Origin of the sequence: Agrobacterium larrymoorei (genome assembly GCF_013322225.1) — a bacterium.
GTDB lineage: Bacteria > Pseudomonadota > Alphaproteobacteria > Rhizobiales > Rhizobiaceae > Agrobacterium > Agrobacterium larrymoorei_A.
Genome location: NZ_JAAMFB010000007.1, coordinates 1 through 97860 on the forward strand (window position 1 = coordinate 1; position 97860 = coordinate 97860).

115 protein-coding genes and 1 riboswitch are annotated in these 97860 nt (G+C 57.4%); of the genes, 64 read left to right on the forward strand and 51 right to left on the reverse strand.

Translation table 11 applies throughout. The features are described from left to right. Positions 1 to 55: 55 nt before the first annotated feature. The 3 genes from G6L28_RS03165 to G6L28_RS03175 all read right to left on the reverse strand — a co-directional run bounded on the left by G6L28_RS03165 (position 56) and on the right by G6L28_RS03175 (position 2248). A complete protein-coding gene (locus G6L28_RS03165) occupies positions 56 to 541 on the reverse strand; it encodes a hypothetical protein (protein ID WP_174062339.1) in 486 nt (161 codons plus the stop codon). 240 nt (positions 542 to 781) lie between these two features. Further along, positions 782 to 1228, reverse strand: a complete 447-nt coding sequence (locus G6L28_RS03170) for a hypothetical protein (RefSeq protein WP_174062340.1) — start codon at positions 1226 to 1228, stop codon at positions 782 to 784. A 123-nt stretch (positions 1229 to 1351) separates the two neighbouring features. Next, positions 1352 to 2248: a LysR family transcriptional regulator gene (locus G6L28_RS03175; protein WP_174062341.1), complete on the reverse strand. Its 897-nt coding sequence runs from the start codon at positions 2246 to 2248 to the stop codon at positions 1352 to 1354. Between the two features lie 129 nt (positions 2249 to 2377). On the opposite strand from G6L28_RS03175, the gene G6L28_RS03180 reads away from it, so the two are divergent. From G6L28_RS03180 to G6L28_RS03190, 3 genes are read left to right on the forward strand one after another with little or no spacing between them, the layout of a single operon-like run. Next, entirely contained in the window at positions 2378 to 3109 is a 732-nt protein-coding gene (locus G6L28_RS03180) for an SDR family oxidoreductase (protein ID WP_174062342.1), read from the forward strand. 4 nt (positions 3110 to 3113) lie between these two features. Beyond that, positions 3114 to 3587 carry a carboxymuconolactone decarboxylase family protein gene (locus tag G6L28_RS03185; protein WP_174062443.1) on the forward strand — a complete coding sequence of 158 codons (474 nt, stop codon included), beginning with the start codon at positions 3114 to 3116 and terminating at the stop codon, positions 3585 to 3587. Next, a complete protein-coding gene (locus G6L28_RS03190) occupies positions 3584 to 3937 on the forward strand; it encodes an Atu4866 domain-containing protein (protein ID WP_174062343.1) in 354 nt (117 codons plus the stop codon). The genes G6L28_RS03185 and G6L28_RS03190 overlap by 4 nt, the downstream gene beginning before the upstream one ends. Positions 3938 to 4206: 269 nt before the next feature. Here the strand turns inward: G6L28_RS03190 and G6L28_RS03195 are convergent, their stop codons facing one another. After that, complete coding sequence (locus G6L28_RS03195; RefSeq protein WP_174062344.1) at positions 4207 to 5781, reverse strand: helicase HerA-like C-terminal domain-containing protein; 1575 nt, start codon at positions 5779 to 5781, stop codon at positions 4207 to 4209. Positions 5782 to 5995: 214 nt separating this feature from the next. Between G6L28_RS03195 and G6L28_RS03200 the strand changes: the two genes are divergently transcribed. Then, the gene (locus tag G6L28_RS03200; protein ID WP_174062345.1) at positions 5996 to 6388 is read left to right on the forward strand and encodes a DUF937 domain-containing protein; all 393 of its coding nucleotides are present in this window, start codon (positions 5996 to 5998) and stop codon (positions 6386 to 6388) included. Positions 6389 to 6520: 132 nt separating this feature from the next. Here G6L28_RS03200 and G6L28_RS03205 read toward each other — a convergent pair whose 3' ends face one another. Beyond that, positions 6521 to 6946, reverse strand: coding sequence for a winged helix-turn-helix transcriptional regulator (locus G6L28_RS03205; protein ID WP_174062346.1), 426 nt, complete (start codon positions 6944 to 6946; stop codon positions 6521 to 6523). A 105-nt stretch (positions 6947 to 7051) separates the two neighbouring features. Between G6L28_RS03205 and G6L28_RS03210 the strand changes: the two genes are divergently transcribed. Next, positions 7052 to 7810: an SDR family oxidoreductase gene (locus tag G6L28_RS03210; protein ID WP_174062347.1), complete on the forward strand. Its 759-nt coding sequence runs from the start codon at positions 7052 to 7054 to the stop codon at positions 7808 to 7810. A gap of 268 nt (positions 7811 to 8078) precedes the next feature. Here the strand turns inward: G6L28_RS03210 and G6L28_RS03215 are convergent, their stop codons facing one another. Continuing rightward, a complete protein-coding gene (locus G6L28_RS03215; RefSeq protein ID WP_174062348.1) occupies positions 8079 to 8906 on the reverse strand; it encodes an aldo/keto reductase in 828 nt (275 codons plus the stop codon). Positions 8907 to 8992: 86 nt separating this feature from the next. Beyond that, positions 8993 to 10174, reverse strand: a complete 1182-nt coding sequence (locus G6L28_RS03220) for an MFS transporter (protein WP_174062349.1) — start codon at positions 10172 to 10174, stop codon at positions 8993 to 8995. Between the two features lie 137 nt (positions 10175 to 10311). Here G6L28_RS03220 and G6L28_RS03225 point away from each other — a divergent pair, with 137 nt between their 5' ends. Continuing rightward, positions 10312 to 11238 carry a LysR family transcriptional regulator gene (locus tag G6L28_RS03225; RefSeq protein ID WP_174062350.1) on the forward strand — a complete coding sequence of 309 codons (927 nt, stop codon included), beginning with the start codon at positions 10312 to 10314 and terminating at the stop codon, positions 11236 to 11238. Here the strand turns inward: G6L28_RS03225 and G6L28_RS03230 are convergent. After that, entirely contained in the window at positions 11213 to 12502 is a 1290-nt protein-coding gene (locus tag G6L28_RS03230) for a pilus assembly protein TadG-related protein (protein ID WP_174062351.1), read from the reverse strand. The two genes, G6L28_RS03225 and G6L28_RS03230, sit on opposite strands and share 26 nt — an antisense overlap. Positions 12503 to 12659: 157 nt before the next feature. Between G6L28_RS03230 and G6L28_RS03235 the strand changes: the two genes are divergently transcribed. Together G6L28_RS03235 and G6L28_RS03240 are read left to right on the forward strand one after the other, a co-directional pair. Further along, positions 12660 to 13367 carry an HTH domain-containing protein gene (locus tag G6L28_RS03235; RefSeq protein WP_174062352.1) on the forward strand — a complete coding sequence of 236 codons (708 nt, stop codon included), beginning with the start codon at positions 12660 to 12662 and terminating at the stop codon, positions 13365 to 13367. A 45-nt stretch (positions 13368 to 13412) separates the two neighbouring features. Continuing rightward, positions 13413 to 13781, forward strand: coding sequence for a VOC family protein (locus G6L28_RS03240; RefSeq protein ID WP_174062353.1), 369 nt, complete (start codon positions 13413 to 13415; stop codon positions 13779 to 13781). 156 nt (positions 13782 to 13937) lie between these two features. On the opposite strand, the gene tam is transcribed toward G6L28_RS03240, so the two are convergent. Then, positions 13938 to 14708, reverse strand: a complete 771-nt coding sequence (tam, locus tag G6L28_RS03245) for a trans-aconitate 2-methyltransferase (RefSeq protein WP_174062354.1) — start codon at positions 14706 to 14708, stop codon at positions 13938 to 13940. 238 nt (positions 14709 to 14946) lie between these two features. Here tam and G6L28_RS03250 point away from each other — a divergent pair, with 238 nt between their 5' ends. Further along, entirely contained in the window at positions 14947 to 15831 is an 885-nt protein-coding gene (locus tag G6L28_RS03250) for a branched-chain amino acid aminotransferase (RefSeq protein WP_174062355.1), read from the forward strand. 64 nt (positions 15832 to 15895) lie between these two features. Here G6L28_RS03250 and G6L28_RS03255 read toward each other — a convergent pair whose 3' ends face one another. Then, positions 15896 to 16288, reverse strand: coding sequence for a DUF930 domain-containing protein (locus tag G6L28_RS03255; RefSeq protein WP_174062356.1), 393 nt, complete (start codon positions 16286 to 16288; stop codon positions 15896 to 15898). 237 nt (positions 16289 to 16525) lie between these two features. On the opposite strand from G6L28_RS03255, the gene G6L28_RS03260 reads away from it, so the two are divergent. The 5 genes from G6L28_RS03260 (at position 16526) to G6L28_RS03280 (ending at position 23170) form a co-directional block, all read left to right on the forward strand. Continuing rightward, positions 16526 to 18625, forward strand: a complete 2100-nt coding sequence (locus tag G6L28_RS03260) for a S9 family peptidase (protein WP_174062357.1) — start codon at positions 16526 to 16528, stop codon at positions 18623 to 18625. 730 nt (positions 18626 to 19355) lie between these two features. Continuing rightward, a complete protein-coding gene (locus G6L28_RS03265; protein WP_174062358.1) occupies positions 19356 to 20366 on the forward strand; it encodes an ABC transporter substrate-binding protein in 1011 nt (336 codons plus the stop codon). A 190-nt stretch (positions 20367 to 20556) separates the two neighbouring features. Then, positions 20557 to 21465, forward strand: a complete 909-nt coding sequence (locus tag G6L28_RS03270; protein WP_174062359.1) for an ABC transporter permease — start codon at positions 20557 to 20559, stop codon at positions 21463 to 21465. Further along, positions 21458 to 22555 (forward strand): quaternary amine ABC transporter ATP-binding protein, encoded by a 1098-nt coding sequence (locus tag G6L28_RS03275; protein WP_174062360.1) that lies wholly within the window; start codon positions 21458 to 21460, stop codon positions 22553 to 22555. Before G6L28_RS03270 ends, G6L28_RS03275 begins: the two co-directional genes overlap by 8 nt. A 336-nt stretch (positions 22556 to 22891) precedes the next feature. After that, positions 22892 to 23170: a hypothetical protein gene (locus G6L28_RS03280; protein WP_174062361.1), complete on the forward strand. Its 279-nt coding sequence runs from the start codon at positions 22892 to 22894 to the stop codon at positions 23168 to 23170. Positions 23171 to 23419: 249 nt separating this feature from the next. On the opposite strand, the gene dmeF is transcribed toward G6L28_RS03280, so the two are convergent. Continuing rightward, the gene (gene dmeF, locus G6L28_RS03285) at positions 23420 to 24442 is read right to left on the reverse strand and encodes a CDF family Co(II)/Ni(II) efflux transporter DmeF (protein ID WP_174062362.1); all 1023 of its coding nucleotides are present in this window, start codon (positions 24440 to 24442) and stop codon (positions 23420 to 23422) included. 10 nt (positions 24443 to 24452) lie between these two features. Further along, positions 24453 to 24725 (reverse strand): Ni(II)/Co(II)-sensing transcriptional repressor DmeR, encoded by a 273-nt coding sequence (gene dmeR, locus G6L28_RS03290; RefSeq protein ID WP_174062363.1) that lies wholly within the window; start codon positions 24723 to 24725, stop codon positions 24453 to 24455. A 127-nt stretch (positions 24726 to 24852) separates the two neighbouring features. Here dmeR and G6L28_RS03295 point away from each other — a divergent pair, with 127 nt between their 5' ends. The 3 genes from G6L28_RS03295 (at position 24853) to G6L28_RS03305 (ending at position 26572) form a co-directional block, all read left to right on the forward strand. Beyond that, complete coding sequence (locus G6L28_RS03295; protein WP_174062364.1) at positions 24853 to 25266, forward strand: MerR family transcriptional regulator; 414 nt, start codon at positions 24853 to 24855, stop codon at positions 25264 to 25266. Positions 25267 to 25488: 222 nt separating this feature from the next. Further along, the gene (locus G6L28_RS03300) at positions 25489 to 25977 is read left to right on the forward strand and encodes a GNAT family N-acetyltransferase (protein WP_174062365.1); all 489 of its coding nucleotides are present in this window, start codon (positions 25489 to 25491) and stop codon (positions 25975 to 25977) included. A 28-nt stretch (positions 25978 to 26005) separates the two neighbouring features. After that, on the forward strand, positions 26006 to 26572 hold the full coding sequence (locus G6L28_RS03305; protein WP_174062366.1) for a type 1 glutamine amidotransferase family protein: 567 nt from the start codon (positions 26006 to 26008) through the stop codon (positions 26570 to 26572). Between the two features lie 2 nt (positions 26573 to 26574). Here G6L28_RS03305 and G6L28_RS03310 read toward each other — a convergent pair whose 3' ends face one another. From G6L28_RS03310 to G6L28_RS03320, 3 genes are read right to left on the reverse strand one after another with little or no spacing between them, the layout of a single operon-like run. After that, on the reverse strand, positions 26575 to 26886 hold the full coding sequence (locus G6L28_RS03310; RefSeq protein ID WP_174062367.1) for a hypothetical protein: 312 nt from the start codon (positions 26884 to 26886) through the stop codon (positions 26575 to 26577). A gap of 1 nt (position 26887) precedes the next feature. Continuing rightward, positions 26888 to 27598: a CbtA family protein gene (locus G6L28_RS03315; protein ID WP_174062368.1), complete on the reverse strand. Its 711-nt coding sequence runs from the start codon at positions 27596 to 27598 to the stop codon at positions 26888 to 26890. A 10-nt stretch (positions 27599 to 27608) separates the two neighbouring features. Beyond that, positions 27609 to 27791, reverse strand: coding sequence for a CbtB domain-containing protein (locus G6L28_RS03320; protein ID WP_174062369.1), 183 nt, complete (start codon positions 27789 to 27791; stop codon positions 27609 to 27611). Positions 27792 to 27939: 148 nt separating this feature from the next. Further along, positions 27940 to 28149, reverse strand: a riboswitch (cobalamin riboswitch). A gap of 140 nt (positions 28150 to 28289) precedes the next feature. On the opposite strand from G6L28_RS03320, the gene G6L28_RS03325 reads away from it, so the two are divergent. Beyond that, positions 28290 to 28742: a hypothetical protein gene (locus G6L28_RS03325; protein ID WP_174062370.1), complete on the forward strand. Its 453-nt coding sequence runs from the start codon at positions 28290 to 28292 to the stop codon at positions 28740 to 28742. Between the two features lie 85 nt (positions 28743 to 28827). Here the strand turns inward: G6L28_RS03325 and G6L28_RS03330 are convergent, their stop codons facing one another. The 3 genes from G6L28_RS03330 to G6L28_RS03340 form a co-directional block, all read right to left on the reverse strand. Further along, positions 28828 to 29745, reverse strand: a complete 918-nt coding sequence (locus tag G6L28_RS03330) for a cytochrome c (protein ID WP_174062371.1) — start codon at positions 29743 to 29745, stop codon at positions 28828 to 28830. Positions 29746 to 29827: 82 nt separating this feature from the next. Further along, the gene (locus tag G6L28_RS03335) at positions 29828 to 30259 is read right to left on the reverse strand and encodes a c-type cytochrome (RefSeq protein ID WP_174062372.1); all 432 of its coding nucleotides are present in this window, start codon (positions 30257 to 30259) and stop codon (positions 29828 to 29830) included. 195 nt (positions 30260 to 30454) lie between these two features. After that, positions 30455 to 31090 carry a LysE family translocator gene (locus G6L28_RS03340; protein ID WP_174062373.1) on the reverse strand — a complete coding sequence of 212 codons (636 nt, stop codon included), beginning with the start codon at positions 31088 to 31090 and terminating at the stop codon, positions 30455 to 30457. Between the two features lie 131 nt (positions 31091 to 31221). On the opposite strand from G6L28_RS03340, the gene G6L28_RS03345 reads away from it, so the two are divergent. Further along, positions 31222 to 31929 carry a helix-turn-helix transcriptional regulator gene (locus G6L28_RS03345; RefSeq protein ID WP_174062374.1) on the forward strand — a complete coding sequence of 236 codons (708 nt, stop codon included), beginning with the start codon at positions 31222 to 31224 and terminating at the stop codon, positions 31927 to 31929. On the opposite strand, the gene G6L28_RS03350 is transcribed toward G6L28_RS03345, so the two are convergent. Further along, positions 31915 to 32760: a metallophosphoesterase gene (locus G6L28_RS03350; RefSeq protein WP_174062375.1), complete on the reverse strand. Its 846-nt coding sequence runs from the start codon at positions 32758 to 32760 to the stop codon at positions 31915 to 31917. The two genes, G6L28_RS03345 and G6L28_RS03350, sit on opposite strands and share 15 nt — an antisense overlap. Before the next feature lie 123 nt (positions 32761 to 32883). After that, positions 32884 to 33486: a superoxide dismutase gene (locus G6L28_RS03355; protein ID WP_174062376.1), complete on the reverse strand. Its 603-nt coding sequence runs from the start codon at positions 33484 to 33486 to the stop codon at positions 32884 to 32886. A gap of 222 nt (positions 33487 to 33708) precedes the next feature. Between G6L28_RS03355 and G6L28_RS03360 the strand changes: the two genes are divergently transcribed. After that, on the forward strand, positions 33709 to 34041 hold the full coding sequence (locus G6L28_RS03360; protein WP_174062377.1) for a hypothetical protein: 333 nt from the start codon (positions 33709 to 33711) through the stop codon (positions 34039 to 34041). A gap of 501 nt (positions 34042 to 34542) precedes the next feature. Here the strand turns inward: G6L28_RS03360 and G6L28_RS03365 are convergent. Further along, positions 34543 to 35082 carry a GNAT family N-acetyltransferase gene (locus G6L28_RS03365; protein WP_174062378.1) on the reverse strand — a complete coding sequence of 180 codons (540 nt, stop codon included), beginning with the start codon at positions 35080 to 35082 and terminating at the stop codon, positions 34543 to 34545. Between the two features lie 78 nt (positions 35083 to 35160). Continuing rightward, a complete protein-coding gene (locus G6L28_RS03370) occupies positions 35161 to 35769 on the reverse strand; it encodes a LysE/ArgO family amino acid transporter (protein WP_174062379.1) in 609 nt (202 codons plus the stop codon). A gap of 92 nt (positions 35770 to 35861) precedes the next feature. Between G6L28_RS03370 and G6L28_RS03375 the strand changes: the two genes are divergently transcribed. The 3 genes from G6L28_RS03375 (at position 35862) to G6L28_RS03385 (ending at position 38583) form a co-directional block, all read left to right on the forward strand. Next, positions 35862 to 36764: a LysR family transcriptional regulator ArgP gene (locus tag G6L28_RS03375; RefSeq protein WP_174062380.1), complete on the forward strand. Its 903-nt coding sequence runs from the start codon at positions 35862 to 35864 to the stop codon at positions 36762 to 36764. 102 nt (positions 36765 to 36866) lie between these two features. Then, the gene (locus G6L28_RS03380) at positions 36867 to 37787 is read left to right on the forward strand and encodes a dihydrodipicolinate synthase family protein (protein ID WP_174062381.1); all 921 of its coding nucleotides are present in this window, start codon (positions 36867 to 36869) and stop codon (positions 37785 to 37787) included. Positions 37788 to 37845: 58 nt separating this feature from the next. Next, entirely contained in the window at positions 37846 to 38583 is a 738-nt protein-coding gene (locus tag G6L28_RS03385; protein ID WP_174062382.1) for a polysaccharide deacetylase family protein, read from the forward strand. 44 nt (positions 38584 to 38627) lie between these two features. Here G6L28_RS03385 and G6L28_RS03390 read toward each other — a convergent pair whose 3' ends face one another. The 4 genes from G6L28_RS03390 to G6L28_RS03405 form a co-directional block, all read right to left on the reverse strand. Then, positions 38628 to 38957: a type II toxin-antitoxin system HicB family antitoxin gene (locus tag G6L28_RS03390; protein WP_174062383.1), complete on the reverse strand. Its 330-nt coding sequence runs from the start codon at positions 38955 to 38957 to the stop codon at positions 38628 to 38630. Continuing rightward, on the reverse strand, positions 38954 to 39283 hold the full coding sequence (locus G6L28_RS03395; RefSeq protein WP_337795744.1) for a type II toxin-antitoxin system HicA family toxin: 330 nt from the start codon (positions 39281 to 39283) through the stop codon (positions 38954 to 38956). Before G6L28_RS03395 ends, G6L28_RS03390 begins: the two co-directional genes overlap by 4 nt. A 36-nt stretch (positions 39284 to 39319) precedes the next feature. Continuing rightward, positions 39320 to 40489: an AI-2E family transporter gene (locus G6L28_RS03400; RefSeq protein ID WP_174062384.1), complete on the reverse strand. Its 1170-nt coding sequence runs from the start codon at positions 40487 to 40489 to the stop codon at positions 39320 to 39322. A gap of 106 nt (positions 40490 to 40595) precedes the next feature. Continuing rightward, on the reverse strand, positions 40596 to 41456 hold the full coding sequence (locus tag G6L28_RS03405; protein ID WP_174062385.1) for a VOC family protein: 861 nt from the start codon (positions 41454 to 41456) through the stop codon (positions 40596 to 40598). Between the two features lie 283 nt (positions 41457 to 41739). On the opposite strand from G6L28_RS03405, the gene trhA reads away from it, so the two are divergent. Next, a complete protein-coding gene (trhA, locus tag G6L28_RS03410; protein ID WP_174062386.1) occupies positions 41740 to 42408 on the forward strand; it encodes a PAQR family membrane homeostasis protein TrhA in 669 nt (222 codons plus the stop codon). Positions 42409 to 42500: 92 nt separating this feature from the next. After that, a complete protein-coding gene (locus tag G6L28_RS03415) occupies positions 42501 to 43001 on the forward strand; it encodes a GNAT family N-acetyltransferase (RefSeq protein WP_174062387.1) in 501 nt (166 codons plus the stop codon). 42 nt (positions 43002 to 43043) lie between these two features. Here the strand turns inward: G6L28_RS03415 and msrB are convergent, their stop codons facing one another. Continuing rightward, entirely contained in the window at positions 43044 to 43454 is a 411-nt protein-coding gene (gene msrB / locus G6L28_RS03420; RefSeq protein ID WP_174062388.1) for a peptide-methionine (R)-S-oxide reductase MsrB, read from the reverse strand. A gap of 826 nt (positions 43455 to 44280) precedes the next feature. Between msrB and G6L28_RS03425 the strand changes: the two genes are divergently transcribed. From G6L28_RS03425 to G6L28_RS03435, 3 genes are all read left to right on the forward strand, one after another. After that, the gene (locus tag G6L28_RS03425; protein ID WP_174062389.1) at positions 44281 to 44712 is read left to right on the forward strand and encodes a MucR family transcriptional regulator; all 432 of its coding nucleotides are present in this window, start codon (positions 44281 to 44283) and stop codon (positions 44710 to 44712) included. Positions 44713 to 45030: 318 nt separating this feature from the next. Further along, positions 45031 to 45483, forward strand: a complete 453-nt coding sequence (locus G6L28_RS22815) for a hypothetical protein (protein ID WP_234902456.1) — start codon at positions 45031 to 45033, stop codon at positions 45481 to 45483. Continuing rightward, a complete protein-coding gene (locus tag G6L28_RS03435; protein ID WP_234902457.1) occupies positions 45467 to 46294 on the forward strand; it encodes a DUF6456 domain-containing protein in 828 nt (275 codons plus the stop codon). Before G6L28_RS22815 ends, G6L28_RS03435 begins: the two co-directional genes overlap by 17 nt. An 18-nt stretch (positions 46295 to 46312) precedes the next feature. On the opposite strand, the gene G6L28_RS03440 is transcribed toward G6L28_RS03435, so the two are convergent. Together G6L28_RS03440 and G6L28_RS03445 are read right to left on the reverse strand one after the other, a co-directional pair. Then, positions 46313 to 46729: a SufE family protein gene (locus G6L28_RS03440; protein ID WP_174062390.1), complete on the reverse strand. Its 417-nt coding sequence runs from the start codon at positions 46727 to 46729 to the stop codon at positions 46313 to 46315. Between the two features lie 420 nt (positions 46730 to 47149). After that, complete coding sequence (locus G6L28_RS03445) at positions 47150 to 47557, reverse strand: DUF5330 domain-containing protein (RefSeq protein WP_174062391.1); 408 nt, start codon at positions 47555 to 47557, stop codon at positions 47150 to 47152. A 479-nt stretch (positions 47558 to 48036) separates the two neighbouring features. Here G6L28_RS03445 and G6L28_RS03450 point away from each other — a divergent pair, with 479 nt between their 5' ends. Further along, complete coding sequence (locus tag G6L28_RS03450; RefSeq protein ID WP_174062447.1) at positions 48037 to 49560, forward strand: ATP-binding protein; 1524 nt, start codon at positions 48037 to 48039, stop codon at positions 49558 to 49560. Then, complete coding sequence (locus tag G6L28_RS03455; RefSeq protein WP_174062392.1) at positions 49532 to 50461, forward strand: peptidoglycan-binding domain-containing protein; 930 nt, start codon at positions 49532 to 49534, stop codon at positions 50459 to 50461. The genes G6L28_RS03450 and G6L28_RS03455 overlap by 29 nt, the downstream gene beginning before the upstream one ends. Positions 50462 to 50472: 11 nt before the next feature. On the opposite strand, the gene G6L28_RS03460 is transcribed toward G6L28_RS03455, so the two are convergent. Then, entirely contained in the window at positions 50473 to 50877 is a 405-nt protein-coding gene (locus G6L28_RS03460) for a DUF2442 domain-containing protein (RefSeq protein ID WP_174062393.1), read from the reverse strand. Next, positions 50870 to 51097, reverse strand: a complete 228-nt coding sequence (locus G6L28_RS03465) for a DUF4160 domain-containing protein (protein WP_174062394.1) — start codon at positions 51095 to 51097, stop codon at positions 50870 to 50872. Before G6L28_RS03465 ends, G6L28_RS03460 begins: the two co-directional genes overlap by 8 nt. A gap of 104 nt (positions 51098 to 51201) precedes the next feature. Here G6L28_RS03465 and G6L28_RS03470 point away from each other — a divergent pair, with 104 nt between their 5' ends. Next, on the forward strand, positions 51202 to 51546 hold the full coding sequence (locus tag G6L28_RS03470; protein WP_174062395.1) for a DUF1491 family protein: 345 nt from the start codon (positions 51202 to 51204) through the stop codon (positions 51544 to 51546). Between the two features lie 253 nt (positions 51547 to 51799). On the opposite strand, the gene G6L28_RS03475 is transcribed toward G6L28_RS03470, so the two are convergent. From G6L28_RS03475 to G6L28_RS03485, 3 genes are all read right to left on the reverse strand, one after another. Beyond that, a complete protein-coding gene (locus tag G6L28_RS03475) occupies positions 51800 to 52288 on the reverse strand; it encodes a chemotaxis protein CheW (RefSeq protein WP_174062396.1) in 489 nt (162 codons plus the stop codon). Continuing rightward, complete coding sequence (locus G6L28_RS03480; protein WP_174062397.1) at positions 52288 to 54243, reverse strand: methyl-accepting chemotaxis protein; 1956 nt, start codon at positions 54241 to 54243, stop codon at positions 52288 to 52290. Before G6L28_RS03480 ends, G6L28_RS03475 begins: the two co-directional genes overlap by 1 nt. A gap of 454 nt (positions 54244 to 54697) precedes the next feature. Next, entirely contained in the window at positions 54698 to 55678 is a 981-nt protein-coding gene (locus G6L28_RS03485; protein WP_234902458.1) for a DUF2336 domain-containing protein, read from the reverse strand. 770 nt (positions 55679 to 56448) lie between these two features. Here G6L28_RS03485 and G6L28_RS03490 point away from each other — a divergent pair. Beyond that, positions 56449 to 56646, forward strand: coding sequence for a hypothetical protein (locus G6L28_RS03490; protein WP_174062399.1), 198 nt, complete (start codon positions 56449 to 56451; stop codon positions 56644 to 56646). A gap of 21 nt (positions 56647 to 56667) precedes the next feature. On the opposite strand, the gene G6L28_RS03495 is transcribed toward G6L28_RS03490, so the two are convergent. The 3 genes from G6L28_RS03495 to G6L28_RS03505 all read right to left on the reverse strand — a co-directional run bounded on the left by G6L28_RS03495 (position 56668) and on the right by G6L28_RS03505 (position 58315). Further along, complete coding sequence (locus G6L28_RS03495) at positions 56668 to 57216, reverse strand: DUF1254 domain-containing protein (protein WP_174062400.1); 549 nt, start codon at positions 57214 to 57216, stop codon at positions 56668 to 56670. Then, positions 57209 to 57796: a DUF1214 domain-containing protein gene (locus G6L28_RS03500; protein ID WP_174062401.1), complete on the reverse strand. Its 588-nt coding sequence runs from the start codon at positions 57794 to 57796 to the stop codon at positions 57209 to 57211. Before G6L28_RS03500 ends, G6L28_RS03495 begins: the two co-directional genes overlap by 8 nt. Positions 57797 to 57979: 183 nt before the next feature. Further along, a complete protein-coding gene (locus G6L28_RS03505; RefSeq protein WP_174062402.1) occupies positions 57980 to 58315 on the reverse strand; it encodes a hypothetical protein in 336 nt (111 codons plus the stop codon). A gap of 212 nt (positions 58316 to 58527) precedes the next feature. On the opposite strand from G6L28_RS03505, the gene G6L28_RS03510 reads away from it, so the two are divergent. Beyond that, positions 58528 to 58998 (forward strand): DUF1801 domain-containing protein, encoded by a 471-nt coding sequence (locus G6L28_RS03510; RefSeq protein WP_174062403.1) that lies wholly within the window; start codon positions 58528 to 58530, stop codon positions 58996 to 58998. Positions 58999 to 59040: 42 nt separating this feature from the next. On the opposite strand, the gene G6L28_RS03515 is transcribed toward G6L28_RS03510, so the two are convergent. Next, positions 59041 to 60552: a PQQ-dependent sugar dehydrogenase gene (locus G6L28_RS03515; RefSeq protein ID WP_425292647.1), complete on the reverse strand. Its 1512-nt coding sequence runs from the start codon at positions 60550 to 60552 to the stop codon at positions 59041 to 59043. 2 nt (positions 60553 to 60554) lie between these two features. Continuing rightward, complete coding sequence (locus G6L28_RS03520; protein ID WP_174062404.1) at positions 60555 to 60986, reverse strand: DUF2231 domain-containing protein; 432 nt, start codon at positions 60984 to 60986, stop codon at positions 60555 to 60557. 207 nt (positions 60987 to 61193) lie between these two features. On the opposite strand from G6L28_RS03520, the gene G6L28_RS03525 reads away from it, so the two are divergent. Genes G6L28_RS03525 through G6L28_RS03535 form a run of 3 tightly spaced genes read left to right on the forward strand, consistent with a single transcriptional unit; the run spans position 61194 to position 63222 of the window. Further along, entirely contained in the window at positions 61194 to 61601 is a 408-nt protein-coding gene (locus tag G6L28_RS03525) for a hypothetical protein (RefSeq protein ID WP_174062405.1), read from the forward strand. A 12-nt stretch (positions 61602 to 61613) separates the two neighbouring features. After that, on the forward strand, positions 61614 to 62117 hold the full coding sequence (locus G6L28_RS03530; protein WP_202033519.1) for an ImmA/IrrE family metallo-endopeptidase: 504 nt from the start codon (positions 61614 to 61616) through the stop codon (positions 62115 to 62117). 22 nt (positions 62118 to 62139) lie between these two features. Continuing rightward, complete coding sequence (locus G6L28_RS03535) at positions 62140 to 63222, forward strand: beta family protein (RefSeq protein ID WP_174062406.1); 1083 nt, start codon at positions 62140 to 62142, stop codon at positions 63220 to 63222. A 45-nt stretch (positions 63223 to 63267) separates the two neighbouring features. On the opposite strand, the gene G6L28_RS03540 is transcribed toward G6L28_RS03535, so the two are convergent. Further along, positions 63268 to 65445, reverse strand: coding sequence for a transglycosylase domain-containing protein (locus tag G6L28_RS03540; RefSeq protein WP_174062407.1), 2178 nt, complete (start codon positions 65443 to 65445; stop codon positions 63268 to 63270). Between the two features lie 184 nt (positions 65446 to 65629). Between G6L28_RS03540 and G6L28_RS03545 the strand changes: the two genes are divergently transcribed. Continuing rightward, positions 65630 to 66109, forward strand: a complete 480-nt coding sequence (locus G6L28_RS03545; protein WP_174062408.1) for a YcgN family cysteine cluster protein — start codon at positions 65630 to 65632, stop codon at positions 66107 to 66109. 81 nt (positions 66110 to 66190) lie between these two features. Here G6L28_RS03545 and G6L28_RS03550 read toward each other — a convergent pair whose 3' ends face one another. Then, positions 66191 to 66838, reverse strand: a complete 648-nt coding sequence (locus G6L28_RS03550) for a TetR/AcrR family transcriptional regulator (RefSeq protein WP_174062409.1) — start codon at positions 66836 to 66838, stop codon at positions 66191 to 66193. A gap of 216 nt (positions 66839 to 67054) precedes the next feature. Here G6L28_RS03550 and G6L28_RS03555 point away from each other — a divergent pair, with 216 nt between their 5' ends. From G6L28_RS03555 to G6L28_RS03590, 8 genes are all read left to right on the forward strand, one after another. Continuing rightward, positions 67055 to 67948, forward strand: coding sequence for an NAD(P)/FAD-dependent oxidoreductase (locus G6L28_RS03555; RefSeq protein ID WP_174062410.1), 894 nt, complete (start codon positions 67055 to 67057; stop codon positions 67946 to 67948). 359 nt (positions 67949 to 68307) lie between these two features. After that, on the forward strand, positions 68308 to 69162 hold the full coding sequence (gene blaOXA / locus G6L28_RS03560) for a class D beta-lactamase (protein ID WP_174062411.1): 855 nt from the start codon (positions 68308 to 68310) through the stop codon (positions 69160 to 69162). 166 nt (positions 69163 to 69328) lie between these two features. Further along, the gene (locus tag G6L28_RS03565; RefSeq protein ID WP_174062412.1) at positions 69329 to 70048 is read left to right on the forward strand and encodes a L,D-transpeptidase; all 720 of its coding nucleotides are present in this window, start codon (positions 69329 to 69331) and stop codon (positions 70046 to 70048) included. Between the two features lie 133 nt (positions 70049 to 70181). Continuing rightward, positions 70182 to 72731 carry a heavy metal translocating P-type ATPase gene (locus tag G6L28_RS03570; protein ID WP_174062413.1) on the forward strand — a complete coding sequence of 850 codons (2550 nt, stop codon included), beginning with the start codon at positions 70182 to 70184 and terminating at the stop codon, positions 72729 to 72731. Beyond that, positions 72728 to 73150, forward strand: a complete 423-nt coding sequence (gene cueR / locus G6L28_RS03575; protein WP_174062414.1) for a Cu(I)-responsive transcriptional regulator — start codon at positions 72728 to 72730, stop codon at positions 73148 to 73150. The genes G6L28_RS03570 and cueR overlap by 4 nt, the downstream gene beginning before the upstream one ends. Beyond that, entirely contained in the window at positions 73147 to 73347 is a 201-nt protein-coding gene (locus tag G6L28_RS03580; RefSeq protein ID WP_174062415.1) for a heavy-metal-associated domain-containing protein, read from the forward strand. Before cueR ends, G6L28_RS03580 begins: the two co-directional genes overlap by 4 nt. 123 nt (positions 73348 to 73470) lie before the next feature. Continuing rightward, positions 73471 to 73737: an AbrB/MazE/SpoVT family DNA-binding domain-containing protein gene (locus tag G6L28_RS03585; RefSeq protein ID WP_174062416.1), complete on the forward strand. Its 267-nt coding sequence runs from the start codon at positions 73471 to 73473 to the stop codon at positions 73735 to 73737. After that, on the forward strand, positions 73737 to 74096 hold the full coding sequence (locus G6L28_RS03590; protein ID WP_174062417.1) for a type II toxin-antitoxin system PemK/MazF family toxin: 360 nt from the start codon (positions 73737 to 73739) through the stop codon (positions 74094 to 74096). Before G6L28_RS03585 ends, G6L28_RS03590 begins: the two co-directional genes overlap by 1 nt. 25 nt (positions 74097 to 74121) lie before the next feature. Here the strand turns inward: G6L28_RS03590 and G6L28_RS03595 are convergent, their stop codons facing one another. From G6L28_RS03595 to G6L28_RS03605, 3 genes are all read right to left on the reverse strand, one after another. Continuing rightward, the gene (locus tag G6L28_RS03595; RefSeq protein WP_174062418.1) at positions 74122 to 74373 is read right to left on the reverse strand and encodes a hypothetical protein; all 252 of its coding nucleotides are present in this window, start codon (positions 74371 to 74373) and stop codon (positions 74122 to 74124) included. 12 nt (positions 74374 to 74385) lie between these two features. Then, the gene (locus G6L28_RS03600) at positions 74386 to 74556 is read right to left on the reverse strand and encodes a hypothetical protein (RefSeq protein WP_174062419.1); all 171 of its coding nucleotides are present in this window, start codon (positions 74554 to 74556) and stop codon (positions 74386 to 74388) included. 69 nt (positions 74557 to 74625) lie between these two features. After that, positions 74626 to 76356 carry a GH32 C-terminal domain-containing protein gene (locus G6L28_RS03605; RefSeq protein WP_174062420.1) on the reverse strand — a complete coding sequence of 577 codons (1731 nt, stop codon included), beginning with the start codon at positions 76354 to 76356 and terminating at the stop codon, positions 74626 to 74628. Between the two features lie 135 nt (positions 76357 to 76491). Between G6L28_RS03605 and G6L28_RS03610 the strand changes: the two genes are divergently transcribed. Further along, positions 76492 to 77025: a hypothetical protein gene (locus G6L28_RS03610; protein WP_210265771.1), complete on the forward strand. Its 534-nt coding sequence runs from the start codon at positions 76492 to 76494 to the stop codon at positions 77023 to 77025. Positions 77026 to 77178: 153 nt separating this feature from the next. Here G6L28_RS03610 and G6L28_RS03615 read toward each other — a convergent pair whose 3' ends face one another. The 3 genes from G6L28_RS03615 to G6L28_RS03625 all read right to left on the reverse strand — a co-directional run bounded on the left by G6L28_RS03615 (position 77179) and on the right by G6L28_RS03625 (position 79849). Further along, positions 77179 to 78639 carry a protein adenylyltransferase SelO family protein gene (locus G6L28_RS03615; protein WP_174062450.1) on the reverse strand — a complete coding sequence of 487 codons (1461 nt, stop codon included), beginning with the start codon at positions 78637 to 78639 and terminating at the stop codon, positions 77179 to 77181. Positions 78640 to 78720: 81 nt separating this feature from the next. Next, entirely contained in the window at positions 78721 to 79296 is a 576-nt protein-coding gene (locus G6L28_RS03620; RefSeq protein WP_174062422.1) for a YcxB family protein, read from the reverse strand. A 130-nt stretch (positions 79297 to 79426) separates the two neighbouring features. Then, a complete protein-coding gene (locus G6L28_RS03625; RefSeq protein WP_174062423.1) occupies positions 79427 to 79849 on the reverse strand; it encodes a hypothetical protein in 423 nt (140 codons plus the stop codon). 286 nt (positions 79850 to 80135) lie between these two features. Here G6L28_RS03625 and G6L28_RS03630 point away from each other — a divergent pair, with 286 nt between their 5' ends. After that, entirely contained in the window at positions 80136 to 80780 is a 645-nt protein-coding gene (locus G6L28_RS03630) for a suppressor of fused domain protein (protein WP_174062424.1), read from the forward strand. Positions 80781 to 81077: 297 nt separating this feature from the next. Here the strand turns inward: G6L28_RS03630 and G6L28_RS03635 are convergent, their stop codons facing one another. Then, positions 81078 to 82178: a saccharopine dehydrogenase family protein gene (locus tag G6L28_RS03635; protein ID WP_174062425.1), complete on the reverse strand. Its 1101-nt coding sequence runs from the start codon at positions 82176 to 82178 to the stop codon at positions 81078 to 81080. A 121-nt stretch (positions 82179 to 82299) separates the two neighbouring features. Here G6L28_RS03635 and G6L28_RS03640 point away from each other — a divergent pair, with 121 nt between their 5' ends. After that, positions 82300 to 82731 (forward strand): Lrp/AsnC family transcriptional regulator, encoded by a 432-nt coding sequence (locus G6L28_RS03640; protein ID WP_174062426.1) that lies wholly within the window; start codon positions 82300 to 82302, stop codon positions 82729 to 82731. 4 nt (positions 82732 to 82735) lie between these two features. On the opposite strand, the gene G6L28_RS03645 is transcribed toward G6L28_RS03640, so the two are convergent. The 3 genes from G6L28_RS03645 to G6L28_RS03655 all read right to left on the reverse strand — a co-directional run bounded on the left by G6L28_RS03645 (position 82736) and on the right by G6L28_RS03655 (position 85042). Further along, the gene (locus G6L28_RS03645) at positions 82736 to 83050 is read right to left on the reverse strand and encodes a type II toxin-antitoxin system RelE/ParE family toxin (RefSeq protein WP_174062427.1); all 315 of its coding nucleotides are present in this window, start codon (positions 83048 to 83050) and stop codon (positions 82736 to 82738) included. Then, positions 83047 to 83274: a CopG family ribbon-helix-helix protein gene (locus G6L28_RS03650; RefSeq protein WP_174062451.1), complete on the reverse strand. Its 228-nt coding sequence runs from the start codon at positions 83272 to 83274 to the stop codon at positions 83047 to 83049. The genes G6L28_RS03645 and G6L28_RS03650 overlap by 4 nt, the downstream gene beginning before the upstream one ends. Positions 83275 to 83380: 106 nt before the next feature. Then, on the reverse strand, positions 83381 to 85042 hold the full coding sequence (locus tag G6L28_RS03655) for an alpha/beta hydrolase (protein WP_425292648.1): 1662 nt from the start codon (positions 85040 to 85042) through the stop codon (positions 83381 to 83383). Positions 85043 to 85454: 412 nt separating this feature from the next. Here G6L28_RS03655 and G6L28_RS03660 point away from each other — a divergent pair, with 412 nt between their 5' ends. The 16 genes from G6L28_RS03660 (at position 85455) to G6L28_RS03735 (ending at position 97483) form a co-directional block, all read left to right on the forward strand. After that, positions 85455 to 85967, forward strand: coding sequence for a hypothetical protein (locus G6L28_RS03660; RefSeq protein ID WP_174062428.1), 513 nt, complete (start codon positions 85455 to 85457; stop codon positions 85965 to 85967). Positions 85968 to 86129: 162 nt separating this feature from the next. Further along, the gene (locus G6L28_RS03665) at positions 86130 to 87389 is read left to right on the forward strand and encodes a DNA-packaging protein (RefSeq protein WP_174062453.1); all 1260 of its coding nucleotides are present in this window, start codon (positions 86130 to 86132) and stop codon (positions 87387 to 87389) included. Between the two features lie 634 nt (positions 87390 to 88023). Further along, positions 88024 to 88662, forward strand: coding sequence for a hypothetical protein (locus tag G6L28_RS03670; protein ID WP_174062430.1), 639 nt, complete (start codon positions 88024 to 88026; stop codon positions 88660 to 88662). A gap of 94 nt (positions 88663 to 88756) precedes the next feature. Then, positions 88757 to 89065, forward strand: a complete 309-nt coding sequence (locus G6L28_RS03675; RefSeq protein WP_174062431.1) for a Dabb family protein — start codon at positions 88757 to 88759, stop codon at positions 89063 to 89065. Between the two features lie 110 nt (positions 89066 to 89175). Further along, positions 89176 to 89487 (forward strand): type II toxin-antitoxin system RelE/ParE family toxin, encoded by a 312-nt coding sequence (locus G6L28_RS03680; protein ID WP_337795745.1) that lies wholly within the window; start codon positions 89176 to 89178, stop codon positions 89485 to 89487. Beyond that, entirely contained in the window at positions 89484 to 89819 is a 336-nt protein-coding gene (locus G6L28_RS03685; protein WP_174062432.1) for a helix-turn-helix domain-containing protein, read from the forward strand. The genes G6L28_RS03680 and G6L28_RS03685 overlap by 4 nt, the downstream gene beginning before the upstream one ends. Positions 89820 to 89933: 114 nt before the next feature. Beyond that, positions 89934 to 91097, forward strand: coding sequence for a phage portal protein (locus tag G6L28_RS03690; RefSeq protein ID WP_174062433.1), 1164 nt, complete (start codon positions 89934 to 89936; stop codon positions 91095 to 91097). Between the two features lie 116 nt (positions 91098 to 91213). Next, positions 91214 to 91531, forward strand: coding sequence for a hypothetical protein (locus G6L28_RS03695; protein ID WP_174062434.1), 318 nt, complete (start codon positions 91214 to 91216; stop codon positions 91529 to 91531). A 14-nt stretch (positions 91532 to 91545) separates the two neighbouring features. Next, on the forward strand, positions 91546 to 92106 hold the full coding sequence (locus G6L28_RS03700; protein ID WP_174062435.1) for a hypothetical protein: 561 nt from the start codon (positions 91546 to 91548) through the stop codon (positions 92104 to 92106). A 248-nt stretch (positions 92107 to 92354) separates the two neighbouring features. Beyond that, on the forward strand, positions 92355 to 92675 hold the full coding sequence (locus G6L28_RS03705) for a DUF6107 family protein (RefSeq protein WP_174062436.1): 321 nt from the start codon (positions 92355 to 92357) through the stop codon (positions 92673 to 92675). A 77-nt stretch (positions 92676 to 92752) separates the two neighbouring features. Beyond that, positions 92753 to 93682, forward strand: a complete 930-nt coding sequence (locus G6L28_RS03710) for a bifunctional helix-turn-helix transcriptional regulator/GNAT family N-acetyltransferase (protein ID WP_174062437.1) — start codon at positions 92753 to 92755, stop codon at positions 93680 to 93682. 195 nt (positions 93683 to 93877) lie between these two features. Beyond that, positions 93878 to 94450 carry an HK97 family phage prohead protease gene (locus G6L28_RS03715; RefSeq protein ID WP_174062438.1) on the forward strand — a complete coding sequence of 191 codons (573 nt, stop codon included), beginning with the start codon at positions 93878 to 93880 and terminating at the stop codon, positions 94448 to 94450. 218 nt (positions 94451 to 94668) lie between these two features. Next, on the forward strand, positions 94669 to 95916 hold the full coding sequence (locus G6L28_RS03720; protein ID WP_174062439.1) for a phage major capsid protein: 1248 nt from the start codon (positions 94669 to 94671) through the stop codon (positions 95914 to 95916). Positions 95917 to 96177: 261 nt separating this feature from the next. Further along, entirely contained in the window at positions 96178 to 96747 is a 570-nt protein-coding gene (locus G6L28_RS03725) for a head-tail connector protein (protein WP_174062440.1), read from the forward strand. Positions 96748 to 96749: 2 nt separating this feature from the next. After that, on the forward strand, positions 96750 to 97085 hold the full coding sequence (locus tag G6L28_RS03730) for a phage head closure protein (RefSeq protein ID WP_174062441.1): 336 nt from the start codon (positions 96750 to 96752) through the stop codon (positions 97083 to 97085). Next, positions 97082 to 97483, forward strand: coding sequence for a DUF3168 domain-containing protein (locus G6L28_RS03735; RefSeq protein ID WP_174062442.1), 402 nt, complete (start codon positions 97082 to 97084; stop codon positions 97481 to 97483). The genes G6L28_RS03730 and G6L28_RS03735 overlap by 4 nt, the downstream gene beginning before the upstream one ends. The last annotated feature ends 377 nt before the right edge of the window (positions 97484 to 97860 follow it).

Below are 97860 nucleotides of genomic sequence, written 5' to 3' on the forward strand. Positions count from 1 at the left end.
ACTTCAACGCGCTGACGCCAATGATGGTGGCGGCATAATCGAGGCGGAAATCCACTTAGCGAAACGCCCGAAACTGTTCAAACAAACTGAGCCACCTCTTTCCGACCCAATCTGCTCCCGATGCCGAGGGCCGAATGGTGCTCAGGATTAAGGGAAACGATGTATCTGCTGGTGAGGATACGCCCTCGGTGGTTGGGAAAAGCAAAGGCCTAAAGCTGCGATTCTTGATCGCTCCAATTCCATGAGGCAGGTACTCGTCCCATATTCGCAGGCTTTCAATTTCACTAGTTTCCCCGCAAATTGCGCGCAGTCTCGGTTCGTTGATGTTTCGATAGGCACCGTAAAAGCCTACAAGGTTCGAAACGAGATTTTCTCCGCTGAAGCCTGAATTTGTCGCGACCGAGAAAGGAAAGCTGGCCTGCATATTCTCGAATGTACGAGACGCAGCCATAAAGCTTCCTAAAGCAGCGCTTTCTTTTTGCTGCGCAGACAGGCCCTTACGAACCACCCAATGAGCAACCGTAGATACCCTGATGCCCATTCCTCCCATTTCCTGTCCATAGACAACGACAAAAGCTGGCTTTCCATTCAGTCGTACATCCAGACGCTTCAGTAAGGATGACTTCGGCTCCTCCAAATCAATCTGGCTCTTGAGTTCCCGGGCGCTTTCCGGTCGTGCATGACCTCAGTCTATCCAGCCGCAACGGCGCGTATAACTCAACCGTCGCCAACCGCGTTTGTTTGGCATGATGTCATTGCGTCCGGTCATATCAACTCCGCCTCAAAAACTTAATGTGCGGGTCTCAATCGAGAGCTTGCATACGTCCTCGCAGGAGACTTTCGCATAGACGCTTACGCTTTCACCATTTCTGCGTCCGATGCATACGAGATCTGGTTCGGCCTCTCGAAGATCTGTCGCAGGTTCTGAAAGGCCTAATTGGGAGCAGCCGTGCCTCACAGAGCCGATAGCTTCATTACCCGAGCGAAGCGTAATTTCCTGAAATGCGGTTTCAGGCATAGGGCCATCTGCTTGCTCTATTTCTACGGCTCCGAATGATGTTCCCTGAAGCTTTCCAACGCGAACGATCTCCTGAAGAATTTCGGCGCTTGTTCCAGAGCTTTTTATACTCCAGCCCATCTGAGCGGATGCGACATGCGTGCAAAGCAGCGAAAAGATAATCAGCGCGATGATGCTGGTCGCACGTTCCAAGTTCTTTCTAAGCGACATTTCAATCTCTCACGAAAGTCTAGAAGCAATTATGCTTATGCCAAAAGTAGAAATTTTGCGGCAAATGAAAGGAAAATCCCTCTTTGGTTGAGAATTATGCATTAGCCAGGTCTGACGACTTGATCACTTACCTCTCGGCAACCGCACATGGTCGATGAACGCCCTCAATTTTGGGGCCAGATTTCGGCGGCTGGGGTAGTAGAGGTAAAAACCTGCAAAACTCGGGCAGTAATCCTCCAGCATGGATATGAGCTGGCCGCTTTCGATGAAGGGCCGGAAGGTTTCTTCCATGCCGAAGGTGATGCCTGCACCCGAACAGGCGAGCTTGATCATCAACTGCATGTCGTTGGTGGTGAATTCAGGCTCTACCGCAACGGCAAACTCCGTGCCACCCTCCTCAAATTCCCATCGATAGGGCGCAACGCCGGGGCGCGGACGCCAGCCGATGCATTTGTGGTGGATCAGTTCACGCGGATGGGCGGGCAGGGGATGACGGGCCGCATAAGCCGGTGAGCAGACGGCAAGCTGGCGTTGCTCGGCGGAAACCGGCACGGCGATCATGTCCTGCTCGATCAACTCGCCAAGCCGCACTCCGGCGTCATAATGCTCGGCCACGATATCGAACTCCTCATCCGTTACCGTGATATCCAGTTGGACATGCGGCTGCGCCTGCGCGAAGCTCGCCAGCAGCGGGCCGGAGAGCGCCCGCTCCGCAATGGATGAGACCGCAAGCCGCAATTGCCCACGCACCACGCCGCCGAGGGAGGACGCAGCTTCCGCCGCCTGCACCAGACTGCCGATGGAAGGCGAGACGTCGGCATACAATTGCTGACCCGCTTCTGTCAGGCTGACGCTGCGCGTCGTGCGGTGCACCAGCGCAATGCCCATCGTCTCTTCCAGCCTTCGGATCGTCTGGCTGACGGCAGAGCGCGTCACGCCAAGCCGGTCGGCTGTGGCGCGGAAGTTACGTTCGTCTGCCACCATGCAGAAGATCGAGAGAGCGTTCAGATCGATATTCATTGGTTAGAAAATCTACCCAGCGCGTTAAACATTGAGGCGGTTATAGCGACAATGCCATTGAACTATCTTCCTTGCAACAGCGACGCTCTGAGACTGGAGCGGGCTGGTGAACCAAAGGAGATGAACATCATGGCAATGAATAAAGTCGTTCTCATCACGGGTGCATCCAGCGGTATTGGTGTCGGTATCGCCCGTGAACTTGCCAAGACCGGCGCGAAGCTTGTCATTGGCGCGCGTCGTACGGACCGTCTCGAAGCGCTGGCGGAGGAGTTGCGCCAGCAAGGTTCCGAAGTGGTCGCCCATCCGCTCGACGTCACGGATCGCGAAAGCTTCGAAGCGTTTGCCGAGGCGGGCCGCAAGGCCTTCGGCCCCATCGACGTCATCGTCAACAATGCGGGTGTCATGCCGCTTTCGCTGATGTCTTCCATGAAAGTGGAGGAATGGGATCGCATGATCGACGTCAACATCAAGGGCGTACTCTATGGCGTCGCCGCCGTACTGCCCGAAATGACGGCCCGCAAATCCGGCCAGATCGTGAATATCGCTTCGATCGGCGCGCTGTCGGTCGTGCCCACCGCGGCGGTCTATTGCGCGACCAAATTCGCAGTCCGCGCCATTTCAGATGGCCTGCGCCAGGAAAATCAGGACATCCGTGTGACCTGCATTCACCCCGGCGTGACCGAAAGCGAACTGGCCGATACGATCACCGATCCGGTCGCTGCGGATATGATGAAATCCTACCGCGCCACGGCTTTGAAACCCGAAGCCATTGGTCGTGCCGTCCGCTTCGCCATTGAGCAACCTTATGATGTTGATGTGAACGAAATCGTCGTTCGCCCAACTGCAAACCATGGGAATTGAGATGATGAAAACGCTTTTCACGACCACGCTTGCCATCGTGACACTGGTGGCAACCACCGCCGTAAACGCCAACCCGGAGCAGCTGGAAAACCGGCTGCAAAGGGGAGAACAGGTCATCCTCACCCTTAACAACGGTCAGCCACAGCAGAACCTTGAACGTATGCGGCAGGAGTTTCCCTTCCTCGCCGAGGCAACCGAAGGCTATGCACTGGGTGAAGTCTGGTCCCGCCCGGGACTGGACCACCGCACCCGCCAGCTCGCCACCGTCGCCGTTATGGCGGCGCTGGGCGAGAGGGACTTGATGAAGGTCCACGCCGGTTACGCGCTGAATGTCGGCGCAACCGATGAGGAGCTGAAGGAAATGATCTACCTCGTCACCGTGCCCGCCGGCTTTCCGAAGGCGATTGCCGCATCGCAGACGCTCTCGGACCTATTCGAGGAACGCCGCGCCCAGGCAACCGAAGGAGCCAACGAATGAGCATCCTCATCACATCTCTCGCTGTCGCCACATTGGCGGCAGCCGTTGTTGAAGCCAGTCCATCGAAGGGGGTATCCGTGATGAAAACCAGCTCCACCAGTCAGACCACACAGCAAAGCCATCCCTATATCGGCATGTGGGTGACGGGCGACGGCCGCATCCGTCAGGAACTTCTACCGGATGGACGATATGACGAAGCCCGAGGCGCTCGCAAAAGCGCCTATCAGGGTCGATATGAGGTCAATGGCAACCGGATCGAGTATTGGGATGATACGGGATTTACTGCCGATGGCGAGTTTCGGGATGATGTGCTCTATCATGGCGGCATGGTGTTTTATCGGGAGAGGTGAGGGCATGTGAGGGAGGCCGAAGCACGACCCCTCACTTGCGATTTCTAACACTTAGCTGACGCTAAGATGTTGAAATTGCTTTCTCTCATACAAGGGGAGAGATATATCTGCCGCACCTTTGCACCAACTCTTACGGTGAGGTGGGTATCGAAGCGGTGCGCCTTTTCCTCGCCCCTTTTGGGAGAGGATAGAAAACCTCGATCTTCGCAAAGCGAAGTCCTAGGTTTTCTTGGTGAGGGGTTTGCCTTTAATCTCTAAAATAGAACACCCTACCGCCGCAAACTCCCCAGAATCCCACGCACGAGCGCCCGCCCCACCGATGTCGCCACCGAGCGCGCCGCACTCTTCATCGCGGCCTCGATCACCGTTTCACGCTGATATCCGCCACCGCTTTTTCGCGGCGCCGCGCCGGCGCCCGTTGTGGACGCCTGCTTCGGTTCATCGTCTCCGAAGCCCGGCAGCTTCCAGCGGCTCGAGGCACTGTCCGGCTGGTTGGCCTGCTCCTCCGCCGCGCGCTTGGCGGCCTCCGCCTCCGCTGCCTTTTGCGCGCGTGCGGCAAGAATTTCGAATGCGGATTCTCGGTCTACGTCCTGATCGTAGAGCCCGGCAACGGGGCTCGACGCCATGATGCTGCGGCGCTCGTCATCGCTCACCGGACCGACACGGCCAGAGGGCGGGCGGACCAGCGTGCGTTCCACGATGGAGGGCGCGCCTTTTTCCTGAAGCGTCGAGACCAGAGCCTCACCGGTGCCAAGCGTGGTGATGGCGTCTGCCGTGTTGATAGCGGGGTTCTGACGGAACGTATCGGCGGCGGTCTTTACCGCCTTCTGCTCACGCGGCGTATAGGCGCGAAGCGCGTGCTGAACGCGGTTGCCGAGCTGGGCCAGAACGGTTTCCGGCACGTCCAGCGGGTTCTGCGTGACGAAATAAACGCCGACGCCCTTGGAGCGGATGAGGCGCACGACCTGCTCCACACGCTCCACCAGCACACGCGGCGCATCGTTAAACAGCAGATGCGCCTCATCGAAAAAGAAGACCAGCTTCGGCTTGGCGGGATCACCCACTTCCGGCAGTTCCTCGAACAGTTCCGACAGCATCCACAGAAGGAAAGTGCCGTAGAGGCGCGGGTTCATCATCAGCTTGTCGGCCGCCAGAACGGAAATCGTGCCGCGTCCATCGCTGGTGGTGCGCATGATGTCAGAGATTTTCAGCGCCGGTTCACCGAAGAAATGTTCCGCCCCCTGTTGTTCCAGCACCAGAAGCCCGCGTTGCAGAGAACCGACGGATGACTTGGAAATGAGGCCGAACTGATTGGAAAGCTCGCTCGCGTGCTCGCCCATATAGTTGAGCAGCGATTGCAAATCCTTGAGATCCAAGAGCGGCAGGCCGCCCTGATCGGCAATCTTGAAAGCGATGTTGAGAACACCCTCCTGCGCCTCGGATGCATCCATCAGCCGCGCCAGAAGCAGCGGCCCCATTTCCGCAATGGTGGCACGCACGCGGTGGCCCTTTTCGCCGTAAAGGTCCCAGAAGATCACGGGGAACTGCTCGAAGGAGAGGTCGGTAAAGCCGATCTGTTCGGCCCGCTTCGTCACCCAGTCCTTGGCCTCGCCGGGCTTTGCGATGCCGGAAAGATCGCCCTTGATATCGGCGCAGAACACCGGCACGCCCGCCTTGGCGAAACCTTCCGCCAGCACCTGCAAAGACACCGTCTTGCCGGTGCCGGTCGCGCCCGTTATCAGGCCGTGGCGGTTGCCGAAGCGGAAATCAAGATATTCGCCCTTGTTCAAGCTGTCGTCGGGATTGCGGCTCGTGCCGATATAAAGCTTTCCGTCCTGCAACATCTGGCGTTCCCTCCGTGAGATTTGGGCAGTTTTTACCCTTTATCCAATCTTCGCAATATACTTATAGGAACTGTTTCCGACCTCAACAACTGTTTGATAAGCTTGGAATTGAAGGCATTGGAAAAGCCGTTGCAAGGTCTTTGCGCGGCCTTGAGTCTGCGTTTCATTTGTTTTACGTTGACGTGAACGTCATTTTCGCATTCAGGAGGAATTTATGAGCGAAATCGTAACCCAGGTCGCCGATAGAGTGGGCATTGCCCCCGATCAGGCAGAAAAAGCCCTCGGCATGATGCTGGGCTTCCTCCAGCGCGAGGCCGATGACGCGGCGGTCGCCAAGATGATCGAATCCATGCCCGGCGCACCTGAACTGGTCGCCCGTTTCAACGGCGAGGGCCAGGGCGGCGGCGGTCTGCTCGGCGGCCTGATGAGCGCCATCGGCGGCGGCGGGATCATGGGGCTTGGCCAGCAGTTGATGAGCCAGGGCCTCGGCATGGGTGAAATCTCCGCCCTCGCCAAGACCACGATCTCGATTGCCCGCGAACATGCCGGTGATGAAGTGGTGGACAAGGTTATTGCTTCGGTGCCGGGCCTGAGCCAGTTCGCGTAATACATTTCCTCATTCCTGTCCTCGTGACAGGAATCCAGTCAGCCCAGTCCTGGGCTGAGAGAGTCTTCCTGCCGCGCAGGCGCGCGGCAACTGGATTCCTGTGACAAGCACAGGAATGAGGGAAGATGGCCGTTATTTCAGGCGCGGAGAATGCTCTTCAAAAGCCTTCCGCGCCTTTTCTATCTCCGCATGGTGCGTTTCTGCCCAGATCCACACGCCGCAAAAGGCGCTACCCAGCGTCTTGCCGAGATGCGTCAAGCTGTAGTCCACATGGGGCGGAATGACGGGATGCACGGTGCGCTTGACCAGTCCGTCGCATTCCATCTGGCGCAGCGTTTTCGTCAGCATCTTCTGGCTGATATCACCCACGATCCTGCCAATCTGCGTGAAGCGTAAGGTACCGTTATCCTCCAGCGCTTCAAGGATCAGCATCGTCCATTTGTCGGCCACCTTGGCGATGATATCCTGAACCAGTGCCTCTATCACCGGGTCGGTCTCTTGAGGCGGCGGGTGCTTGCGTCTGTCTTCGATCTCGGGATCGGCCAAATGCCTTTTCATGTGTGACACTCTCTTTTGGGTAAGTATAAATCTTTCGGGTGCCTACTTTCGATTGGAGAGCATCTTAGCTAACTTGGTCTCATCCAACAAGAGAGGATAAGCCCGATGAAAATAACCGGTAACACAGTTCTCATCACCGGCGGCGGTTCCGGCATTGGCCGGGCGCTGGCCGAAGCCTTTCATGCGCTTGGCAACAAGGTCATCATTTCCGGCCGCCGCCAGACTGCGCTGGATGCGGTAACGCAGGCGAACCCCGGCATGGTTTCGGTGGTCATGGATGCAACCGAGGCAGACGGCATACGTAGCTTTGCCGATAAACTGACGCGCGACCACCCGGACCTCAACGTCGTCATCAACAATGCCGGCATCATGAAGAACGAGGACATCAAGGCAGCACCCGATTATCTTGAGACGGCCGAGGAAACCATATCCACCAATCTGCTGGCACCGATCCGCCTCACAGCAGCTTTGCTTCCGCATTTCCTGCAAAAGCCCGCAGCGGCAGTGCTCACCGTCTCATCCGGGCTCGCCTTCGTGCCGATGGTGGTAACGCCCACCTACAGCGCGACGAAATCCGCCATCCACGCCTATTCGATGGCGCTGCGCGAGCAGTTGAAAGACACACCGGTCGAAGTCATCGAAATCGTGCCGCCTTATGTGCAGACGACGCTACAGGGCGAGCATCAGGCCACAGACGAACGCGCCATGCCGCTCGAGGATTATATTTCGGAAGTGATGGATATTCTGACGAACCGACCGGACGAAAAGGAAGTGGTTGTCGAGCGCTGTAAGCCGCTGAGATTTGCGGCGGAGAGTGGCAATTTCGATCAGGTATTCGGGACGGTGAATGGGATGCATGGGTGAGTGCAGCCCGTAAGGTCTGAGCGCGGGGCAAGACCCCTCACTTGCAATTTCTAACACTTAAGCTGCGCTTAAGATGTTGAAATTGCTTTCTCTCCCACAAGGGGAGAGATATATGTGCTGCGCCGTCGCATCTACTCTCGCCTCTGAGAAGATGTAGCAGCGGCGCGGCAGGTTACCTCTACCCTTGTGGGAGAGGAAGAAAAATCATGGTCTTAGCTTCAGCTAAGTCATAGATTTTTCAGGTGAGGGGTCGCGCTTCATACGCCAATCAATCATCCCATTCCGGCGCCAGATGACCCGGATTGACAATCCGGCCATCCTTCTTCGCCAATGCGAAGATCGCCTTCATCTCCTCGTCCGAAAGCTCGAAATCGAAAATGTCGAAATTCTCGCTCAGGCGGCTTTCGGTGGCGGTTTTGGAGAGGGCGATGATGTCGGGTTGCTGCACGGCCCAGCGCAGTGCGACCTGGGCGGCCGTCTTGCCGTGTTTGGAGCCGATGTCTTTCAGCACGTCGTCATTCGGTACTTTACCGTCTGCCATCAGATAGTAAGCCGTAATCGAGATACCGTGTCTGCGGGCGGCTTCGATGACCTTGGTCTGGTCGAGATAGGGATGATACTCGATCTGGTTGTTGGCAATCGGCGCATCAGAGAGCTTCACGGCCTCATCCATCAGCGCGACGTTGAAGTTGGAAATGCCGATGTTGCGCACCTTGCCCGCCTTGCGGACTTCGTTCAGCGCGCCGATGCGCTCTGCCAGCGGCACGTCGCTCTGTGGCCAGTGCAGCAGCAGAAGATCGACGTAATCGGTCTTCAGTTTCGTCAGGCTTTCATCGACAGAGGCGAGGAAGTCGTCGTGTTTGAAACGGTCGACCCAAACCTTCGTGGTCAGGAAGATATCGCCGCGTGCAATGCCGGAACTGGCGATGGCGTCGCCCACCGCAGCCTCGTTCTTGTAGACCTGAGCCGTATCCACATGGCGGAAGCCGAGCTTCAAAGCTTGTGGAAGGATGCTATGCACATCGTCTTCCGGCATGCGGAACGTGCCGAAACCGAGGGCCGGAATATTCGCGCCATTGGCGTTCACTGTCTGCATGGTGTTTTCTCCATTTTTGGGGAGTTGGCCCCGCAGGTGCGGGGCAGGAAAGGTTCGTTTATTAAGTGTGTCAGGCCGCGTTTGGTTCAAGCCGGTTGCGCAAGATTTGCGCGGCGACGGTCGAGGCTGGCGCTGATCAGCGTCAAAATCAGTGCGCCAGCGACCAGAATTGCGCCGACCCATGGCGTGGCACTAAGACCAAGAGGCGAGGCGACGACAAGCCCGCCAATCCATGCGCCAACGGCGATGCCGAGATTGAACGCAGCGATGTTCAGCGCCGAGGCCACATCCACCGCGCCGGGGCGGAAGCGCTTGGCAAGCTGCACCACGTAAAGCTGGAGGCCCGGCACGTTGGCGAATGAAAGGAAGCCGAGTGCAACGAGCGTGACCAGAGCTGCTGGGGCAGACGGCGCGGTGAAGGTGAATATCAACAGCACCACTGCCTGAAAGGCGAATAGCCAGCTCAGCGCCTTCACCGGGTCACGGTCTGCAATGCGCCCACCGCCGAGATTGCCAGCGGCAATGGCCAGGCCATAGAGAACCAGAACGAGGCTGACAGTGCTTTCCGCAAAACCGGTAATTTCCTGCAGAATCGATGCCAGAAAGGTGAAGGCGACGAATGTGCCGCCATAGCCGAGCGCTGTCATGCCGAAGACCAGCAGCAGCCGACCGGAGGCAAGCACACGCACCTGATCCATCAGGCTGGCGGCTGGTGCTTTCTTGAGGTTGGCGGGCAGAAGGGCGGCAATACCGAGAAAGGCGACGACGCCCAATCCGGCGACGGCCCAGAATGTGGCGCGCCAGCCGAAGGTTTGACCGATCAGCGTGCCAAGCGGGACGCCGGTGACGATGGCAACGGTCAGGCCCATGAACATCATGGCAATGGCCGACGCACGGCGGTTTTCCGGCACCAGGTCGGCGGCAATTGTTGCGCCGACGGAGAAGAATACGCCATGCGCGAAGGCTGAGATCACCCGCGCCACGAGCAGCATTCCATAGCTCGGGCTCAAGGCCGCCGCAGTGTTGCCGACGATGAAGAGCCCCATCAAGCCAAGCAGAAGCGGCTTGCGGTTGATGCCGCCGGTCAACGCGGTGAGGATGGGCGCGCCAAAGGTAACGCCCAAGGCATAGACCGAGACGATGAGACCTGCGAGCGGGAGCGTGATGTGAAGATCATTCGCGACCGTAGGCAGCAGCCCAACGATCACGAATTCAGTGGTGCCGATTGCGTAGGCCGCAATCGTCAAAGCAAAAAGAGCCAGGGGCATTGTCGTGCCTTTTCTGCCTGCGTCAGCGCAGGCTTTGAAAGAAGAAGGTGGGTCGGCACGCAATATCGGCATCGAGGACTTGTTTGATAATCCCTATTAATCGATAATCATTTGTGAATTGAAGTCACAGGTGAACCATGGATAACCGTGCTGGAGAAATGGAAGTTTTCGTCATGGCGGCAGAGCTGAAGAGCTTTTCCGCCGCAGGGCGACGCTTGAAGCTGTCACCTTCTGCCGTCGGAAAGCTTGTCTCGCGCGTGGAGGAGCGGCTGGGAACGCGTCTTCTGGTGCGCTCGACAAGAACACTGGAATTGACACCGGAAGGCGAGATCTATCTTCGCCGCGCGCGTCGTATTCTCAAAGAGATCGATGAGACTGAGGAGCTTGTCGCGGGCGGGCGGGAAGAGGCGAGGGGCCTGCTGCGCGTCAATTGCTCCGTGGGCTTTGGAGAGCGCTGCATCCTGCCGCTTGTAGGTGAGTTTTCCGCGCGCCATCCCAGAGTGCGGCTGGATCTGACGCTGACGGACGGCGTGATCGACCTCATCGGCGAACGCACCGATATCGCCATTCGCGTCGGACCCATGCGCGACTCCTCGTTGATGGCGCGTCGACTGTTTTCAAGCAAACGGGTGATTGTGGCTTCGCCGGATTATCTGGAGAAAAACGGCGTACCGAAAACGCCGGAGGATCTGGACCGGCACAATTGCATCGGCTTCAACTTCCGCCGCAGTCTCGATGAGTGGCCGTTTCGCAACCCCGGAACGGAGGCAGTGTATACCAGGGCGATCACCGGCAATATTCTGGTTTCCAGCGGCTCCATCAAGCGGCAATTATGCCTGCTTGGCATCGGCATTGGCCGGATCGGTGAATTCCATGTTCGCCAGGATATCGATGCTGGGCTGCTGGTGCCGGTGCTGGAAGATTATAATGGCGGGGACCTGGAACTGGTCCATGCCGTCTATGCGGGACACGAGCATCTTTCTGCCCGCATCCGCGCCTTCATAGACTTCCTGGTGGAGCGGGTCGATCAGGCGTTGATCAGCTCGTCAGTCGCGGCGAAGTGATCACCCGCTTGAACAGAGCCGACATGGCATCTGTAATACCCTGCGTCGGGCTGACTTCGAAGAACAGGCCGGGTGTGGCGCATTCCTGCATTTTGGTGGAGATTTGCGACTGGAAGGGCTTGATCCAGCTATTGTACCAGCTGTTGGTCGGCAGCGGCAGATAGGTGGTGTAAAGCACGGCGATGCGGAAACCCTTCTGCTTCAACTGGCCGCAGACCTTGGTATCGATAGGCTCCTGACAGCGACCGCCCGTCAGCTTTTTGGTGCAGCCTGAGGGCTTATAGCTGTCGCCGACACCGTCCGAAACGAAGAAAACGACCTTGTCCGTATCTGCGGTGCTGGTGCCGTTACCGGATTTGCCGATCTTGGAGCCGATCTGCTTCAGTGCGCTGTCGAAGTCCGTCTGCTGGTCGTTGTTATAGCCCTGGTAGGGAATCGACATCAAATCGATGCCGCTTGCCTTCTTCTTCGCCGTTACGAGATCGGAGGTCAGCGGTACGACTTCCAGAAGCTTGGTATCTTCCGCCTTTTCGCCGAAGGTGTAGACGGCCATGCGATATTGATCATTGCTTCTGCGTGTACTTGTGGCGGTGTCCATCAGGCTTGCGGTTGCCTGCGCCACCACGTTGATGCGGGTGGTCACGCCCAGCGATTTCGCCTTGAAATAATAGCTGTTTTTATCCGCCACGCCGTCTTTCACGATGTGGCAGGCAAAAGCGCATTTGTCGCTGGTGTTGGCAACCAGTTTTTCCACGTCCGCAGGCGTGGCGCCCACGCCCATCGAAGGCGTGTTGTCCAGCAGCAGATAGAAATCGCTGAACATTTCCGTCTCGTATTTCGCCGTCGCCTTTCCACTGACCGTCACAAATTCCTTGCCGAGCAGTTGTGTCAGCGAGGTCTTGACGGTTGCCTTGAACTCGACCGCCGCCTGCACAACATTGCCCTTCTTTTCAACGGACACCGCTACATTCTCGACATCGTAGTCTTCTCGACCGGTAGCATCAGATCCGAAAAAATTCATCGCCTCACCGTCCGGCAATTCGATCTTTCCGTCGCCGGACATCTTGCGCGCGGCTTCGACCTGCGGCGATGCTTTCGCGACCGCCGAGAGAACGGCGGCATCTGCCGCATTCTGCAAATCGGCCTTCACTGCCATTGCCTGAGAAATATCGAGGGCCACCCCCGCAGCACCGAAAAGCGGCACCATCAACAGTGCTGAAAGCACGCCGAAGTTTCCTGCCTTATCCTTCAAGAAATGTCGCACGGCTACCCCCAAGAAAACCGGTTTATCATGCGAGTTATATGATGGATGCCTTTAGGAGATGTTGCTTGAGATAAATAATTTCCTCTAAATATATTGGCTCGTAAAGTAATTATCCGGTCGATATAAAGTTCACGATGCGGCGTTTCAGGAGGTGAATGTGTCGCGCTCACGGCGTCTTCTTGAACTGTTGCAGATTTTGCGCGCCCATCGTCACCCTGTTCGCGGGGTCGAACTGGCGGATGCGACGGGTATCAGCCTGCGCACGCTCTATCGCGATATCGCAACGCTTCAGGCGCAGGGCGCGAATATTGAGGGGGAAGCGGGCGTTGGTTATGTGCTGCGCCCCGGCTATCTGTTGCCCCCGCTGATGTTTTCCGAAGCGGAAATCGAGGCGCTGGTGCTCGGCTCCCGCTGGGTCGCGGGCAGGGCGGATGGCTCAATGGCGGCAGCGGCCAGCGCCGCCCTTGCCAAGATTTCTGCCGTCTTGCCGGAGGAACTGGCGGAGGAGCTTGAAAACTCGACCCTTCTCATCGGCCCTGGCAAGATTGTAGAGATGCCCCATATCGATCTTGCAATCATCCGCTCCACCATTCGCAGCGAAATGAAGGCCACGATAGACTACGCGGATGAAAACGGGCGCAGCAGCCAACGCACCATCTGGCCCTTTGCGCTTGCCTTCTTCGATCAGGTCCGGGTCGTTCTGGCATGGTGCGAGCTGCGGCAGGATTATCGAAGCTTTCGCGCAGACCGCATATCCTCCTTCCAGCCTCTTGCGCACAGATACTCGAAGCGACGGCAGAAATTACTCAAGGACTGGCGCGTGATGATGGCGGAACCCCGGGAAAACACTGCTGACATAAACTGACAGTAGCCGATCTTAAAGTCTCCTCATCAACAAAGGAGACGGAAAATGATCCACCCCAATTTCACACTTCTCTTCGTCGAAGACCCGCGCAGGAGCACCGCGTTTTATCAGGATTTGTTCGGTATGGAGCCGGTCGAGGCATCAGACACATTTGGTCTGTTCGTCCTCAACGGCGGTTTGAAACTCGGTCTCTGGTCACGCCACACCGCTGAACCCGTCGTTTCCGCGGCGGCTGGCAGCGCTGAACTGGCCTTTCAGGTGGAAAAGGACGAGGATGTGGACCGCTGGCACGAAGACTGGAAGCGCAGGGGGCTGTCCATCCTCCAGCAGCCGACCCTCATGGACTTCGGCCAGACCTTCGTCGCCGCCGACCCGGATGGCCATCGCTTGCGGGTCTATGCGTTTCATGGGTGATGGATTTGCAGGGCGTTACTGTTAATTATGCGGGCGCTATTTCCCACGACGTCATCCTCGCCCTTGTGGCGAGAATCTGCCCACGTTGAATGAAATCACTAGGTTGCAGATCTTCGGGACAAGCCCGAAGATAACATGCGCTGAACCGCAAAAAAGCTACTTCTTCACCGCAATCACAAACAGCCGTGGAAAGCGCAGCAATCTCCGCCCGTCCGCCAGAGGCGGGTAGGCGGCATCGATGCGGCTCTGGTAGTCCGACAGAAATGCATCCCGATTTTCCTCACCTGCTGCCGCCAGATAGGGCCGCAAGCCTGTGCCCTTCACCCATTCCACGATTGCTCCGGCGTCCTTCATCGGGTGGTTATAGATGGTATGCCACACGTCCACGCGAGCGGATTTGGGCGATAGCCGGTCGAAGTATTGGGCGGGTGAGGGCAGCTTCTGGCGGCGCAACCTGGCACCTTCGAAGCTGTTTTTCCATGGGCCGGAAGCACCGGTTTCCTCCATGGCAAGGTGCGTCGGCTCTTCCAGATTATCCGGCATCTGCACTGCCAGCACTCCGCCTGGCTTCAGGTGGTCCATCAGGCTCACAAGTACGTCGATATGGTCTGGTAGCCACTGGAAAACGGCATTGGCATAAAGCAGATCGGCCTTCTGTTTCGGCCTCCACGTGGCAAGATCGGCTTTCTGAAATTCGGTATTGGGCAGGCGTGCCTGCGCCTTTTCCAGCATGTCCTCATCACTGTCGACACCGGTGACGACGTTGACGCCGTAGCGTTCTGCAAGCAGTTCGGTGGAGTTGCCAGGCCCGCAACCGAGATCGTATCCGCTCACGATTTTTTCCAGCGGTACGCGTGCCAGCAAATCCTGGGCAGGGCGGGTGCGCTCGTCTTCGAACTTCAGATATTGCTGAGCCGACCACACCATGATGCCCTCCAAGGTTAACTGACACCAACAATGGCATGGTGTTCCGTCGCAGACCAGATTGCCACTCATCAAAACCTGTTATGGCGGCATCTATGCCGTTTTGAGTTTGCGCAACAAAGGTGCAATCGGGGGCTGTTTACGGCAACAATCCGTCGATTTCATTTTCAAGCAGCATTTAAACTTGACGTCATTGCTCCGTGGGCATTCATTCCGACGCAATTGCTAAAAGGAGAATGCCATGTCCGTCGATACCGCACCCCGTTCCGCCACCTGGACCTATGTGGATGGTCAATGGCTTCCCGGCAACCCTCCGTTGATCGGCCCAACCTCGCATGCCATGTGGCTGGCCTCTACCGTGTTTGATGGTGCGCGCTGGTTCGATGGCGTGGCACCCGATCTCGATCTGCACTGCCAGCGCGTCAACCGGTCTGCCGAGAACATGGGTATGAAGCCGACCATGGCGGCCGAGGAAATCGAGCGACTGGCGCTGGAGGGTGTCACCAAGTTCGACGGCAATACGGCGATCTACATCAAGCCGATGTACTGGGCTGAACATGGTTCTGCCGGAAGCGTGGTTGCACCCGATGCGGTCTCCACCCGCTTTGCGCTTTGCCTGTTCGAAGCGCCGATGGATGCGGGCAAGTCACTGACACTGACCGTTTCACCCTTCCGCCGCCCATCGCCGGAAACGGCCATGACGGATGCCAAGGCTGGCAGCCTTTACCCCAACAGTGGCCGCGCCATTCTGGAAGCAAAGTCGCGCGGTTTCGACAATGCGCTGATGCGCGACATGAACGGAAACGTCGCCGAATCCGCATCTTCCAACGTCTTCATGGTGAAGGATGGCGTGGTCTATACCCCGGTGCCGAACCGCACTTTCCTCGCCGGTATCACCCGCTCCCGCGTCATGACCTTGCTGCGTCAGGCAGGCTTCGACGTGCGCGAGGCAACACTTTCCGTCGAAGATTTCCGCAATGCCGACGAAATCTTCTGCTCCGGCAATTACTCCAAGGTTTCCCCCGTTACCAAGCTGGACGACATCGATTTGCAGTCCGGTCCCGTCGCCCGCAAGGCGCTCGACCTCTACATGGAATGGTCGACCTCTACTGTCGATGCGGAATAAGGCATGTAGGAGCGTTCTCTGAAAGGAACGCTCTTTCGTTCATTACCTGTGGGCGCGGCGAAGCTCAGTCGTAGAGATAATGCTTCGCCCACTGCGATTCCGGCACTTTATCTCCCACCTTGTAATCGAAATTTCGAATGCCCAGGCTGGATGAGGCGATCTGGCATTTGTAGCGCAGCCGGTACCATTCGCCACCACTGCGAAAGACGGCGCCCGTCGCTTTTATGGAATCTTTCGTCACATCCGGATCGCCGAATGCATAGGCGATGACCTTGTCCGGCTTCATGCCTTTCTGTTCCTTGGCGATGCGTTCCATGGCTTCGATATCGCAGCGCTGCTCGAGGCGTTCTTCGGGCGCCAGTGCATTCAGCTGTCTTATGACGCTTGCATCGATGGCGTAAGAGGGGGCGGCCGCGGCAAGGGCGGTGATCAGCGTTAGGGGGAGGAGCTTTTGCATTGACGTATTTTGGGCTTTCTCAGGTCTTTTTCTCATTCTGGAAGGTGAGAATCATGCCGGTGGATTGCGTGGGCGAAGCAGCGCCCCTGTTCCACATGCAGGCAGAATGTGATCGAAACCCGACCAAAATGTGCTCCGCCACACAATGAGTAGGGGACAATGCAACTTGATCGCCTACGCCCGCCGCTCTACATCATTAAAAACGCAGAATGATTTTCCCATGAAAGCGAGTTTGCCTTGACCATTTTCAAGAACCTGCCGACCCCGCCCGTTGCTGACAAGAAGCCAGTCACGGACACGCATCACGGCGTTACCCGCACGGATGATTACGCCTGGTTCCGCGCCGACAACTGGCAGGCCATGTTCAAGGACCCCTCGCTGCTGGACCCCGCCATCCGTACCCATCTGGAAGCGGAAAACAGCTATATGGAAGCGGCGATGGCCGATACCAGATCGTTGCAGGAAAAGCTGTTCACCGAGATGAAAGGCCGCATCAAACAGGACGATTCTTCCGTCCCGGTGAATGACGGACCATTTGCCTATGGCACGCTGTTCGTAACTGGCGGCGAGCAGCCGCATTATTTCCGCACACCGCGCGATGGCGGCGAGAAGCACGTCCTTTTGAACGGCGACAAGGAAGCGGAAGGCAAGGACTATTTCCGCTTGGCCGGACTGGACCAGTCTTCCGACCACTCTCGGGGCATCTGGGGCTATGACGACAAGGGCTCTGAATATTACACGCTGCGCATCCGCGATCTGGCGAGCGGGCAAGACCTGTCCGACGTCGTGGAAAACACCGGCGGCGGTGGCGCATGGGCACCGGATGGCAAGAGTTTCTTCTACACGCTTCAGGACGAGAACCACCGCCCGTCCAAGGTCTTCCACCACATTATCGGCGAGCCGCAGTCTTCGGACCGGCTGGTCTATGAGGAGAAAGACCCAGGCTTCTTCATGGGCGTTGGCGCGTCTGTTCTGGACGATTTCATCTTCATCGACATTCACGATCACGAGACCAGCGAGTACCGCATTCTCTCCACCAAGGATTTGCTCGCCGAGCCGCAGATCGTGGCGGAGCGCGAAGAGGGTATCGAGTATTCGTTGGCGGAAGGCGGCGATGTCTTCTTCATTCTGACGAATGACGGCGATGCCAAGGACTTCCGCATCATGGAAGCGCCCGTCACTGCGCCAGCTAAGGAAAACTGGAAGGAAATCGTGGCCCATGAGCCGGGCCGCCTCATCCTTTCCGTCGATGCCTATGCGCGCCATCTGATCTGGCTGGAACGCCGCGATGGCTTGCCGCGCATCGTGATCCGCGATCGCAAGACCGGCGAAGAACATGCGATTGCCTTTGCCGAGGAGGCCTATTCGCTGGGTCTGCATGGTGCTGCGGAATATGACACGGACGTCATCCGCTTCAGCTACTCCTCCATGACGACGCCGAGCCAGCTGTTCGACTATGACATGGTGACCCGCGAGCGCGTTCTCTTGAAAACGCAGGAGGTTCCCTCCGGCCACAACCCCGATGATTACGTGACGCGACGGGTGATGGCAACATCGCATGATGGCGCGCTGGTGCCGGTTTCCCTGCTTTACCACAAGGACACCCCGCTGGATGGTTCCGCGCCCTGCCTTCTTTATGGTTACGGCGCTTACGGAATTTCCATTCCTGCCTCCTTCAGCACCAATAACCTGTCGCTTGCGGATCGCGGCCTTATCTATGCGCTCGCCCATATTCGTGGCGGCAAGGACAAGGGTTTCGAGTGGTACGAAACCGGCAAGATGGAGCATAAGCAGAACACGTTCAAAGACTTCATTGCCGCTGCCGATCACCTCGTCAAGGAAGGCTTCACGTCCTATAGCGGCATCATCGCCGAAGGCGGGTCCGCAGGCGGCATGTTGATGGGCGCGGTCGCCAATATGGCACCGGAGAAGTTCGCAGGCATCATCGCTGCCGTTCCCTTCGTGGATGTGCTGACGACGATGCTGGACGACACCCTGCCACTGACGCCGCCGGAGTGGCCGGAATGGGGCAACCCGCTGGAATCCGAGGAAGAGTACCAGTGGATCGCCTCCTACTCGCCTTACGATAATGTCGGTGCGAAACCTTACCCGCCGATCCTTGCCATTTCCGGCCTGACCGACCCGCGCGTGACCTATTGGGAGCCGACAAAGTGGGTGGCGAAGCTGCGTGAGAAAACCACCGGGGACGCTCCGATCCTGCTCAAGACCAATATGGCCGCTGGCCACGGCGGCAAGTCGGGCCGCTTCCAGCGGCTGGAAGAGATTGCATTCGAGTACGCGTTTGCGCTGAAGGTTGCGGGCAAGGACGCTCTATAAGTGCTGGGTGTCGTCATGCTCGGGCTTGTCTCACTGCTGTCCTGATTTAAAAGGTTGATGTGATTTAGATGTACTTTGCGTCAGCCTTCAACTCAGGTTGGGACATGACAGGGCGTGCCATCGTTTGCTGTGGAGTGAGAACCACCCGGCCTCCGTCATCCTGGGGACAAGCTCGAGGATGACGCTGAACGAGTGGCTTAGGCAAAAAAACGCTCACATTACGTAACGCAAGCCGCATTCATCGAAGTTTTTTCCACAAATTTACGTTTCTTGCGTTCGATTTGGTGATCTCGAAATTTTAACAGAATTTTTATTCCGTTAAAATGTATATCTCAAAAAGTACCTAGTAAATATTCAAATTTTTAAAGAATTACGCTTCGGCTGAAATGGTTCAAAAATACCCTGCATAGCAGCATTGCAACGTTTTTCGTTGCGCAATCATCTTGTCGCCCTATTATAGCCTCCGTTGACATAATCTTGCGCCTTTTCGCCGCGTCCATGCGGCATATATTGCCGTGTTTCGCGGTAATTCTTTCGACGGGCATCCGCTCGTCTTTCAGCGCCTTGTCAGTTTACCTTCGGGTCTCCATGCTTGTGGAGGCTCGAAGATCATGAGGCATCGCCTTCTGGAAATCACTCGGTTTTCCAGCAGCGATGTTGCGGCGAGTTGGCTTTGCAGTGCCCCGGCTCGTCTGTTGATAACACTGCATTAGACTTGGGGGTCTTATAAATGAAGAAACTCCTCGCCTCGACCATTCTCGTAACGGGCTTTATCGCCGCTGCTGGTGCAGCAACCTCCGCCAACGCCGCTGAAGAATGCGGCAACATCACCATCGCCGAAATGAACTGGGCCTCCGCAGGCGTCGCCGCCTATGTGGACAAGTTCATCATGGAAAACGGCTATGATTGCACGGTCAATGTCGTGACCGGCGATACCATGCCGACCTTCGCTTCCATGAATGAAAAGGGCCAGCCCGACATGGCACCCGAATTGTGGGTCAACGCCGTGCGTGATCCGCTGGATGCAGCCATCAAGGAAGGCCGTCTGGTCGAGACCACTAAAATACTGACGGATGGCGGTGTCGAAGGCTGGTGGATTCCGAAATTCATCGCCGATGAACATCCCGACATCAAGACGGTGGAAGATGCACTGAAGCATCCTGAACTCTTCCCGGCACCGGAAGATGCCAGCAAGGGCGCCGTTCATAACTGCCCATCCGGCTGGAACTGCCAGGTGACGACCGCAAACCTCTATAAGGCGCGCAAGGGTAACGACAAGGGCTTCCAGCTTGTCGACACCGGCTCCGCCGCGGGTCTGGACGGCTCCATCGCCAATGCTTTCGAAAAGAAGCAGGGCTGGCTCGGCTACTATTGGGCTCCAACCGCCATCCTCGGCAAATACGAAATGGTGAAGCTGGACGATGGTGCGGAACTCGATCGTGCGCATTTCGATGAATGCACGGCAAAGCCCGATTGCGCCGACCCAAAGGTCAACGCTTACCCCATCGCGGACGTCTACACGGTCGTAACCAAGGACTTCGCGGAAAAGGCTGGAGCTTCCGCCGACTACGTCAAGAAGCGCCAGTGGGACAACAAGACGGTGGCTGAAGTCCTTGCATGGATGGATGAGAACCAGGGCACCAACGAGGATGGCGCGGCCTATTTCCTTGAGAACCACGAGGACATCTGGACCAAGTGGGTGTCGCCGGAAGTGGCTGAAAAGCTGAAGGCTTCGATTTGAGGTGAGTAGGTTTGCACGCATGGCCTGAGAAGGCCGTGCGTGTTTCGGCACGCCTCCCTCTCTTCCTCATTCCTGTGACAAGCACAGGAATGAGGGAAATGGAGTTTGACGACATCAAACCCATTGTGACCCGTGTCGGCCGCCTTTTGTCACCCAAGAAATCATTCAAAAACAAGGGAAAACAACAATAATGGCCCTCTGTGACTATGTACCAGGTATGCTGTGCCGTTTTCCGGCACTCAGCAACAGCACCATGCGCGAAACGCGCAAGACCATCGATGACGGCTTTCGCGATATCGTTCGCAATTATGGAGACATCATCGATACGGTCGTGCATCCGCTGCAACTGTTTCTGAACTCCGCCGAACGGTTTTTCATCCAGACACCCTGGATCATCATTTTCCTCGGAATACTCGCGCTCGTGCATCTGGCCGGACGCAGCATCCGCATCACCGTCGGCACCGCCATCTCGCTCTGCCTCATCGGCATGGTCGGGTTGTGGCGCGATGCGATGACGACGCTCTCCATCGTTGCCATCGCGACGTTGATCGCCGTCATCATCGGCCTGCCGCTCGGTATTCTCATGGCGCGCTCCGAGCGCGTGCAGCGCTTCATCAACCCCACGCTGGACGTGATGCAGACGATGCCGAGCTTCGTCTACCTGATCCCCGTCGTGGTGATTTTCGGTATCGGCAAGGTGCCGGGGCTGATTGCGGTGGTGATCTACGCCGTGCCGCCGATGATCCGTCTCACCAATCTCGGCATCCGTATGGTGGATCGCGAGGTTCTGGAAGCGGCTGATGCCTTCGGTTCATCGCGCCGACAGACGCTGTTCAACGTGCAGCTGCCTCTGGCACTGCCCACCATCATGACCGGCATCAACCAGACCATCATGATGTCGCTTGCCATGGTCGTGGTTGCTTCCATGGTCGGCGTTGGCGGCTTGGGCAAGAACGTGCTTCAGGCCATCAACAACCAGTTCTTCACCATCGGCTTCCTCAACGGCTTTGCGCTGGTGGCCATTGCCATCATGTTCGACCGCGCCAGCCAGGCATTCGGCAAGCGTCTTCAGAAATATCGCGAGGTGAGCCATGGCTAAGGGCATCGAAATCAAGCATCTCTACAAGATCTTCGGCAAACATCCTGAGAGACATCTTCAAGCTGTTAAAGCGGGGATGAGCAAGGCGGAACTGAACGACAGGCAAAACCATGTGCTGGGCCTCAACGACATCAACATCACCATGCCGGGCGGCAAGATCACCGTGGTCATGGGGCTGTCCGGTTCGGGCAAATCCACCCTGATCCGCCACATCAACCGGCTGATCGAACCGACTGCTGGCGAAGTGCTTTATAATGGCGAGGACGTCTGCTCCATGGGCGCAACCGCGCTTCGGGACTTCCGCCGCCACAAGACGGCAATGGTGTTTCAGAAATTCGGCCTGCTGCCGCACCGCACCGTGCTGGAAAACAGCGTCTACGGCCTGGATATTCAGGGCGTATCCCGCAAGGACTCGACCGAAAAAGGCCGTTACTGGCTGGAGCGCGTGGGTCTTGGCGGGTACGAGGATTATTATCCGAACCAGCTTTCCGGCGGCATGCAGCAGCGTGTGGGCCTTGCCCGGGCACTCACCAATGATGCGGATATCCTGCTGATGGACGAGGCCTATTCGGCGCTCGATCCACTGATCCGCGTGGACATGCAGACCATGCTTCTCGATCTTCAGCAGGAGTTGAAGAAGACGGTCGTCTTCATCACCCACGATCTGGACGAGGCGCTGCGCCTCGGCGATCACATCGCAATCCTCAAGGACGGCGAAGTGGTGCAGCAGGGCGACGGCCAGAGCATCATCCTCAACCCGGCCGATGAATATGTCGCAGACTTCGTGCGCGATGTGAACCGTGGCCGCGTGCTGCAGGCAACCACAGTCATGGAACCGCTGGACAACCAGCCGCAGCCGATGTCCGTGCAGGACACCGACACGCTGGAGACGATAGCCCGCGACATGACGGAGGCAAACGAAACCTCGGCGCAGGTCGTGAACGAGGAGGGTGAAGCGGTCGGCACCATCGGCATCGAAACGCTGGTGGCGGCCATGGTGACACCCGCGACGCAGGACGCCGAGCCGACCGAACCTGCTTCCGTCCCAGCTGGAAAGCAAGAGCCGGAACGCGAACGGCTGGACGCCTGAGTCTGGAATCGATTCCATTTTTATACAGCCGATTCCCTTCGCAACTGCCGTTGCGGAGGGAATTCCCGTTAGGGGAATCGGTAAAACAGGCGATTTTTGCTTTTCTCAAGCCCGAAAATACCGAAACGAAGCAGTACTTTATGCCCTGTCAAGCGGTCACGTCACGCGAATGCGCCATGCCGCAAGTTTCGCGCAAGCTTCGCGGATTAATAAATCGTTAACACCTGAAGCAGCGGACCGGAATTTGTGAGCGGTCTTCGGAGTCCCGTTGCCTGAAAGAACACTCGAGCGGCGGCTCCTCCCAAATTATCCGTCGCCTTGAAGATGAGGCTTGCGATGAATATCGACAACAACATCGGCGGCTCTGCTTATCAAAACCGCTCGCAGCATATTGAAAAGCCGCAGGCTGAGGCACTCGTTCCAGACGCGCCAGTATCCGCCTCAAACGGCAGCTCGATTTCCTTCGTCAACGTTTTGCAGTCCACCTCACTCGCCAACGTATTGTGGACGGTAAAGAACGACGCACCGACAGAGGGCGCCGCCCCGACCATATCTTACGAACCGTCCGCAGTCGCCGAATCGGCGTGGCTGCGTCAGGCTTACACCGAGCATTGATCAGGCCGCTCGTTTTCTAAAGCGCGTTCGGATGTTTTGAGCATTTTTATAGTTAATGTTTGATTAAGTTCGTCAGAGCGTCTGAAGCTTGACCCCTCACTTGCAATTTCTAACACTTGAGCCCTACGGGCTAAGATGTTGAAATTGCTTTCTCTCCCACAAGGGTAGAGATAACGCGGATGCCGCGCCACTGGCGCCTTTTCCTCTCCCCTTGTGGGAGAGGATAGAAAATCAAGACCTTAGCTTTAGCTAAGTCTTAGATTTTCTCGGGTAGAGGGGTTCGCTTTTACGCAACGTACTGACCTCAACCGTCACGTGCGACAATTCATGGATCGCCCCTAATTTCTCACGATAAAACGCCGGGGCCTTTGGCTCAGTCGACTGAATGGCGACGATTGCGGCGTGATGGCCGGGGCCGACTTGCCAGACGTGCAGGTCGGTGATGCGTTCACCGTCCTCTTCCACGACGTCCCGAATTTCCTGGGACAGCGTTGCATTTTCGGACGAGGCATCCACCAGAACGGAACCCGTTGAGCGGATTAGCCCCCATGACCAGCGGGCAATGACCAGGCCGCCGACGACGCCCATGGCGGGATCGAGGAACGTCCAGCCATTCCATTTGCCCAGCAGCAACGCAACGATGGCCAGCACGGAGGTCAACGCATCCGCCACGACATGCAGATAGGCGGCGCGTAAGTTGTTGTCCTTGCCGCCATGATGCGCGTGGACCCCGTGATGGGCGTGGTTGCCATGTGCATGGCCGTGACCGTGACCGTGATGATGCCCATGCGCGTGCCCGCCATGAGAATGATCATCTCTCAAAAGCCAGGCGCTGACGATATTGACGGCAAGGCCGATGATGGCGACGACGATCGCCTGGTTGAAGTCGATTTCGACCGGAGACACGAAACGGACGGCACTCTCCCAGCCGATCAGCAACGCCACGACGCCCAGAACGACCGCGCTGGCGAAGCCCGCGAGATCACCGAACTTGCCGGTACCGAATGTGAAGCGCGGGTTCGACGCCTGTTTTCTGGCATAAAGATAGGCCAGCGCCGAAATCAGCATCGCCCCCGCATGGGTGGACATGTGCCAGCCATCCGCCGTCAGCGCCATAGAGCCGAACCAGTGGCCCGCCGCAATTTCCGCCACCATCATGACGGTGGTCAGTGCAATCACCATCCATACGCGCCGCTCGTTGCGCGCATGGTCGGAGCCGAGGAAGACGTGATCATGCGTGCCATCCGCATGTGTGTGTGCGGTCATTGCCATTGCTTTCACCCTACCGAATATAAGTTTTTAGAACCTGCGCCAGCTCTTCCGTGGCGCGGGCGCGTTCTTCATCGTTTTCCGCGTGCAGCACATGTTCGTGCAGGTGCTCCTGCATTACTTCACCCGTCAGCCCGGAAAGCGCGCCTCGTACGGAAGCGAGCAGTTGCAACACCTCACCACAGGGCTTGCCGCCCTGCAACGCGCGCTCGACCGCCTCCATCTGTCCCTTCATGCGGCGAATGCGGGCCAGCAGCTTATCCTTGTCGCGTATCGTATGAGACATGACATGCTCCATATAGTATAGGGGGGTATACTATATTACCGTTGCGATATCGGCAAGTGGTGAAGGCCCTTGAACCGAATGACCGGGCAGGCTATATCTCTAGAAGCTATAGATATGAGGTGCCACCGTGTATTCCATCGGAGATTTGTCGAAGCGAACCGGCGTCAAGGTTCCAACCATTCGATATTACGAACAGATGGGCCTCATTCGCGAAGCGGATCGCTCGGAAGGAAACCAGCGTCGCTATGAGAAATCGGACCTCGAGCGGCTGGCCTTTATCCGCCACGCTCGCGATCTCGGCCTCAACATCGAGGCCATCCGCGAGTTGATCGCACTCAGTCAGCACCGTGAAATGCCCTGCGACGGTGCCGACCGTATCGCCGCCGACCACCTGACAAACGTACGCGAAAAGATCGCCAGACTGAAGAAGCTTGAGCATGAACTGGAGCGCATCGTCTCCCACTGCGACGGCCACTCCATCGAGGACTGCTATGTTATACGGGCGCTATCGGACCATCGGCTCTGCGAGCATGAGCATTGAGGCGAGGGCTGCTCGCCCCGCGAATCCCCCTTGACAGCCTCCCGATTCAAGCGCATTGACGTGGGCATGATCAACGCACGCGCACCCATTTCCTGCACGTATTTTTGGGCCTTCCTTTAAGGGCGGCTCGACAGATCATATTGTCAACAAGCCGCCGTCAGGCGGCTTTGTTGTTTTCAAACGTCCTGACGGCAGAAATCGAAGAACCCGAGGGACCGAAACATGACCGAAGATAGCCTTCTTACGCTGCCAAGACCGCCGGTTGTCACCATTCGCAGTGCGCGCCCTGCCGATTTGCCTGAGCTCAACGAGATGATTACGCTGCTTGCCGCGCACCATGGCGATGCGGCAGCGATTACGCCGAAGAAGCTGGAGCGTGATCTCTTTGGCCAGATCCCCTGGATCACGGCCCTTGTGGCGGAAGCCGATGACGAGTTGATCGGCTATGCCATCCTCGTTCCGCTATACCGCGCGCAGGAAGGTCGTCGTGGCATGGAGCTTCACCACCTCTTCGTGCGCGATGGTCATCGTGGCCACGGCACCGGCCAGCATCTGGTGTCTCGCGCACGCGATGTAGCCAGGCGCTGCGGTTGCGACTTCCTCTCCGTTGGTGCGGCTACCGGCAATTTCGCCGCGCACAAGTTCTATGAAAGCATGGATTTCGTGCCGCGCCCCGTCACCGGCATGCGCTTCATGCAGGCGTTGGCATAACCATCTTTTCTCGTAGCGGGAGAGTAAAATGGCTTCTATCGCTCTGGCCTTGACCGAGGATTTCGCTGACTGGGAACCCGCGCTCATCACATCCGTCGCACGCGGCTATCTCGGCGTGGAAATCGTGACCGCATCACCTGACGGCAAGCCTGTGACCTCGATGGGCGGTTTCAGGATCATGCCTGACATGGCCTATGATGCACTTGATCCCGACAGGTTCGATGCGCTCGTCATCCCCGGTGGCTTGAGCTGGGAGAAGGGAAGGGCGCCAGATTTTACGGATATTGTGCATCGCTTCCGCGCAGGAAACCGCGTTGTTGCAGGCATTTGCGCAGCTTCGAGCGCACTGGCGGCAACGGGCGTGTTGAACCACGTTGCCCACACCGGCAATGCGCTTGAATCCCATCGCAAACACGAGGCCTATCAAGGTGCGGAGCATTATCGCGACCAGCCACAGGCCGTCAGCGACAAGGGTATCATCACCGCGCGGGGCAGTTCTCCGGTCACCTTTACCGCCGAGATTTTAAAGGCGCTCGATCTGTGGAGCCCGGAAGCGGAAAGCGAAATTGCCGCTTTTTCCGCCGAGCATCGTTGAGATCAGCGATCAAGGACGCGGCAGGCGCGTGACGGTCCCCGCACATCCGTCAAAGACATGGCCCGACGAATATCCCGGCTGTTGAGATGCAGGCTGCGGTCGGCTGGCAGCTTGAGGCGTTCGATTTTTCGGGTTGCGGCGACGATAAATACCTGTCTGTTTCGTTCGAAAAATTCAAGACATGTCGACGCGTCAGGCGGCGCGAGGAGAAGCGTTTTGAAGGCCAGCCGATGCATGGCGCAGAGTGCGCCATGACCGGGAACGGAAAACCGCAGCGCGTCGAGTTCTTCACTCCACTCGGCTGTGCTCTCCATCTTACTTGGCGGTTTCGAAGCGCTTGAGAACAAGACCGCTCAGCGAACCGAGAAGAACCCAGAACACGAAGCTGGTGACCGTTGCGACCACGATGAAATGGCGCTCGAGCGGAAGAGGCGCCAGCGCATGTTCACCGTCCGGAGGCAATGGCGCGCCGATGATGTGCGGCGCGACGAACAGCGCCACGGCCAGAACGGCAGCCCAGGGCTCGCCGCGTTTGAACACCAGAAGCGCGATGCCGCCTGCCGTGGTAGCAACGGTGCCGATCCACCAGATCTGACGTGCGCCCACCGCAGCCGCAGGGCTTCCGGGCAGTTCCGGCGGCAGTCCTATCAGGGGGGCCAGCATGACGGCTGTAAAACCGGCAAGTCCCCACAACAGGCCATCGCGCCAGCCGCCTTGCGCACCGCGCAGCGACATCAACGCCGTCAGCACAAGCGCGTAACCGATGGCCGTCAGCACATTGGCGGCGATCGTGTAGATATTGCGCTCGAAGCCATCCGCAGGCGACCACGCTTCCAGGTCGTGATGATGGTCTGCCGGTGCCGCTGCATCATGTGTGTGAACGGGCGCTGTTTCACCGCCGCTTTCGAAGGTTTCGGCCTGAAGGATAAGCGGCGTCGTGCCGAAGGCATGCATGGCGCTGACGGCAAGCCCGGCGATGATGCCGACGAACATTGCCGTGAAAACGATATTTCTGAAAAATGGCATCGGTCTCTCCTCAGTGGCAAGGAAAGGCGTTGGCATGGCGCGTATCGTGCGCCGCATTGTGGACCGCTTCGACATGCGAGAAGCCCACAAATCCGACGATGAACAGGCCTAGAGCGGCTGCCATCAGCGACTGCATGACTTTGGATGAGTTGGTGGAAACGGCAGTCGATGCCGTATTCTGCTGTGTGGACATGGTGACATTCTCCCTTGAGCGGCGGGCGCATTGCTGATCAACGCCGAAACCGCATTCAACATTCACCACGGGGAAAAGATAAACATGGTTTTGGGACGGATTGAGCCGACCTGCCAACCGTGCTCTTCCGGACACCCCGCCGGCATTGACGACACTTCACGCAATGGCAGGTCTCCTGGCTCACGGGTCGCAGCTTTGAAAACACCTTCCCAACTTGTCGAAGTCAGTGGCTCTACGTTTTCAGGCTATCCGCTCACAGTTGCGGGGGCAGCCACGAATGAGAGCGATTGCTCCTGTCGTGTTCCCTTTTAATCCCCCTTTGAAATCCATAGGGGAAACCATCGTCTCGACTTCATGCGCCCTTGCGAAAACGCTGTCAAGCGTGGGGTTCGCCTACAAGTTGACATCCCTGTGAAATATCGCAAAGATTGTTTTTTATAAATTAAATAACTTTAGGTTGAATACGGCTATCACTCAAACCCTCAGGAGAGTTTAATCTTGGTAGATTTCACCATCGTCAATCCGTCATCCCGAAGCTTCGATATCGGCCGGAACATCAACAACAAGCTAGAGGTAGGCGTTCTGAAGTTTGGGCTGGACACGCCCGCCGGAAGCGGAATCTTGTCGACTTTCGTCAGCGATGAGTTTCACGCAAGCGGTGACTACAGCGTCCCGCTGGTAGGCAGTGGCAGCTTTGAAATAAGTGTCACTCCCCAGAATGGTCTATTTCAGGTCTCCATCGCCATTACCGGTGTCTTCGCGAGTGAGTCCAGAAATTTCCTAGCGGCTGCAAAACAGGTGGATAAGCAGACAATCCGTTTCGATGAGCAGAATGGCGATCTCTCCCTGACGCTTGCGCAGGACGGCGGTAACATTACCCACGGCGCGCAAATCGACATCACCATAAGCTGGAGAAGCATCGGTTTCTACGTGCAGCGCCCTAAGAACTAACCTCGGCCCGGATGGTCTGGAAGCATTGCTCTCTACTCACGCGCTCTGCTTCCAGCCATTTAATTTGGGCATGCGTCCGATCCCGTTACCGCGACGGCACGGCTTTCAGATACGCGGCAATCGCATCGCGATCTTCCGATGAAAGCCGGGCCATGTTCTGCTGGACCTTGACCATGGAGCCGCCTGCGCTGTCGAATTCCGGGGTGAAGCCGGTTTCGAGATAGCTGGCGATATCCGCTGCCATCCAAGAGCCGATGGCCTGCGAGCCGGGGGTGATATCGGGAATGGTGCCTTCGCCTTCCGGGTTTGGGCCACCCGCAAGCCATTGATCTTTCAGGAAGCCGCCCAAGGCATTGCGCGGCGTGTGGCATTCGCCGCAATGGCCCGGGCCTTCCACGAGATATTGACCGCGAATGACCGCGGCATCTGCGTTGGCAAGCTGCACGCGGGGTTGACCCTTGTCGAAATAAAGGAACTTCCAGCCACCCAAGGCCAGCCGAATGTTGAACGGGAAGGGCAGGTCGTGACCCGGCGCGTCATTGGTGCTTGTAGGCAGGGTCTTGAGGTAGCCGAAGAGGTCGTTGATATCCTGCGGCGTCATCCGCGCATAGGAAGCGTAGGGGAAGGAGGGGAACAGGTGCTCGCCATTTTTCCCGACACCGCGTGTCATGGCGTCGCCGAATTCCGCAACGGTCCAGCTTCCTATGCCGTGCTGCGGATCGGGCGAAATATTGGGCATATGGAATGTGCCGAAAGGGCTGGGCAGGGCTTGGCCACCAGCGAGCGTTTTCAGCGCATCTCCGGTTGCATCGGGTGCTGCATGGCAGCTTGCACAGCCGCCCGCCCAGAACAGTGTTTCGCCATTTGCAAGATCCGGTTCTCCGAGATTGGCCCAGTGGCTGGGCGCCTGCCGTTGCGGCGCCGTCACCCACATGAAAATACCGAACCCGGCCAGACCGGCAATTGCGGCACCCCCTACCAGCTTTGCCCAGATGGAAGCCATCGCCCACTCCGCAAATTCTTTAAAACATGAATTGTGCCGTGCGGCCCGCTGCTGAACCAGCGGGCCGCACGGTCCTGGATTGTTACTTCTTCAGACGATATGTCTGGTGGCAGGAGCTGCAATCCGCGCCGAGCGTCTTCAGTGCAGCGCCGGTGCTGGCCTGATCGGTCGGCAACTGTGCCAGAACCGCATCTGCGTCCGCGCCGAGCTTTTCGGACTTTGCCTTGAAGTCCGCAAAGTTCTGCCAGATGGCGGGGGCAGCAGCGCCGCCTTCAGAGCCTGCCGGGAACTGATCCGGGAAGGCCTTGGCATTGGTGCTGATCGTGGTGACGGCGGTCTTGACGGTTTCCGCGTCGAACGGCTTCTCGCCCTTCGCAATCGCGCCCAGCGCGCCCATTGCGCCGCCGATCTGCTTCATCAAACCTTCGCGTTTTTCGACCTCGCCAGCAGCGGAAACCGCCCCGGCGCAAAGACAGCCTATAAGAATGGATGCGGCAATCGTTTTAAGTTTCATGTTCTCTCTCCTGAACCCGGCGCACCGGAGGGGTGTATGCTTTTGATCTACCTTGCAACTCGGCCACAAGCACAGTTGGTCTCGCATGTCGGTTGCACGAAGCAAACAGTTAGGAAGATGCCCCCAACACATGGCAAAAAGAAGTCACATTCCGGTGATTTTCGGAGTAAAATCAGTCACCTAAACTTGCCTCTTTCAGTTGCCTTTTACGCCTTCCCAAAAGGTGAAGCCCGCCACGACGATGAGCAGCAAACCGGCGGCCCTGCCGATGAGGATCGTGGTCCTTGGCGAGGAGATGAGCAGATCGCGGCTCTTGCCAGCCGTCAGCGCAAGCGTACCGTATACCGCAAGCTGCGTACCCGCCGTCATCAGGCCCATGATGACGCCTTGAACCCAGATGGGGCCATAGACCGGTTTGAGAAACTGCGGATAGACCGCCATCATGAAGAGATAGGCTTTCGGGTTGCTGAGGCAGGTGATGATACCCCGGCGAAACGCTCGCCATGCCGATGTGCTGGCGCTTACCTCATCTCCTTCGATAACGATGGAACTGCGTATGAGGCTGATGCCGACCCAGATCATATAGGCCGCACCGAACACCAATAGCGGTGTAAACAGCGCGGGCATGAGCGTTGCGAGCAGGCCAACGCCGATTGCTCCGTACAGCGAATGCACTACACCGCCCGCCACGATGCCGGATGTTGCGGCAAGCCCGGTGCGCCTGCCACCCGTCAGCGAACTCGCCAGCACGAAGAGCATGTCGATGCCCGGCAGGATGATGATGCCGAACAAAAGCGTAAAATAGAGCCAGAGATTGTCGCTGTAAGTCATGTCAGTATTCCTGAAATATCGAGATGGACGGTAGAATGATTTCGCTTGTTTTCCAGCGAAATCCACCCGTTTATAGACGCTCGCAACTGACAGCGTTCTGTCAGTAGTCATGCCCTGGCTGAAGGAAAAACATGCGCAAGGCATCCCGGCTTTTCGAGATCATCCAGATACTCAGGCGGGCAAAAAAGCCGGTGACGGCGCAGGCCATCGCTGGGCAGCTGGAAGTCACCTCGCGCTCGGTCTATCGCGATATCGTCGCGCTGCAGGCGATGCGGGTGCCGATAGAGGGTGAGCGCGGCATCGGTTATGTGCTGCGTTCCGGTTTCGACCTGCCGCCCCTGATGTTCACCATTGAGGAAACGGAGGCAATCGTGCTGGCACTGGCCATGGTCGAGCGCAGTGGAGACCGGGAACTGGCGCAGGCGGCAACGCGTGTCAGCGGCAAGATCGCCGCTTCCGTGCCAGCGCCGCTGGGGCGCATTCTCTCCTCCACCGCATTGCACGCCTGGGGCTTTGCCACCATTTCGGCCTCGGTCGATCTCGCGCTGGTGCGGCGCGCCGTGCGTGATGAGAAAAAGCTGCTGCTTTCTTACCGGGATGAGGAGGGAGCAGAAACGGAGCGCATCATCCGCCCCATCGCCGTCATCTATTATTCGGAAACGGCCAACATCGTTGCATGGTGCGAGCTTCGGCACGCAATCCGCAATTTCCGGGCGGATCGCGTTCTGGCCTGCGTGGAAACGGGGTTGGGTTTCAAAGGCGAGGGGGAGCGCCTGCGGCAATTATGGATGGGCGGCTGGCGGATCACCCCATTGCCGGACGCCTCAAAGAGCCAGTGAGCGGCTGAACTCCCGGCCGAAACCGCGAATATCGATCCGATCCGCATAGACATCGGCAATGGCGAAACTGTTCTGGTGCGGCGTGTCCACCATTCCCTTGAAATTCACCAAATGGGTGTTGCCGATCATGCCGTAATTGCCATCGTGATTATGGCCGCAGAACCACGCCTTGACGCTTTCATGCGCGGCCAGCAGTTTCAGCACCTCCGGCGCATCCCACATGTTATGAGCGTTTTCGGGATAAAGCGGATAGTGGCATAAGACGATCACGCTTTCATTCGCCGCATCCGCCGCTGCCAGTGTCGCACGCAGCCAGCCCAGCTGTTCATCGCTGAAGGAACCGTTCCAGTCTTGTGCATTCAGCGCGCCCGTCTGCTTCAACGCATCGAGCCGCTGCTGCGCCAAGGCACGGCGCGGATCTTCCAAAGGTGGCGCGAAAAGGCTGACGTCATTGCCATCGAGCACGACGAAGCGAAATTGGCCGACAGTGAATGTGTGCCACGGCGTTGTCATATTCAGCCGAGCGTGAACCTTCGGCAGATATTCCGGCTCAATCGCGAAATCATGATTGCCCGGCAGCAGAACCGAGCGATGCTTCAACCTGTCATAACAGGCAAGGATGGCATCGAAATTCTCCCACCCCCGGTCGATGATATCCCCCAGCGTCACGACAAAAGCGAGATTTTCACCGTTGAAGGTGTCGATCGCCCGCGCAAGCTTGTCTTTGCTCGCTGCGAAATACCGGTCCATGTCCGGGCGCGGAGCGATATCGGCATATTGCGGATCGGCCACGATGCCGAAGGAGAAAAGCGGGATGGATATGTCTGTCATGGTGGCTTCCGCATATGGGGATGCGGTGACAGCTGTGTGACAGGGGGCTTCATGACTTTGAGCCCAAAGACAAAACACCCGGCACGAAGGCCGGGTGCTTCGCTTCCGTCGAAGCGGAAAAACTTACTTTGAAGCGGCTTCGTAGCGCTCCAGAACGTAATCCCAGTTGATGAGATTATCGACGAAAGCTTCGAGGTACTTCGGACGCAGGTTGCGGTAGTCGATGTAGTAGGAGTGTTCCCATACGTCGACGCCGAGGATCGGCTCTGCGCCGTGAACCAGCGGGTTTTCACCGTTCGCGGTCTTGGAGATTTCGAGCTTGCCGTTCTTGACGGAAACCCATGCCCAGCCGGAGCCGAACTGCGTGGTGCCAGCTGCGATGAAGTCAGCCTTGAACTTGTCGAAACCGCCGAGGTCGGATTGGAAAGCCTGCTCCAGCTTGCCCGGAAGCTTGTTTCCGCCGCCGTCCTTCTTCATCCACTTCCAGAAATGAACGTGGTTGTAGTGCTGGGCTGCATTGTTGAAGAGGCCAGCATTGGTGCCGAAGGACTTCTTCACGACTTCTTCGAGAGACAGGTCTGCAAGACCGGCTTCAGCAGCCAGCTTGTTGCCGTTGTCCACATAGGCCTTGTGGTGCTTGTCGTGGTGAAACTCCAGCGTTTCGCGGGACATGTAAGGTCCAAGCGCGTCGTAATCGTAAGGGAGTTCGGGAAGTTCGAAGGCCATGGTTTTACTCCTTGTTGCAGCGGCGTTGCCGCTCCTTGAAACCTGTGGGCGGACCATAAAAGCGGACGTTGATGGAGGCAACCTGTGAATTATCAAAATGTTCCGGCAATTGAGAAAATTCCACTCATGCCTCGGCAAAAACATGTTTCCTGCCCAAGGTTGCGTACCGATTTTGGATGATCCGTTCGCTTGTCCCTCAAGTTTCACCGAAAGGACACTGCAATGAAACGAGTGTTTCTGGCTCTTGGCCTCACAGCCTTCACGACGCTGCCCGTCGCGGCCTCTTCCGATGGCGCATGGGAGGAATTCGTTGCCGATGTTCAGGCCAAATGCCTCTCAGCCGCCGCTCCGCTTCTTGACGATGCAAAAGCGGTCGTCGATCCCACCGGCAGCGAAAATTACGGTCTCGCCGTCCTGACCGGAAAGGCCAAGGGCACAGACGCCACCATCAGCCATATCTGCGTTTACGACAAGAAAACCAAAGCCGTTGAACTGGGCAGCGAGCTTTCCGCGGATACGGTGAAGGCAGAAGTGCCGGGCTCGACGAAGCCCTGACAGGGTCATAAACTAAGATTGCATTTTGGAAAACGTGCACGTAAAAATAAAGGGCAGCGCCCGAAGGCCTGCCCCTGATTTTGTCTGCAGTAGATATACCCGAAGGCAGTGATCTGCTCCGCAGCGCATTTATTGAAAGCAGAGGTCAGCTTTGGCGCTGAATTGACCTGCTAATCTCTGCAAGGATTCCTAACGCAACTGCGCATACTATTATAGTGACCGTTCCGTCAATTATTTCTCCCATCGGTTTAGAGCCGAGGTATCGCGATTTTAGTATAGCGGCGCGAACTGGATCAGCTAAGGTCGCGATCCAAATCGCTATGACCAATCTTAACCCGCCCATGATTAGCACGAGCCAAGCCCCTACGAATCCAATTTTTGTAAGCATCATTACCCCACCGCGCTGATATTGATAGGTAGCGTTCTGAAAAGTCTCTCGTCAAGGGATACGCAAATCTGCAACCTAACGTATTTTTGGGCTACGCCTACCGATCATGGCCATCAAAATCGAGGCGTCGTATCCGCTTCTCCCAGCGGTCGCTGCATGAGTACGATGTCCAGCCAGCGGCCATGTTTCCAGCCGACGGATTTCAACGTACCGACCATTTCGAAACCTGCGGCGCGGTGAACGCCGACTGAGGCGGCATTGTCGGAATCACCCACCACGGCCACCATCTGGCGAAAGCCTCTGGCTGTGGCGTCTTCGATCAACGCCAGCAGCAGCGTCTTGCCGATGCCCAGTCCCTTGCGATTGGGGTCGACATAGATGGAATCTTCCACCGTCGCGCCATAGGCCGGGCGCGCGCGGTGTGGTCCGGCATAGGCGTATCCGGCAACCGCGCCTTCCACTTCCGCGACGATATAGGGAAAGCCGCCAGTCACCAGTGCCGCGCGCCGCTCGATCATCGTTTGGCATGCGGGAGGTTCGATTTCGAAGCTTGCGCTACCGTGAAGCACGGCATCGCGGTAAATTTCGGTAATGGTGGGGATGTCGGCTTCTTCGCAGGGGCGGATGGTGACAACAGGCTTTAAGCTATGCATTTCAATATCCTGACGGGTATGCGTAATCCTTTCGACTTTGCACGAGAGCCATTCTCATGACAACCGAAATTGCCGCCATCAACCACCCGTCAGAAGCTTGACCGCAATCAGCCACATGGTCAGCGCGATGATGCCTTCCAGAACTCGCCAGGCGGAGGGGTTGGCAAAGACTGGTCGAAGAAAGCGGGCACCATAACCCAGCGTGAAGAAGAACACGCAGGATGCCGTCATTGCCCCTATGGCGAATTCGGTCTCGGCACCCGGAAACTGCGTGGACAGGGTGCCGATCAGCACCACCGTGTCCAGATAGACATGCGGGTTCAGCCATGTCAGCGCAAGGCAGGTTATCAGCGTCGTGGAAAGGTGCGCTGCCGCGCCCGATGCTGCCACGAGCACCTGCGATGACTTCAGCGCCGATTGCAGGCTTTTTGCGCCGTACCATAGCAGAAAGGCGGCACCGGCATAGCGCATCGCTGGTTCCAGTGCGGGCAATATTGCGGCAATTTGCCGGAAGGCGGTCACGCCAACCAACATCAGGATTGCGTCAGAAAGCGCACAGACGAGACATACGGCAAAGACATGATCTCCTCGCAAGCCCTGCCGCAGCAGAAATGCATTCTGCGCGCCGATGGCAACGATCAATGTCAGCCCCATGGTGAAGCCCGTAAGATATGTCGAAAAATCCATGTCCTGCCCCCTTGTGCGGCTTCGGAATAGGTAGCGCATGAAGATTAATCCAGTTAAACAACCTTACTCAGATTAAGCAGGATTAATTCGCGATGGATTATGCAGCGCTTCGTGCGGTGGCGATGGTTGTGCAAACGGGCAGCTTCGAGAAAGCCGCACTTGCGCTTCATGTCACGCCGTCAGCCGTCTCCCAGCGGGTAAAGCAGTTGGAGGAGCGTCTGGGCGCGGTACTGATCCTGCGCGGCAATCCCTGCACTGCGACCGAAAAAGGCGAATGGGTCTGTCGCCACATGGAGCATGTGGGAATGCTGGAAACGGAGCTTTTCAGCCAGCTTCCCGCGCTGCTTTCGCCGGATGAGCCGGGTCGGCAGGTGACGCTGCATGTCGCCACCAATGCCGATAGCCTCGGCACGTGGTTTTTGAAAGCGGTATCTGGTTTCACCAACGCGTCGGGTTATCTTCTCAATGTCGCGGTGGACGATCAGGATCACACGGCGGAATGGTTACAGCGCGGGCGCGTGCTGGCCGCTGTGACCAGCCTTGAAAAGCCGGTGCAGGGCTGCCGTGTGCTGCCCCTTGGACACCTGCGATACCACGCAACGGCAAGTCCTGATTTTATCGAGCGCTATTTTGCCGGGGGTGTCACGGAGGCAAGGCTTGCGGAAGCGCCCGCTATTACATTCAATCAGAAGGACCGTTTGCAACATCAATGGATTACCGAGGTTTTCGGCGCGCCGGTGGTGCATCCGACCCATTGGTTGCCGTCTACCCAGAGCTTCGTGGATGCCGCGCTGCTGGGCATGGGCTGGGGCATGAACCCGCATCTTCTGGTTAAGGATCATCTCACCGCCGGCCGTCTGGTCGAGCTGGTGCCGGGCGCGCATCTCGATATTCCGCTGTTCTGGCAGGTCAACCGGCTGGCGGCGGATAGGCTGAGGCCACTGACCGAAGCCGTGATCGCCGCCGCCCGCAAAGAGCTTGTGACAGAGGCATAACCGTTGCTATTCTGCAACCATATCTGACTGATTTCCTTTCGTTATTGCCGATACCTGCTTTGCCGCTTAACTCTCCTGCTGAGGGTTTTGAGGGTCAGGCATATGAGCGGCAGGTTTCATGGGTTATCGGCATTTCCGCTGACACCGGCGGATGAGAACGGGCAGGTCGATGTTGAGGCGCTTTCCCGGCTGCTCGAGCGGCTGGATGCGGCGGGCGTCGATTCCATCGGTCTTCTGGGCAGCACCGGAAGCTATGCTTATCTCTCACGGGCGGAAAGGGATCGTGCCGTGAAAGCGGCGGCGGAAGCCTTGAAGGGCAAGCCAACGCTAATGGTTGGCGTCGGCGCGTTGCGAACGGATGAGGCGTCAGCGCTGGCGAAGGATGCGGAAAATGCAGGCGCCGACGCGCTTCTGCTTGCGCCCGTGTCATACACGCCGCTGACGCAGGAAGAGGCCTATCACCATTTCGCGGCAGTTGCGGGCTCCACCTCCCTTCCGCTCTGCATCTACAACAACCCGTCCACCACCCATTTCACCTTCAGCGATGAACTGCTGGTGCGGCTCGCCTACATTCCGCACGTGCTTTCCGTAAAGATGCCTTTGCCCGCTAGCATGGAATTCAAGCCGGAGCTGGAACGGCTGCGACCGCGCCTCGGGGATGATTTCGCAATCGGTTATAGCGGAGATTGGGGATGCGCGGATGCCGTGCTGCAAGGCGCGGATGCATGGTATAGCGTCATCGGTGGACTGTTGCCGGTGTCATCGCTGCGTCTGCTGCGCGCAGCGCAGGCGGGCGATGCAGGGGAGGTTCAACGCCTGCAAAGCTATTTCGAACCCCTGTGGACCCTGTTCAGGGAATTCGGCAGCTATCGCGTCATCTATGCCGCAGCCAACCTGCTTTCGCTCACGCATCGTCAGCCGCCGCTGCCGGTCATGCCACTGAGTATCAGCGATACGCAGCGGGTGGAGGAGGCATTGGCAAAACTTGCCGAGCTGGATGGTTTGCCCGCTGCCACGCCATAATTCCGGCGCTTTGCAGGCGGCATTCAATGCTCATTCCATTTTGAAAGTATCACCGCAAATGTTGAAGCATCTTCATATTGCCGCGCTGATCTTCGCCTTCGCTTCTCCCGCGCTTGCAGGATCTGGTCTCGTGGAGCCAACCTTGAAAATGGAAGGCTTGAACACGCAGCGGAAGGGAGCGCCGATCCGCGTTGCCATCACGCTCGATGCCTGTATGGGCAAGACGGATTTTCGCATTCTCGATACGCTGGTGAATGAGAAAATCCCTGCGACGATCTTCGTCACGGGCAGGTGGCTGAAACACAATCCGGACGCGCTCGCCATCCTTCTGGCGCATCCCGATCTGTTCGAGATCGAAAATCACGGCGAAAATCATATGCCTGCCGTCGATATACCCGTTTCGATCTACGGCATCGCCGCTGCGGGTTCGGAGCCTGCGGTGATCCAGGAAGTCGAGGGCGGAAAGCAGGCCATCGTAGCCGCCACCGGCCACCAGCCGCACTGGTTTCGCGGCGCAACGGCGAAATACACCCAGTCCTCGATGGTAACGATCAACCAGCTTGGCGAGCGTGTGGCTGGCTATTCCGTCAACGGCGACGGCGGCTCACTGCTTGGTGCGGCAGAGACCACAAAACACATCGCCTCCGCCAGAGATGGCGATGTCGTCATCGCGCACATTAACCAGCCTACCCACGAAGCCGGTGAGGGCGTCGTGAAGGGCCTTCTGGCACTGAAGGCCAAAGGTGTAGCCTTCACTCGCCTTGATGACCCGGCTTTTCATCTGCCGTCGAATTAGAACATTTCCGCGTTTCCAAGAAACGGCGCGAATGCCCCTTGGTTTCAGGATACTGCTTTTTCCAAAGCCGACGTTACCCATTTGTTGAGGCTGACGCCGTCTTTTCTGGCGGCAGTGGAAATTGCCCTGTGCAACTGCGGCTCGGCGCGAACAACGAACTGGCCTGAAAACGGCTTTTCCGGCTCTTCGCCTCGTTCCTTGCAGAAGGATATGTAGTCTTCGACAGAATCTGCTAGCGCCTGTTTCAGCTCAGCCGCGGATGTTCCCTGAAACGTAATGACATCGCGCAGATTGATGACCTCGCCGTGGAAAATCTCCGCGTCCTCATCAAAATCGATGATCGCCTCATACCCCTTGTAATGCATGACGGTCATGGAATTATCCCTGCTTCACCCAAAAAGCGGCGCACTGATTTGACCGCTCCCTTGTCTGTCTCTTTTTGCGGATGTGGCCGATGAAAAACAGCACGCACTCCATTTAGCGCCACACGAATGCGCGAGCCGCTTCCTTCCGAAATCTCTGCGCCACAGGCAATAAAAAGGGCTTCTATATCTCGCCATTCTATTCCAGCCCGGACAGGATCGGAAAACACCGCATCCAGAACGTTCCTGTGCTTCCTGGCTAATTCCATATAGTATCGCTTTTTGATATCGCTTTCAATATGCTGGCGCGGCAACTCTTCTGACGCTGAGCCATACATTCAACCATATGTAGAAAAGCGATATCGTCAAGGCAATCAGGACGGCAGGTTTGGCACGACCTTGCGGGATGGGAACAGTTCGCGGGCAATCGTCATGCCGATGAGCGAGAGGGGCAGGGCCAGCATTGCGCCAGCGGCACCCCACATCCATGTCCAGAAGACGATTGCGACGAAGACCAGGAAGGGGTTGATCTCGAGATTCTTGCCGACAACCGCCGGGAAGACCAGGTTTTCCATCAAAAGGTGTATCGTAAAGAACACGATGGATGGCAGCAGGCCGAGCAGCAGACTGTCATGGGTTATGATGCCAGCGACCGCCAATGAAAGGGTCATCGCGGTGATGCCGAGGAAGGGCACAAAGCTGGAAAGAAAGGCAAACAGCCCCCACAAAAACGGCATTGCCAGCCCGCCGAGATAGGCAATGACGACCATGGAAACGCCTAGCCCGGCATAAAGCAGCGACGCGGTTGCGAAGTAAGAGCTCAGCACGGTTTCAATAGAGGCGATGGTGCGGATGGTTCTCAGCCGCTGGTGGCGCTGCGGAAAGGCCATGATAACCGCCTTGCGAAGCCTGACGCGGCTGTAGAGAAACAGCAGCAAAGCCGCAAAGAACATCAGCCCCTGAATAATGGCGGGCGTGAGGTTGGACCCCACGACGGCGATCACTTCGCTGCTTCGCGACAGGAAGGATTCCATCGTCATCGAGCCCATATTGAATGTGGCAGCAGAAATGTTCAGCCATCCCCAGTTCTGGAGATAGGGGAGAAAACGGTCCAAACTCCGCTGCAACAGGCCGGGTCCCTCCGCCGCAAGTGCAGAGAGCGGTTCAACCAGCGAATTGGCCACGATGAACATTACCAGCGCCACAGCGGAAGACAGGATGACGGCGACGCCGAAACCGGGAATGCCATAGGAACCCAGTTTTTCAGCGGCAACACCGAGAATCATGCCGACGACGATTGCCAGCACGATGGGGATGAGGACCAGCGACAATGCATGGATGACGCCCATGAAGACGATGAGGAATAGCCCGACGATCGACCAGGCAACGGCGACATCGAGAGCTTCACGGCCCAAGGGCTGCTGGCTTCTTGCGTCATCGTGAGCGGTTGCCAGTGCACCCTTTATCAACGGATCGTGGTGGTGATCCGTATTTGGCAGATGCGCCTGGGCCTTCCTTTTATGTACCGGACTTTGTTCGTTCATTTTACCGTGCCCCCATCAGGACGCTATAACGCACGGAAAACTCGGCAGTTCCGGCAATTCTAAAATATGCTTCGAGATGGATTGGCTGTCCCAAATCCGCCCTCGCTCAGGCCGAGAGCTTCAACCCGATGCCCCATGGGTCTTTGAGCGAAATCCCGTCGCCGTGCCGCTCGGTTGCGATTTCCAGACGGTCGAGTGCGGCGACAGCCCTGTCCAGCGTTTCCTTCTCGTTGAAGGTCAATGAATAGCCGGAGAGCCCCGCCATATCGTCGGTTCTTGCCTCAGCACCCCTGCTGTTCCAGATGTTGGCGGCGACATGGTGGTGATACTTGCCATAGCCAAAGAAGCTCGCGCCGGGATACCGGGCCATGATATTGAGGCCGAGAACATCCTGATAAAACGCATCGGCCTGCGGAATATTGCCGACCTGCAGGTGAATATGCCCGATCGCCGTGCCCGCCGCCGCATGACGGAACGGTGTCTTGGGCGCGCTGTCATAAAGCCCCTGAAGATCGAGGGGTAAGGTTGCCATTTCCACCTTGCCGTCCGGCTGGTAATTCCATTCCTCGTGCTGGCGGTCCCGATAGACCTCGATGCCGTTGCCTTCCGGGTCTGCCAGATAGATCGCCTCGCTGACGAGATGGTCCGACGCCCCCTGAAGCGACACATTATTATGGGCGACATGGGCCAGCCACTGCGCCAGATCATTTCGGCTCGGCATCAGAAATGCGGTGTGAAACAGCCCTGCCGCGCCGCGCGGGGCGCGAAGAACGTTATCGGCTGTGGTGAGTGTGAGGAGGGGTTTGCCATCCACGCCCAGCACCTCACCGCTTTTCGAACGTTCGATTACCGTTAGCCCGATGATTTTTTGATAGAATTCGGAAACCCGCGCCAGATCATGCACGACCAGATGCGCCTGCCCGACATATCCGGGCCTTGTAAAAGCAAATTGCGTCTCATCGGTCATGATCTTCTCCATGTGCTTCCATAAGTGAAGCGGTTCTAAGCGCGGGCACCCGCGCCCCTGTAGGCAAATATGGCCCACCTGCACCGTTACGGAAATATCTCCTGACCACGATGCAGTGTTGAAGATTTGTTGACGATGCCCGTTGCGATATGTGCTTGAATGAGCAAAAGCATGCGGCGAATATGATCGGGTCTCAATGTAACGCTGCCGAATGTAAAGTGATTGCCTGCGTCTTGTTACCGTCGCATATTATTTGCATCATCCCGGAAAAGGATGCAGAAAAATGAGTGAAATCTGGCGATTTGGCCGCCGTTACGATCTACATGAAATTGTTGCCGATGGCATCGTCCACGGCGTCGGTATCGTGTTTGCGCTTGTCGGCGCGACTGCGCTCATCTTCTATGTCACGCTTTGGGGCAGCCTGAGCTCGATTGCTGCGGCATGGATTTATGCGCTGGGTCTCATTCTGTGCCTTTCGATCTCCTTCACCTACAACATCTGGCCGCACTCCAACGTCAAATGGTTTTTGCGCAGGCTGGATCACTCGGCTATTTTCATATTGATCGCAGCGACTTACACGCCATTCCTGCAACGTGGCATCGAAGACCCGCTGATTGCGTTGACGCTGGCCGGGATCTGGTTGGCGGCGATTGCAGGCATATTCATCAAATGTTTCTATCCCGGTCGCTATGACCGGCTGGCGATCCTGCTCTATCTTGGAATGGGGTGGAGCGGCGTCATGGTGGCAGAGCCGCTGTCCAATCATCTTGCACCCGTCACTCTCTGGCTTATCATCATTGGCGGCGTGATCTATTCCATGGGCGTGATCTTCCACGTCTGGGAGCGCCTGCGTTTCCAGAACGCAATCTGGCACGGGTTCGTCGTCGTCGCTGCAGCCGTGCATTATTCAGCGGTGATGACCAGCTTCAGCCTGCCTCCGGTCGCTGCATAATGATCCGGCATCCATGTCCGTAAAATTGCTTCACAGGCGAAAGCGCCACGCCTATTGTCGCGGCAGGCACTTATTTGCAGCGGATAAAAAGCATGAGCATGACATTGCGCGACGCCACCGTCGAAGACCTTCCCGGCATCATGGAAATTTACAATGATGCGGTGGAGAACACGACCGCCATCTGGAACGAAACACTGGTGGATCTGGACAACCGCAAGGAGTGGTTCAAGCTGCGCACGGAGCGAGGCTTCCCGGTCATCGTCGCAATCAAGGACGACGCTCTGGTCGGCTACGCCTCCTTCGGAGACTGGCGACCCTTCGATGGATACCGGCACACGCGCGAACATTCGGTCTATGTCCACAAGGATGCCCGCGGCCACGGCATCGGCAGGCTGCTGATGCTGTCCCTCATCGAGCACGCGAAAGCCGCAGGCGTCCACGTGCTGATCGGCGCAATCGAATCGCAGAATACTGCCTCCATCCGCCTCCACGAAAGGCTGGGCTTTCGCGTGGCGGGGCAATATTCCGAAGTCGGCAAGAAGTTCGGCCGCTGGCTGGACCTCACCAGTATGGAACTCAGGGTTCCTTCCTGAGACGGTCCTCGCAAAACCGAGGCGGCCCTTGCGCCGTCTCGGTTAATCCTGCGGTTCGAACACCATGGAATGGCCGTTGATGCAGTAACGCAGACCTGTGGGAGGTGGGCCGTCTGGGAAAACGTGGCCCAGATGACCGCCGCAATTGGCGCAGCGGATTTCGGTGCGCACCATTCCGTAGCTGACGTCACGGTGTTCAGTCACCGCATCGGGCTTCACCGGCTCGAAATAGCTCGGCCAGCCGCAGCCCGCGTCGAACTTGGTGTCGGAGATGAAGAGCGGTTCATCACAGGCGGCGCAGCGGTAAAGTCCTTTTTCCGAGCTGTTCCAGTAGGGGCCTGTGAAGGCGCGTTCGGTGCCGTGTTCGCGCAGTATGTGATACTGTTCGGGCGTGAGCTGCTCGCGCCATTCGGCATCGGTTCTGGTGAGTTTGGGAGATTTTAGATCGCTCATGACGATGTCCCTTTCTGTTGGCCGGGATATAATGTTCCGCGTGCTCCATTATAAGGGGAGGGTGCGTCCCCATGACGCAGTCGGTTGAATTATACTCCGGGTTATACGAGCCCTACTGCTCATATGCACATTCTATCCCACGGTTTCTTGCTGTTGTTTTTGGCAATCGACCTGTCTCTAACTTGTCTGGTTGCGCAGACTGGTTTTCCGTTTCTAAAAGACGTTGAAGCACGCCCCGTATATTTCGCAGGAAAATCCCATATTCTATAGGCATGTCCGCGGTTTTACGCGAAGCCGGAGAATGTTGCGAAACAAACTTTAAGTTGATTTACGATTTCGTGGGATGATAAACTAGGTCATAATTTCGGCATATATTCTTTCTTTATTACCTATGATTTTTTGTAAGTAGAATAAGCCGTTTTCGTCTGAATTGATCCAAAATACTAATTGGACTTTTTTTGGTTTGATGTTATCCACCTTTTGTAAAGTTGCTGATATTGATTTGTGGCTTGCGTAAACGGAATTCCATTAGACATTGAATTGCTGGCTAAACTGGCTTTTTTAGAGATTAATTGGCATTCCGTTTTGCCAGTCGTCATCGCCGACAGAATTTCTCCGTATTTCTCGAAGAAATCCGAAAGGTAAATCGCATCGTCGCCGCGCGGTCTTTTTAAGATCCGCGCTGCGGAATTGAAGGGTTAAGGCAGGATTTGGGGTGAAGCCGGATGCTTCTCGCCGTCCTGTCTGGTGGGCTTGGGGATAACTTTGCTTCATTGGTAAAGGGGTTGTCCCGGCGCCACAGAAGACATGAACAGGAGACACTTATATGACGGAAACTACATACGGCGGCGCTCAAGACCTTCTGGTCGAGCTTACGGCGGATATCGTTGCTGCCTATGTTAGCCACCACGTTGTTCCGGTCGCGGAATTGCCAAGCCTGATTTCCGACGTACACACTGCGCTTAGCGGCACCTCCGCGCCTGCGGTTGCGGCTGTCAGCGTTGAAAAGCAGAAGCCTGCCGTCTCCGTACGAAAGTCTGTCCAGGACGATCAGATCATCTGCCTGGAATGTGGTGGTTCCTTCAAGTCGCTGAAGCGTCACCTGACGACGCATCACAGCATCTCTCCCGAAGAATATCGTGAGAAGTGGGACCTTCCGGTAGATTACCCGATGGTCGCACCTGCCTATGCGGAAGCGCGCTCGCGCCTTGCAAAGGAAATGGGACTTGGCCAGCGCCGCAAGTCCGGTCGCGGCTGATCTGCTTCGACTATCACATGAAAGCCGGTCCTCGTGGCCGGCTTTTTTGTTTGTGAAGGCCGCCATCACGCCTTGTCGATACGCTTAGTGCCACCTGCTGGACGCGCGGTCGCTGCAAACCGTCTTGATGATTACATGTGGGTTGCGCTGTCGACACTCCCCTTGCGACGCCCTCGTTCGACAAAATTCCCTTCGCTGACGTGGCGATCTCGGCATTTTCGATCCCGATATAGAAATATGAATATTTTCCTATTAAGGACTTTCCGCCTCCGCCAAGTTGATATATGAATTAATTCCTACAACGTCAGGAGTAAGTTCATGCCTCATTTACCCGCGCCGCCGCCTGCTGACCCTCAAGGGCCGCCGTTTCTCTTGGCTACTGATTCTGTATCGGTAGTCCTGCCGTCGCCGGTGTCGGCGGAAGCTTATGTGTCATCGCTCAACCGGCAAATATGCCATATCGTGCGTCAATGCACGCTCGAGATGTATTGCCTCATCGCGCAGGAAACGCCGCAGGGCCGCAACGGTCGCCACGCCGCAAAGCACATCCGGCAGATCGCGATCTATGTCTGCCATGTCGGATTGTCTCTTTCCATTACGCAGGTCGCGCTTTGCTTCGGCAGAGATCAGGCGACCATCCGCTCCTGCTGCCTGATCGTGGAGGAGCGGCGGGAAAATCCGGGCTTCGATGAGTTCGTAACCGCCATCGAGCGGCTGTCGAAAAGCATATACGGCATCATGAAGGAGGCTGGAGATGACCTCCAAAATTAAAAACGCCAAGGGCAAGTCCGAGAGAATGGCGATGGTGCGCCTGCTTCGCTTCGTGGGCAAGGGGCCGATCCGCCTTGTCGATGGGCCGGAGACGATCCGGCTTTGCCAACCAATGACGGATGCGAGCAAAGACGTTTCCCCTGTTCTGCTCCATGCGGCGGTTGCGGCTGGCCTGCTTTGCAGGAAGGCCGATTTCGTGGAGCCGACATCGGCGACCTCCGCCTTTCTCAGGCGCGCCATGACGCCGGAGCGGGAAGAGATATTTCTGGAGCAGCACCGCGAGAATGAAGCAGTGGCCGTGCAGTTGAACGGGGAGTGGGTGACGGCGCAACGCAACGCTCTCTCGTCGCCATTGCAGGCTCTGGTCCGGCTGAAAGACAAGAACGGCGAGGCCTATTTTCCCGTCGATGCCCTGGAGGCGGGAGAGCGTTTTGCGAGTGATTTTCAGCGCGGCAATCTTAGCCCCCGCGTCACGGCAAGCTTTGAGCCGAGGCTTTCCAACCGTGTGAAAGGGCAGGCGGGTGGTGCACAGGAAATTACCGATGTCGCCATGGCCGCGCGCCTGCGCTTCTCCAGGGCTGCGGATGCCATGGGGCCGGAACTCTCTGGTGTGGCCATCGATATCTGCTGCTTTGAAAAAGGGCTGGAAGTGGTGGAGCGGGAGCGTCAATGGCCCGCCCGTTCCGCCAAGCTTATGCTACGCGCAGCCCTTCAAAGCCTCGCTCGCCACTACGCGCCGCCGGAAACGGTGCGAAAGCGAAACAGCCACAGTTGGGGTGCGGAGGATTACCGACCGGTTTTCCAGACTTGAGAGCAAAAAGGGCACCGCTCAAGCCGCCAGAAGCCTTGCCTCTTCCCGGATGCGGTTGACCATGGAGCGCAAGCCGTTGGCGCGTTGAGAAGACAGATGTTCTACGAGCCCGATCTTGCCGAACACGTCGATCGCATTGAGGGCTGCAATCTCGGAGGCCTTTTTGCCGGAATAGGTGGCGAGTACGATCGCCACCAGTCCGCGCACGATATGCGCGTCGGAATCGCCCTCGAATGTCAGCACCGGATCGTCCGCGCCATCGCTGTGGCTCACCACCCAGACCTGGCTGGCGCAGCCCTGCACCTTGTTTTCGGGTGTCTTCTTGTCGTCCGCAAGGTCGGGCAGCTCCTTGCCGAGTTCGATCACATAGCGATAGCGGTCCTCCCAATCGTCGAGAAAGGAGAAATCGTCCATGATCTTGTCGAGAGAAGCCATTCGCTGTCATCCGTTGTTTAACGCGGCATCCCCACCCCCTCATTCCTGTGCCTGTCACAGGAATCCAGTCAGCTCAAGTCCTTGGGCTGGAAAAGAGTCCTTCGTCGCGCCGACGCGCGCCGACTGGATTCCTGTCACAAGGACAGGAATGAGGGAGGTAGAACCGTGACCGCCATATAAGCCAAACCCCGCCCGAATTGAACCACCACGCATCAAGAAAAAAGCCCCGTAATGAAGCCAAAGCGTCATTACGGGGCGGAGTCGGGCAGTCTGGCCGCCGCATCTATAGCGGGATGCGGCTGCAAGTGGGTGTGAGAGGGGGTTCTCGAAATTCTGTATTACGAGGCGTCTGGTCCTTACGGTTGCCTTACGGCCTGTTCAAGAATTGCAGCCGACGAGCGGCGATTGTTGAACGGGCCATCAGAGCGTCGGGCGCTTCTGCGGCAGTGGAATTGTGCTCTCCGTCTTGATCGTGCCGGTCTTGATATCGTCGCTGACCTGAGTGTGTTCGGCGGTGACTGCTTGCAGTTGCGCATCGGCGACCTTCTCGTCGTTCGTGGCAAGCTGCGCGTCGATCAGTTCATAGGCAACCTTTGCGCCTTCGCGGGCTCTCTCACCCAGAGCGTGGAAGGTTTCAGCACCCTTTACGCAAACATCCGGCTTTTCTACGCAGATGGCACTGACATAACGGTAGGCTTCGCTGGCGGCGGATACCGCGCCTGCGACATTCATCTGTGAGTTCTGCGTTTCCGCGCTGTTACCGCTCAGGTAGGAAAGAGCGACCAGAACCATCGAAAACCAGAACGATCCTTTGATCAGAAACCACATTGCGAGACTACCCTGTTTGACCGGCGTCCTTTCGGATCATCCGTGGTTGCCCTGTTGTTCGGGCTTGGTGTCACCCTAGACCCCAACAGACCAACAGCCATTTGAAAAAATCAGCGAGATTTAATTCAAATTGTAGCTATTTGTTCCGCTCCAAGACGATGAATGCCATTTCGTTAGAATTTTAACGGCCGATGTTAAGCATAATTGCGGCGCTTTCCACGGAATGCAGGGGATAACGGACGTCAGGCCTGCCACAAAGGTTAACACAAAGGGAAAAATCTAACGAAATCCTTCGCTTACCCGCCGTTAACCATGATCTTTGAAGTCTCGGTGAATTGCCTCGAAATGAGACTCCCATGGCTTTTAGGGGGCGTTCCGAGCCCTCCTTTTATCCTTTCCTTAAGCCGCATCGCCATATTGTCGGCCATGGTTAAGGGCTTATCGGCCTCTGTAGATTCGGTGTTTGGGTATTGCGTAACATAACGGAAAAAGCGATTGCGCTGATCGATCATGCGGCTGGCACCTGGCTGGCGCGCATGGAAGAAGACGCAAGCGAACGCGTGGCGACGGTCCATGCGCTGCGGCGTCTGGTGACGCTTGGCAGCGCTGCGCTTTTCGTCGTGCCCGCCGTTTTCTGCCTGGTCTTTCCGGTCTCGCTCGCGCTGCCTCTTGGCGTCACGGTGGTCTTTGCACTGTTTCTGGCAGCGGCAGCTATGTTGTTGACGCTGCACAAGCCAGCCCGAGAAATGTCCGCGACACAGACTGCCAGGCCGGAGCTTCTGGCGACACAGATCCCCGGCATGCTGCTCTTTTTTAATGAGCTTGGCGTGGTGCAGGGCGTTGCCGGTCGCGATCAGCATCAGTTTCCCGCGCACGTCAACAATTGCATCGGCCACGTCTTTGCAGAGCGGGTGCATGTCTCGGACCGCATCGGCCTGATGCAGGCTTTCGATGCGCTGCGACAGGGGCAGGAAACCGTCGTCGCCGATGTGCGCTTTGAAAATGCGGGCAATCGTCAGGCACAGTTTCTTTACGCACGCATGGACCTCACCGCCGAGCGTGATGGCTTCGGCAGACTGGTACGCATCGTCGGTCAGTTGCGCGATGTCACCGACAAGGAAATGCTGCGCCGCGAAGTGGCGCGTAAGGCAGAAGAAGCGGAATCGGCCAACGATGCCAAGTCGCGTTTCCTCGCTGCCGTCAGCCACGAGTTGCGCACGCCGCTCAATGCCGTTCTCGGCTTTTCCGATATCCTCGCGGGGGAATATTTCGGCAAGCTGGAGAATGACCGCCAGCGCGAATATGTGATGCTGATCCGCCAGTCGGGCGCGCATCTGTTGTCCGTCGTCAACACCATGCTGGACATGAGCAAGCTGGAAGCGGGCCGCTACGAACTCCAGATGGAGCCGTTCCGCATCGGTGATGTCGTTTCCGCCTGCGAAGGCATGCTCGGACTTCAGGCCAAGCAGAAGGGCCTGACGCTGACGAGCCGCATGCAGCGGGATATGGGCGAAGTCGTTGCCGATCAGCGCGCCATCCAGCAGGTTCTCATCAATCTGGCTGGCAATGCCATAAAGTTCACCGAATCCGGTGGTGTCGTCTCCATCGACGCCGCCATGCAGGGAACTTTGCTGAAACTCACCGTCAGCGACACCGGCATCGGCATTGCCGAAGACAAGATCGAACTTCTGGGCCAGCCATTCATGCAGGTTCAGAATGAATATACCCGTCGCTATGAAGGCACGGGTCTGGGGCTTTCGCTGGTAAAGGCTCTGGTGGAGTTGCATGGCGGCAGCTTTGCGATTGCCAGCCGTCCGGGCGAAGGAACGGTTGTGACCGTGCTCCTGCCCGCTGATGGCTCCGGCCATCAGGTGGCCGGCAATGGCGATCTGATAGAGCCGGTGGAGTTTCCGCCGCGCCTTAAAACGCAAAGCCCTGTTGCAGACGTGATGATGACGAGGAAGGAAACTGCGGATGGCCGCTCCAAAGCGAAAATCGCCTAGGAAAAAACCGACCGTTAAAGAGCCCGCGCTGGCGCTTGTTGCTGCGCAGGCTGTTGGACAACACATTCTGCGCCATCCGAAACTGGTTGGCGGCTGCACGGCCTTTTTCGTCCTGTTCGGCTTCGTTGCCGCCAATGCACTGTGGTATCAGCCCGGCCACCATCCATCGCCGTTCCTGCGAACGCGCGATGAGGAAGACCCCAACGGCATTGCCGGTTATCGCGTGACGTCCCAGCTTGGCCAGAGCGGCAACGTCACCACCTTCCGCATAGAGCGGCAGACGGAGACACCGCAGCCGACCGTGCCCGATGGCTATCAAATCGCCACGCCTGCGCCGAATGCTGCCCAGCAGACCGACCACCCGCCGTCCGAACTCGTGGCTGAAATCCAGCGCGAACTGACGAAGCGCGGCCTTTATGAAGGTCCGGCGGATGGCCTGCGCGGCCCGCGCACCACGGCGGCCATTCTGTTCTTCGAAGAAACAGTCGGCATGGAGCAGACGGGCGAACCCACCAGTCGTATCCTCTCGGCGCTCAAGATCGACAGCGCAACGACCGTCGCTGCCATCCCGAAACCCGTGCCGCAGGATCGCCCCGCAGCCGCAAACACCGGCGGCGTCGCAATCGACCCCGTTGCTGCCGCCATCCGCAACGCGGAAACGAACGTGCCAAAGGCACAGCCCGCCTCGCTTTCCACGTCAAAGCCAGCGGGCAAGGACATGGTCTCGAAAATCCAGCAGGGCCTCGTCAACATCGCCTATGCCGATGTGAAGGTGGATGGCGTTGCCGGAGACCAGACACGCCAGGCCATCCGCAATTTCGAAAAGCACTACCGACTGCCCGAAACCGGAGAGCCGAACGAGGCGGTACTGAAGAAGCTGAAGTCTATCGGGGCGCTTTGACGCCTGTTCTCCTATCCGATTTTCTTCGGGCGTCCGCCTTTCGCACCATTGGCACGGCTCGCTGCGACTTTTGCAGGCGAGCGCGACTGCCCGCCGCGGCGCTGCACGTCCATGAACGCCTTTGTGCCGAATATTCCACTCATGAGGCCAGCAATCGAGTAATCAACGTCGAGGCTTTCCCAATGCAGGCCGGTTTCCCCTAGAAGCTCGACCTCTGCCAGTTGCTGAGCCGTCGCTTCCTGTAATCCTTCTAGGGAGCGGGCAGGGACCATAAAGGCTGCGCCGTTGGTGAACTCGACGATTATCCGTTCCGACTGTGTGTCCAAACGAACGGAGGAGGGAATAGGCCTCTCGGCGCGTTCTGCCTGCCAACGCTGTTTTGCCTGGGCAAGTTCTGCATCCGTGATCTCAACCATGATATTTTCTCCATGCCTCGAGAAATGATTGTTGGTTCGCCTCTATGGTCGCCGCTGCTCGTCTAACGTCGCGGTCAGACATTCCGCCTTGGGTGATAACGGACATTTTGACGATATCGATGCGCGCTTCGCCTTCCCCGAAAACATGTACGTGAGGCGGTTCGTGGTCGGCAGTATAGATAACGAAACGCATGCCATGTTGGCGAAAGACAGTGACCATAGTCGAGAGTAACCCAACAGCTTGGGTATATCAATCGGCAACGTGTTACCTGCGACCTCATAAAACAGTGGCACTCAGGAGCGCGCGCCCCTATAAATCACCTCATGCGCCTGAAATCCGATATATTCGTTTCCGCCCTTATCCGCCGTGTCTTCGCGGCGGGAGATTTCGCGGCTGTGGAGCGCAAGGGTGCGGAGGCCGCAGGGGCTGTCTTCATCCGCCAGCGGCTGCGTGGGGGTTTCGAAAATCTCTATGGTCCCGCGCCGCAAAGCTTTGCCGAGGATGACGAGGTGAGGGCAGAGCGGCAGTTCGAATTGCGGCTCGAAGGTGCGGAAGCGGGGGCCGTGGAAGCGCTTCTGGAGAAGGAGCACCGTTTCGATAGCGATCTTTGGGTGGTGGAACTGGAGACGGAGACGGTGGGCGACCTGATCAACGTGGTCGGATCGTAAGGCAAGGGTGGACGCGCTTCTGTGCATGGAAGAGGCTGGCGTAAAAGCCTTGAACACACCCTCTGCCGTCATCCTCAGGCCTGTCCCGAGGATCTAACCACGTCGAATAAAATCAAGCCCTAGCAGATCCTCGGGACAAGCCCGAGGTTGACAGCAGAGGGTGCATTTATCCCTTCATCCGAACAGCGACCGTTCTTCGAAGCGCAGCCCTTTTGTACCGGATGGCCTTGGCTCAAGGCCGATGTTGGACCTCTCAGGCGGCGGTTTCCGCGTCCCATCTGGACGGATCGGCGGTCGCGAAGATTGCATCCAGGTTGAGGAAGCAGATCATCATCTTGTCCTTGGCGAAAATACCCTCGGCGAAGCCCGTAGCGGCAATGCCTGCTGCAACGGGAACCGGCTGAAGATCGGCGGCGGACACGGTGAGAATGTCCGAAACGCGGTCAACCATCAGGCCCACCGTCCTGTTCTTCACACTGGTCACGACGATGGCGCTGCGTTCGGTCGCCTCAGTGGGTGCCATGCCCAGCTTCGTCGAAAGATCGACGATGGGAATGACCGTGCCCCGCAGGTTCATGACGCCCAAAACTTCCGGTGGTGTGTGGGGTATCGGCGTCACCGGAGCCCATCCGCGAATTTCGCGGATGGAGGTGGTGCGAACGGCAAACTGCTGTTCGTGCAGCATGAATGCTATGATTTCCAGGGTGGTATCCGTGCCGACTGACGATGGAGCGATGTTCATCAGAACTCCTCCCAATTGTCCTTGGAGGGGGCGAGGGCAGCGTTGCCGGAAAAGGCTGCACTTATCTTCCGGCCAAGTGCGCGGGCAGGGGACGCCGCCGGTCTGTCCGACGAGGATGCGGTACGCACGCTGGCCGCCGCCACACTGCCTGCACCGGCATAGCTGCCTTCCTGTAGCTTGAACTGGGCCAGAACCTGGTTGAGTGAGTAGACTTCGCGGGCAAGCCCGTGGCTTGCCGCATTGCTTTCCTCGACCATCGCCGCGTTCTTCTGCGTGTCCTGATCCATCTGGTTCACAGCGGTATTGATCTGCTGCAAGCCGGAAGACTGCTCCTGCGCGGACTCGGAAATGGCTGCGACGTGGCGGTTGATTTCCTGGACTTCGGTCACGATGGTTTCCAGCGCGCGGCCCGTCTCGCCCACCAGCGCTACGCCTTCCTGAACCTGCGTGTTGGAGGTTGTGATCAAGCCCTTGATATCTTTTGCGGCATTGGCCGAACGCTGTGCCAGTTCACGCACTTCCTGCGCAACCACCGCAAAGCCCTTGCCTGCCTCACCGGCACGCGCTGCTTCCACACCCGCATTCAGCGCCAAAAGATTGGTCTGGAAGGCGATTTCATCGATGACGCCGATGATGTTGGAAATTTCGTTGGCCGACTTGGAGATCTGCTCCATCGCGGACACGGCCTTGCGAACCACGTTGCCGGACTGCTCTGCACCCAGCTTCGCACGGCTGACCAGTTCGCCCGCTTCTTGCGCACGGCGCGTTGCGTCCTTCACGGTGGTGGTGATCTCTTCCAGCGCCGCTGCGGTTTCCTCCACCGCTGCTGCCTGCTGTTCCGTGCGCTTGGCAAGGTCGTCGGCAGCGGACTTGATTTCGTTTGCACCGGAATCGATGGCGCGCGCGTTTTGTGCCACCTTGGTCAGTGTGGACTGCAGCTGCTCCGCCGCCCGGTTGAAATCGACGCGGATACCATCGAGGCTCGGGGCGAAAGCCTGCTCGATACGGTGGGTCGTATCACCCTGCGCGATCTTGGAAAGGGCTGTCGCCAGATTGTCTACCGCAAACTGAACCTCTGCGGCTTCCTTCGCCTTCTGCCTGTCGCGCTCGATGCGCTCCTGTTCGGAAAGCGAGCGGTTGGCCTGGGTTTCCTGCTCCAGACGAATGCGCTCGAGGGCGTTTTCACGGAAGGTCTGGACGGTATCGGCCATCTGGCCAACCTCGTCCCGGCGGTCACGGCCGTCGATCTCGGCGGCGGTATCGCCTGCGGCAAGCGCGGTCATCCGTTCGCGCAGACGCGAAATCGGCTGGGTTATGCCGCGGGAGGTGATGTAGAGGCCAAGACCGATCACCAGCAGCGAAAGACAAATGAGGCCAATGACGGCATTCAGCACGGTCTGGCTGGTTTTTGCGCTCAGCCGCTCGTTGCCGTCTTTCAACGCCTGAATGAGTTGATCGTTGCCGCCGCTGATCTTAGGCGACACTTCGCCAAGCTTGACGAGAAGGCTGAGCGCGGTCTGCTGCGCCTCGGCCCGCTGTCCGGCCTGTGCCTGCGCAATGGCGCGGTCTGCGATCGCTTCCATCTCGGTAACACCCTTGACGATCTCGCGAGAGATTTCCGTGCGGGCGGGGAATAGTTGGATGACGAGGTTCTGGCGCTCTTCGAGCTGTTTGCGATCCGCCTTGAAAGTCTGCACCGCCTTGGCAAAATCGGCACTGGCGGGATCGTTCAGCGATGCGCGCAACGTCTGCATGCCAAGCGCATTGAGGTTGCCGCTGGTACGGGCGTTGAGAATTCCTGCAAGTGCGGTTTCGTTGATGAACTTGCCGTATTCGTCGTCAGTTTGATTGTAATTCCAGCTGACATATCCGACGCCAATCAGAGAGGCGATGCTCATCAGCGTTATGACGGAGATAACCTTCGTCTGTATCTTCGTGTTCTTCAAGAATGACATGATGTCCCCTAGACAGTCCGTTGCGAAACCGGCTTGCAAATTCTGATCAGCAGTCGGTAAAACATCGCGCGTAGCCACTCCCGCTCATCGGGCAGCAAGCAGCCATCACTTCGCATCTTTCAGGATGCGACCGTCCGCTTGGGTCTACTGGCCCCGCACTTCCAGGAGCCTGCTCTTACGGAATGTCATCATATCTCTAAATTAAACGTTACAAATTCAGTGTAAGGAGTTGCGTCCTATTTGATTATGTTTATCCAAGTATTTGAATAATATTTTATATTTAAGAATGCTTATTTTACTGTAGGTGATCGAATTGTCGTGGTTGACCGAAAAGGGTCGAACTGTCGGATCTAGGAGCCAGAATGATAAGGCACGTCGCACAATACTCGTCCGTGCAACCTGCTTGATCTCGATTTCGCATGGGCTGAGCCCTTCATCTTAAGCGAAAACGCCTTTAGCGGCGAATGACCAGTCTTTCCGCGTTCTGGCTCTCTTTAGGCAGTGTCGTTTCTTCCGGGGATGGGCTGAGGGTGTAGCGGTCTGCACGCCGCCAGCTCTCCACCCGCTCCTCGCATTGTGCCGGGTCGAGACTGTCCAGCATCAATTCGGCTCCGGTCATGTCGCCCTTGCGCGCTTTCAGATGCGGATAGAAGCATTCGATGACGAAGGCCGCATCGCCAAATTCCATGCCCAGACCCGTCAGCGTGGTCGCCAGTTGCTGGCCGGAAATGTCGAGCATGATCCGCTCCGAAAGCCAGTGGCTGGCGGATAGCGAATCTGACAACGCCACTGAAAACTGGCGGGCGTTTCGTTCCCGCGCAAAGCGCACCAACAGCGCTTCCTGAACGTCGGTCAGCCGGCGTATGCCCAGATTGTCTCCCGCAGTACGGCGGAACTGGTGCGCCATGGTGCGCAACTGGCGACGCAGGCTCTCCTCGCGCTCGGCAATGGCCTGTTCGGTTACCTGTATTTGATGGGTCGTCGTCGTTTCCAGCTCTTCGCTCGGTCTTACCGGCGCGCTGCGAGAATGGCGAAGTCCGACCAGCGCGTCGACGACGGTGGGAGAAAGATCGTCTCGGCGCACGATGGCGCGGGCATGTGCCGAGCCCTGGGTGCGGGCAATGGCGATCAATGTTTCGTCACGCAGTGCTTTGGAAGATACGAGAAAGGGCGCGGCCAGCGAAATGGGCTGGCTTGCGATGAAGAAGGCCACTGCGGAAGGCACATTAGGATTTTGCGACAGTGCCGCTATCGCTTCTCTCTTGGCCTCAATCGTGGATGCGGAAAACACCGGCAGAAACAGCTCTGCAAACTGGCGCAATTCCGATTTGGTTGGATGAGAAAGCCCTTCAAAACTCGATACCGTGGCCATCAGCACCACATCTTTCTTCCGTTCGGCGCTTGGCCTTTCAAGTTCTCGAAACCGGTCTGTCAACGCACTACCCAACAAGACGCAAAACAATACAATTCGCGCAAATTAGAACAAACGTGTTGACGTCCTGTTAACCACCCACGGGGCAAAGCCCGTTTTTCGAACTATGCACAACAATTTTTTAAGAAAGAATTTTCGGGAAAGGCATCGCGTGGCGGGCAGCGGAAGGTTTCGTGCCGCGCTGTAAGATCACTCGCGCCGTCTGCTGCTCGATATTGACAATCTGCGCCAGTGAATAAGCGGGGTACGCCGTTGCACGATAATAATGTGAAGACGACCCCTGACCGTCATCATGGCGGCTGAAAAACCTTAAATCTGAGTCTTCAGCGGTCCGTCAAAAGCCTATCCACTCAAGATCTGACGGGTCATATCCTGTGCAATCGAAAATTGCCTATCGATTACAAAGACTTCTCTTCGGTTGATGCTGGCTGGCTGAGCGATTGCGAAATCTGGCCTCTAAAAATCATCTTAGCGCGTAGGCAAAATTTTAACGTGCTTCTGCCCTCGTCATATTAGCGTTAACGAAGGATTAACCTGTCCGTGATTGTAATCTGTGTGCAGACGCTGGATTCGGTGCTAATTTAGTACCTTGCTAAGCGGCGCAAGAAGCAACAATATCGTCTATGTCCGTGAGGCTGTAGCTGCTGTTGCGACACATGCCAGTTCGTGGACTGGAATACCCGATGGTTGGGTTTATGGCATGCTGCGTTGGTGAATACCGGCGCTCTTTATCAAAAAACAAAACACGTCATGCCTTGCGAAAGGAGAAGATCATGGCAGACATCATATCGTTTCAGGCGGCACTACGCCGTTTTCACAAGGTTGCCGACGCGGTAAATCCGCCTGCGGGGCCGGCCCAGCTTCTGTTCTTCACCGGTGTACGCTATGAGCGCAGGGAAGTGGAAGCCGCGAAGAAGTCACGCAAGCGCAAGACGGCCATCAGCGGAGCGGATGCGGCAGCGCATTCCTGAGCGGCAGACATTTTTGAGTTCTTACCGCCACGGCGTCGGCTCGCACTTCGCCTCGCTTAAAAACCTGTTTGCTTCTTCCACGAAGCTTGCCTGTGGCACCATGCTGCGCAACACGGCATAGCCCTTTTCCCGATCTGCTTCCACGAGAATGGATTTCGATAGCCTTTCCGGCTGGGCCTTGCGAATGCTCGCAAGCTGCACCTGGCTTGCAATCAGGATATCCAGTTCGCCGCCCGCTGATGTGCGGTCATTCATGCTGAATATCTCATTCGATGCGCTATCGAAAATGGCGACGGACCAGAACGGGACCGCGCCGAACCCTGCGAGCCGGACCGGCTGTTCCTCGACATCGAAAGTGCATATCGCGACGCGCATGAAGGGGTCGCCGCTGGTCAGTTGCGCCCTGTCGGTTGTGTCGTCCAGCAGGTGGAAACGATGCTGCGGCCCTTCCGACAAGGCGCGCGTATAGGCATCCCTGTTGGAAAAATGCGGAATAGAAAACAGGATGACCAGATGCAGCACGGCCGCGCCCACAAGGCCGGTAAAGATCGCAAACAGAACCCTAAGCATTGCCGCATCCTGTCTTGCGAATTTCAGGCATGGCGATGTCGATCAGCCCGGTGCTGCTCGCAACCGGCGTATCCAGCAATGTCAGAACAAGCTTGAAATTGCCGTTTTTCGGCACTGCCAGCCAATTATAGGTCTGCGCATCGGAAGCAACGGTAAGCGTCATGCCGCTTTCCTGCCCATGCAGCAGCGTTCGGGAATTCAGCGCCACCGGTCGCCCGGAGCCATCATCAAGAAGGTTGCCCTGTTGATCTGCCACATAAAGCGTCCAGAAACGGGAAGGGGGAACGGTTCCCTTCAGGCTGTAGTGGCACCCGCCGCTCAAGCGCTGGCCGTCGCTGTCATTGCTTGCGGTAAAAGTCAGGCCTTCGGCCGTCCCATACAAAAGCTTGCCTGCATCCGCCCTGTGCGACTTGGCATAGGGGTCGGCCTCCAGCGTCTGTGCTTCGGGAAAGGCATCCCACGCGCCGATCTTGATCGAACCGAACCCGGTTGTAGCCTCGAGCGCGGCGAAGGTGGAAAAAACTCCACCGCCGAATGCTATGATGAGCGAGATGGCAACAAGAAATGGAACTCGAAACACACTGTTTTCCCGTTTTGAAACAGCGTCAGGGTTAGCATTGATTCTAAAGCATGTCGCGCAAAAGTGTGTAGTGGTTTTGCGATAACGACATGCTTGGGCAAAGATTCATGTCGCGCAAAAGTGTGTAGCGGTTTTGCGATAAGGAGGTGAATTGCCGCGCGAAAAGACGCGCGGCAGCCGGGCTTATTCGTGGATAGTGTAGGAGCCCATTTCGCAGAGATCCTGCTTGTCGGTGGTGGTGTCGAGGTCTGAACCCTCTTCGAATTCGAAGCGCATGTCATAGCGGCAGACGCTGCGGCCATCCGCAATGGTGATTTCGATGCTTTCGCCCGGTTCCAGCACCTGCTCACCGAAGACATCGTCTTCCCACTCGTTAACGCCAACCGGAGAAGTATAAAAGCGGGTAAGAACGGAATTCGTACCGTTTTTCAGCGTGAAGGTAAGGTCTTCAGCTTTGGCGACTGCAGAAATCGAAAGCAGAATTGCCGATGTTGCGAGAAATATGCGGGCCTTCTTCATGTTTTCCCCCAGAAAACAAAATGGATATCAGAAATAAGAACTCCATTTAGAGAGGGCGAAGGCAAAAAGTAAAGTATGCGTGATATGAATATTCAACGATATCGTTAAAATCGCAGGCTCACATGGTCCGGCTCCGTACCGCTTTGCGGACTGGTAGGCGTGGCGCATTTTTGTTAGCGTCCCCCACGTTTCAGTAGAATCGAGGTGCCGGTATGCCCAAAAGCAGTTCGCACGAAAACGAGACCAAAACGCCTTCGACAAACCTTCCCGATGCTTCGGCTGGGGGCGCTGACCATCCGGCCTCCCGGCTGATCGATGAGCGGATCGCCGAATTGAAGGACTGGCGTGGCGACACACTCGCCCGCATCCGCGCCCTCATTCACGAAGCAGACGCACAGGTGGAAGAAGACTGGAAATGGCGTGGCGTCCCTGTTTGGTCCCACGCGGGCATCATCTGCACCGGCGAGACGTACAAATCCGTGGTGAAGCTCACCTTTGCCCACGGCGCATCGCTGGACGATCCGTTGAACCTGTTCAACTCCAGTCTCGAAGGCAACACGCGCCGCGCCATCGACATTCATGAGGGGGAAGAGATTGAGGCGCAGGGCTTCAAGGAGCTAGTCATGGCCGCCATCCAATTTAACGAGAAGAAAGCGGCCACTAAGTGGAAGAAGCAGGTTTGATAGCGAGGGGTCATCCTCAATTGCTCAGATGACCCTCACTTCTCAATTCGCAGGCACGGTTTGCCCCGGCGTTGCTGGGGCGGGCGCTGCCGGTGCAGGCTGCACGGGATTCGTTATTGGCGGCGTCGCAGGTGCACTTTCTGCGGGCGCCGCGGCCGGAGCGCTGGCGGCAACCCCTCCCGAAATATCATCCGTCGCAATCGGCGTCGGCGTTACCGCGCCATCTGCGGCGGCCACGCGCCACACCGTGTTTCCGGCATCGTCGGCCACCAGCAGCGCGCCGGTGCCATCGATGCCGACGCCCACGGGGCGGCCTCTGGCCTTGTCGCCCTGAATGAAGCCGGTCACGACATCCTGCGTTTTACCGGTCGGTTTGCCGTTTTCGAACGGCACGAAGGTCACGCGATAACCGTTGAACGCAGTGCGGTTCCAGCTGCCATGTTCACCGATGAAAGCGCCGTTCTGGTAAGGTGCGGGCAGGGCGGAGTTGAGCGAGAAGGTGAGCCCAAGCGCCGCGACGTGGCTGGAAAGCGCGTAATCGGGCTTGATCGCCTTTTCCACCATGTCAGGCCGTGGCGGATAGACGCGGGCGTCCACATGGTTGCCGTAATAACTCCATGGCCAGCCGTAAAAGCCGCCTTCCTTCACCGAGGTCATGTAGTCGGGAACGAGGTTCGGCCCAAGCTCGTCACGCTCGTTGATGACGGCCCAGAGCTCCTTGCTTTCCGGGTTAAAAGCAAGGCCGTTGGGGTTGCGCAGGCCAGAGGCGAACAGTCTGAACGCGCCGGTCTGCCGGTCCACCTCAAGGATGGCGGCGCGGTTCTTCTCCGCTTCCAACCCATTTTCGGTGATGTTCGAGTTCGAGCCGACCGATACATAAAGCTTCGTTCCATCCGGGCTCAGCGCCAGATCTTTCGTCCAGTGGTGGTTGATCGGCCCACCCGGAAGCGGTGTCAAAACCCGCGGCTCGGCGGTAATCTCATTCTGGCCAAGCTGATAGGGATAGGCGAGGATTTCGTTGGAGGTCGCCACATAAAGCGTATTGTCGGCAAAGGCGACGCCAAATGGGGAATCGAGCTTGGTCAGAAGATCGTGCCGCTCATCCACCGTGCCGTCCCGGTTGGTGTCGCGCAGCAGCGTGATGATGTTGCTTTCCTTTGGCGTGCCGCCCGTTTCGCCATGGGCAATGGACATGATCCAGCCGCGGATGATGTCTTTCGGGCGCGAAGAGGATTGCCCACCCTCCGGCGCACGCGATTGCACCACCAGCACATCGCCATTGGGCAACGTGTGAACCGTGCGCGGATTGACCAGATCCTTCTGGTAGACCGTTACCTTCAAGCCATCCGGTACGGTCGGCGTCTCGCCATCCTTCCAGCCGATCACCTCGGCCACCTTTAGGTCCGGGATCAATGTGCGCGAGGGTTCCGGTAGAACCGGGTCCGCGCCTACCTGCGTGGAGGTATCGAAATTGCCGTTATCCTCGCTGCACGCGGGAAGAATAAGTGCGACGCCGGTCAGGAGCAGGGCGGGAACAAGTATACGGGAATTCATGATCATACTCTCCAAGCCAGACGCGCATATTTGCCGGTGGACGACGCAACGGCCATCAACGAAACCGCGAAGGTGACGGCGGACAGGATCAACCCATAAGGCACCACCGCCGTCCACCCATCACCCGCGTGAACAAGGCTATTTGCAAAGGCCAGCACCAGCATCACGACAAACAGCAGAATGGACAGAAACGAAGGCCGCATAGGCCGCGTGCGTCGACGTAACAGGTCAAGCAACCCCGCCACTATCGCCAACCCACCGGCGACCAGTCCCGCAAACAGGAGCCACGCCGAAAAACTCGACCACATCAGATTGGCCGTCTGCCAAAACGCAACATCCGTCGCCAGCGCCAGCGAAAAACACACGAATGGAAAAGGCACGAAAAGAGACTGAAATGGATAGGCAGATGCTTCTCTGCGAGACACGTCATTCATGTCTGGGCTCCAACCGGGAAGGAAATGAACGCCCAAGTGCTTGAGGGGCTTGGCCGTTTTGGTGTCGAGATGAACGGTTGGGGAGGGGATTTGGTTGCGGTATCGAGCTTGAGCGTTTCAGAAACGCAAGCTTACTGTAGCCACTGACGAAAACACTGTCGCGAGTATGGAGAATCATATTATCCATGGCTCGGACAGGGGTTGGTCATGCGGATACTTTACGAGCTACTGAAAATCGCAGTTGGCGTTGCCGTTGGTGCTTGCCTAGTGGTATTTTTAAACGTGAACCTCCATTTATTTAGTGATGGGGCAAGTGTTCAAAGTGTCGGGTTGAGTTACGCCGACCTAGCAGCGATCAATTTAACGGTCGCCACAGTGGTACTAGGCGCAGTAGCTCTAATAGTCGGTGTGGTAGCGGTATTTGGTTTTCAAATTATCCGTTCTGAGTCTGTGTCGAATGCTGAGCAACGTGTTTTGAAAGAAATGCCCCAAATGGTTGAGCGAGAGCTTGGTAGAATGGAGAAAAATGGTGGCTTAGGCCGCGCGATGGAACGCGTTATTTACTCCGGTGGTTCAGACCATGACGATGGGAGTCAAACGACTCCTGAAGCATAAAGAGGTCTAAAAATGGCAACTAAAACGAAAGAGTGGCAAAAGATTAAGCATGCCGACCGTGATATTATCGAGAAGTATTTGAATCAAGTGCCCGTGAAATTAGGCGCGATTGCTAGAGAATTAGGAATTGACGTTAAGTTGTCCTCACTTCCTATGAATGTATCCGGCCAAATTGCGAAAACATTAGACGGGTATGAGATAAAGATTAATAGGCATGAGAGTCGTCAAAGGCAGCGCTTTACTCTTGCTCACGAAATAGCACACTTTTTGATACATCGTGAAACTATAGATAGGCTGGGTGGTACATTAACTGACAATGTGCTTTACCGGTCGGGAGCATCAGAAAGTATCGAATATGAGGCTAATCGGCTCGCATCTCAGATAGTTATGCCCGATAGTGCTTTAGAGGAAGCGTATTCACGCTACGGCGCTAACATCAGCGAGAGTGTAGTAGAAGCTCTTGCGGAGCAGTTCGGAGTTTCCAAAGCGGCGATGGAAATACGAATGGCGGCTTGAGTCTGTTAGCAAAAGGTGGGCAATGGCAGTCGATATATCAAATCTCAATTACGTTCCTACGCTTGCCGTTAGGTCAAGCGAAATGAATGGATTGGAGCGGCTTCCAGCTGCGTCAAAGGATCGATTGCAACCGACTTTCTTATTAGCGCCGTGGCCAAATGCGACAGAACTCATGCGGACAGTTGATCGTGTTCAAAGGGCGTTTCCAAGTAGGCCTTTCTTTCTAGATATAGATAGAGACTACGAAATTACCAATATGGATGCTGCCGCGCAGCAGCATTGGCTTGAGCTACAGGATCCGGCTAACAGTTACGCAAATTGGATTGGGTTTGTTGAAGGTGTTACAACTGCTAGTCCATGTCTCCAAATTGCTGGTCTAACGCACGCCTCAATTGCTGAGCAAATTGGCGCATTTCAGGAGATGGGCAGGACATTTGCTCTTCGTATTGAGCTGCAGAGATTTCCGCCAAATCTCAGCCAAGCTATCACTGCGATTAATGAGATTGGTTCAGCAGATTATGCCGTAATCTTAGATGCAGGGTGGATACACGATACTCAACCAACTAGGTTGAGGATAGCTAATTTGATTAGCAACCAGCTAAGTGGCATCGACGCCGAAATTCCTTTGGTAGTTTCGTACACCACTATACCAAAGGGTTTTGCGGAGGTCGAGGGCGCGGAGTTCGAGGCGTTCGATAACCGACAATGTATTTCTGAACTCGTTCAACTAACAAACCGACAACGCATAATTTACGGGGATTGGGGCAGCACGAGGCCGCGTGAAAGAGGCATTGCTAGTAGGCCAAAGCCCAGGATTGATTTAGCTCTTCGGGATGGTTGGCTGTCTGCGCGTAATAAGCCGGAAGACTGGGACTACGACGATGCCGCAAATCAAGTGCTAAGCAATCCTCGATGGCAAGAAGTTGATGGTCTAGGCGTTTGGGGAGAGTTTATGATTCGCCAAACGGCAATTAGTCCTAATCTAGGAATAAATTCACCGCAAAAAAACGTGGCTGCTAGGGTAAATCTTCATCTGCATACTCAAGCCTTTTATAACGATGGTGACATAAGGGGAATTAATCTTGACGAACAGTGGGAGGATTAACGGTGTGTTTGGTGGGCACCTTAGAGTTCCGCACCGAGTTCAAACCTACCGCTTCACCCCATCCGTCCCAACTTCTGCCACCCTCTGCGTCGTCAGCGAAGGCGCAGACGCCTCCTTCAACTGCTTGCCAATCGAACGAATGACCCTTGTCGCTTCTGCCGAAAGCGAGCGTGGGCGGGTCAGCGCTGGCAGGGCGTTGGCGTCTGCGGAGGCTATCGCTGCGCCGGCTGCTGGTTGTGGGCGCGAGCCGGTGGGCAGAGGGTTCTGGATGCCGGGGATGGGGCGCAGCTCCATGCCCTGGTGGGCGTAGTCCATCAGGCGTTTGAAGGTCATGGCGGGCAGCGCGCCGCCGGTCATGTTGTTCATCGAGGTGAACTCGTCGTTACCGAACCAGACGGCGGTGGTGTAGTTGCCGGTAAAGCCGACATACCATGCGTCGCGGTACGCCTGAGAGGTGCCGGTCTTGCCGCCGGAGACGATGCCGTTTTCCAGAGCGCCGCGTCTGGCGGTGCCTTCCACCGGGATCGTCACCAGCATGCGGTTCATCTTGGAGTTGGCTTCTTCCGAAAGAACGCGGTGCGCAGGCTGCTCGTCTCGGTCGAAATCGTAGAGAACCTTGCCCTCGTAATCCAGCACCTGCTCGATGCCATGTCGGCGGGACTGCATGCCGTTTGCCGGAAATACCGCATACGCCGTTGCCTGATCCAGCACCGTCACTTCCGATGTGCCGAGCGGAATCGTCTTGTCCGTGCGCAGCGGTGTGGCGACACCCATGGCTTTGGCGGTATCGGCAATCACCTGCGTTCCCAGCACGTCCTTGGCCAGACGAACAGGCACGGTGTTGTAGGATTTCGCCAGCGCCACCTGCAACGTAACCTTGCCCGCATAGGAGCGGCCATAATTCTGCGGAGACCAGCCGCGCCATGTGACCGGCGCATCGGAAATCAGCGTTTCCGGCTTGTAACCCTTCTCCATGGCGGCGGAATAGGTATAGACCTTGAAGGACGAGCCCGGCTGGCGCATGGCTGCGGTCGCGCGGTTGAACTGGCTTTCGCCGTAATCGCGCCCGCCGACCATGGCTCGGATGCCGCCGCCATTTTCGATCATCACCATCGCGCCCTGCTTGACCTTATAGCCCTCTCCGAATTCGCGCAGACTGCCTTCCATGGCCTGCTCGGCGGCCTGTTGCAGGCCGGTGTCGATGGTGGTGCGGACCACGACCGTGTGATCCTTGATCTTGCCCTCCTTGGCCAGACGCTGAACCTCATCGAAGGCCCAGTCTAGGAAGTAATCCGGCGCCTGCACCTCTTCGCGGTCGATGACGGTTGCCGGGTTGCGGCGTGCGCCGACGACCTGACCCTCGGTCATCAACCCGCCCTGCACGAGGTTGGAAAGCACCGTGTTGGCGCGGGCACGCGCTGCGGGAAGGTTCACATGCGGCGCATATTTCGCCGGGGCCTTGAACAGACCGGCCAGAATGGCGGATTCCGCCAGCGTCACATCCGTCAGGTTCTTGCCGAAATAAAACTGCGCTGCCGCAGCCGCGCCGAATGTGCCGCCGCCCATATAGGCGCGGTCGAGATAGAGTGCGAGGATCTCCTTCTTCGACATGTTGGCTTCCAGCCACAATGCCAGGAAAGCTTCCTTGATCTTGCGTTCCAGCGAGCGTTCGTTTGTCAGAAACAAGTTCTTTGCCAACTGCTGCGTCAGCGTGGAGCCGCCCTGCACGACGCCGCCTGCGCGGGCATTCTCGCTCATGGCGCGGGCAAGACCGATGAAATCGATGCCGAAATGGTCGAAGAAGCGACGGTCTTCCGTTGCCAGAACCGCCTTGATGAAGTGATCCGGCATCTGGTCGATGGGCACGGAATCTTCGTGGATGATGCCGCGATGGCCGATGGTATTGCCGTAGCGATCGAGGAATGTCACGGCGAAGTCACCGCGATAACGCCAGTCTGTTTTGGTTTCCTCGAAAGCGGGCAGCGCCAGCGCCAGCATGACGACAGAGCCCGCGACACCAACCGTCAGCGCATCGTCGGCAATGTTGATGACGAACTTCTTCCAGCCGCGCACATGCAGCTTGCGGGAAACGATGGTGACTTCTTCCCAGAAGTCAAAAACACGGGATGCAGCGGTCCAGAGGCTGGAATCGATCCATGAATCGATCCTCAGCAGAATATGGCGTTTACGGCGCGCCGGTTTGTTGTTTTTATCTTCCTGCAACTGAAACGAATTCCTGTTCGATGTGGCGAGTGTACGCTTGACGCGATAAGCTTGCGCGGGTCATTCCTCACCACCACTCTGCCGGATTCAAGAGATATCTTATAATCCGGTCGATTGCGATACGACAAAACGGGTTAGGCCATGTTGTCGCCTGATGCAGCAAAATGAAACGGAAATATTAACGATGAGTGACGCGCCGTTCTGGAAAACCAAATCGCTGGCGCAAATGAGTAACAGCGAGTGGGAAAGCCTGTGCGATGGCTGTGGTCTCTGTTGCCTCAACAAGCTGGAAGACTGGAATACGGGCGAGGTGGTGTTCACCTCCGTCGGCTGCCAGCTTCTGGATGGAGAAAGCTGTCGTTGCTCCGATTACGAAAACCGCTTCGCAACCGTGCCGGATTGCATCCAGCTCAACCTCAAGCTCGTCAACGAAATCGGCTGGCTACCACCCACCTGCGCCTACGCGCTGGTGCGGGATGGGCATGATCTCTACTGGTGGCACCATCTCGTCTCCGGCGACCCGGAAACGGTGCATGTCGCAGGCATCTCGGCGCGCGGACGCACGGTGAACGAGCGTGATGTCAAGGTCGACGATTTCGAGGATTACGTGGTGGACTGGCCGCTGACCGTGGGCGAAAGGCCGGAGGCGCAGCAGCGGGGGTGAGGTGATGTCCGTTTATGGCCAGTTGCGGACGACGATGTTACACTGGGTTATTGCAAGTGGCGCAAAATGGTCTCAACAAGACTATTCAGTCGACTGTTCGCTGCCGCGATGCGCAGCGACAAATATTTTGACGGCCGAGCGACAGTAGGCATTGATCTCTTCGTCGTCCAACGCTTTTTCCTCATCGAAGCGCGCGATCATCAAAAGATCGGATCCTTTCATAAGCGCGCCGAACAAGCGGGCAGACTGGAGCGGATCGGGCACGTTCAGTAGTGCCTTCGCGTGCAACCGACGCAACAGTCCCTCGATTTGCGCGATGATATGGGCGGGGCCTGCTTCATAATGTAGCTTGCTCAATGACTTCTGGTTAGGTGTTTCGGCCAGGACCATGGCTTCGACATTGCGCAACTCCGGGCGCAGAAGCGTGCGGAGCAGTGATGATCCCGCCGCCATGAGCTGATCTTCAGCTGAACCATTGATGCCCTCAAAAAGCTTCTCCGGCACTAACTGCTGGCAGCGGGCCGCAAACGCCGCGCCAAACAGCGCCTCCTTGTTCTCAAAATGCTTGTAAATACTGAGCTTGGAAATCTTCGCACGCTGGGCGACCATATCCAATGTCGCAGCATGAAATCCCAGCTCCTCAAAAAGTTCGCACGCGGCGTCGACGATCGTTTGGCTAAGCTCCTCGTTGACGGGCCGACCGCGTCGGTTCTGCACTATTTCATTCATGGCAATTACGATCCTTGACAGTATCATTATTCCAAATTACGATACCATTCAGTATCTAAAATATGCAAGTCAATTCCGCTGACGACGATCGAGAGGGTGCCATGCAACGAAGAGCAATGCTGAAGCTGGCTGCGCTTCCCGCCATTGGCATTCCTTTTGATCCAGTAACCGCAAAGTTTAATTCAGCTCTCTATCCGCAACACGGAGCCCACCATAATGAGCGACGTCATCATCATCGGCGGCAGCTTTGCTGGCCTCGCCGCTGCTCTGCAACTTGGCCGTGCTCGCCGCAAGGTCATTGTTCTCGACACCGGCCTTCAGCGAAACAGATTTGCCGGCCGCTCGCACGGTGTGCTCGGCCACGACCACAAGCCACCATCGGCAATTCTTGCTGAGGCGCGGCAGCAACTCGCGCGCTATCCTGCGATCAAAATGGTCAATGCCCGCGCCGAGGGCGTCTCGGGTACGATCGACAATTTCTCCGTGCTGACTGGCGACGGCGAGACCCTCAATGCACGCCGCCTGATCCTGAGCTATGGCGTCGTTGACCAAATGCCTGATGTTCCGGGTTTTGCCGAGAGTTGGGGCACATCCGTTATCCCATGCCCCTATTGCGATGGCTTCGAAGTAGCCGACCAGCATTGGGGTCTCGTGTGGTCTGGCCCGCAGTCGATGAATCAGGTCAGGTTGTTTCACGATTGGACCGACAGGTTGACTGTCTTTGGCAATGGTCACGACGTCACGCCCGATCTTCGAGCAGATCTGGAGCGTCGCGCCACACCTGTCGTTGATGGCCGTATCACCGAAATCGCACGCCGTGGAACCCACGGGGCCACCATTAAGCTCGATACCGGACCAGATGCCGCTATCGACATACTGTTCGCGCATCCGCGCAACAAGCCGTCTGCAAGCCTTCATGACACACTGGGCCTCGCCACGGTCAACACGCCGACTGGCATCGCCCTTAAGACCGACGAACGTCGCGAAACCAGCATGCCCGGAATCTATGCCGCAGGTGACCTGGCCAATCCCGGCATCCCTTCGGTCACCACGGCAACATGGCAAGGCGCGATGGCCGGTATCTTCGCTCAGCAGTCGATGCTCACTTGAAAATATAGATACCGTCCAGAAGGCAATCAATGTTGCAAGCCTGGGCGCGACCACTCACGCTCCTTGATCGCGCCCATTCTATACGCGCCCGCGCCTCGGCTGCGGTCTTGCCGCGCTCGTGGACAGCCACGGTATGACCACTTTAGTCCGATTTCAGGAAACGATCACTGGTTGCACATAGTCTCAACTTATCGCGTGCAGCAATCTTTGCTTGGTGATATTTACCCCATCACCCCGCAGCAACCGGTCGCATGATACCTCCCGTCCAATTCCTGCCGCATCGATCCTGTAATCCGCTTCCCACTTTCATTCTGCCCGTTACCGGCTATGCTGCATTGCCGGATAGTCAAGGACCATGCATGCGCCAGAGCCTAGCGCTTCTTCTGCCAATCTGCCTCATTGCAGCGGGTGCGCCAGCGCACGCTCAGTCATCATCGCAATCGCAGGCGCAACCTCAATCCCAACCCCAATCAGTGCCGACCTTCGAATGCACGCTGGTCACATCGGTTGAAACGGGTGCCGTCATCAACCAGCAGGGCAGCTGTGACAGACGCGTTTCTCCTGCCTCCACCTTCAAGCTGCCACTGGCTCTGATCGGTTATGATGCGGGTATCTTGCAGGATGAGTTCAATCCGGTCTGGGAGTGGCAAAAGGGCATGGATGCTGCGCCGGGTGAGCGCAAGAAGGTTGACCCTACGACCTGGCAGAAGGAATCCATTCGCTGGTATTCCCGCGAAATCACCAGCCGTCTCGGCCCTGAAAAATTCGCTTCCTATGTCAAGCGCCTCGGTTTCGGCAATGCCGATGTGGCGGGTGAGGCGGGGAAGAATAACGGCCTGACGGACGCCTGGGTCGGCGCGTCGCTGGAGATTTCGCCCGTGGAGCAGGTCGGCTTCATGCGCCGGCTGTTGGGCAACAACCTGCCGTTTTCGCGCGATGCGCAGAACAAGGCCAAAGCCATCGTCCCGCTCTATGACGGCGCGGAAGCATGGAACGCCCATGGCACCACCGGCAGCGGCAACCTGAAAGGCCCGGATGGCAAGCCAGACCCCAACCGCCCCTTCGGCTGGTTCGTGGGCTGGGCGGAGCGTGAAGGCCAGCACATCGTCTTTGCACGCCTGCGCGTGGCCGACAAGCCCTCTGATCAGCCCATGGGCGATGTGGTGCGTGGGGAGTTCCTGCGGGATATTCAGCGTTTTGCGGTGCACCGGTAATGGACCGGCTCCCTCCGATTTCATCTATACACGCCGAGCCGGTGTGACGTTTATATCCCTTCGCTTACGCATCTCCCTGCAATGCCGGGGATGTGATCCGGGCCTATGTTGAGATGAAGGATCGATTGCGCCACAAGCAATTCGATAGATTCTTCGAGTAAACATCATGTCCGATTCCCACAATATTTCCCGGCGCGCCTTTGTACTGGGCTCGATTTCACTCACTTCGGCGCTGGCGGGCTGCACGACGGCGGCGAAGCCGACCGTTGTTCCTCAGGTTGCGCGCAGGCCCATCGTTGCGCCGGATGAGGCGGAACTGAGTGCGCGCTACGCAAGCGTGGAAGATGGCGGTCATGTCATTCCGGCTGTTCCCTATCAGAAGATCGATCCCAAATATTACCGCCAGCGTGTGCTCGATCCCACGGGCGAGAAACCCGGTACGGTCGTGGTCGATACGCCGGGCTGCTTTCTTTACGTCGTGGAGCCGGGCGGCACGGCCATGCGCTATGGCGTTGGCATCGGGCGGGAAGGGTTTGCCTGGCAGGGTGAAGGCATCGTCCACTGGCGGCAGCCTTGGCCGCGCTGGAAGGTGCCGGACGACATGATCGCCCGTCAGCCAAGCCTCGCCCGCTATTCGGTTGAAAACGGCGGAATGGAGCCGGGTATCAAAAACCCGCTTGGTGCCCGCGCGCTCTACATCTTTCAGGATGGCAAGGACACCCTATACCGTCTGCACGGTTCACCGGACTGGGCTTCCATCGGTAAGGCGGCATCTTCCGGCTGTGTTCGTCTGCTCAATCAGGACGCCATCGATCTCTACACCCGCGTTCCTTATCACGCGCGCATCGTAGTGCGGCAGGGGCCGATGAACGCGGCGACGGTTTAAGGCGGCTTGGAACCGGGCCTTTTGGATTGGCTCTCTCAGCCTCGTGATTTTATCTCAATCACTGCTTGACCTTCCCATGATGGGAAGGACTACATAGGGGTGAGTTACACCAACTCCCCCTGTGGAATACGACATGAACGAGACGATAAGACTTAATTCATCTGCCGAACCCCTCTCCATCCCCGTGGAGGGCATGACCTGTGCATCCTGTGTGCGGCGGGTGGAAACCGCCGCTGCCAAGGTGCCGGGGGTGGGGGCGAGTTCGGTCAATTTTGCAACGAAGAAGCTGACGGTTGAGCCTGCGGACGGGTTTTCGGCAAAGATGCTGGCCGCTGCCGTGAAGAAGATAGGTTACGAGGTTGCACCCCACAGGCACGAGCTTTTCGCGGAGGGCCTAAAGAGCGCGGCCGAAGCGGCGCGGCTGAAGGCCGTACTGGAGGCGATTGCGACGGTACTGGAGGTGCATGTCGATGCGTCCGGTAAGGTCACCGTCAAAGGCATGGGCGGTGCACGCGAGCGTGACATGCTGGTTGAGACTGCGGCAGCGGCGGGCATCACCCTTGGAAAACAACCCCGCGAAACACAGGGTCATTCCCACGCGAAAGACGCTTCGCACCATGATGGGCATCAACATTCTGCAGGCCGCAATGCGGGTGACCACGACCACATGCAGCATGTAGGCGATGAGACGAAACTGAAGCGCGATGTCGCTGTCGCCGCAATGCTCACCGCGCCGCTTTTCGTGCTGGAAATGGGCGGGCATGTATATGAGCCCATGCATCACTGGCTGATGGGCGTCATCGACACGCAAAATCTTTATTACATATATTTTCTGCTGGCGACGGCTGTCATTTTCGGTCCCGGTTTGCGCTTCCTGAAAAGCGGAATTCCGGCCCTGCTGCATGGTGCGCCGGAGATGAATTCGCTGGTCGCACTTGGTGTCAGTGCCGCCTATCTCTATTCGCTGGTTACAACGTTCGCGCCCGGTGTGCTGCCTGAAAATGCGCGTCACGTCTATTACGAGGCGGCGACGGTCATCGTGACGCTGATACTGATCGGGCTGCTGCTGGAAGCCCGCGCCAGTGGCAAAACCGGGGATGCGATCCGCAAGCTTGCCAGCCTTCAGGGCAAGGCTGCGCGCGTGGAGCGCAACGGAGAAACGCTTGAGATTTCGCCAGATGACGTGCAGGTGGGCGATATCATTGTCATCCGCCCCGGCGAACGTCTGGCTGTCGATGGCGACGTGATCGAAGGCCGCTCCCATGTCGATGAATCGATGATCTCGGGCGAGCCCGTGCCGGTGGAAAAGACGGCGGGCAGCCATGTGGTGGGCGGCACGGTCAACGGAACCGGCGCGTTCAGGTACAAGGCGACGAAGGTCGGCGCGGAAACGATGCTCGCCAATATCATCCGGCTTGTCGAACAGGCACAGGGTTCGAAATTGCCCATCCAGTTGCTGGTGGACAAGGTCACAGCGCTGTTCGTGCCTGTCGTCATCGGTATTGGGGTGTTGACCTTCATCCTCTGGGCGATCTTCGGGCGGGAGCCTGCCTACACTTTCGCGCTCATCAATGCGGTTGCTGTCCTCATCATCGCCTGCCCCTGCGCCATGGGGCTGGCCACGCCTACCTCCATCATGGTCGGCACGGGGCGGGCGGCGGAACTCGGTGTGTTATTCCGCATGGGTGAGGCGTTGCAGCAGCTTCGCGCCGCGCAGATCGTGGTTCTGGACAAGACCGGCACGGTGACCAAGGGCAGGCCGGAATTGACCGATCTGGTGTTGACCGAAGGTTTTGGTGAGGACGAGGTTTTGCGGTTGGTGGCTGCGGTTGAGGCTCGCTCCGAGCATCCGATTGCGCAGGCGATCGTGCGGGCTGCGAGGGAGAAGGTTGCGACCCCTGCACGACTCGAACCTGTGAACGTCTCCAACTTCCAAAGCATCACCGGCTACGGCATCTCAGCCATCGTGGACGGCCGCAAGGTGGAGGTTGGCGCGGACCGCTACATGCAGAAGCTCGGTCTTTCCGTTGGACCCTTCACTGAGACCGCACACAGGCTGGGCGACGAGGGCAAATCGCCGCTCTATGCCGCTATCGATGGCGTCCTGGCCGCAATCATCGCGGTTGCCGATCCGCTGAAACCTTCCAGCATCGAGGCCATCAGGGTTCTCAAAAATCTGGGTATCGAAGTGGCGATGGTCACTGGCGATAATGCGCGCACGGCAAAGGCTATCGCAAGACAGATCGGCATCGACCATGTGATTGCCGAAGTGTTGCCGGAGGGAAAGGTACAGGCGATCCATGATCTGCGCCGCGGGGCTAAGGTTCTGGCATTCGTGGGAGACGGTATCAACGATGCGCCCGCATTGGCCGAAGCGGATATCGGCATCGCCATCGGCACAGGCACGGACGTCGCCATCGAAAGCGCGGACGTGGTGCTGGTGGGTGGCGATCTGATGGGGGTCGTTCATGCTTTGAGCATGAGCCGCGCCACGATGCGCAACATCAGGCAAAACCTGTTCTGGGCTTTCGGCTACAACGTCGCGCTCATACCGGTTGCGGCGGGCGCGCTCTATCCGGCCTTCGGTATAACGCTTTCGCCGATGATCGGGGCAGGGGCCATGGCGCTCTCCTCCGTCTTCGTGCTGGGCAATGCGCTGCGGTTGAAAGGGGCAAAGGCATGAACATAGGCGAAGCATCCAGCGCCTCCGGCGTATCCGCCAAGATGATCCGCTACTACGAGCAGATCGGGCTTATCTCCCCGGCCACGCGGTCGGACAATAATTACCGGACCTATGGCGAGCAGGAGGTCCATAATCTCCGCTTCATCAAACGCGCGCGCACGCTTGGTTTCTCGCTGGAAGAAACCGAAACGCTGCTGAAACTCTGGCAGGACAAGGCGCGGGAAAGCTCGGCAGTCAAGCAAATCGCGCTTTCCCATGTCGCGGATCTGGAGCGCAAGATCGATGAAATGAGGAGCATGGTGAAAACGCTCTCGCACCTCGCCCATTGCTGTGGCGGCGACCATCGTCCTGACTGCCCCATTCTGGATGACCTCGCCGGAACCCCTGGCAAAACACAAAAGCAAAAGGAAAAACCATGACCCAGACCACATTCACCGTACCGGACATGACCTGCGGCCACTGCGAAAAAACCATTCGCGGGGCCCTGTCGGAGGCGTTGCCGGGAGCAGACGTAAGCATTGATCTCGCGGCCCATAGGGTCGTCGTTGCAGGTGATGCAGGAGCGGCGGAAGAGGCGATGCGGGAGGTTGGTTATAGCCCGGAGCGGGTGGGCTAGCTTGCCTTTCATGCAGATTGTGCTACATATGTAGCACATGATGTTGTTTATAACGCCTTAAAATAGTAGACGTCTTTTCCGACCTCTGCACTGTGGGGCGTTGTAGGGATCCTGGAGCATCGAATGACAGTAACAACCAAAATCAGACGTCAGGGTGGCGCGGCGGTTATGACCATTCCGCCGGCACTGCTCAAGCTTCTTGGCACGGAAGTAGGCTCGGAACTTGCTTTGGACATCGAGAACGGCAATCTTGTAGCCAGCCCTGTTCGCGCAACAAAAAAACGTTATTCGCTTGCTGAGCTTCTTGAGGGCGCTAACGAAATTGCGGAACTTAATGCCGATGCCAAGGCATGGGATGATGCCCCTCGTTTCGGTAATGAAGTGCTTTGATGGTTCGCAGTAACGTGCCCAAACGTGGTGACGTGTATCTCATCGATCTCAATCCTGTGGTCGGCAACGAGATGAAAGATGAGCATCGCTGCATTGTCATCACGCCCAAAGAGATCAACGCAGTTGGCTTGTGCCTCGTGGTGCCGGTAACGACTGGTGGAATGTTCACTCGCAAGGCGGGCCTTGCGGTGAACATTTCAGGCCACAAGACCACAGGTGTTGCCCTTTGTAATCAGGTGAGAAGCCTGGATATCGTCAGTCGCGTTTCAAATAAAAAAGCAAGATATATCGAAACCTTAGACGATGGAACGATGGGAGAAATCGTTGCGAGGGTCGTAAGCATGATCGACCCGGAGTAGCAAACAATCCGTTCAAGTTTTCCTGCTACACCTCGTCGAACGTCCCACCCTCACGCGAGGGATTGCGATTGATGACCCGTTCTTCCGCGTCGTCGGGCAGAGCATCATCGCTTTCCTGATAAGGGTCGTCGTCTGTCTCGACGTCTTCTTCCTGAAGTTCGTGTTCGAACTCCTGCGGAATTTCGCCTTTGGCGGGCAACTCATCGACATCCAGATCAGTGATGGCCTGATCGAGTGCGTCTTCGCTTTCCAGCAGTGGTTCGCGCGGGTCTACCATGGTTTCCTCCCTTTAAGACTGCGTCGTGGTGATGACGATCATTGCCATGTAGATGACGAAGGCCAGAATGCCGACGCCGGCTGTGGCGAGTATGACGCCCTTGCCCACCCGTTGCTTCTGCCCTCTGTTTTCATTGGGCTGCGTCTGAAAGTTGATGGGGTCGGCATCCTGAATCTTCGTCATCGGTCACTCCATATGTTGCCATCTCTGTGCAGCAAACGGAGAGGCCGGAGCATTAGTTCCTCCGTCACCTTATTGTTTCAGCGTCCACATCGTTGCATGCGCAATGGCGCCGTCAATGGATTTCAGATGGGCGGACTGGATGGGTTTGAGGCTGTCGATCCGCTTCGTGCCGACATAGCGGCCGTGGTCGGCAAAGACCTCGAGGGAGCCGTAATCGAGGAAGATGCGCAGCCGGTAAGGCCGCGCGCCTTCGGACAAATAGCGGGGCGAGGGCGCGCCGCGTCCGTCTTCATGGCGGATCCACAGGCCGGTCTCATCGCACACCACGGCCAGCCGCACATCCGGGTGCTCCAGTTCCAGCTCAAAGGGCAGGCCCGGCTTCGTCACTTCGAAGAGAATTTCCGCCGCGCCCGTTGGCAATGAAACCTTCTCGCCTGAGGCCAGACGGGTGCGATCCACGATTCGGTGGCGCAGGCTTTCCGCAGCGCCGATGGGCGGCGTCAGCAGCGCGCCATGGGAGTAATGCAGGCGGCGCGGCATGCTCATGGCGGAGGGGAAATCGATTTCCGGCGTGGCATCGGCCCAGTTGGCAAGCCAGCCGATACCCACGATGGTATCGCCATCCTGAAATGCCTGAAACGCATAGTTATCCGTACCGAAATCCAGTTCCTGACCGAATTCCTTGATGAATTTCCTGCCATCGAACCAGCCGACATCGGCCATGGTGAGGTTCTTGCGTCCGGTCGCCGGATCTTCGGAATGCATCAGGCCATAGAGCAGCACCCAGCGGGTGGAGCGGGCATTGGCCGGGCCATCCAGAGGCAGCAGGCAGGGGCATTCGATGGCAGTGGTCTTGTAGCGCGTTTCCACCCACAGCTTGCCCACATAGGTCCAGCCGGAAGCAGCTGTGGGGTCCTGCGTTTCATAGAGCAGAATGACGCCGCCCTCATCGCTCTGGCTGCCCAGCAGCATCTTCCAGAGGCCATCCGGGCCGCGAACGACATAAGGATCGCGGAAATCCGGCGTCAGGCCCTGCCCATCCGGGCGGTTTCCAAGGATAACTTCGGCCTGTCCTGCCATGATGAGGTCCGACGAGGTGGCGGTGAGCTGGATCTGCTGTTCAGGCACACGGTCCTGCACCTGCTCTGTAAAGAACACGCGAATACCGGTGCCTTCCACCAGCGGAATGGTGGAGCCGGAATAAGCGCCACCGCGCTTGTCCGGCCTTGTGGTCAGGTCTTCGGAGGGGAACAGAAAGATCGGCAGATGCCGCCAACGCAGGTAATCCGAAGACACCGCGTGGCCCCAATGCATGGTGTTCCAGCGAAGCCCGTGGGAGTAATGCTGATAGAACAGATGCGGGCGGCCCTCGAAACGCCCGAAGCCGTTCGGATCGTTCATCCAGCCGAATGGCGGGCGGAAATGGTAGCTATCCGGCAGGTCGGGTGCCGCATTATCGGGCTTGGTATGGACCACGGTGATGCCGGTTTCCAGCACGTCCGATGCGGTAAACCAGTAGATGACCGAAACGGCGGTCGTTACCGTGTCATAGCTCAGTTCTACTCGGCCGCCGCCGAAGACCTGATAGATGCGAAAGCTGAATTCCTCGATATTGGTGGTCGAAACCTCCGCAAACTTGCCATTGGCATTGGAAAACGAAACCGAACCCGGCTCCTCCGCCTTCTTCGCCTTCAGCCAGACGTGGAACGTGGCATTGACCGGAAGATCCGTCTGAATGGTGCGGATTGCGCTTTCGACATCCTGTGCGGCGGTCTCTACGGGCAAAGCAGTATCATTCATCCCAATATCCTTTCGCTTTTCAAATCAATGCTCGAGAATAGGAATGAAAATGGCAGGTTAAAGTTCATTGGAGGATGTAAGCTGGATGAGGGTTGCATGATTGGCGTTGGCATACAGCTTTATTAAAGTTATATCGTGCCTGTGAGCATTCCCGTTGAACATCCCGCCATTGCTGTTGCCGAAACCGTCTACAATCTGACGCACCTGAACGCGTTTTGGGCGGCGATCCCAGGCAAGGGGATCGGGCATTCGAAGGACCTAGACGTATTTGTCGTTTTCTCGAACCACGTTTATACCGAGAGGACGAAGCACGGACAACTGCATCATATCTCTGACCACAATGGTAACAAGCGGACATTCGACGCGGATCGTTACGAAATGTCCAAGGCCCTCGTGGATGCGGTGAGACAGAGCATTTCCGTTAACAGCCTGACGCACGTCTCGAAAAGTTACGGAGGCACGGACAATCTGGTCTTCATAGAGGACGCGGATGGTCGCAAGTGGGCCGTCGTGTATTGCCTCGTACCTCATGAGGATGGCCGTTCGGTGCGGATGGAGATACTGTCCTGCCATCCCAAGGTCATCGATCAGAAATCGATCTCACGAAGGAATCTCAGCTACTTTGCGCGAATGTGTCTTTATCAGAATGTAAGAACGCCAAAAACATAAGGCCCAGCTTTCGCCGGGCCTTGATGATTTGTCCATTACCGTGGTGTACAAGACCAAGGCGTTGAAGCCATGGTTGACATGACAGCGACCTTTAAGTCAGCCTGCCTGGATAAATAGATAAGTGGTGCGCCTTCTCAAGTCAAGGCTGCAGCTTCACGTCCCGCAAAACGTCCTGAAAACCCGCTCGTGGTTCATCGGCGGTTGCATGTAGACGGAGAACTTTTCGTCTTCTTCGTAAGGCCGCGCAATGGCCTTCAGCATGTCCTGGAACGGTTCGAAATCATTGTCCTCGACAGCCGCCGCGATGAGTTCTTCGATGCGGTGATTGCGCGGGATGATGGCGGGGTTGATGCTGCGCATGGTTCTGGCGCGTTCCGGGCCGGATGCTGGTTCCTGGGCGGTGCGGCTGTTCCAGCGGGAAAGCCATTCGTCGGCGGCGGCAAGGTCTATGAACATGCCACGAAAGGCTTCCGCATTGCCTTCCGCTGCGTCGCAGAGCTTGCGGAAGGTCAGGGTGAAGTCCACTTCGGAACGCTGCATCAGCGCCAATAAATCCTGTAAAAGCTGCTCGTCGCCCGCGTCTTCCGTGGTCAGGCCAAGCTTGCCGCGCATAGCGGACAGCCAGCTTTTCGGGAACTCGCTGGCGAAATCCGCAAGGACGCTGTTGGCGAGATCGACAGCTTTATCCTGATCCTCGTCCAGCAGCGGCAACAGGCATTCCGCCAGCCGGGCGATGTTCCATTGGGCGATGCCGGGCTGGTTGTTATAGGCATAACGACCCTGCGCATCGATGGAGGAAAACACCTTGTTGGGGTGGTATTCATCGAGAAAGGCGCAGGGGCCGAAATCGATTGTTTCGCCGGAAACGGCCATGTTATCCGTGTTCATCACGCCGTGGATGAAGCCCACCATCATCCAACGGCAAATGAGATTCCGTTGCCGTTGGGTAATGCCCTGCAACATGGCGAAATAGGGATTTTCGGCCTGTTTTGCCTCTGGATAATGCCGGTCTATGACGTAATCGGCCAGCGCCTTGATGCCCTCATTATCCTCCCTTGCCGCAAAAAACTGGAAGGTGCCGACGCGGATGTGGCTGGCGGCGACGCGCGTGAAAACGCCGCCCGGAAGGCCCACCTCACGCTGCACCCGTTCGCCAGTGGTGACGGCGGCCAGCGCCCGCGTGGCGGGAATGCCTAGCGCATACATGGCTTCGGAGACGATATATTCCCGCAAAACGGGGCCAAGTGCGGCGCGTCCATCACCCCGGCGGGAAAAGCGTGTGGGACCGGAGCCCTTCAGCTGGATATCCCGCCGTTTCCCATTCTTATCAATGACTTCGCCAAGAAGAATGGCGCGGCCGTCGCCCAGTTGCGGCACGAAATTGCCGAACTGATGCCCCGCATAGGCCATAGCTAAGGGCTCTGCACCCTGCGGCACGGCATTGCCGGAAAAGATTTCTGCCAGCCGCACATTGTCAATATCCTCCACGTTCAGGCCCAACTCTTCCGCAAGCGGGCGATTGAACGCGATAAGCTGTGGCGCTTTAACCGGTGTGGGCAACACGGGCGCAATGAAACGCTCTGGCAGGCGGGCATAGGAATTGTCGAAATGGATCACAGGTCGGCTCCCTTTTGCCTCTATATGGTGCCTTGCGGTCAGATTTGCCAACCGTTCAGGACGATGCCCGCGTGTCGTTTACGGCGCTTTCACATCGATTATTTGAAAACGCGTGTGCTTCACGATTGGTGTTTGCGGGCTGACGTGATTGCGAACGAAATCCATGGTGCGGGCGAAATCGGTTTCGGAGGCGAACGCGCGCTTGGGCAGCGTCAGGGCCTCGCGCCTGGATATGGCGAGAAACAGGTGGTGATCGGTTTCTATCACCTTGGTAATCGACGCCCAAGAAAGTTCGCTTCGAATATCATCGGAACTGGCGATAAAGCCATGCTCCAGCAACTCGAAAGAAATTTCCTTATTGGCGGAAGCGTTTCTCTTGAAGATCAGGGCCGCATTCAATCCGGCAATATAATCGCCGAATAGAACGAAAAAGAGCGGAGCAAACAAAAGTGGAGAGAAGTAGAAGTAAAACGACATGTAGTCGGGCGGAAGTCTGTCGGTGCCTCCGACCAACCATCCGACAACGAATATATGTCCGGCTATGAGGCTTGCGAAGAAAAGCTTTAGCGCTATTTGCCAAAGAGGACGTTTTATCAGCGCGCGCGTAAGCGCCACGAAATCACGTCTCTCGTAAATGTATTTTATCTTACACATGGCCTTCCTGATGATGGTGCGGTCTTAATTTTATGCATCCAAAAGAATAGTGTGGGGATTGCCGTTAAACCAGTGCGGGCGATCTCCGTGATGACATTTGTCGACGTCAGCAGCACTGTACGACTGCCGCTCAGATTGGATCGTCATCAAGCTTTTGCCATGTCCCGTGGATGACACGGCCGTTGCGGTAGGGTGGAGCGACTTCTCCTGCGCCGAAATAAATATAAAAGAGGAACTCCCATAGCTTGCTCAGCCAGCCAGTTTTCCTGGGCTTTCGTTTCGGCTTTACGGGCGCTGGTGGCTCGCCTTCCAGCATCTTCTCGCCGCGGTCGGCCTCGATCAGAAGGTTGATGGCAGCCTGTGCCTGCCTTTTCGGAACCAGAACGCCAACGCCGCCCGTGGCCTGAGCAAGGTGTGGCATGTTGTTCAGGAGCTGGAACGGCATGGCCACGACGACAATGCCATTTCCTTCCAGATAGGAAACCGTTATTGCAAATTCCGCCGCCGTGAAAACCGTGGCCACCCGAACAACTTCATCCTGCGTTTCAGTCATCACAAAACCCTGAAGATCGCGTCCGGATCACACAATCCGATTGACAAAATACGTCAAAAGAGAAACCAATAAATGCAACTTTTAGTCAAGTGACCAAGGTGTTTCTTTTCTGATTTGCACGGTCTCCGTGATTTTAGGCGCGTATCTCTTGGAGGAGGGAGTAGCGTTATTTTCCCACCACTGTTTTCATCATTGCTGCGATCTGTCGTAGGGTCCTACGGTATCTGCCCCGGGAAACCTGCTAACGCGGCCGTTCGCCTCTCTGCCTGAAGGACGTATGTTTCCGATGTTTTCGCGCCTGAAACAGATGATTTCCGCCGCTCCGAGCGGGACACCACAAAAGCGGGAAAAGGAGCGCCGTGCGCTTTACGTGCCCCTGTTGGGGGAGCCGGAATTCGTTTTTCGGGGAGATGACGAGGCAGGGACGGTGATTGAGGCCTATGCCCGCGATTTCGCGCCCGACGGGACGATAGAAAAGGGCTATGTGCTGCTGACAAACGGCATGAGCGACCGGCGCATGACGATACCCGAGGAGGTTCTCGGCACAGGCGTGAAGCCGCGTACGGAGCTGATGTGGTACGTGCGCGCACCGACACCGGAAATCATTGCCAACCTGCGCTGGCTGGCGCAATTTCCGTTTCTTGACAATAGGTTTCTGGCCTTTGGACACCGCATCCCCATGCCTACGCTGCCGCTTTCCGGCTGCGCTTTCAGAACGTTCCTTTTGCTGACGCCGATCATCCGCACCGACCAGTTGGTCAGCAGGGCGCTGGACAGTGGACGAGAGCGCGTCGATATCCTCACCGTCAATCTGATCTCGGACGCGGAATATGCTTTCATCCAGAAGGAGGGGGTGGACCGGTTTCTGGATGTGCTGGACGAGCGGGGATATCCGGTGATTTTCGATCCGAGACGGCGGTCTTATTTGTGAGGTGAGGCAGGGGTGGTAAAGGCCACTTACGTCATGCTTGGGCTTAACCCACTGCTGTCCGGTTTACGTTGACGAGCGTTCCTGAACCATGCCCCAAGAGGGATATCTCGACGGCTCCGCCGCCCCCTAGAAATCATCCTCGGGCTTGACCAGAGGGTCCATAACCGGTTGAATTCATTGAGAAGAATGGATCATCGGCTCGAGGCCGAGGATGACGGCAGTGGGTTTGGCTACGGCGCCACTCACATACCCCATGCCGTTGTTCCGCTGGTGTCCAAAATCACGCTCATGCCCACATCACCCCGCCTTGGCCAGCCTTTCGCTCTGCGCATAAAACTGTCCGAAGCGGTTTTCGAGAAAATCGCCGAGCGCGATATCTTCCTGTTTTACGAAGCCTTTCAGCGACATCTTTCCATCTGCAAGCAGATCCAGCACCGTGCAGATGCCTGATGCCGTGGTAAGCTGGATGGCGCTCATCATGCGGCCTGAAACAGGGCCGGCATAGACCTTGTTGGCGTAGGTTTCCTGCATGAAGCGGCCATTGCGGGTGCCGCAGACGGTGACAAACACGATGACGACATCCTGCATGGTGGCGGGCAGGGCGTTTTCGAACAGGTCTTTCAGAACATCGCGGCGATTGCGAAGGTTGAGATCGTTGAGCAGCGCCTTCATGATGGCCACATGGCCGGGGTAGCGGATGGTGCGGTAATTCATGGTGCGCACCTTGCCTTCCAGCGAGGCGGCGAAAGTGCCGAGACCGCCGGAGGTGTTGAAGGCCTCGTAGGTGACGCCATCCAGCGAGAATTCCTCGCGTTCTTCCAGTGCCGGAACGGCAGTCAAACGGCCTTCGACGATGGCCTCGCAGGGCTCGATATACTCGTTGATGAGGCCGTCCGTGCTCCAGGTGAGGTTGTAATTTAGGGCGTTGGAGGGATATTGCGGAAGCGCGCCGACGCGCATGCGCATGCTGTCCAGCTTGTCGAAACGCTTTGCCAGATCGGCAGCGACGATGGAGATGAAGCCGGGGGCGAGCCCGCATTGCGGAATGAGCGCGATATCCGCCGTTTCCGCGAGCTTTTTCACCTTGCGCGTGGATTCCACGTCTTCGGTGAGGTCGAGATAATGGGTGCCAACCGCGACAGCCGCTTCCGCTATGCCTGCCGTGAGGTGGAAGGGAGCCGCGGAGAGGACTGCGAATTTATCTTTCAGAAGCGCCTGCAAACCCAGCCGATCGGTGATGTCCACGGCTTCGGTATCGACCCGTTCATGAGGGATGACGTTGGCGAGCTGGTCCACCGAGCGATCCGCGACCGTGATGCGATAATCCCCCGTACCAGCCAGCATCCACGCAATTGCCGAACCGATATTACCTGCGCCAATGACCACGATGTGTTTCATGTATTCCCCTCGAAAAAGCCTGTTGAGGTAACATGATGCCGTCTTGCCTTATCGATTCGTAGCTTCACAATGCTCATATCTACGCCTATGATTAGACGAATTGCCGTCAGGATTATGCATAATGACTATCACCGAGAAAGACCGGGCTCTGCTTGCCCTGCTGGGAGACGACGCCCGCATGCCGGTGGCGGAACTGGCGCGAAAGCTTGGCCTTTCCCGCACCACGGTGCAGGCTCGTATCGAGCGGCTGGAGGCGGAAGGTGTGATCGCGGGGTATGGCCTGCGGCTTTCGGAAAGCTATCTTTCCGCTCTGGTGCGCGCCCATGTGCTGATCACCATCGCGCCAAAGGCGCTGGCAGGGGTAACTGCGGCGCTGGCGGCAATCAAGGAGGTCACGACCCTGCATTCCGTCAGCGGCACCTTCGACCTCATCGCCATTCTGGCGGCGCCATCTATCGCCGATCTGGACAGGCTGATCGACCGGATCGGCGCACTGGACGGGGTGGAGCGGACGCTGTCTTCGGTGATCTTGTCGACGCGGATTTCGCGGTGAAGCTTCAAGCTTCGTAGTCGAAATCGTCATCTAGAGGGATGGATGGCGGTCTTTGCTGGCCGTGGCGTATCGTCAGTATAGCGATGAAATCACTGTGGATTTCGTAATCCACGAGGTATGGACCCATTACAAAACGACGAATGCCGGGAATAGGCATTTCCTCTGTTTCATGTCCCATATGTGCAAACTGCTGCAGATTTCTCTGGAGTCTCCGCAAATCATCGCGGAAGTGAACGGCGGCTTGTGGACTGCGTTTGCGAAGATAGGATGCTTCCGATTTGATATAGTCGCGCGCCTGCGGCGAAACGACTACCCTCACGCAGCTGCACCCTTCGTAATCTCATCGACCTCGGCAATCACATCATCAAGATCGAAGCATTGCCCGTCCTCAATCTGCTCGCGGGCGTTTGCGAGTTCGATGATCTCTCTGCCTTCGGTAGCGAGGTAGGATTTCAAGGCGCGAACGAAAACCCAACTGCGGGTCTTGTCGCAGGCATTTGCGATCTGCTCGATTTCAGCAAGGATATCCTGCGGCAGCCGCATGGTGATGGGTTGTGAGAGGTTTCTCTGATCTTGCACCATTTTTTCCTCAATTTGTAATACAAAGATAAATGAGTTGTCGTGTTTGGTCAAACAGACGAAGCAATAGTCAAGCGGGGTCCGTGCTGCCCCTCTTCGCCTTGAAGAACATCTTCAGCCGCTGGATCTCGTCGGGAGTCCAGCTTTGTGGCTGTGTCACCTCCAGCCATGCGTCGATATAGTGTTCCGGCGCGTAGACGTGGCCGTAGCCCATGGGGGCGGTGGTGGCGGCGGCGACGTCGAGGAGGAGTTGCAGCGAGGTGACGACCGGAAACCAGCGGAAAGATGAGGAGACGTCGCGGCCCCGGGGCTGCTCCATCCATTGCGGGCGGCGGTAGACGGCGGTGGTTTCGAAGAAGGTGATCGGGTCGCTGGCGTATTGCAGATAGACGATGCGCATCGGCCCCCATGGCACATTCGTCATGGTGGCGTTCTGATACTGATCGGCAAAGCGGATGACCGAACTATCGCGGAATTTCGGCAACCATTGCGGCGTGCCGGGCACGCGGCCATTGGTGGCCATGCGCCATGTGGGGCTGGAAAAGGGCGGGCCGCTCCATAAGGCACCCTGAAACGGATCGGCCAGCACGTCGTAGAGATCCGAGGATTTCTGGCTGTTGAGCGCGCCGAGGCTGAGGCCGTGGAGATAGAGCTTCGGACGGGTTTCCTTCGGCAGGGTCGTCCAGTAGCCGTAGATTTCCTCGAACAGGGCGCGAGCTGTTTCCACGCCGTAGTCCGGTTCCGTCAGAAGCGCAATCCAGCTTGAGAGGTAGGAATATTGCACGGCGACACTGGCTATGTCTCCGCCGTGTAAATATTCAACCGTATCAATAGCTTCCGGATCGATCCAGCCGGTGCCGGTGGGCACGATGACGATGAGCGTCTTGCGCTCGAAACCGCCATCGCGCTTCAACTCCTCCAGCGCAAGCTTGGCGCGGGCGGCAGGCGTTTCGGCGGAATTGAGACCGGCATAAACGCGGATTGGCTCCTTCGCCTGTCTGCCGGTAAAGCCTGCAATATCGGACTGGCTGGGACCGGTGGCGACGAATTCGCGACCGCGACGCCCGAGCGATTCCCAGGTCATCAGCGAATCTTCGCTGCCGGTTTTCAAGGGGTTGGATGGGCGCGGCACATCCGGTTCGATAAGGCTATCCACCTGCTTCAGCGAACTATCGGCAAAACGCAGGCCGATATCGAAAATCAGCCCGTTGACGAGCATCCACGCCAGCGCCACAGCCGCAAAAATACCGACGACATTGGCCAGCCGACGTGGAAGAAAGCGGCCGCTGCGCAGCGCAAACAGGCGGCGGACGAGCTGGAAAAACCGGGCGAGGCCGATGAGAAGCGCGGCGACGACGACAGCGATTGCGCCTGTTCGGAGTGGATGGCCGCTATCCAGCGGGTCCATTTCCATCAGCGCGCGAATGGAATTCTGCCATGTCGCGGCCTGCCAGAGAAAGCCTACAGCAGCAACGATGGCTGCCAGCGACACGACGAAGAGCATGCCACGCCTGTCATGCCGGGAAAGCAGCGGCAGACCAAGGTAGAGATAAACTTCTTTCAGCAGGACGCCGATGAGGTATCCAATGGCGAAGGAAAAGCCGCACAACACGCCCTGCATGACAAAGGTGCGGGGCAGGAGCGAGGGGGTGAGCGACGCGCAGAACAGCACGGTGCCGAACGCAATCCCGATGCTCGAAAGCGGTACGATCAAACGCCTGATCCACCTCAATGCATGCTCCTTTCCCCGTTGCTTCGGGGGGAGTGTAGTATGAGGCGGAGAAAAGGGGAAATATTGCTGCGGAATAAATTTCGATATGAATAGGAAAATAATCCTTGACGGCGTGACGGTCGTTTGATAGGGTTATGGCATAGTCGGAAAAGTGCGGGTGGCGGCGGTGGTTTAGCGGCTTGGGTGCGGCAGCCTCTATCTCTCCCCTTGTGGGAGAGAAAGCGATTTTAACATCTTAAGCTTGCTTAAGTGTTAGAAATCGCAAGTGAGGGGTAATGCTGCGACGTTAGCGAGAAAACCCCTCTACCCAAAAAAATCTATGACTTAGCTGAAGCTAAGACCATGATTTTTCTACCTCTCCCACAGGGGGAGAGGTAGCCTGCGGCGCCGACTGCGGACACGCAGGATAACCATGACATCGATAAACAGTCACGACCTGTCGCTTCTGGGCGACTGGGTGAGGCATAGTGTCTACGCGCCGGATGAGGCGCTGGAGACGAAATCCGCTTTGCAGCAAACCGGGATCGAAAACGGGCCGGATGAGCTGTGGCGGTTGCTGAACGAGATGACCGCAGAAATGCGGGAGCAGTTCCGTTTCTTTCGGGAGCTTCGTGAAGGAGCGGGCGCGGCACTGGCCGACGCGGCTGATGAGGCGGCGGGCAAGGTGGCGCGGGCGGATGTGAAGGCGGCAACGGATGCGGTTTCGCTGATCGTTCGCACGCTGGAAAAGATCGATACGCTGCAACGCCAGCTGGCGCGAGACCGCGAGGCTGCAGCAGAGAGCGAAGCGGACAAACAGAACTATGAAGAGGCCGTCGCCTTCTTTGAGAGGCGGGTCGATGAACTGGTGGAACAGAAACTGCATGCGAGACTGGCGGCCCGCGCGGATGCGAGCAGCGATTTCTCCGGTTTGCACGAAGGGTAACGCGTGATGGGCGAAGCTGAAAACATTCGCCGTGCCTTACCCATGCCGGTGTTTGTGCGAGGGAAAGGCCGTCTGAAGGCGCAGAACGACGCGGCGCGGGCGGATATGCCGCGTATCGGTTCCGATGCGCCGGAGATGCGCAGACTGGAAATCGGCAAGGGCATGATCGCGCCATCATTCGAGCGGCATCTCAGAGACCATGTCCACCGGCTGAACCGCGACTGGCGGATTATCGGCAACCTTGCGCAGCAGCCACCGGAAGGGGCGTGGCGCAACTGGTTGCTGATCGGTGGGCGTGGCTCCGGCAAGACGCGGGCAGGGGCCGAATGGGTTCATCGTATCGCATCCAGCGGCGACCGATCCGACCTGCGCATTGCGCTGGTGGCGGAAACGCTGGGCGATGCCCGCGAAGTGATGATCGACGGCGTTTCCGGCATCTGCCGGATTGCGCGGTTCAAACGACCGGAGTTCGAGGCGTCGCGTCGCAGGGTGGTGTGGCCGAACGGGGCAATGGCGCAGGTGTTTTCTTCCGAAGACCCGGAAAGCCTGCGCGGGCCGCAGTTTCACTATGCCTGGGCCGATGAGCTGGCGAAATGGAAACATGCCCAGGAATGCTGGGACATGCTGCAATTTGGTCTGCGACTGGGAGACTGGCCGCAGCAACTGGTGACGACGACGCCGAGACCGATACCGCTTTTGAAGGCGCTGATGGCTGATCCTTCCAGCCGTGTGGTGCGGATGCGCACCCACGACAATGCTCAAAACCTGTCTCCCGGCTTTATCGATGCGATGATGAAACGTTATGGCGGCACTCGGCTGGGTCGGCAGGAACTGGACGGCGAAATGATCGCCGACCGGGATGACGCGCTGTGGAAACGGGCAGAGATCGAGGCGATATTTGCGCCCAAACCGGACGCCTTGGCGCGGATCGTCGTGGCGGTGGACCCGCCCGCCGGAAGCGGCGAAGGCTCCTGCTGCGGCATAGTCGTGGCGGGTATCGGCATCGATGGACGGCTGTGGGCGCTTTCGGATTGCTCCGTTGAAGGCGCAACACCTGCCGGATGGGCGCGCGCCGTGGTGGCCGCCTATCGCCGCTTCGAGGCAGACCGGGTGGTGGCGGAAGTCAATCAGGGCGGAGAAATGGTGAGTGCCATGCTGAAAAGCATCGATGCCAATCTGCCGGTGACGATGGTGCGGGCCAGCCGGGGCAAATTCACCCGCGCCGAACCTGTGGCGGCACTCTACGAACAGGGCCGCGTGCGCCATGCCGGGCGCTTTGAGAAACTGGAAGATCAGATGGTGGATTTCGGACCGGACGGGCTGTCTTCCGGCAAGTCTCCGGACCGGCTGGATGCGCTGGTGTGGGCGCTGACGGCGCTTGCGATGGAGACGATGGCGGAGCCTCGGGTGCGGGGGATGTGAGTCTGGTTTCTAGGGTTGCGGTCGGGTCACCTCTACCCTTGTGGGAGAGGAAGAAAAATCATGATCTTAGCTTCAGCTAAGTCATAGATTTTTCAGGTGAGGGGTTTGCCGCTTGCGCCAGCGCCACCCCTCACTGGCAATTTGTAACACTTAGCCTTTGGCTAAGATGTTGAAATTGCTTTCTCTCCCACAAGGGGAGAGACAAGGCCGCTGAGCTCGCGCCAAAACAAAACGCCCGCGATGGCTGGCGGGCGCATCACGGGCGATTTTCATGTCGGAACTGACGCCATCATGGCGTGGTTTCGACGTTCACTTCTTCGGAGACTGCGAAGGCTTTGGCTGTGCGCCGACTTCGCGCATCTGCCGCCATTCATTTTCAAGGCGGTCATAGGTGTGCTGGGGGATTGTCGCTGTCATGGCATTCCTCCTGACTTGGGTTGATGCAGCTCCATATGCGGGTGCTGAAACCGAGTAAGAGCCTTAAGGTTCCGACATTCAAGGTAAAATTTTCTCTTAAAACGGTTCGCATGAATTAAAATCGATTAGGATTTTTTCAAATCGATTTAAGTGCGCAACGTTTCGGTTGTGGAAATCCGCCGCTAGGCGGAGCATTTTCTATTGGCGAGGCAAAACGATGATCGATCGACAGCGATTCTTCTCCGCCGTTCGTAAAAAGCCGTTTGGCGGGCGGATGAGCGAGGGACAGGTGCAGGGCGCCGAGCTTGTGCTGGACACTTATTTCAAGCGGGTAGCGGAACGCGATCTGCGTCATCTGGCCTATATGCTGGCGACCTCCTACCATGAAACGGCGGCGACGATGCAGCCGGTGCGTGAAACGCTGGCGCCAAGCGACGAGGCGGCGATCCGCATCCTCGACCGGGCTTTCGCTGCGGGCAGGCTTGGGCAGGTCAAAGCGCCCTATTGGCGGCGAGATGGTGAGGGGAAAAGCTGGCTGGGGCGCGGGCTGGTGCAGTTGACGCACCGCCGGAATTACGAGGCGATGTCGCTTCTGGCGGGCGTCGATCTGGTCGCCAGGCCGGAACGGGCCATGGAAGCGGAAACATCCGCCACCATTCTGATCGAGGGGATGCTGAAGGGCAGTTTCACCGGCAGGCGTCTTTCGAACTACTTTAGCGAGACGCGGGAAGACTGGACGGGCGCGCGCGCCATCATCAACGGGCGAGACCGGGCAGGACTGATTGCCGATCATGCCCAGGCATTTCTTGCCGCGCTGAAGATCGCCTCTGAGGTCGATCTCATGAAAACAGCGTGACACCGCGCGATAGGATGCGCCAGCCGGATTGAACCGGCAACGGCGGGGTGATAACTCGTTGCGCAAGTTAATCTCCGCATGACAGGTGCCACCCATGATCCGCCATATCGTTTTCTTCACCGTAGCCGAGGCAAACCGCGATGCCGTTCGCAAGGGTCTTTCCGGCCTGACCGGCATTCCTCATGCGCTGAAGCTGGAAATCGGCGAGAACGTGAAAAAAGACCAGTGGGGCAACTCGGTGGATTTCGTGGTTTACGGTGAGTTCGCCGACGAGGCGTCGCTCGCGGCCTACAAGGCGGACCCCGCCTATGACCTTTCGACGCAAACCGTAAAGCCACTGCGCGAGACGCGGATCGCGGCGGATTTCGATGCGGATAAGGCGGTGAAAACGCCGATCGGGTGAGGTTTGCCAAGCTCATATACAAAAAAGCTATATTGAGTTTTATATCCTTCAAGATATATTGGGTGCTGGATGCCTTATAGTGTTCGTTTCCACCGCGAGTTCATATCGGAGTGGAAGCGTTTGACATCGGTTTGAAAGAGCTTGTGGGCGAAGTGCTGGACCATCTTGAAGAAGACGGGCCATTTCTTGGTCGGCCAGAAGTCGATACGCTTAATGCTTCACGGCACGCCAATATGAAAGAGATCAGAGTACGATACGGTAAGCAAATCTGGCGGTTTGTATTCGCCTTCGACCCCAAGCAGAATGCAATCATTTTGTGTGGAGCTGACAAGCAGGGTGTGAATGAGGCACGATTTTACCGTCAACTCATTGCTAAGGCCGACGAGCGGTTCGATGCCTGGCTGAAAGAAGCAAAGACATGAGCGACGACTGGAAAAATTTCAGAGCGGAATTGCCGCAGGATGTTCAGCGACGTTTGGACGTCAAGCGTGAGGAGCGTCGGCTGGGCAAAGCTCTGGCTGAAGTTCGAAAAGCCATGAATGCCACGCAACAGGACGTTGCGCTCAGAGCAAGTACGACGCAGAATGCTATTTCAAAAATGGAAAATGCAGACGACGTTCTGCTTTCTTCCATTGTTCGTTACATGCACGCCATAGGTGGTGGTGTAGAACTGGTTCTCAAAACCGCCGATGGCAAAGCGCGGCGTGTAGACTTCGATCCCGACATCAATGTGAAGAATATCGTTTCTGTTTAGGGCGTTCCCGTGCTTTCCTTAAGCGCTAAACCCCTTTGACAATCTTTCTCCTTGAAGCTGACACGTGCGCTTGTTGTAGCGTCGTTTCCGGCATTTTCTGAAGGACCAATTCCCATGCGATTTTCTGTATCTCTGCCGTGGCGTCGCCCGGTGGAGCGTGGACCTGTGCGCGAAGAGAAAGCGGCGGGTGGGTTTTTGATGCTGGCAAGTGAGGCGGGGCGGGCGCATTGGTCCGGTCGCAGCTATGCGGCGCTTTCGCGGGAAGGGTTCATGCGGAACCCGGTGGCGCATCGGGCAGCGCGGATGGTGGCGGAGGCTGCGGCTTCCGTCAGCTGGCTGCTCTATGAGGGCGACGACGAGATTGCCGACCATGCGTTGCTGCGGCTGCTCAAGCGGCCCAACCAACAGATGAGCGGGCCGGATTTTTTCGAGTCGCTTTACGGGCATCTGCTGCTTTCCGGCAATGGTTTCATCGAGCCGGTGCTGGTGGGCGGGCGGTTGCGGGAGTTGCATCTGCTGCGACCGGACCGGGTCAGCATCGTCGAGGGGGCGGATGGCTGGCCTGCAGCTTTCGATTACCGCGCCGAGGGCAGGGCATCGCGGCGGATTGCGGCGGATCGTGACAGGCTGGGCCTGTTGCATCTGAAGCTGTTCAATCCGCTGGATGACCATAACGGGCTGTCGCCCTTGGCATCGGCAGGTGCGGCGCTCGATCTGCACAATGCGGCAAGTCACTGGAACAAGCGCCTGCTGGACAATTCCGCCCGGCCTTCCGGTGCGCTGGTCTATCAGCCCAAGGAGGGCGGCAATCTCTCCATCGAGCAATATGAGCGGCTGAAGCGGGAGCTGGAAGAGGGCTATGCCGGCGCGGTGAATGCCGGTCGTCCGCTGCTGCTGGAGGGCGGGCTCGATTGGAAGAGTATGGGGCTCTCGCCCCGCGATATGGATTTCATGGAGGCCAAGAACGGGGCTGCGCGGGATATCGCGCTCTCGCTCGGCGTGCCGCCCATGCTGCTGGGCATTCCCGGCGACAACACCTATGCGAATTATCAGGAAGCGAACCGGGCGTTTTATCGCCTGACCGTTCTTCCGCTGATCAACCGCACGGCGGCGAGCCTTTCCGGCTGGCTGGAGCCGCTGTTCGAGGGCGATGTGCGGCTGGAGGCTGATCTGGACCGGATTGCGGGGCTGGCGGCGGAACGTGATGCACTGTGGGCGCGCGTGGGGGCTGCGGGGTTTTTGAGCGATGAGGAGAAGCGGGAGGCGGTAGGGTATTGAATTATTTAGGTTGTGAATTTATCGTTATTTTTATTTGATTGCAATTTTCTGATGCTATGGAATGCGTCAGTTACGAGCAAGTCACCTTCATTATCCTTCAGCGCGGACATCGAAAATTGAATGCACTTTGGAAACATCTGTCAAAACAAGATAAGGACACTTTTGTATTCGTTGCGATATTTGCGATCGTGGTGTTTGCCCTCGTAAAAATCAAAGCAGACCCCATTTACATAATATTAAGTGGTGCTGTTTTCATATTGCTATATATTTTTATGAGAATTGCACTCGTGCGAACGCAGCTCTTGGAACGTGAGCAGGCTGTCAAACGTCTACCTTCGCGTAAAGCGAGGCAGATAGTTGATGCCAATGCAACAAAAGTTGAAAAACAGAAACTGGATAAGTTTGTACAGTCTGCTAAGAGAACGCAGACTTAATTAGGGAGATGGCTATGAATGGCTTCTTGGTGGATGCCCCGTATATAGCTGCCATTGTGGGCGCGACAGCGGGGCTTGCGGTGTTCGGTGCCACGTACATAAAGTCAATGAAAGTCAAAATAGGTTTCTATGATTTTGCTCAGCAGGAAACAGATTCCGCTTTGATTGCAGCAGATAGAGTTCTAAAGAACGGTGCGACCCCGGAAGTTATTCGAACAGTTTTGCTTTGCATGCTGGAGACACTTGCTACGCCTGAACTAGGTAGGGAATTTACCGAGGAGTTTGTTACGAGTAAGCGGAGGAGAGGAAAATCAAGTTCTTCCAGTCCTCTGTCCGAGGCGATGGATAAGTTGCATGCTCAAAACCCAAAGCTCGCTGCGGACGCGCACAGTGCATTGATGGGTATAATATTGGCATTACCTCTTATGCATGCTGATAGAATTGAAATTTCCGAAGCGACGGCACTTGAATACGCCGGAGAAGGTGCGACAAACCCTAGTTCTATGTTTGAGCGAGCGTCAAAAGCTCTGGCAAGCTTCAATAAGAATGGCAACGGTGGATTTGCTGCTGCCTAGTTATCCTAATTCGAAAACCAGACGATTGTTAACTCAATGAAGCCAGCGATGAGCTGGCTTTTTATTTTCGAGTGTCGAAACTCAGGCTTGAAGTGATTTCTTAAGACCCGAAATCAGTCTGTGAAGCACGCCGCTCAACTGATTCCAAAGATTCGAGAAATAGCGATTGAGTAACGCTTATAAGTGTATGGCGGATACCCAGGCATCCGGCCTGCAACTTTTTCTACTCTAACCCGGAATGATTACTCATGTCTGAATTTGCCAATGAGGGCAGCATTCTGGCTGCTCGTTTTACCGGAGCTGTGGCTGGGGCCGGGGTTTCGCTGATCTATCTGTTGCCGCAGACGCACCGCGAGGCGGCGAGCCGGTTCTTGACGGGGCTTGCCTGCGGCATGATCTTTGGCGGACCGGCGGGGCTGTGGATTGTGAAGCGGCTGGATATCGCCGATGGTCTCAGCAGTCAGGATATCATGCTGACGGGTTCCGCCGCTGCAAGCCTGTGCGCGTGGTGGGGGCTGGGGGTGATGGTGCGGGTGGCCGAGAGGTATACGACAAGGCCGAGGACGTGAGGTGCCCTGATTTCGTTGACATCTAGCGGTTCAAATGAATATGGTTGCATGATGCAACTTTATTTGGGATCTTTGCCATGCCGTCATCCGTCCAAAACATCGATCTGATCCGTGCATCGTCCCGTCTGCTTGTGCGCGAGCTTGGTTTTACCGGCGGCGATTTTGCAGGCATTGATTTGTCGCCTTCTGCGGTTCATGCCCTGATCGAGATCGAAAAGGGTGGGATAACGGCGCGTGATCTGGGCGCGGTGTTGCATCTTGAAAAATCGAGCGTGAGCCGGATGCTTCGAAAACTGATCGAGGCGGGTGATGTGCTGGAAGACGCGGGAGAGGGCGATGGCCGCGTGAAGATGCTGTCGCTGACACCGGCTGGCCAGCGCAGGGTTGCCGCGATCCATGATTTCGGTCGGGGTCAGGTGACAGCCGCTCTTCGGAATTTGACCGTTGAAGAGGGGCGGACGGTGGCGGAGGGCTTGCGTCTTTACGGCGCGGCGCTGGCGGGGGTGGCTACGGCGCGCAACGTCGAGATCAAAACGGGTTATTCGACCGGCATTCTTGCCCGCATCACTGAAATGCATGCGCTTCACTACACGCGGAGTTCGGGCTTCGGTTTGGCGTTCGAGGCTGTGGTGGCAGGCGGGCTGGCCGAATTCGCCCACCGTTTGGGTAGGCCCGGAAACGAAATCTGGACCGCGATGATTGGCGACCGCATTGCCGGTTCCGTCGCTATCGATGGCGAAGATCTGGGCGCAGGCATCGCGCATCTGAGATGGTTCATCGTCGATGATACGGCTCGGGGCGGCGGGGTCGGCAAGAAACTGCTCGACGCTGCGTTGGTGTTTGTCGACACACACGGCTTCGCCGAAATGCATCTTTGGACTTTCTCAGGGCTAGACGCGGCGCGGCATCTATATGAGACACGAGGCTTCGTGCTGGCCGAAGAACGCCCCGGTTCCCAATGGGGCGCTGAGGTTCTGGAGCAGCGTTTCGTGAGAGCTATGCGCTGAAGACAGGGCGTTAGAGCGTTTCATTTTCGAAAAGTCGGCGATGTGAATTCATCGCGGTGACGGACGTGCCGAGACGTCTTCGCAATTGAACTTGTGAAGGGCGGGGCGGCTGTTTTTTGCTGGATTGTCGTCTACCGTGTTTACGGCGGACTGCATCCGCAGACCTGTATCTCTCACAAATCGCAGGAGATTTTCATGCACGCTTATCGCGGGCCGCGGCCTGCTACGCGCAAATTTGCCGCGCTGGAAGTGCGCGGCGTTGCTTTCGATGGTTCGTTTTCCGGCTATGCCAGTGTGTTTGGCGAGGTGGATCTGGGGCGCGATGTGATTGAGCGGGGGGCGTTTCAGCGTTCGCTCGATGAACGCGGCGCTGCCGGTATTCGGATGCTCTATCAGCATGACCCTGCCCAGCCAATCGGCGCCTGGCGCACCGTCCGCGAGGATGAGCGCGGGCTTTATGTCGAGGGTGTGCTGGCGCCGGATGTGGCGCGGGCGAAGGAGGTTCACTCACTGATGAAGACCGGCGCGCTGGACGGGCTTTCCATCGGTTTTCAGACCGTGCGGGCGGGCAAGGCGACGCGGGGCGGGGTGCGGCGGATTCTGGAGGCGGACCTCTGGGAAATCTCCGTCGTGACCTTTCCGATGCTGCCTTCGGCGCGGGTTTCCAACGTCAAGCAGGCGCGGTTTTTTCGAGACCGGGAGACGGAGCTGGTGCGCACGATGCGCCGGGCGGCGAAGGTGATGGCGGTGGGGGCTTTTGGGCGGTGAGCAGGACTTGTTGCCCGGTGCTTGCCTCCCGTTCGGCGTCATCCTCGCCCTTGAGGCGAGGATCCATGGGCGGTGCTTGAGGCGTGGATCCTCGGGTCAAGCCCGAGGATGACGGCAGTTGGTTTGGCTATGGAGCCATCCACGTCTTCAAGTCGGTTGACGGAGATCATGTCTGACTCCGAGTCAACATAATTCAATATTCAACAAAGGAAAACCACATGACAGAACAGACGGTTGCGCCGCAGATCAAGGCCGTGCCGGAGACGGTGACGGCTGCGTTTGATGATTTTATGGAGGCTTTCGAGGCGTTTCGGGAGACCAATGACCAGCGGTTGGGTGAGATCGAGCGCAAGATGGGCTCAGATGTGCTGACCCGCGAAAAGCTGGACCGCATCGACAAGGCGCTGGACGACAATAAGAAGACGATGGACGAGCTTTCGCTTAAGAGGGCGCGACCGGCGCTGGGACGCCGGGGTGGGCCGAGTGCCGAGACTGAGGAACATAAGGCGGCGTTCGAGGCCTATATTCGCCGGGGTGACGAGGGTGCGCTGCGTGACCTGGAGGCCAAGGCCTTTGCCGGGAGTACGGGTGCCGATGGCGGCTATCTGCTGCCGAACGAGACCGACAGCGACATTGGCAGGCGCATGGCGGTGGTCTCGCCGATGCGCGCACTTTCCACGGTGCGGCAGGTTTCCGGCGCGGTGCTGAAAAAGCCGTTTGCGCCGAGCGGGCTGGCAACGGGCTGGGTTTCCGAAACGGCGGCACGCCCGCAGACCAACACGCCGCAGCTTTCCGAACTGACATTCCCCACCATGGAGCTTTACGCCATGCCAGCGGCGACGCAAGCGCTGCTGGACGATGCGGCGGTGGACATCGAGGCGTGGATCGCGGCGGAAGTGGATGTGGCCTTTGCCGAACAGGAAGGCACTGCCTTCATTTCCGGCGATGGCGTGAACAAGCCGAGGGGGCTTTTGGCCTATGAGGCGGTGGCCAATGCGGACTGGAGCTGGGGCAAGATCGGCTATGTGGCGACCGGGGCTGCGGGTGCCTTCGCCAATGGCGGGCCGCATGACGTGCTGATCGACGCGATCTATTCGCTGAAAGCGGGGCATCGCCAGAACGGCACATTCCTGATGAACCGCAAAACGCAGAGCGCGCTTCGCCGCTTCAAGGACAATACCGGCAACTACCTGTGGCAGCCACCGGCGTCCGCCGGGCAGGCCGCATTGCTGATGGGCTTCCCTGTGGCGGAAGCGGAAGACATGCCGGATGTGGTGGCTAACAGTACGGCAATTGCCTTTGGCGATTTCCGCGCCGGTTATCTGGTGGTGGACCGCACGGGCATTCGTATCTTGCGCGACCCATATTCCGCCAAGCCCTATGTGCTGTTTTATACGACGAAGCGCGTTGGGGGTGGGGTGCAGAACTTCGAGGCGGTGAAGCTGGTGAAATTTGCGGCGAGTTGATGCCTTTTGATCCGCGGAGGGTGCGGCTGGGGTACCTCTCCCCTTGTGGGAGAGGACAGAAAATCATGATCTTAGCTTTAGCTAAGTCATAGATTTTCTAGGTGAGGGGTTTGCGGCGTGCGTTGAGCCAAAACCCCTCACTTGCGATTTCTAACACTTAAGCTGCGCTTAAGATGTTGAAATCGCTTTCTCTCCCACAGGGGGAGAGATAGGCCCAGCCGCGCCCTCGTAATTCATCTCTCTTCCGAGGAAGCAATCCATATGACCTACGCAACAGTAACCCCGCCCGCAGCGGAGGCGTTGACGCTTGCCGATGTGAAGGCGCACTTGCGGCTGGATGGCGCGCAAGAGGACGCGCTGCTGACATCGCTGATCGTAACCGCGCGCGAGCATCTGGAACGGCAGACGGGGCTGTGCCTGATGCGCCAGACCCTTAGGCTTTATCTGGATGAATGGCCGCGTGACGGCGTGATCCTGATTGCGAAGGGACCGGTGCAAGCCATCGAAACGATTCTGGTTTTCGACGATGCGGGCGACCCGCAGGATATTACCGGGACTGACAAATTGCTGGATGGCGACGGGCGGCCTGCAAGGCTTTGGCTGCGAAATCCGCCTGCACCGGGCCAGCCGCTGAACGGCATCGAGGTGGATTTCACCGCCGGATTTGGCGAAAGCGGGGCGGATGTGCCGGACACGCTGAAGCGGGCGATGCTGATCCACATCGGGCATATGTTTGCGTTTCGCGGTGCAGTCGCCCCGACGGACCAGCCAGCAGGTGTGCCGCCGGGCTACGAGCGGTTGATCGGGCCGTTTCGTCGAGTGGGACTTTAGCCATGAACCTGACTTTTCTCGACCCTGGCCAGCTGACGGCGCGGCTGGACCTGGAAGCACCCGATGATGTGCCGGACGGGCAGGGTGGCGTTACGCGGGAGTGGCGATTTCAACGCTCGCTGTGGGCGGCAATCGAACCGACGACGCAGAGCGCTTATGACCGCGCCTCCGCGCAAGGCGTGACGATCACGCACCGGGTCTGGCTGAGCTTTCGTGACGATATCGCAGCGGGTATGCGCTTTCGAAAAGGAGCGCGCCTTTTCAACATCAGACTGGTGATGGACCCCGATGAAACGGGACGCTTCATCGTCTGCAGGTGCGAGGAGGAGGGGCGATGAGTGCCGCCAACGCGCTGTTGCGCGCAATTCACGAGCGGCTGGCCGCGGATGCATTTCTCGCCCGTGCGCTTGGCCCCCAAGGCCTGATCGACCGCCTGATGCCGCGCGTGGTTTTGCCCTGCGTGATGCCGGGCGAGGTGGAAAGCCGCGATTACTCCACCGCGACCGAAAAGGGCGAGGAGCATATGCTGACGCTGGAAGTGTGGTGCGACGAGGGCGGCAGGCAAAAGTCTCAGGAAATCGCCAGCCGCATCATGGTGCTGCTGGACGACGCGCCGCTTGTCCTTGGCGGCGGAGTGACGCTGGTCAGCCTGTTTTATCGCTCCCTGCGCAGCAGGCGCGCGACGAAGACGCAGCAGTTTGTGACAGAGATGCGGTTTCGGGCGGTGACGGAGTAGGCGCGGTGCGGGACGGGTGCGACCGGGTTACCTCTCCCCCTGTGGGAGAGGAAGAAAAATCATGGTCTTAGCTTCAGCTAAGTCATAGATTTTTTTGGGTAGAGGGGTTTTCTCGCTAACATCGTAGCGTAACCCCTCACTTGCGATTTCTAACACTTGAGCCCTAGCGGGCTAAGATGTTGAAATCGCTTTCTCTCCCACAAGGGGACCGTTGCATAACCACGTGAGCCACACAGCCACCTGACATGCATGCGCCTTACCCCGCCGCCCTTTCTCTTGAGGGGCGGTTCTTGGTTCATGTCGGCTGGTTGATGGGTGATGTGGCTGACTGCGGACACAGTTCTCCCCTCGGCTCACGTGCTCAGCGTCACCCAGCG

Excerpts from the sequence above, each read along its gene's own strand:
- G6L28_RS03225 (WP_174062350.1), top strand. The coding sequence starts at position 10,312 with ATGGATAACCGTGCTGGAGAAATGGAAGTTTTCGTCATGGCGGCAGAG.
- G6L28_RS03365 (WP_174062378.1), bottom strand. The coding sequence starts at position 35,082 with ATGCATAGCTTAAAGCCTGTTGTCACCATCCGCCCCTGCGAAGAAGCC.
- G6L28_RS03165 (WP_174062339.1), bottom strand. The coding sequence starts at position 541 with ATGGGCATCAGGGTATCTACGGTTGCTCATTGGGTGGTTCGTAAGGGC.
- G6L28_RS03170 (WP_174062340.1), bottom strand. The coding sequence starts at position 1,228 with ATGTCGCTTAGAAAGAACTTGGAACGTGCGACCAGCATCATCGCGCTG.
- G6L28_RS03180 (WP_174062342.1), top strand. The coding sequence starts at position 2,378 with ATGGCAATGAATAAAGTCGTTCTCATCACGGGTGCATCCAGCGGTATT.
- G6L28_RS03445 (WP_174062391.1), bottom strand. The coding sequence starts at position 47,557 with ATGTGGTTTCTGATCAAAGGATCGTTCTGGTTTTCGATGGTTCTGGTC.
- G6L28_RS03515 (WP_425292647.1), bottom strand. The coding sequence starts at position 60,552 with ATGAATTCCCGTATACTTGTTCCCGCCCTGCTCCTGACCGGCGTCGCA.
- G6L28_RS03185 (WP_174062443.1), top strand. The coding sequence starts at position 3,114 with ATGAAAACGCTTTTCACGACCACGCTTGCCATCGTGACACTGGTGGCA.
- G6L28_RS03385 (WP_174062382.1), top strand. The coding sequence starts at position 37,846 with ATGTTGAAGCATCTTCATATTGCCGCGCTGATCTTCGCCTTCGCTTCT.
- G6L28_RS03620 (WP_174062422.1), bottom strand. The coding sequence starts at position 79,296 with ATGTGTAAGATAAAATACATTTACGAGAGACGTGATTTCGTGGCGCTT.
- G6L28_RS03440 (WP_174062390.1), bottom strand. The coding sequence starts at position 46,729 with ATGGCTTCTCTCGACAAGATCATGGACGATTTCTCCTTTCTCGACGAT.
- G6L28_RS03535 (WP_174062406.1), top strand. The coding sequence starts at position 62,140 with ATGGCAGTCGATATATCAAATCTCAATTACGTTCCTACGCTTGCCGTT.
- G6L28_RS03670 (WP_174062430.1), top strand. The coding sequence starts at position 88,024 with ATGATCGATCGACAGCGATTCTTCTCCGCCGTTCGTAAAAAGCCGTTT.
- G6L28_RS03220 (WP_174062349.1), bottom strand. The coding sequence starts at position 10,174 with ATGCCCCTGGCTCTTTTTGCTTTGACGATTGCGGCCTACGCAATCGGC.
- G6L28_RS03700 (WP_174062435.1), top strand. The coding sequence starts at position 91,546 with ATGAATGGCTTCTTGGTGGATGCCCCGTATATAGCTGCCATTGTGGGC.
- G6L28_RS03210 (WP_174062347.1), top strand. The coding sequence starts at position 7,052 with ATGAAAATAACCGGTAACACAGTTCTCATCACCGGCGGCGGTTCCGGC.
- G6L28_RS03590 (WP_174062417.1), top strand. The coding sequence starts at position 73,737 with ATGGTTCGCAGTAACGTGCCCAAACGTGGTGACGTGTATCTCATCGAT.
- G6L28_RS03635 (WP_174062425.1), bottom strand. The coding sequence starts at position 82,178 with ATGAAACACATCGTGGTCATTGGCGCAGGTAATATCGGTTCGGCAATT.
- G6L28_RS03730 (WP_174062441.1), top strand. The coding sequence starts at position 96,750 with ATGAACCTGACTTTTCTCGACCCTGGCCAGCTGACGGCGCGGCTGGAC.
- G6L28_RS03455 (WP_174062392.1), top strand. The coding sequence starts at position 49,532 with ATGGCCGCTCCAAAGCGAAAATCGCCTAGGAAAAAACCGACCGTTAAA.
- cueR (WP_174062414.1), top strand. The coding sequence starts at position 72,728 with ATGAACATAGGCGAAGCATCCAGCGCCTCCGGCGTATCCGCCAAGATG.
- G6L28_RS03710 (WP_174062437.1), top strand. The coding sequence starts at position 92,753 with ATGCCGTCATCCGTCCAAAACATCGATCTGATCCGTGCATCGTCCCGT.
- G6L28_RS03685 (WP_174062432.1), top strand. The coding sequence starts at position 89,484 with ATGAGCGACGACTGGAAAAATTTCAGAGCGGAATTGCCGCAGGATGTT.
- G6L28_RS03570 (WP_174062413.1), top strand. The coding sequence starts at position 70,182 with ATGAACGAGACGATAAGACTTAATTCATCTGCCGAACCCCTCTCCATC.
- dmeR (WP_174062363.1), bottom strand. The coding sequence starts at position 24,725 with ATGTCTCATACGATACGCGACAAGGATAAGCTGCTGGCCCGCATTCGC.
- G6L28_RS03280 (WP_174062361.1), top strand. The coding sequence starts at position 22,892 with ATGAATATCGACAACAACATCGGCGGCTCTGCTTATCAAAACCGCTCG.
- G6L28_RS03205 (WP_174062346.1), bottom strand. The coding sequence starts at position 6,946 with ATGAAAAGGCATTTGGCCGATCCCGAGATCGAAGACAGACGCAAGCAC.
- G6L28_RS03510 (WP_174062403.1), top strand. The coding sequence starts at position 58,528 with ATGCCCAAAAGCAGTTCGCACGAAAACGAGACCAAAACGCCTTCGACA.
- trhA (WP_174062386.1), top strand. The coding sequence starts at position 41,740 with ATGAGTGAAATCTGGCGATTTGGCCGCCGTTACGATCTACATGAAATT.
- G6L28_RS03565 (WP_174062412.1), top strand. The coding sequence starts at position 69,329 with ATGTCCGATTCCCACAATATTTCCCGGCGCGCCTTTGTACTGGGCTCG.
- G6L28_RS03545 (WP_174062408.1), top strand. The coding sequence starts at position 65,630 with ATGAGTGACGCGCCGTTCTGGAAAACCAAATCGCTGGCGCAAATGAGT.
- G6L28_RS03310 (WP_174062367.1), bottom strand. The coding sequence starts at position 26,886 with ATGGAGAGCACAGCCGAGTGGAGTGAAGAACTCGACGCGCTGCGGTTT.
- G6L28_RS03475 (WP_174062396.1), bottom strand. The coding sequence starts at position 52,288 with ATGAACATCGCTCCATCGTCAGTCGGCACGGATACCACCCTGGAAATC.
- G6L28_RS03215 (WP_174062348.1), bottom strand. The coding sequence starts at position 8,906 with ATGCAGACAGTGAACGCCAATGGCGCGAATATTCCGGCCCTCGGTTTC.
- G6L28_RS03640 (WP_174062426.1), top strand. The coding sequence starts at position 82,300 with ATGACTATCACCGAGAAAGACCGGGCTCTGCTTGCCCTGCTGGGAGAC.
- G6L28_RS03660 (WP_174062428.1), top strand. The coding sequence starts at position 85,455 with ATGACATCGATAAACAGTCACGACCTGTCGCTTCTGGGCGACTGGGTG.
- G6L28_RS03720 (WP_174062439.1), top strand. The coding sequence starts at position 94,669 with ATGACAGAACAGACGGTTGCGCCGCAGATCAAGGCCGTGCCGGAGACG.
- G6L28_RS03600 (WP_174062419.1), bottom strand. The coding sequence starts at position 74,556 with ATGACGAAGATTCAGGATGCCGACCCCATCAACTTTCAGACGCAGCCC.
- G6L28_RS03480 (WP_174062397.1), bottom strand. The coding sequence starts at position 54,243 with ATGTCATTCTTGAAGAACACGAAGATACAGACGAAGGTTATCTCCGTC.
- G6L28_RS03330 (WP_174062371.1), bottom strand. The coding sequence starts at position 29,745 with ATGGCTTCCATCTGGGCAAAGCTGGTAGGGGGTGCCGCAATTGCCGGT.
- G6L28_RS03340 (WP_174062373.1), bottom strand. The coding sequence starts at position 31,090 with ATGACTTACAGCGACAATCTCTGGCTCTATTTTACGCTTTTGTTCGGC.
- G6L28_RS03555 (WP_174062410.1), top strand. The coding sequence starts at position 67,055 with ATGAGCGACGTCATCATCATCGGCGGCAGCTTTGCTGGCCTCGCCGCT.
- G6L28_RS03350 (WP_174062375.1), bottom strand. The coding sequence starts at position 32,760 with ATGACAGACATATCCATCCCGCTTTTCTCCTTCGGCATCGTGGCCGAT.
- G6L28_RS03195 (WP_174062344.1), bottom strand. The coding sequence starts at position 5,781 with ATGTTGCAGGACGGAAAGCTTTATATCGGCACGAGCCGCAATCCCGAC.
- G6L28_RS03320 (WP_174062369.1), bottom strand. The coding sequence starts at position 27,791 with ATGTCCACACAGCAGAATACGGCATCGACTGCCGTTTCCACCAACTCA.
- G6L28_RS03300 (WP_174062365.1), top strand. The coding sequence starts at position 25,489 with ATGACCGAAGATAGCCTTCTTACGCTGCCAAGACCGCCGGTTGTCACC.
- G6L28_RS03630 (WP_174062424.1), top strand. The coding sequence starts at position 80,136 with ATGTTTTCGCGCCTGAAACAGATGATTTCCGCCGCTCCGAGCGGGACA.
- G6L28_RS03335 (WP_174062372.1), bottom strand. The coding sequence starts at position 30,259 with ATGAAACTTAAAACGATTGCCGCATCCATTCTTATAGGCTGTCTTTGC.
- G6L28_RS03530 (WP_202033519.1), top strand. The coding sequence starts at position 61,614 with ATGGCAACTAAAACGAAAGAGTGGCAAAAGATTAAGCATGCCGACCGT.
- G6L28_RS03715 (WP_174062438.1), top strand. The coding sequence starts at position 93,878 with ATGCACGCTTATCGCGGGCCGCGGCCTGCTACGCGCAAATTTGCCGCG.
- G6L28_RS03275 (WP_174062360.1), top strand. The coding sequence starts at position 21,458 with ATGGCTAAGGGCATCGAAATCAAGCATCTCTACAAGATCTTCGGCAAA.
- G6L28_RS03190 (WP_174062343.1), top strand. The coding sequence starts at position 3,584 with ATGAGCATCCTCATCACATCTCTCGCTGTCGCCACATTGGCGGCAGCC.
- G6L28_RS03520 (WP_174062404.1), bottom strand. The coding sequence starts at position 60,986 with ATGAATGACGTGTCTCGCAGAGAAGCATCTGCCTATCCATTTCAGTCT.
- G6L28_RS03380 (WP_174062381.1), top strand. The coding sequence starts at position 36,867 with ATGAGCGGCAGGTTTCATGGGTTATCGGCATTTCCGCTGACACCGGCG.
- G6L28_RS03315 (WP_174062368.1), bottom strand. The coding sequence starts at position 27,598 with ATGCCATTTTTCAGAAATATCGTTTTCACGGCAATGTTCGTCGGCATC.
- G6L28_RS03405 (WP_174062385.1), bottom strand. The coding sequence starts at position 41,456 with ATGACCGATGAGACGCAATTTGCTTTTACAAGGCCCGGATATGTCGGG.
- G6L28_RS03390 (WP_174062383.1), bottom strand. The coding sequence starts at position 38,957 with ATGACCGTCATGCATTACAAGGGGTATGAGGCGATCATCGATTTTGAT.
- G6L28_RS03395 (WP_337795744.1), bottom strand. The coding sequence starts at position 39,283 with ATGTATGGCTCAGCGTCAGAAGAGTTGCCGCGCCAGCATATTGAAAGC.
- G6L28_RS22815 (WP_234902456.1), top strand. The coding sequence starts at position 45,031 with ATGCCTCATTTACCCGCGCCGCCGCCTGCTGACCCTCAAGGGCCGCCG.
- G6L28_RS03625 (WP_174062423.1), bottom strand. The coding sequence starts at position 79,849 with ATGACTGAAACGCAGGATGAAGTTGTTCGGGTGGCCACGGTTTTCACG.
- G6L28_RS03400 (WP_174062384.1), bottom strand. The coding sequence starts at position 40,489 with ATGAACGAACAAAGTCCGGTACATAAAAGGAAGGCCCAGGCGCATCTG.
- G6L28_RS03255 (WP_174062356.1), bottom strand. The coding sequence starts at position 16,288 with ATGCAAAAGCTCCTCCCCCTAACGCTGATCACCGCCCTTGCCGCGGCC.
- G6L28_RS03345 (WP_174062374.1), top strand. The coding sequence starts at position 31,222 with ATGCGCAAGGCATCCCGGCTTTTCGAGATCATCCAGATACTCAGGCGG.
- G6L28_RS03465 (WP_174062394.1), bottom strand. The coding sequence starts at position 51,097 with ATGGTCACTGTCTTTCGCCAACATGGCATGCGTTTCGTTATCTATACT.
- G6L28_RS03370 (WP_174062379.1), bottom strand. The coding sequence starts at position 35,769 with ATGGATTTTTCGACATATCTTACGGGCTTCACCATGGGGCTGACATTG.
- G6L28_RS03460 (WP_174062393.1), bottom strand. The coding sequence starts at position 50,877 with ATGGTTGAGATCACGGATGCAGAACTTGCCCAGGCAAAACAGCGTTGG.
- G6L28_RS03580 (WP_174062415.1), top strand. The coding sequence starts at position 73,147 with ATGACCCAGACCACATTCACCGTACCGGACATGACCTGCGGCCACTGC.
- G6L28_RS03360 (WP_174062377.1), top strand. The coding sequence starts at position 33,709 with ATGAAACGAGTGTTTCTGGCTCTTGGCCTCACAGCCTTCACGACGCTG.
- G6L28_RS03415 (WP_174062387.1), top strand. The coding sequence starts at position 42,501 with ATGAGCATGACATTGCGCGACGCCACCGTCGAAGACCTTCCCGGCATC.
- G6L28_RS03355 (WP_174062376.1), bottom strand. The coding sequence starts at position 33,486 with ATGGCCTTCGAACTTCCCGAACTCCCTTACGATTACGACGCGCTTGGA.
- G6L28_RS03605 (WP_174062420.1), bottom strand. The coding sequence starts at position 76,356 with ATGAATGATACTGCTTTGCCCGTAGAGACCGCCGCACAGGATGTCGAA.
- G6L28_RS03265 (WP_174062358.1), top strand. The coding sequence starts at position 19,356 with ATGAAGAAACTCCTCGCCTCGACCATTCTCGTAACGGGCTTTATCGCC.
- G6L28_RS03470 (WP_174062395.1), top strand. The coding sequence starts at position 51,202 with ATGCGCCTGAAATCCGATATATTCGTTTCCGCCCTTATCCGCCGTGTC.
- dmeF (WP_174062362.1), bottom strand. The coding sequence starts at position 24,442 with ATGGCAATGACCGCACACACACATGCGGATGGCACGCATGATCACGTC.
- G6L28_RS03375 (WP_174062380.1), top strand. The coding sequence starts at position 35,862 with ATGGATTATGCAGCGCTTCGTGCGGTGGCGATGGTTGTGCAAACGGGC.
- msrB (WP_174062388.1), bottom strand. The coding sequence starts at position 43,454 with ATGAGCGATCTAAAATCTCCCAAACTCACCAGAACCGATGCCGAATGG.
- G6L28_RS03705 (WP_174062436.1), top strand. The coding sequence starts at position 92,355 with ATGTCTGAATTTGCCAATGAGGGCAGCATTCTGGCTGCTCGTTTTACC.
- tam (WP_174062354.1), bottom strand. The coding sequence starts at position 14,708 with ATGGTGTGGTCGGCTCAGCAATATCTGAAGTTCGAAGACGAGCGCACC.
- G6L28_RS03240 (WP_174062353.1), top strand. The coding sequence starts at position 13,413 with ATGATCCACCCCAATTTCACACTTCTCTTCGTCGAAGACCCGCGCAGG.
- G6L28_RS03675 (WP_174062431.1), top strand. The coding sequence starts at position 88,757 with ATGATCCGCCATATCGTTTTCTTCACCGTAGCCGAGGCAAACCGCGAT.
- G6L28_RS03585 (WP_174062416.1), top strand. The coding sequence starts at position 73,471 with ATGACAGTAACAACCAAAATCAGACGTCAGGGTGGCGCGGCGGTTATG.
- G6L28_RS03595 (WP_174062418.1), bottom strand. The coding sequence starts at position 74,373 with ATGGTAGACCCGCGCGAACCACTGCTGGAAAGCGAAGACGCACTCGAT.
- G6L28_RS03690 (WP_174062433.1), top strand. The coding sequence starts at position 89,934 with ATGCGATTTTCTGTATCTCTGCCGTGGCGTCGCCCGGTGGAGCGTGGA.
- G6L28_RS03505 (WP_174062402.1), bottom strand. The coding sequence starts at position 58,315 with ATGAAGAAGGCCCGCATATTTCTCGCAACATCGGCAATTCTGCTTTCG.
- G6L28_RS03175 (WP_174062341.1), bottom strand. The coding sequence starts at position 2,248 with ATGAATATCGATCTGAACGCTCTCTCGATCTTCTGCATGGTGGCAGAC.
- G6L28_RS03735 (WP_174062442.1), top strand. The coding sequence starts at position 97,082 with ATGAGTGCCGCCAACGCGCTGTTGCGCGCAATTCACGAGCGGCTGGCC.
- blaOXA (WP_174062411.1), top strand. The coding sequence starts at position 68,308 with ATGCGCCAGAGCCTAGCGCTTCTTCTGCCAATCTGCCTCATTGCAGCG.
- G6L28_RS03490 (WP_174062399.1), top strand. The coding sequence starts at position 56,449 with ATGGCAGACATCATATCGTTTCAGGCGGCACTACGCCGTTTTCACAAG.
- G6L28_RS03435 (WP_234902457.1), top strand. The coding sequence starts at position 45,467 with ATGACCTCCAAAATTAAAAACGCCAAGGGCAAGTCCGAGAGAATGGCG.
- G6L28_RS03200 (WP_174062345.1), top strand. The coding sequence starts at position 5,996 with ATGAGCGAAATCGTAACCCAGGTCGCCGATAGAGTGGGCATTGCCCCC.
- G6L28_RS03650 (WP_174062451.1), bottom strand. The coding sequence starts at position 83,274 with ATGCGGCTGCCGCAGGATATCCTTGCTGAAATCGAGCAGATCGCAAAT.
- G6L28_RS03270 (WP_174062359.1), top strand. The coding sequence starts at position 20,557 with ATGGCCCTCTGTGACTATGTACCAGGTATGCTGTGCCGTTTTCCGGCA.
- G6L28_RS03725 (WP_174062440.1), top strand. The coding sequence starts at position 96,178 with ATGACCTACGCAACAGTAACCCCGCCCGCAGCGGAGGCGTTGACGCTT.
- G6L28_RS03425 (WP_174062389.1), top strand. The coding sequence starts at position 44,281 with ATGACGGAAACTACATACGGCGGCGCTCAAGACCTTCTGGTCGAGCTT.
- G6L28_RS03495 (WP_174062400.1), bottom strand. The coding sequence starts at position 57,216 with ATGCTTAGGGTTCTGTTTGCGATCTTTACCGGCCTTGTGGGCGCGGCC.
- G6L28_RS03305 (WP_174062366.1), top strand. The coding sequence starts at position 26,006 with ATGGCTTCTATCGCTCTGGCCTTGACCGAGGATTTCGCTGACTGGGAA.
- G6L28_RS03665 (WP_174062453.1), top strand. The coding sequence starts at position 86,130 with ATGATCGCGCCATCATTCGAGCGGCATCTCAGAGACCATGTCCACCGG.
- G6L28_RS03550 (WP_174062409.1), bottom strand. The coding sequence starts at position 66,838 with ATGAATGAAATAGTGCAGAACCGACGCGGTCGGCCCGTCAACGAGGAG.
- G6L28_RS03525 (WP_174062405.1), top strand. The coding sequence starts at position 61,194 with ATGCGGATACTTTACGAGCTACTGAAAATCGCAGTTGGCGTTGCCGTT.
- G6L28_RS03250 (WP_174062355.1), top strand. The coding sequence starts at position 14,947 with ATGTCCGTCGATACCGCACCCCGTTCCGCCACCTGGACCTATGTGGAT.